Source organism: Paracoccus mangrovi, assembly GCF_042648425.1.
Taxonomy (GTDB): Bacteria; Pseudomonadota; Alphaproteobacteria; order Rhodobacterales; family Rhodobacteraceae; genus Paracoccus; species Paracoccus mangrovi.
On sequence record NZ_JBHRXJ010000013.1, the window covers coordinates 1 to 115343 of the forward strand.

At 66.2% G+C, this 115343-nt stretch carries 101 protein-coding genes and 2 tRNA genes (1 of these 103 running past the window's edge); 48 read left to right on the plus strand and 55 right to left on the minus strand.

What is annotated here, in order from left to right; genetic code table 11:
• Both ACFOMH_RS15555 and ACFOMH_RS15560 read left to right on the plus strand, forming a co-directional pair.
• Positions 1-483, plus strand: a 483-nt coding sequence (locus tag ACFOMH_RS15555) for a hypothetical protein (RefSeq protein ID WP_377745618.1), incomplete at its 5' end; no start/stop codon positions are given.
• Positions 480-890: a PaaI family thioesterase gene (locus tag ACFOMH_RS15560; RefSeq protein WP_377745620.1), complete on the plus strand. Its 411-nt coding sequence runs from the start codon at positions 480-482 to the stop codon at positions 888-890. The genes ACFOMH_RS15555 and ACFOMH_RS15560, both read left to right, overlap by 4 nt.
• A 142-nt stretch (positions 891-1032) precedes the next feature.
• On the opposite strand, the gene ACFOMH_RS15565 is transcribed toward ACFOMH_RS15560, so the two are convergent.
• Positions 1033-1338, minus strand: coding sequence for a chorismate mutase (locus ACFOMH_RS15565; RefSeq protein WP_374425641.1), 306 nt, complete (start codon positions 1336-1338; stop codon positions 1033-1035).
• A 69-nt stretch (positions 1339-1407) separates the two neighbouring features.
• The gene (locus ACFOMH_RS15570; protein WP_377745623.1) at positions 1408-2016 is read right to left on the minus strand and encodes a TetR/AcrR family transcriptional regulator; all 609 of its coding nucleotides are present in this window, start codon (positions 2014-2016) and stop codon (positions 1408-1410) included.
• A 103-nt stretch (positions 2017-2119) separates the two neighbouring features.
• Here ACFOMH_RS15570 and ACFOMH_RS15575 point away from each other — a divergent pair, with 103 nt between their 5' ends.
• Entirely contained in the window at positions 2120-2686 is a 567-nt protein-coding gene (locus ACFOMH_RS15575) for a carboxymuconolactone decarboxylase family protein (RefSeq protein ID WP_374425639.1), read from the plus strand.
• A 101-nt stretch (positions 2687-2787) separates the two neighbouring features.
• Here ACFOMH_RS15575 and ftsH read toward each other — a convergent pair whose 3' ends face one another.
• The 12 genes from ftsH to ACFOMH_RS15635 all read right to left on the minus strand — a co-directional run bounded on the left by ftsH (position 2788) and on the right by ACFOMH_RS15635 (position 14163).
• On the minus strand, positions 2788-4686 hold the full coding sequence (gene ftsH / locus ACFOMH_RS15580) for an ATP-dependent zinc metalloprotease FtsH (RefSeq protein ID WP_377745763.1): 1899 nt from the start codon (positions 4684-4686) through the stop codon (positions 2788-2790).
• 60 nt (positions 4687-4746) lie between these two features.
• Positions 4747-6015, minus strand: coding sequence for a tRNA lysidine(34) synthetase TilS (gene tilS, locus ACFOMH_RS15585; protein WP_377745625.1), 1269 nt, complete (start codon positions 6013-6015; stop codon positions 4747-4749).
• Complete coding sequence (locus ACFOMH_RS15590) at positions 6005-6934, minus strand: tetratricopeptide repeat protein (RefSeq protein WP_377745627.1); 930 nt, start codon at positions 6932-6934, stop codon at positions 6005-6007. Before ACFOMH_RS15590 ends, tilS begins: the two co-directional genes overlap by 11 nt.
• Positions 6934-7449, minus strand: coding sequence for a peptidoglycan-associated lipoprotein Pal (gene pal, locus ACFOMH_RS15595; protein ID WP_374425635.1), 516 nt, complete (start codon positions 7447-7449; stop codon positions 6934-6936). Before pal ends, ACFOMH_RS15590 begins: the two co-directional genes overlap by 1 nt.
• 24 nt (positions 7450-7473) lie before the next feature.
• On the minus strand, positions 7474-8784 hold the full coding sequence (tolB, locus tag ACFOMH_RS15600; protein ID WP_374425691.1) for a Tol-Pal system beta propeller repeat protein TolB: 1311 nt from the start codon (positions 8782-8784) through the stop codon (positions 7474-7476).
• Between the two features lie 83 nt (positions 8785-8867).
• Positions 8868-10397, minus strand: coding sequence for a protein TolA (locus ACFOMH_RS15605; protein WP_377745630.1), 1530 nt, complete (start codon positions 10395-10397; stop codon positions 8868-8870).
• Positions 10398-10400: 3 nt separating this feature from the next.
• Entirely contained in the window at positions 10401-10859 is a 459-nt protein-coding gene (locus ACFOMH_RS15610) for an ExbD/TolR family protein (protein ID WP_374425633.1), read from the minus strand.
• A complete protein-coding gene (gene tolQ, locus ACFOMH_RS15615) occupies positions 10860-11552 on the minus strand; it encodes a protein TolQ (RefSeq protein ID WP_374425632.1) in 693 nt (230 codons plus the stop codon).
• 88 nt (positions 11553-11640) lie between these two features.
• Positions 11641-12057 carry a tol-pal system-associated acyl-CoA thioesterase gene (gene ybgC, locus ACFOMH_RS15620; protein WP_377745632.1) on the minus strand — a complete coding sequence of 139 codons (417 nt, stop codon included), beginning with the start codon at positions 12055-12057 and terminating at the stop codon, positions 11641-11643.
• A gap of 97 nt (positions 12058-12154) precedes the next feature.
• Positions 12155-12745, minus strand: coding sequence for a hypothetical protein (locus ACFOMH_RS15625; RefSeq protein ID WP_377745634.1), 591 nt, complete (start codon positions 12743-12745; stop codon positions 12155-12157).
• Between the two features lie 81 nt (positions 12746-12826).
• Positions 12827-13462, minus strand: a complete 636-nt coding sequence (locus ACFOMH_RS15630; RefSeq protein ID WP_377745636.1) for a 3-oxoacid CoA-transferase subunit B — start codon at positions 13460-13462, stop codon at positions 12827-12829.
• Positions 13459-14163, minus strand: coding sequence for a CoA transferase subunit A (locus tag ACFOMH_RS15635; protein WP_374425628.1), 705 nt, complete (start codon positions 14161-14163; stop codon positions 13459-13461). The genes ACFOMH_RS15630 and ACFOMH_RS15635 overlap by 4 nt, the downstream gene beginning before the upstream one ends.
• A gap of 131 nt (positions 14164-14294) precedes the next feature.
• On the opposite strand from ACFOMH_RS15635, the gene ACFOMH_RS15640 reads away from it, so the two are divergent.
• On the plus strand, positions 14295-14645 hold the full coding sequence (locus tag ACFOMH_RS15640; protein WP_377745638.1) for a DUF488 domain-containing protein: 351 nt from the start codon (positions 14295-14297) through the stop codon (positions 14643-14645).
• A 7-nt stretch (positions 14646-14652) separates the two neighbouring features.
• On the opposite strand, the gene ggt is transcribed toward ACFOMH_RS15640, so the two are convergent.
• The 7 genes from ggt to ACFOMH_RS15675 form a co-directional block, all read right to left on the minus strand.
• Positions 14653-16395: a gamma-glutamyltransferase gene (ggt, locus tag ACFOMH_RS15645; protein WP_377745640.1), complete on the minus strand. Its 1743-nt coding sequence runs from the start codon at positions 16393-16395 to the stop codon at positions 14653-14655.
• A gap of 172 nt (positions 16396-16567) precedes the next feature.
• Entirely contained in the window at positions 16568-19186 is a 2619-nt protein-coding gene (gene topA / locus ACFOMH_RS15650) for a type I DNA topoisomerase (protein WP_377745642.1), read from the minus strand.
• Positions 19187-19311: 125 nt separating this feature from the next.
• Entirely contained in the window at positions 19312-20151 is an 840-nt protein-coding gene (locus tag ACFOMH_RS15655; protein WP_374425624.1) for a ferredoxin--NADP reductase, read from the minus strand.
• 54 nt (positions 20152-20205) lie between these two features.
• Positions 20206-20589, minus strand: coding sequence for a DUF934 domain-containing protein (locus ACFOMH_RS15660; RefSeq protein WP_374425623.1), 384 nt, complete (start codon positions 20587-20589; stop codon positions 20206-20208).
• Positions 20586-21317 carry a phosphoadenylyl-sulfate reductase gene (locus ACFOMH_RS15665; RefSeq protein ID WP_374425622.1) on the minus strand — a complete coding sequence of 244 codons (732 nt, stop codon included), beginning with the start codon at positions 21315-21317 and terminating at the stop codon, positions 20586-20588. The genes ACFOMH_RS15660 and ACFOMH_RS15665 overlap by 4 nt, the downstream gene beginning before the upstream one ends.
• Positions 21310-22965: a nitrite/sulfite reductase gene (locus tag ACFOMH_RS15670; RefSeq protein WP_377745645.1), complete on the minus strand. Its 1656-nt coding sequence runs from the start codon at positions 22963-22965 to the stop codon at positions 21310-21312. Before ACFOMH_RS15670 ends, ACFOMH_RS15665 begins: the two co-directional genes overlap by 8 nt.
• Positions 22958-23287: a DUF2849 domain-containing protein gene (locus tag ACFOMH_RS15675; RefSeq protein WP_374425620.1), complete on the minus strand. Its 330-nt coding sequence runs from the start codon at positions 23285-23287 to the stop codon at positions 22958-22960. The genes ACFOMH_RS15670 and ACFOMH_RS15675 overlap by 8 nt, the downstream gene beginning before the upstream one ends.
• Before the next feature lie 123 nt (positions 23288-23410).
• On the opposite strand from ACFOMH_RS15675, the gene ACFOMH_RS15680 reads away from it, so the two are divergent.
• Entirely contained in the window at positions 23411-23893 is a 483-nt protein-coding gene (locus ACFOMH_RS15680; protein ID WP_374425619.1) for an Lrp/AsnC family transcriptional regulator, read from the plus strand.
• A gap of 61 nt (positions 23894-23954) precedes the next feature.
• On the opposite strand, the gene ACFOMH_RS15685 is transcribed toward ACFOMH_RS15680, so the two are convergent.
• From ACFOMH_RS15685 to ACFOMH_RS15695, 3 genes are read right to left on the minus strand one after another with little or no spacing between them, the layout of a single operon-like run.
• Complete coding sequence (locus ACFOMH_RS15685) at positions 23955-25058, minus strand: pyridoxal phosphate-dependent aminotransferase (protein ID WP_377745765.1); 1104 nt, start codon at positions 25056-25058, stop codon at positions 23955-23957.
• An 18-nt stretch (positions 25059-25076) separates the two neighbouring features.
• Positions 25077-25313 carry an Lrp/AsnC ligand binding domain-containing protein gene (locus tag ACFOMH_RS15690; protein WP_374425618.1) on the minus strand — a complete coding sequence of 79 codons (237 nt, stop codon included), beginning with the start codon at positions 25311-25313 and terminating at the stop codon, positions 25077-25079.
• Between the two features lie 30 nt (positions 25314-25343).
• Positions 25344-26720 (minus strand): MATE family efflux transporter, encoded by a 1377-nt coding sequence (locus ACFOMH_RS15695; RefSeq protein ID WP_377745648.1) that lies wholly within the window; start codon positions 26718-26720, stop codon positions 25344-25346.
• Between the two features lie 231 nt (positions 26721-26951).
• On the opposite strand from ACFOMH_RS15695, the gene ACFOMH_RS15700 reads away from it, so the two are divergent.
• The 3 genes from ACFOMH_RS15700 to truA all read left to right on the plus strand — a co-directional run bounded on the left by ACFOMH_RS15700 (position 26952) and on the right by truA (position 30321).
• A complete protein-coding gene (locus tag ACFOMH_RS15700) occupies positions 26952-28370 on the plus strand; it encodes a cryptochrome/photolyase family protein (RefSeq protein ID WP_377745650.1) in 1419 nt (472 codons plus the stop codon).
• 176 nt (positions 28371-28546) lie between these two features.
• Positions 28547-29539 (plus strand): 5-bromo-4-chloroindolyl phosphate hydrolysis family protein, encoded by a 993-nt coding sequence (locus tag ACFOMH_RS15705; protein ID WP_377745652.1) that lies wholly within the window; start codon positions 28547-28549, stop codon positions 29537-29539.
• Positions 29539-30321: a tRNA pseudouridine(38-40) synthase TruA gene (truA, locus tag ACFOMH_RS15710; RefSeq protein ID WP_377745654.1), complete on the plus strand. Its 783-nt coding sequence runs from the start codon at positions 29539-29541 to the stop codon at positions 30319-30321. The genes ACFOMH_RS15705 and truA overlap by 1 nt, the downstream gene beginning before the upstream one ends.
• 58 nt (positions 30322-30379) lie before the next feature.
• Here the strand turns inward: truA and ACFOMH_RS15715 are convergent, their stop codons facing one another.
• Positions 30380-31081 carry a sugar transferase gene (locus tag ACFOMH_RS15715; protein WP_377745656.1) on the minus strand — a complete coding sequence of 234 codons (702 nt, stop codon included), beginning with the start codon at positions 31079-31081 and terminating at the stop codon, positions 30380-30382.
• Positions 31082-31347: 266 nt separating this feature from the next.
• Here ACFOMH_RS15715 and ACFOMH_RS15720 point away from each other — a divergent pair, with 266 nt between their 5' ends.
• The 11 genes from ACFOMH_RS15720 (at position 31348) to ACFOMH_RS15770 (ending at position 40274) form a co-directional block, all read left to right on the plus strand.
• A complete protein-coding gene (locus ACFOMH_RS15720) occupies positions 31348-31803 on the plus strand; it encodes a universal stress protein (RefSeq protein ID WP_374425612.1) in 456 nt (151 codons plus the stop codon).
• Complete coding sequence (locus tag ACFOMH_RS15725) at positions 31803-32423, plus strand: CPBP family intramembrane glutamic endopeptidase (protein WP_377745659.1); 621 nt, start codon at positions 31803-31805, stop codon at positions 32421-32423. The genes ACFOMH_RS15720 and ACFOMH_RS15725 overlap by 1 nt, the downstream gene beginning before the upstream one ends.
• A 52-nt stretch (positions 32424-32475) precedes the next feature.
• Entirely contained in the window at positions 32476-33030 is a 555-nt protein-coding gene (locus tag ACFOMH_RS15730) for a NifU family protein (RefSeq protein ID WP_374425610.1), read from the plus strand.
• Positions 33023-33640, plus strand: a complete 618-nt coding sequence (gene tsaB / locus ACFOMH_RS15735) for a tRNA (adenosine(37)-N6)-threonylcarbamoyltransferase complex dimerization subunit type 1 TsaB (protein ID WP_377745661.1) — start codon at positions 33023-33025, stop codon at positions 33638-33640. The genes ACFOMH_RS15730 and tsaB overlap by 8 nt, the downstream gene beginning before the upstream one ends.
• The gene (locus tag ACFOMH_RS15740; RefSeq protein WP_374425608.1) at positions 33637-34038 is read left to right on the plus strand and encodes a GNAT family N-acetyltransferase; all 402 of its coding nucleotides are present in this window, start codon (positions 33637-33639) and stop codon (positions 34036-34038) included. The genes tsaB and ACFOMH_RS15740 overlap by 4 nt, the downstream gene beginning before the upstream one ends.
• Before the next feature lie 93 nt (positions 34039-34131).
• Complete coding sequence (locus tag ACFOMH_RS15745) at positions 34132-35118, plus strand: BMP family lipoprotein (protein ID WP_374425607.1); 987 nt, start codon at positions 34132-34134, stop codon at positions 35116-35118.
• Complete coding sequence (locus ACFOMH_RS15750; RefSeq protein WP_377745664.1) at positions 35118-36722, plus strand: ABC transporter ATP-binding protein; 1605 nt, start codon at positions 35118-35120, stop codon at positions 36720-36722. The genes ACFOMH_RS15745 and ACFOMH_RS15750 overlap by 1 nt, the downstream gene beginning before the upstream one ends.
• Before the next feature lie 64 nt (positions 36723-36786).
• The gene (locus ACFOMH_RS15755; RefSeq protein WP_374425605.1) at positions 36787-37884 is read left to right on the plus strand and encodes an ABC transporter permease; all 1098 of its coding nucleotides are present in this window, start codon (positions 36787-36789) and stop codon (positions 37882-37884) included.
• On the plus strand, positions 37884-38522 hold the full coding sequence (locus ACFOMH_RS15760; protein ID WP_377745666.1) for a LysE family translocator: 639 nt from the start codon (positions 37884-37886) through the stop codon (positions 38520-38522). The genes ACFOMH_RS15755 and ACFOMH_RS15760 overlap by 1 nt, the downstream gene beginning before the upstream one ends.
• A complete protein-coding gene (locus tag ACFOMH_RS15765; protein ID WP_377745667.1) occupies positions 38522-39487 on the plus strand; it encodes an ABC transporter permease in 966 nt (321 codons plus the stop codon). Before ACFOMH_RS15760 ends, ACFOMH_RS15765 begins: the two co-directional genes overlap by 1 nt.
• On the plus strand, positions 39471-40274 hold the full coding sequence (locus tag ACFOMH_RS15770) for a purine-nucleoside phosphorylase (RefSeq protein ID WP_377745669.1): 804 nt from the start codon (positions 39471-39473) through the stop codon (positions 40272-40274). Before ACFOMH_RS15765 ends, ACFOMH_RS15770 begins: the two co-directional genes overlap by 17 nt.
• A 9-nt stretch (positions 40275-40283) precedes the next feature.
• Here the strand turns inward: ACFOMH_RS15770 and mnmH are convergent, their stop codons facing one another.
• Together mnmH and ACFOMH_RS15780 are read right to left on the minus strand one after the other, a co-directional pair.
• On the minus strand, positions 40284-41327 hold the full coding sequence (gene mnmH / locus ACFOMH_RS15775; RefSeq protein WP_377745671.1) for a tRNA 2-selenouridine(34) synthase MnmH: 1044 nt from the start codon (positions 41325-41327) through the stop codon (positions 40284-40286).
• The gene (locus ACFOMH_RS15780) at positions 41328-41909 is read right to left on the minus strand and encodes a L,D-transpeptidase (RefSeq protein ID WP_374425600.1); all 582 of its coding nucleotides are present in this window, start codon (positions 41907-41909) and stop codon (positions 41328-41330) included.
• Positions 41910-42162: 253 nt separating this feature from the next.
• On the opposite strand from ACFOMH_RS15780, the gene ACFOMH_RS15785 reads away from it, so the two are divergent.
• Positions 42163-42804 carry an arylesterase gene (locus ACFOMH_RS15785; protein ID WP_377745673.1) on the plus strand — a complete coding sequence of 214 codons (642 nt, stop codon included), beginning with the start codon at positions 42163-42165 and terminating at the stop codon, positions 42802-42804.
• On the opposite strand, the gene ACFOMH_RS15790 is transcribed toward ACFOMH_RS15785, so the two are convergent.
• The 4 genes from ACFOMH_RS15790 to meaB form a co-directional block, all read right to left on the minus strand.
• A complete protein-coding gene (locus ACFOMH_RS15790; protein ID WP_377745675.1) occupies positions 42801-43301 on the minus strand; it encodes a copper chaperone PCu(A)C in 501 nt (166 codons plus the stop codon). The two genes, ACFOMH_RS15785 and ACFOMH_RS15790, sit on opposite strands and share 4 nt — an antisense overlap.
• A 188-nt stretch (positions 43302-43489) precedes the next feature.
• The gene (gene rpmB, locus ACFOMH_RS15795; RefSeq protein ID WP_374425597.1) at positions 43490-43765 is read right to left on the minus strand and encodes a 50S ribosomal protein L28; all 276 of its coding nucleotides are present in this window, start codon (positions 43763-43765) and stop codon (positions 43490-43492) included.
• A gap of 141 nt (positions 43766-43906) precedes the next feature.
• Positions 43907-44515 carry a methylated-DNA--[protein]-cysteine S-methyltransferase gene (locus ACFOMH_RS15800; protein ID WP_377745768.1) on the minus strand — a complete coding sequence of 203 codons (609 nt, stop codon included), beginning with the start codon at positions 44513-44515 and terminating at the stop codon, positions 43907-43909.
• A gap of 6 nt (positions 44516-44521) precedes the next feature.
• Complete coding sequence (gene meaB, locus ACFOMH_RS15805) at positions 44522-45505, minus strand: methylmalonyl Co-A mutase-associated GTPase MeaB (RefSeq protein WP_377745677.1); 984 nt, start codon at positions 45503-45505, stop codon at positions 44522-44524.
• Between the two features lie 150 nt (positions 45506-45655).
• Here meaB and ACFOMH_RS15810 point away from each other — a divergent pair, with 150 nt between their 5' ends.
• The 3 genes from ACFOMH_RS15810 to ACFOMH_RS15820 all read left to right on the plus strand — a co-directional run bounded on the left by ACFOMH_RS15810 (position 45656) and on the right by ACFOMH_RS15820 (position 48288).
• Complete coding sequence (locus tag ACFOMH_RS15810) at positions 45656-46021, plus strand: SoxS protein (protein ID WP_377745679.1); 366 nt, start codon at positions 45656-45658, stop codon at positions 46019-46021.
• Positions 46022-46088: 67 nt separating this feature from the next.
• Entirely contained in the window at positions 46089-47381 is a 1293-nt protein-coding gene (gene serS, locus ACFOMH_RS15815) for a serine--tRNA ligase (RefSeq protein WP_377745681.1), read from the plus strand.
• A 79-nt stretch (positions 47382-47460) separates the two neighbouring features.
• Positions 47461-48288, plus strand: coding sequence for a hypothetical protein (locus tag ACFOMH_RS15820; RefSeq protein WP_377745683.1), 828 nt, complete (start codon positions 47461-47463; stop codon positions 48286-48288).
• A gap of 21 nt (positions 48289-48309) precedes the next feature.
• Here ACFOMH_RS15820 and der read toward each other — a convergent pair whose 3' ends face one another.
• From der to ACFOMH_RS15880, 12 genes are all read right to left on the minus strand, one after another.
• The gene (gene der / locus ACFOMH_RS15825; protein WP_374425591.1) at positions 48310-49785 is read right to left on the minus strand and encodes a ribosome biogenesis GTPase Der; all 1476 of its coding nucleotides are present in this window, start codon (positions 49783-49785) and stop codon (positions 48310-48312) included.
• Entirely contained in the window at positions 49782-51104 is a 1323-nt protein-coding gene (locus ACFOMH_RS15830) for a PQQ-like beta-propeller repeat protein (RefSeq protein ID WP_377745684.1), read from the minus strand. The genes der and ACFOMH_RS15830 overlap by 4 nt, the downstream gene beginning before the upstream one ends.
• Positions 51105-51189: 85 nt before the next feature.
• Entirely contained in the window at positions 51190-51885 is a 696-nt protein-coding gene (locus tag ACFOMH_RS15835; RefSeq protein ID WP_374425589.1) for a tetratricopeptide repeat protein, read from the minus strand.
• 40 nt (positions 51886-51925) lie between these two features.
• Positions 51926-52831: an EamA family transporter RarD gene (gene rarD, locus ACFOMH_RS15840; protein ID WP_374425588.1), complete on the minus strand. Its 906-nt coding sequence runs from the start codon at positions 52829-52831 to the stop codon at positions 51926-51928.
• A gap of 185 nt (positions 52832-53016) precedes the next feature.
• On the minus strand, positions 53017-53616 hold the full coding sequence (locus ACFOMH_RS15845) for a superoxide dismutase (RefSeq protein WP_374425587.1): 600 nt from the start codon (positions 53614-53616) through the stop codon (positions 53017-53019).
• Positions 53617-53731: 115 nt separating this feature from the next.
• Entirely contained in the window at positions 53732-54199 is a 468-nt protein-coding gene (locus ACFOMH_RS15850) for a hypothetical protein (protein WP_377745687.1), read from the minus strand.
• 60 nt (positions 54200-54259) lie between these two features.
• Positions 54260-54778, minus strand: coding sequence for a sarcosine oxidase subunit gamma (locus ACFOMH_RS15855; protein ID WP_374425585.1), 519 nt, complete (start codon positions 54776-54778; stop codon positions 54260-54262).
• Positions 54771-57701, minus strand: coding sequence for a sarcosine oxidase subunit alpha family protein (locus tag ACFOMH_RS15860; protein WP_377745689.1), 2931 nt, complete (start codon positions 57699-57701; stop codon positions 54771-54773). The genes ACFOMH_RS15855 and ACFOMH_RS15860 overlap by 8 nt, the downstream gene beginning before the upstream one ends.
• Positions 57698-58060, minus strand: coding sequence for a sarcosine oxidase subunit delta (locus ACFOMH_RS15865; RefSeq protein ID WP_377745691.1), 363 nt, complete (start codon positions 58058-58060; stop codon positions 57698-57700). The genes ACFOMH_RS15860 and ACFOMH_RS15865 overlap by 4 nt, the downstream gene beginning before the upstream one ends.
• A 3-nt stretch (positions 58061-58063) precedes the next feature.
• Positions 58064-58396 carry a TfoX/Sxy family protein gene (locus tag ACFOMH_RS15870; protein ID WP_377745693.1) on the minus strand — a complete coding sequence of 111 codons (333 nt, stop codon included), beginning with the start codon at positions 58394-58396 and terminating at the stop codon, positions 58064-58066.
• 96 nt (positions 58397-58492) lie between these two features.
• Entirely contained in the window at positions 58493-58747 is a 255-nt protein-coding gene (locus ACFOMH_RS15875; protein ID WP_374425581.1) for a hypothetical protein, read from the minus strand.
• A 169-nt stretch (positions 58748-58916) separates the two neighbouring features.
• The gene (locus ACFOMH_RS15880) at positions 58917-60191 is read right to left on the minus strand and encodes a sarcosine oxidase subunit beta family protein (protein WP_377745695.1); all 1275 of its coding nucleotides are present in this window, start codon (positions 60189-60191) and stop codon (positions 58917-58919) included.
• Between the two features lie 224 nt (positions 60192-60415).
• Between ACFOMH_RS15880 and ccmI the strand changes: the two genes are divergently transcribed.
• A complete protein-coding gene (gene ccmI, locus ACFOMH_RS15885; RefSeq protein ID WP_377745697.1) occupies positions 60416-61648 on the plus strand; it encodes a c-type cytochrome biogenesis protein CcmI in 1233 nt (410 codons plus the stop codon).
• Positions 61645-62112, plus strand: coding sequence for a Holliday junction resolvase RuvX (gene ruvX / locus ACFOMH_RS15890; protein WP_377745698.1), 468 nt, complete (start codon positions 61645-61647; stop codon positions 62110-62112). The genes ccmI and ruvX overlap by 4 nt, the downstream gene beginning before the upstream one ends.
• Before the next feature lie 144 nt (positions 62113-62256).
• Here the strand turns inward: ruvX and ACFOMH_RS15895 are convergent, their stop codons facing one another.
• From ACFOMH_RS15895 to ACFOMH_RS15905, 3 genes are read right to left on the minus strand one after another with little or no spacing between them, the layout of a single operon-like run.
• Positions 62257-62604 carry a hypothetical protein gene (locus ACFOMH_RS15895; RefSeq protein ID WP_374425577.1) on the minus strand — a complete coding sequence of 116 codons (348 nt, stop codon included), beginning with the start codon at positions 62602-62604 and terminating at the stop codon, positions 62257-62259.
• Positions 62601-63515, minus strand: coding sequence for a DnaJ C-terminal domain-containing protein (locus ACFOMH_RS15900; RefSeq protein WP_374425576.1), 915 nt, complete (start codon positions 63513-63515; stop codon positions 62601-62603). The genes ACFOMH_RS15895 and ACFOMH_RS15900 overlap by 4 nt, the downstream gene beginning before the upstream one ends.
• 14 nt (positions 63516-63529) lie before the next feature.
• Positions 63530-64729, minus strand: coding sequence for an ROK family transcriptional regulator (locus ACFOMH_RS15905; protein ID WP_377745701.1), 1200 nt, complete (start codon positions 64727-64729; stop codon positions 63530-63532).
• Between the two features lie 126 nt (positions 64730-64855).
• Here ACFOMH_RS15905 and ACFOMH_RS15910 point away from each other — a divergent pair, with 126 nt between their 5' ends.
• The 4 genes from ACFOMH_RS15910 (at position 64856) to ACFOMH_RS15925 (ending at position 68508) form a co-directional block, all read left to right on the plus strand.
• Positions 64856-65875: a sugar ABC transporter substrate-binding protein gene (locus ACFOMH_RS15910; protein WP_374425574.1), complete on the plus strand. Its 1020-nt coding sequence runs from the start codon at positions 64856-64858 to the stop codon at positions 65873-65875.
• A 134-nt stretch (positions 65876-66009) separates the two neighbouring features.
• Positions 66010-67083, plus strand: a complete 1074-nt coding sequence (locus ACFOMH_RS15915) for an ABC transporter permease (RefSeq protein WP_374425573.1) — start codon at positions 66010-66012, stop codon at positions 67081-67083.
• The gene (locus ACFOMH_RS15920) at positions 67080-67862 is read left to right on the plus strand and encodes an ATP-binding cassette domain-containing protein (RefSeq protein WP_374425572.1); all 783 of its coding nucleotides are present in this window, start codon (positions 67080-67082) and stop codon (positions 67860-67862) included. Before ACFOMH_RS15915 ends, ACFOMH_RS15920 begins: the two co-directional genes overlap by 4 nt.
• A 55-nt stretch (positions 67863-67917) precedes the next feature.
• Positions 67918-68508 (plus strand): nucleoside/nucleotide kinase family protein, encoded by a 591-nt coding sequence (locus tag ACFOMH_RS15925; protein WP_377745703.1) that lies wholly within the window; start codon positions 67918-67920, stop codon positions 68506-68508.
• Here ACFOMH_RS15925 and mog read toward each other — a convergent pair whose 3' ends face one another.
• From mog to ACFOMH_RS15940, 3 genes are all read right to left on the minus strand, one after another.
• Positions 68509-69054 (minus strand): molybdopterin adenylyltransferase, encoded by a 546-nt coding sequence (mog, locus tag ACFOMH_RS15930; protein ID WP_377745705.1) that lies wholly within the window; start codon positions 69052-69054, stop codon positions 68509-68511.
• A 52-nt stretch (positions 69055-69106) separates the two neighbouring features.
• Entirely contained in the window at positions 69107-70216 is a 1110-nt protein-coding gene (locus tag ACFOMH_RS15935) for a polysaccharide pyruvyl transferase family protein (protein ID WP_377745707.1), read from the minus strand.
• 117 nt (positions 70217-70333) lie between these two features.
• On the minus strand, positions 70334-71260 hold the full coding sequence (locus ACFOMH_RS15940; RefSeq protein ID WP_374425568.1) for a LysR family transcriptional regulator: 927 nt from the start codon (positions 71258-71260) through the stop codon (positions 70334-70336).
• A gap of 98 nt (positions 71261-71358) precedes the next feature.
• Here ACFOMH_RS15940 and ACFOMH_RS15945 point away from each other — a divergent pair, with 98 nt between their 5' ends.
• Positions 71359-72132, plus strand: coding sequence for an SDR family oxidoreductase (locus ACFOMH_RS15945; RefSeq protein ID WP_377745708.1), 774 nt, complete (start codon positions 71359-71361; stop codon positions 72130-72132).
• Between the two features lie 40 nt (positions 72133-72172).
• Here the strand turns inward: ACFOMH_RS15945 and ACFOMH_RS15950 are convergent, their stop codons facing one another.
• Entirely contained in the window at positions 72173-73762 is a 1590-nt protein-coding gene (locus ACFOMH_RS15950) for a GMC family oxidoreductase (protein ID WP_374425566.1), read from the minus strand.
• A 115-nt stretch (positions 73763-73877) separates the two neighbouring features.
• On the opposite strand from ACFOMH_RS15950, the gene ACFOMH_RS15955 reads away from it, so the two are divergent.
• The 4 genes from ACFOMH_RS15955 to ACFOMH_RS15970 all read left to right on the plus strand — a co-directional run bounded on the left by ACFOMH_RS15955 (position 73878) and on the right by ACFOMH_RS15970 (position 78055).
• Complete coding sequence (locus ACFOMH_RS15955) at positions 73878-75116, plus strand: TRAP transporter substrate-binding protein (protein ID WP_377745710.1); 1239 nt, start codon at positions 73878-73880, stop codon at positions 75114-75116.
• Between the two features lie 76 nt (positions 75117-75192).
• On the plus strand, positions 75193-75861 hold the full coding sequence (locus ACFOMH_RS15960) for a TRAP transporter small permease (protein WP_377745712.1): 669 nt from the start codon (positions 75193-75195) through the stop codon (positions 75859-75861).
• A gap of 12 nt (positions 75862-75873) precedes the next feature.
• On the plus strand, positions 75874-77232 hold the full coding sequence (locus tag ACFOMH_RS15965; protein WP_374427737.1) for a TRAP transporter large permease: 1359 nt from the start codon (positions 75874-75876) through the stop codon (positions 77230-77232).
• A 40-nt stretch (positions 77233-77272) separates the two neighbouring features.
• Positions 77273-78055, plus strand: a complete 783-nt coding sequence (locus ACFOMH_RS15970) for an IclR family transcriptional regulator (RefSeq protein WP_374427735.1) — start codon at positions 77273-77275, stop codon at positions 78053-78055.
• An 18-nt stretch (positions 78056-78073) separates the two neighbouring features.
• Here ACFOMH_RS15970 and ACFOMH_RS15975 read toward each other — a convergent pair whose 3' ends face one another.
• On the minus strand, positions 78074-78748 hold the full coding sequence (locus ACFOMH_RS15975) for a DUF2270 domain-containing protein (RefSeq protein ID WP_374427733.1): 675 nt from the start codon (positions 78746-78748) through the stop codon (positions 78074-78076).
• 120 nt (positions 78749-78868) lie between these two features.
• Between ACFOMH_RS15975 and ACFOMH_RS15980 the strand changes: the two genes are divergently transcribed.
• The 14 genes from ACFOMH_RS15980 to ACFOMH_RS16045 all read left to right on the plus strand — a co-directional run bounded on the left by ACFOMH_RS15980 (position 78869) and on the right by ACFOMH_RS16045 (position 109202).
• Complete coding sequence (locus ACFOMH_RS15980; protein ID WP_374427731.1) at positions 78869-79468, plus strand: ImuA family protein; 600 nt, start codon at positions 78869-78871, stop codon at positions 79466-79468.
• The gene (locus ACFOMH_RS15985) at positions 79383-80861 is read left to right on the plus strand and encodes a Y-family DNA polymerase (RefSeq protein WP_374427728.1); all 1479 of its coding nucleotides are present in this window, start codon (positions 79383-79385) and stop codon (positions 80859-80861) included. Before ACFOMH_RS15980 ends, ACFOMH_RS15985 begins: the two co-directional genes overlap by 86 nt.
• Positions 80858-84349 (plus strand): error-prone DNA polymerase, encoded by a 3492-nt coding sequence (locus tag ACFOMH_RS15990; protein ID WP_377745714.1) that lies wholly within the window; start codon positions 80858-80860, stop codon positions 84347-84349. The genes ACFOMH_RS15985 and ACFOMH_RS15990 overlap by 4 nt, the downstream gene beginning before the upstream one ends.
• A 156-nt stretch (positions 84350-84505) precedes the next feature.
• The gene (locus ACFOMH_RS15995; protein ID WP_377745716.1) at positions 84506-92332 is read left to right on the plus strand and encodes a SpvB/TcaC N-terminal domain-containing protein; all 7827 of its coding nucleotides are present in this window, start codon (positions 84506-84508) and stop codon (positions 92330-92332) included.
• A 25-nt stretch (positions 92333-92357) separates the two neighbouring features.
• The gene (locus ACFOMH_RS16000) at positions 92358-99587 is read left to right on the plus strand and encodes a neuraminidase-like domain-containing protein (RefSeq protein ID WP_377745719.1); all 7230 of its coding nucleotides are present in this window, start codon (positions 92358-92360) and stop codon (positions 99585-99587) included.
• An 11-nt stretch (positions 99588-99598) separates the two neighbouring features.
• On the plus strand, positions 99599-102925 hold the full coding sequence (locus ACFOMH_RS16005) for a Tc toxin subunit A-related protein (protein WP_377745721.1): 3327 nt from the start codon (positions 99599-99601) through the stop codon (positions 102923-102925).
• Positions 102926-103029: 104 nt separating this feature from the next.
• Positions 103030-103103 (plus strand) — tRNA-Gly (locus ACFOMH_RS16010).
• Positions 103104-103345: 242 nt separating this feature from the next.
• On the plus strand, positions 103346-105439 hold the full coding sequence (locus ACFOMH_RS16015) for a type VI secretion system Vgr family protein (protein ID WP_377745722.1): 2094 nt from the start codon (positions 103346-103348) through the stop codon (positions 105437-105439).
• Positions 105427-106104 carry a hypothetical protein gene (locus ACFOMH_RS16020; RefSeq protein WP_377745723.1) on the plus strand — a complete coding sequence of 226 codons (678 nt, stop codon included), beginning with the start codon at positions 105427-105429 and terminating at the stop codon, positions 106102-106104. The genes ACFOMH_RS16015 and ACFOMH_RS16020 overlap by 13 nt, the downstream gene beginning before the upstream one ends.
• Complete coding sequence (locus ACFOMH_RS16025; RefSeq protein WP_377745725.1) at positions 106101-106952, plus strand: hypothetical protein; 852 nt, start codon at positions 106101-106103, stop codon at positions 106950-106952. The genes ACFOMH_RS16020 and ACFOMH_RS16025 overlap by 4 nt, the downstream gene beginning before the upstream one ends.
• A 77-nt stretch (positions 106953-107029) precedes the next feature.
• Positions 107030-107410, plus strand: coding sequence for a PAAR domain-containing protein (locus tag ACFOMH_RS16030; RefSeq protein WP_377745726.1), 381 nt, complete (start codon positions 107030-107032; stop codon positions 107408-107410).
• 7 nt (positions 107411-107417) lie between these two features.
• Complete coding sequence (locus ACFOMH_RS16035; RefSeq protein ID WP_377745728.1) at positions 107418-108356, plus strand: DUF4123 domain-containing protein; 939 nt, start codon at positions 107418-107420, stop codon at positions 108354-108356.
• Positions 108356-108871 carry a hypothetical protein gene (locus ACFOMH_RS16040; protein ID WP_374426862.1) on the plus strand — a complete coding sequence of 172 codons (516 nt, stop codon included), beginning with the start codon at positions 108356-108358 and terminating at the stop codon, positions 108869-108871. Before ACFOMH_RS16035 ends, ACFOMH_RS16040 begins: the two co-directional genes overlap by 1 nt.
• A 241-nt stretch (positions 108872-109112) precedes the next feature.
• A tRNA-Ser gene (locus ACFOMH_RS16045) sits at positions 109113-109202 on the plus strand.
• Between the two features lie 276 nt (positions 109203-109478).
• Here ACFOMH_RS16045 and ACFOMH_RS16050 read toward each other — a convergent pair.
• The 4 genes in view from ACFOMH_RS16050 to ACFOMH_RS16065 are tightly spaced (at most 31 nt apart) and all read right to left on the minus strand, a layout consistent with a single transcriptional unit that may run on beyond the window.
• Complete coding sequence (locus ACFOMH_RS16050) at positions 109479-110192, minus strand: M48 family metallopeptidase (protein WP_377745729.1); 714 nt, start codon at positions 110190-110192, stop codon at positions 109479-109481.
• Complete coding sequence (locus ACFOMH_RS16055; protein ID WP_377745730.1) at positions 110179-113250, minus strand: type I restriction endonuclease subunit R; 3072 nt, start codon at positions 113248-113250, stop codon at positions 110179-110181. The genes ACFOMH_RS16050 and ACFOMH_RS16055 overlap by 14 nt, the downstream gene beginning before the upstream one ends.
• 31 nt (positions 113251-113281) lie before the next feature.
• Positions 113282-114442: a restriction endonuclease subunit S gene (locus ACFOMH_RS16060; protein ID WP_377745732.1), complete on the minus strand. Its 1161-nt coding sequence runs from the start codon at positions 114440-114442 to the stop codon at positions 113282-113284.
• Positions 114439-115343, minus strand: partial view of a type I restriction-modification system subunit M gene (locus ACFOMH_RS16065; protein WP_377745733.1) — the 3' portion only. The gene runs 1534 nt beyond the window's last position; 905 of the gene's 2439 nt are visible here — the last part of the coding sequence; its start codon lies beyond the right edge, outside the window — the gene reads right to left on this strand; its stop codon occupies positions 114439-114441. Before ACFOMH_RS16065 ends, ACFOMH_RS16060 begins: the two co-directional genes overlap by 4 nt.

The following is a 115343-nucleotide window of genomic DNA, read 5'->3' on the forward strand; positions in this document are numbered from 1 at the left end:
GCAGTTCGTCCAGCAGTTCGTTCGAAATCGTCATCGTCCTTGCTCCTCTCAGGAAGCATGGACCAGATCACCGATACACAGAAGATCGGACACTCTCGTTTCGGCGAAATCAAGCCCAACCTGCCGCAAATCCAGCGCGCCCCCGAATGGATCGCCTGTTCCACAGAACAGGGAACCACAGTCGCCAATACGACGCCCGCGATTGCCGGCAAGGCACGTCCCGACGAAACCCAGCTCGACTGTTTCCTGCGCCAGCCCGAGGCCGCCGCCTATCCGCGCTTTAACCCGCTGATCTATTCCGCCGATACGCTGTTGCCCATCGTCTCGCTGGAAATGCAATCCTACTGGATCCCCGACGACCGCAAGCCCATCGGCAAAACGGCCCGGCTCTATTTGTGGCTGCATATCTTTGCGGGCTGGGGCTTGACCCTTTTGGCCGTCGCCGGCTTCTCTGGTCTGATCAAGACGGACAACACCAAATGACCGACATCCAGACCCGCATCCGCAACAGCTTCGACCGCCAGACCATGATGCGCACCCTCGGCGCCCAGCTTGCACAGATCCAGCCGGGCCAGGTCGTCATCACCGCCCCGATCCTTCCCACATCCTTGCAGCAACAGGGCGCGGGTCATGCCGGTCTGGCCTTCAGCATCGGCGATTCGGCGGCCGGCTATTCCGCGCTCAGCCTAATGCCCGAAGATGTCGAGGTGATGACCGTCGAGATGAAGATCAACCTCATGTCCCCTGCCCTTGGTGATCGCCTGGTCGCCGAAGGCCGCGTGATCCGCCCCGGCCGCCGCATCATGGTCGTTGCCGCCGACGTCTGGACCGAAACCGCCGGCCAGCGCAAGCATGTCGCGATACTGCAAGGCACGATGATACCGGTCTGATCCTTGCCACAGACGCCCCGGGGGCCAGCCCCCGGACCCCCGGGATATTTGAACATGAAAGACAAGGCTGGTCGCCCGCCCCTCTCTTTCATGTCCAAATATCCTGGGGGAGCGCGGAACGCGCGGGGGCAAAGCCCCCCTTTCAACTGCGGTCCGGGCCGGAAAGGATGCGTTCTTCCTGGGCGATGAAATGATCCATCATCACCCGCCAAAGCCGTTCGGCCAGATCGGGATCGAAGCCCTGTTCGCCAGCGATACGGCGGGCATTGGCGGCAACCTCTTCGACCCGCGCATCGATGCGTGCCGGCAATCCTTCGCGCGATTTGATCCGGGCGGCCCGGTCGATCAGTGCGCTGCGTTCGGCCAGCAGCGCGATCAGACGTGCATCCAGCGCGTCGATGCGCGCGCGCAGGGCGGGCATATCGGGGATATCGTCGAAGCGTGCCATGGCGCCATCACATGCACCGCATGATGGGAAAGCGCAAGTGCCGCGCCCCATCCCGCGCAATCTTCGCGGTCAGCTTTGGGCCAGCGCCTCGATATCGCTGGCAAGGCTTTCGGCAAGCCCGGTCATGCGACCTGCGGCGTCGCCCCGCTGTGCATAGGCGCGCAGCCCGAAAATCCCCGCCTGCAACCGGCTGGCCAGATGATCGGGCGCGCGATCCGCGCCAAGCTGACCCGTGTTTTGCGCCGCGCGAAAGGCTGTCGCGAAGCTGGTCTCGATCCGGCGCATCTGGGCCTCGGCGAGTTCGCGCAGATCGGGATCGTCCGGGGTTTCGAGCAGGGTCTTGACCAGCATACAGGCCCGCGACGGGGCCGGCATGCTTGGTTGACGACCCAGGGCGCGGACATGCGCGGCCAACCCTGCCAGCGGCGTTTCCGCGGCGGCCATGGTCTGATGAAACTGTTGCTCGGAACGGTCGGCATAGAGGCGCAGGGTTTCGGCAAAAAGCCCCTCTTTCGAGCCGAAGGCCGCATAGATCGAGCCGGGGCGCATATCCAGCGCCACCTCGAGATCCTTGAGGGAGGTGCCGTGATAGCCCTTGGCCCAGAACAGTTCGAGCGCCTTGTCCAGCACCTTTTCGCGGTCATAGCCGGCCTTGCGCGCCATGGCGGTTCCGATCACCTGTTATTGAATGAACGCTCAATAATCTATCTTGATCCTCCGCCGGAGTAAAGTTACAAACCCGTTATTGAGCAATCACTCAATAATTCTGAAAGGAAATGACATGACCGAATTCACCATCCACACGCTGGAAACCGCACCCGAGCAAAGCCGCCCGCTGCTTGAGGATTCGAAGAAATCGTTCGGCCGCGTGCCGGGCCTGCATGCGGTCATGGCCGAGGCGCCGGCGCTGCTGGATGGCTACAAGCACCTGCACCGCCTGTTCCAGCACGAAACCAGCTTTGACAAGGATGAGCTGACCGTGGTCTGGCAGACGATCAATGTCGAACATGCCTGCCATTACTGCGTGCCCGCCCATACCGGCATCGCCAAGATGATGAAGGTCGACGACGCGATCAGCAACGCATTGCGCGACGAGACCGCGCTGCCTTCGGCCCGGCTTGAGGCGCTGCGCGATTTCACCCTGGCCGTGGTGCGCAAGCGCGGCAATATCTCGGACGCCGATGTCCGCGCCTTCCTGGATGCCGGCTATACCCAGCGCCAGATTCTTGAGGTGGTTCTGGGCGTCGCCCAGAAAGTCATGTCGAACTATACCAACCACCTGGCGCATACCCCGGTGGACGAGCCGATGCGCGCCTTTGCCTGGGAACCCAAGACCCGGAACGCCTGATCCGACGATTGGCACACATGCAATGAAAGAACCCCGGTCCGAAAGGGCCGGGGTTCGTCTTTGATCATTGTCTTACCGGTGCGGCGCGATGGCCCACCAGATCAGGCCGGGGCGCGGTCGCCTTCGCCGGTGGCCGGCTTGACCTCGCCGGTTCTGGGGATCGCGGTGACCGAGGGGATCGAGCTGCCGGGGGTATCGTCATCCTCGCCCAAAGGCTCGCCGCGGATGATCTTGCCGATATCCTCGCCGGTCAGGGTTTCATATTCCAGAAGCCCCTTGGCCAGCCGCTCGAATTCCTCTTCCTTCTCGGTCAGGATGCGATAGGCGTCCTGATAGCCCTGTTCGATCAGGTCATGCACTTCCTGCTCGATCAGTTCCTTGGTCGCCGCCGAGACCGAGAAGCCGCCGGTATTGCCGGAATAGCCCTCATGCGCCTCGGCATAGTCGATATTACCGACCTTGTCGGACATGCCCCAGCGCATCACCATGGCCCGCGCCAGCGCCGAGGCCTGTTGAATATCGCCGGCCGGACCGTTCGACACACCCTCTTCGCCGTATTTGATGATCTCGGCGGCCTTGCCGGCCATGGTCATCGCCAGCTTCTGCTTGGCCTCGTCCTTGTGATAGTTCAGCCGGTCCATTTCCGGCAGGCTGACCACCATGCCAAGCGCACCGCCGCGCGGGATGATCGTCGCCTTATAGACCGGATCGCATTTCGGCAGGCTCAGACCGACGATGGCGTGGCCGGCCTCGTGATAGGCGGTCTTTTCCTTTTGCTCGGGGGTAAGGACCATGCTGCGACGCTCGACGCCCAGCATGACCTTGTCCTTGGCGTTTTCGAAATCTTCCATGGTGACGAAACGGCGGCCGATGCGCGCGGCCATCAGCGCGGCCTCGTTCACCAGGTTCATCAGATCGGCCCCCGAAAAGCCGGGCGTGCCGCGCGCGATGATGCGCAGATCGACATCCGGGCCGACCGGAACCTTGCGCGAATGCACGGCCAGGATTTTCTCGCGCCCCTTGATGTCGGGGTTCGGAACGTGAATCTGGCGATCGAAACGGCCGGGGCGCAAAAGCGCCGGGTCCAGCACGTCCTTGCGGTTGGTGGCGGCGATGATGATGACGCCTTCATTGGCGTCAAAGCCGTCCATTTCCACCAGAAGCTGGTTCAGCGTCTGTTCGCGTTCGTCATTGCCGCCGCCGATGCCGACGCCGCGCGCACGGCCCACCGCGTCGATTTCGTCGATAAAGACGATGCAGGGGGCGCTTTTCTTGGCCTGTTCGAACATGTCGCGCACACGCGACGCGCCGACGCCCACGAACATTTCGACGAAATCCGAACCCGAAATGGTAAAGAAGGGCACGCCCGCCTCGCCCGCGATGGCGCGGGCCAGCAGGGTCTTACCGGTACCGGGCGGGCCGACCAGAAGCGCGCCTTTCGGGATCTTGCCGCCAAGGCGGCTGAATTTCTGCGGATTGCGCAGGAATTCGACGATCTCTTCCAGCTCTTCCTTGGCCTCGTCGATGCCGGCCACGTCGTCAAAGGTCACGCGGCCATGCTTTTCGGTCAGAAGCTTGGCGCGCGATTTGCCAAAGCCCATCGCGCCGCCTTTGCCGCCGCCCTGCATCCGGTTCATGAAGAAGATCCAGACCCCGATCAGCAGGATAAAGGGCAGCCAGACCCCCAACAGGGACATAAAGCCCGATTGCTGCTGGCGTTCGACCTTGACCTCGACCCCGCCGGCGATCAGCCGGTCGGCGATTTCTTCGCCCTGGGGGCGGACGGTGGTGTATTGCTTGCCATCCTTGGCGGTGATGCCGATATTTTCGCCGTCAATGGTGACGGCGGTGACTTCATCCTTTTCCACCCGCTGGATGAAATCGGAATAGCTGATCTGGCGGCTGTTCATCTGGGCCGATCCGTCGCTGAACAGATTGAACAGCGCCAGGATCATCAGAAACAGCACGACCCAGAAAGCGATATTGCGCGCGTTGCCCAAAGGCATCTCCTCCGCGGGTAAAAAGGCTTAGCTCAGAAAATAGGGATTCCGGCGTCAGGTTCAATGCGTATAGAGCATTGCGCCGAAATCGCCCACCCCGCGCAGCGGCGTGGCGCGGATGCCCGCCTGATCGCGGATCAGCGGCGCGGCCACCAGATCGTCGCCCGACCAGATCGCGGGACTGGCCGCCGCCTCGTCCCGGCCCATGCCAGAGGCGCGCCAGTCCAGCCCCGGCAGCGGCGCATATCCCAGCGCGCGCACCTGTTGCCCGGGGCGCAGCCCGACGACGCGCCAGCGCCGGTCCCAGATCGCGCCCCCCTGCGCATCGGGCGACGCGGCGGGGCTGATGGCCGCAGCCCGGGGTTCACGGATCAGGCACAGCGCGCCCTCCCGCACCTGCGCGATAACGCCGTCCAACGTCAGGCGGGCGGATCCGGGTGCGTCGTTTTGCAACGCCTCCAGCAGATGCAGCACCGCCGCGCGCCGGGGCGGATAATCGGCGCCGCTGACAAAGCGCAGCCCTGCGACAAGAAGCCGCCGCCGGATTTCGGTCGGGGCGGCACGGAATGGCGCCAGCGGCAGCGCCAGCGCAGCGTGGCGCGCCTGTGCCCCCTCGGCCACCTGCGCGGCAAAGGCGCAAAGCGCATCCCGCGCCATGGACAGGTTTTCCGCCACCTGCACCAGCTGCGGCAAGGGCAGGTCCAGCGCCGCCAGCGCCTTGCGCGCCCGCACCCGGTCAAAGGCGTCATTGTCATTCGACGGATCATCGGTCCAGCCGATCCCCCGCGCCCGCAGCCAGTCGCGCAGATCGGCGCGCCCCACGCCCAGCATCGGCCGCAACCAGACCATCCCATCGGCCCGCCGCGTCGCGGCCATGCCCGACAACCCGTCGATGCCGGCGCCGCGCCCAAGTCGCATGACAAGGGTTTCGGCCTGATCGTCGCGGGTATGGCCCAGCAGCACCGCCGCAAGCCCGCGCCCGCGCGCCCAATCCGACAACAGCCGCAGCCGGGCAAGCCGCGCATCGGCCATCAGATTGCCGGACGCCCCCTGGTCCCCGCGCTGCCAGAACAGGGTTTCGTGCCCGATGCCAAGCGCCTCCGCCGCCTGCCCGGCCTGACGCGCCTCATCGGCCGAACCGGGGCGCAACCCGTGATCGACGGTCGCGGCCATCAGCCGCCGCCCCCCGGCCCAACCCTGTACAAGATGCATCATGGCAATGGAATCGCCGCCGCCCGACAGCGCGATCCCCAGCGCATCCGCCGAACCGGCCAGCCGGTCCAGCGCCGCGTGAACGGTGGTCTCGACCTTGTCGGGCCTAGCCCTCATCCGCCATATCCGCCGCGGCCTCGGGGTCCAGCGTCTCTGTCCCCGCATCGCCACCGCCCAGAAACGCGGTGCAATCGGCATCGGTCATGCGCTTTTCGGCCTCGGCCATCTGGGGCGAATCGGCAAAGCGGTTGGCGATTTCCTGAAGATAAAAGCAGCCCTCTTGCGGGCCGCCCTTGGCCGACATGGCCCGCGACAGGCCCAAAAGCGCGTCGGGGGCCTGGGGACCGTTCGGGTTGGCGGCGAAACTTTCCAGCCAGGCGATGCCGGCCCCGTCCAGATCCCCCGCCGCATCCAGCGCCTGACCGCGCAGGAACAGCGCCTCGGCGGTCAGTGGGCCACCGGCATGGGTCTGGGCAATGGCCGCGAAGAGCTCCGCAGCACGGCGAAAGTCACCTTGACCGAGCACCTCCCGGGCCCGGTCGAAATCGGCCTTTTCCGCCGCCGTGGCGGCGACCCCGGCCGAAGGGGTCCTGGATTGAAGCGCGCCCTGTTGATCGGACGAAGGCAACGCGCCCGAGCCGCCCTGTTCGCCCAGCGTCGGCGTAGTCAGACTGCCCAGATCGCAGCCCTCTTCCATTTCGCACAGGCGAAACTCGATATCGCCGATGCGGGTGGTGCCGTCGCGAACCACGCGGTCGATCTGGTTTTGCAGCTTTTCGGTCTGGCCGGTCAGCTGCGCCAGCCGCGCCTCCATCGCATTCATGCGGTCTATGGCGCTGTCGCCGCCCGCCGCCGCAAAGCCGGCCGGCCCCGAGGCCACCAGCTGCGCGCGCAGGTTTTGCAGGTCGGTGGACAGCTGGCCCAGCTCGGCCCTGATATCGGCCAGGGTCTGGGCGTCCTGTGCGGCCACCGGCATGGCGGCGCCGAGCGCAAGGCCCGCCGCCAGAACCAGCGCCCTGATGCCCGGCTTTGTCATCAGCTGCCTGCCCCACCGCTGAGCGCGGTCACCGCGCGGCGGTTCTTGGAATAGCATTCCTCATCCGAACAGATCGCCAGCGGGCGTTCCTTGCCATAGCTGACGGTGCGCAACCGGCCCGGCGCCACCCCCTGCGAGATCAGGTATTCCTGAACCGAATTGGCGCGGCGCGCGCCCAGGGCAAGGTTGTATTCGCGCGTGCCCTGTTCGTCGGCATGACCTTCGATCACGGCGGAAAAGCCACGGTTCTGGTTCAGCCAGCCGGCCTGATTGGCCAGCGCCGACCGCGCCTCGGGCGAAAGCGTCGACTGGTCGATGGCAAAGAGCACGGTGTCGCCGACATTGGCCTTGAAATACTCGGCCGTGCCGGGCAGCGCGCTTGCGCCCACGCCACCCGCACCAGCCCCGGCGCCGCCCGCATAGGGGTCCTGCACCTGCATGTCCTTGGCGGGACGGGCACATGCCGCCAGCCCCAGGATGATCCCGATCGCGGCGATTTTAACGATAATCTTCATTCCGGTCCTGTCCCGTTCTTGCACTTAGGGCAGCAGCGGACCCCAATCGGGATCCGAGGCTGCGCCGTTCATCTTGACCGGGCGCATGTTGCGCCCCGTGATATCCACCGAATGCAGGCGCGGTTCGCCATTGCCGCCCGGCGTCACCCGGGTGAAAATCACCACTCGCCCATTGGGGGCCCAGGACGGGCCCTCGTCAAGGAACGATTCCGTCAGAGTTTTCTCTTCGGAACCATCGGTGCGCATGACGCCGATATGGAACTTGCCGCCACCCTGCCGGGTAAATGCGATCATATCGCCGCGCGGCGACCAGACGGGGGTGCCGTAACGCCCCTCGCCAAAGCTGATGCGCTTGGGTTCACCGCCATTGGCGCCCATGATGTAAAGCTGCGGCGTGCCCGAGCGGTCGCTTTCAAAGACGATCTGGCGGCCGTCGGGGCTATAGCTGGGCGAGGTCTCGATCGAGGGCGCATTGGTCAGCGCGCGCTGCGCGCCGGACGCGGCATCCATCTGATAGATGTCGGTATTGCCGCCCTGTTCCAGCGAATAGAGGATCCAGCGGCCATCGGGCGAAAAGCGCGGCGAAAAGCTCATCGAGCCCTGCTGCGCCGGTCCCAGGGCCCGCACGCCCAGCGAATTCATGTCCATCACCATCGCCTGCGGAAAGCCGGTGGCATAGCTGGTGAACAACAGACGCGAGCCGTCCGGCGAAAAGCGCGGCTTCAGAACCAGCGTGGAATCGTCGGTCATCCATTTCACATTGGCGCCGTCGTAATCCATAAGGCCGATGCGCTTGCGGCGCGCGTCCTTGGGACCGCTTTCCTGCACAAAGGCCACACGGCTGTCGAAATAGGGGCCTTCGCCGGTCAGACGCGAATAGACCTGATCGGCGGCCTTGTGCGCGGCGCGGCGCCAGTTGCCGGTGCCGGCGTCGAACTGCATGCCGTCGCCCAGGGGCTGGCCGGCGAAAACGTCGAACAGACGGAACTTGACGATGACCTTTCCGCCCTGAACCCGGACGGCGCCGGTGATCAGCGCCTGGGCGTTGATCGCCTTCCAGTCCTCATAGGACACGGGCGCGTCAAAGCTTTCGGGCCGGGCGATATGGGCGCTGGCGGGAATTTCCCTAAACAGGCCCGTGCCGGTCAGGTCGGCGGCGATCAGGTTCTGAACCTGTGCCAGATATTCACCGGCGCCGCCCTCGTCATGAAAGGCCGCGATGGCAAAGGGCATCGGCTCGATGACCCCATCGGTGATTTCGATCCGCAGGGGGCCGTCCTGCGCCTGAACGGGCGCGGCCAGACCCAGCCCGGCCAGGGCCATAACGGAAGTCAGAAGAAAGTTACGCAACATGAATCGCCCTCGTAAGGTCTTGGTTGCAGGATAGATGTTCACGCGGGGGGTTACCATGGGCAGGACTACTTAACCCGCGCGCCGCCGCTGGCGTTGAAGTCGATGATGACCTCGCTCCAGCGGTTGTACTTTTCCGGCGGCAGCTTGTAGCCACCCTTTTCGCACATCAGGATGGCGCGGCGCGCCGCCTCATAGGCCTGTTTGGCCGCCGCATCCGAGCCGCCGTCATGGCCGATCATGCGCAGCGAGCTTTTCTCGACCGTGCCGTCCCGCGCCATCGAGAAACGCACCGAAACCGTGGTGCGGCTGGCCTCGGTCGACAATGAACCCCGGTTCCAGCACTGTTCGACGGCGACGCGGAAGCCGTCCTTTTCGCCCTGCGACAGGGGCGGGCCATCGGCCGCCGGGCCACCGCCACCGGCGCCGCCGGAACCTTCGCCCTCAAGCGCCTCTTTCAGCGCGGCCTGCTTGGCGGCCTCATTGGCCTTGCGCTCGGCCTCGGCCTGTTCGCGGGCCTTGGCGGCGGCGCGTTCCTCGGCGGCCTTTTTCTCAGCAGCCTTTTTCTCGGCTGCCTTTTTCTCTGCGGCTTTCTTTTCAGCCGCTTTTTTCTCGGCGGCTTCCTTGGCCTCGGCCTCTTCCCGGGCCTTGGCTTCGGCGGCCTTTTTCTCGGCGGCCTTCTTGTCGGCTGCGGCCTTCTCGGCGGCCTTCTTTTCGGCCGCTTTTTCGGCCTTTTCAGCAGCGGCCTTTTCCGCCTCGGCCTCGGCCTCGGCGGTTTCGGCGGCGGCCTGACGGCGGGCGCGGGCGGCGGCTTCCTCGGCCTTGCGGGCGGCTTCGGCATCGGCCTCGCGGCGCGCATTCTCGCGGCGCTCCTCGCGGGCGCGCTCATCGGCGGCGCGGCGGGCGGCCTCTTTCTGGGCTTTTTCGGCGGCGGCCTGTTCCTCGGCGGCTTCGGCCGCCTCGCGCGCAAGGGTGGCCTCGCGCTGGCGCGCGGCCTCGGCGGCCTCACGACGTGCCTGAATGGCAGCGGCAAGGCCTTCGGGGCGGCCACGCGGGCGGGCCGATTCGACCGGCGCCTGGGCCGAGCGTTGCGGGATCGGCGCCGGCGATTGCGACTGTGCGGGGTTGCGCGCCGGATCGGGACGGTCCGCGTCACCGGGCAGCGCCGCGCGATCCGTCGCGGTTTCGGGTTCCGCGGGTTGCGGCGCGGCGGTGGCGACCGCGACAGGCGGGTTGGGATTTTCGAAATCCGACAGGTCCGGGCGCTCTTCCGGCCGGTCCGAGGGACGCACCAGATCGGCGGTCTGGGCCTTGGGGTCGGGCGGGCTGGTGGCTTCGGGCGCGCCGGCGCGGTTCTCGCTTTCGGGAACGCGGGGCTGGGCGGGCGTCGCGGCAGCAGTGTCGCCCACCGGCCCACGACCCGCCGCGGCGCTGGCCAGCGACTGGAATTCCGCCTCGCTCATCGTGGCGACCTCGGCCATGCGCACGGCGTCCAGAGGCTGCGGGCGAAACAGTGCCCCGCCCGCCAGCGCAGCCCCGATCAGCCCGGCATGCGTCACGCCGGAAATCCAGTAGCCAATGCGATCCGCGCGGTCCATGGCCTAACCGTCCGCATCCATGCGCGGGCCGCCCGCCTCGGTGACCAGCACGATATTGTTGAAGCCGGCCGCGTTCAGCGCCCCCATGACTTCCATCACCCGGGCATAGGGGATGGCGCCATCCGCGCGCAGATAGATCTTGTCGCTCTGGCGTTCCTCGGCCACGGCGCGCAGGCGGGTGACCAGCTCATTCTCGGGCACCTCGGTGGTCATCACCAGGATCGGCCCCTCGGGCGTGACCGAAACGCTCAGCGGCTCTTCCGGCTCGGCCGGAACGGCCTGCGCGGCGGTCTTGGGCAGCTCCAGCGGCACCCCCACGGTCAAAAGCGGCGCCGCGACCATGAAGATGATCAGAAGCACCAGCATGACGTCCACAAAGGGCGTGACGTTGATTTCCGCCATCGGCTGGGTGCGCGCCCGCCCCCTGCCCTTGTGGCTGCGTTTGATGACCCCCGCGCCCATTTATTCGTCGTCCAGCTGACGCGACAGGATGGTCGAGAATTCGTCGGCAAAGGCCTCCTGATTGCCGATTAGACGGTCGGAATCGGCGCTGAGCTTGTTGTAAAAGATCACCGCCGGGATCGCGGCCAAAAGCCCCAGCGCGGTCGCGACCAGCGCCTCGGCAATGCCCGGCGCCACCACGGCCAGCGAGGTGTTCTGCGAAATCGCGATTTCCTCGAACGCGGTCTTGATGCCCCAGACGGTGCCGAAAAGCCCGATGAACGGCGCGGTCGACCCCACCGTGGCCAGGAAAGGCAGGCCACGGGTCATGCGGTCGTTTTCGCGGCTGATCGCCACATTCATCGCCCGGTCGATGCGCGCGGTGGCGCCCGCGATCAGATTGCCGTCATCGCGGTGGCTGCGGCGCCATTCGGTCATGCCGGCGGCAAAGATGCGCTCGGACGGGCCCGAGGGATTGTCGCCCATGCGGTCGAACAGATCGTCCAACGGCTGTCCCGACCAGAAGGCGCGGTCGAAACGGTCCGCCTCGCGCCGGGCATTGGCATAGGTGATGAATTTCTGAATGATGATGGCCCAGGCCCAGAACGAGGCCAGGATCAGGATCACCATGACGATCTGCACCGTCAGCGAGGCCCGCGCGAAAAGCGCAAACAGCGAAAAATCGACCGGCTGCCCGGCGGCAAGTTGTTCCATGAAATCGGCCTGTCCTTTGGCGCCGCGTGATGCGCGGCTTTTGCGGCGCAACTAGCAGAACGGCCGGCGGGGACAAACCCCCGTCACGTCAATTCTGCGTCAGTTGCGCGCAAGACGCGCCGCTTTGCAACCGCGCTGCAACATCGGCCGGGATGCGCAGCGGCCGCCCCCCCTCGCCCAGACAGACCACCGTGACCCGCGCCACAAACAGCGCGGCACCCTCGCGCAGGACGCGCTGGTCGATGACGATCCGCGCCGGGGTCTGTGCATGCAGGCTGGACTCGACCACCAGCTGATCGTCGAAACGCGCGGGCGACAGATAGTCCGCCTCGACCCGGCGGACCGCAAAGACCAGCCCCTGCTGCTTCAGAACGCGCTGATCGACGCCCACCTCACGCAGCCATTCGGAACGCCCGCGCTCGATGAATTTCAGATAGTTGGCGTAATAGACGATACCGGCAAGATCGGTATCTTCATAATAAACGCGGACCGGAAAGCTGTGCATGACACCCCAGATACAAGCGTGGCCGGGGGTTTTCCACCCCCGTCGCCTGACGGCGACTCCCCCGGAGGATATTTCGGCATGAAAGAAGTCTGATCGCTCAACGTGACAGCCGCGCGACAAGGCGCAGGGCATAAGAAGGGTCGGTCGCGACATCGGGAAGCGACGGGTCATAGGCGGCGCGGATCAGGGCGGCCAGCCCGGCGCTTGGCGTGACATCGCGGGCGAATGTCAGCGTCGAGCGCACGGCAAGCGTCTCGGCCAGCTGCGCGGGATGCACATCCGCCAGATTGCCGCCCATATTGACAAAACTGATGCAGGCCCGGATCGCACCCCCGGCATCAAAGCGAAACAGCCGATACTGATCCGCCACCCGAGCAGACAGCCGCGCCGGCAGATCCGGTTGACCCGTCAGGCGGTCCAGATCGGGCACCTCTTCCAGCTCGGCCCAGTCGCGGACAAAGAAGGTGATCAGGTTCGCCCCCATATCGGGATCGGTCTCGGCAAGCGGGTGGCCCGCATGCGCATAGACCGCCCGCACGACATCGCGAAAGATCGACAGGCTTTCATCCGCAAGGCCAAACATCACCGGCGCGACCGGCCGGCCCCATCGCGCAAGCAGGAACTTTCCCTCGCGGGTGAAAAGCCCCGCGATCTCGTCCAGATCGAAACCGGCGTCTGTCTCTTTCATGCTGAAATATCCTCGGGGGTGAATTGCGGCGCGAGCCGCAAGAGGGGGCAGAAAGCCCCCTCTGCCCGCCACTGGCGCGCCTCAGCCGATGATCGTGGCTTCGGTCGCCGCGCGCAGATCGGCCTCGCTCACACCATCGGCCAGCTCGACAATCCGCAGCCCGCCCTCGACCACGTCCAGAACGCCAAGGTTGGTGATGATGCGGTCGACCACCGCCTGACCGGTCAGCGGCAGCGTACAGGCGCGCAGCACCTTCGATTCGCCGGCCTTGTTGGTGTGGTCCATCACCACCACCACGCGCTTGACGCCCGCCACAAGATCCATGGCGCCGCCCATGCCCTTGACCAGCTTGCCCGGGATCATCCAGTTCGCCAGATCGCCGTTTTCGGCCACCTCCATCGCGCCCAGGATCGCCATGGCGATCTTGCCGCCGCGGATCATGGCAAAGCTTTCGGCGCTGTCGAAAAAGGCCGTCTGCGGCAGCGCCGTCACCGTCTGCTTGCCGGCATTGATCAGGTCGGGATCCTCTTCGCCCTCATAGGGAAAGGGGCCGATGCCCAGCATGCCGTTTTCCGATTGCAGCGTCACCTCGACCCCTTCGGGGATATAGTTCGCCACCAGCGTCGGGATCCCGATGCCAAGGTTCACATACCAGCCGTCCTGCAATTCCTGCGCGGCGCGGGCGGCCATCTGATTGCGGTCCCAGCCAGCCATCATGCGGTCTCCTTCTTGCGGGTGGTGCGCTGTTCGATGCGCTTTTCATGCTGCCCCTGGATCAGGCGGTGTACATAGATTCCCGGAAGATGGATATTGTCGGGATCCAGCGAGCCGGTGGGCACGATTTCCTCGACCTCGACCACGCAGACACGGCCGCATTTCGCCGCCGGCACGTTGAAGTTGCGCGCGGTCTTGCGGAAAATCACGTTGCCCGAGGGATCGGCCTTCCAGCCCTTGACGATGGACAGATCGGCGACGATCCCGCGTTCCAGGATATAGGTCTCGCCGTCGAAATCGTGATGTTCCTTGCCCTCGGCGATCACCGTGCCGACACCGGTCTTGGTGTAAAAGCCCGGGATCCCGGCACCGCCCGCGCGCATGCGTTCGGCCAGCGTGCCCTGGGGGTTGAACTCAAGCTCAAGCTCGCCCGACAGGTATTGACGCATGAATTCCGCATTCTCACCCACATAGGACGAGATCATTTTCCTGATCTGACGGCTGTCCAACAGCTTGCCCAGACCGAAATGGTCGACCCCGCAATTGTTGCTGGCCACCGTCAAATCCTTCGTTCCGGCCCGCAGGATGCCGTCGATCAGAAGCTCGGGGATCCCGCAAAGACCAAACCCACCGGCGGCGATCAGCATCCCATCCCTGAGGAGCCCGTCAAGCGCGGCATCCGCGCCCGCATAGACCTTCTTCATAAATCCCTCCACTGTTGGACGAGGCTGTTGTGGCCAGTTTCGAAAACCAAGTCAACGCGGGGCAAAACCTGTTAGCGCGACCGGCGCGCCGCGACAGGACACCCCCGCAGCCAGAGGGAAAGGGAAAGCGGATGGCCCGGATTTTCATCAGGCGCGTCTATGACGCACCCGCGCCCGACGAGGGGCAAAGGGTGCTGGTCGACCGGCTTTGGCCGCGCGGGATCAGCCATGAAAGGCTGGGCGAGGACACGCCCTGGCTCAAGGATATCGCGCCCTCGGACGAGTTGCGGCACTGGTTCGACCACGATCCGGCGAAATGGCCCGAGTTTCAGCGCCGCTACGCGGCCGAGCTGGACGCCAATCCCGGACCCGTGGCGGAGCTGCGCACGATGATCGCGCGCGGCCCGGTCACGCTGTTGTTCGCGGCCCATGACGCGCAGCACAACAATGCGGTCGCGCTGCGCGCATATCTCATGCGCTAGCCCAGCCTCAATAGCCCAGCGTCGCCGCATCCGGCCGGCGCGGATCGGATGCGCCGTAAAGCGCGCCGGTCGCCGGATCGCGCATGATCGACTGGGTCGAGCCCATCGCATCCTTCAGCGCGATGCTATGCCCCTTGGCCTGCAAAAGCCGGATGGTATCGAGGCTCAGCCCCTCTTCCACGCGCAGCTCGTCGGGAAGCCATTGGTGATGGACGCGCGGCGCGGTCGAGGCCTCGGCCACATTCATGCCGTGATCGATCATGTTCATCACCACCTGCAAAACGGTGGTGATGATCCGCGCGCCGCCGGGCGATCCGGTGACCAGCCAGACCTTACCGTCTTTCAGCACGATGGTCGGCGTCATCGACGAAAGCGGCCGCTTGCCGGCCTGAATGGCATTGGCATCGCCGCCGATCAGGCCAAAGCCGTTGGGCGTGCCGGGTTTGGCGGAAAAATCGTCCATCTCGTTGTTCATCAACACGCCGGTGCCATCCGCGACCAGCCCCGAGCCATAGTTGAAATTGATCGTATAGGTGTTCGAGACCGCGTTACCGTCCTTGTCCACGACCGAAAAATGCGTGGTCTGATCGGATTCGTAAGGCGCCAGATCGGCCGGCGCGATCTGTGCGGCGGGCCGGGCAAAATCGGCGCTGATCTTGTCGCGCATGTCGGCGGCATATTCCTTGCTGGTCAGGGCGGCCACCGGCACATCGACGAAATCCGGGTCGCCCAGGTATTCCGAACGGTCGGCATAGGCGAGCTTCATCGTCTCGGCCATCAGGTGGATGGTCTCGGCCGAATTCTGGCCCAGCGCGCCGATGGGATAGCCCTCAAGCGCGTTCAGGATCTGAATCAGATGCACACCGCCCGAGGATGGCGGCGGCATCGAGACGATATCATAGCCGCGATAGGTTCCCTTGACCGGCTCGCGTTCCATGACCTTATAGGCGGCCATGTCCTCGGGCGTGATCAGCCCGCCATCGGCCTGCACGGCCTTGGAAATCGCCTCGGCCACCTCGCCCTTGTAAAATCCGTCCGGTCCCTCGGCCGCGATCTTTTTCAGGGTTTTGGCCAGATCGGCCTGAACCAGCGTTTCGCCGGGCTTCCAGACGGTGCCGTCCTCTTTGAAGAAAATCCTGGTGGTGGCGGGGTATTTCGTCAGATACTGGCGCTCGGCCTCGATGCTGTCGGCCAGTTCGGGGGTGACGGTGAACCCCTCTTCGGCCAGCTTGATCGCCGGGGCGATGACATCGGCCCATTCCATGGTGCCGTATTTGTCCAGCGCAAGCTTCATCCCCGCGACCGTACCCGGCACCCCCGATGAGGCGCCGCTGTAAAGCGACTTGTCGCTGTCCGGCTCGCCCGCCTCGTTCAGAAACATGTCCCGCGATGCCCCCGCCGGCGCCATTTCGCGATAGTCGATGGCGTGGGTCTGGCCGGTCTTGGCGTCATGAACCAGCATGAAGCCGCCGCCCCCGATATTGCCCGCGCGCGGCAAGGTCACCGCCAGCGCAAAGGCCACGGCGACGCCCGCATCGACGGCATTGCCCCCTTTGGCCATGATGTCGCGCCCGATCGCCGCGGCCAGATGTTCCTGCGCGGACACCATGCCATTTTGGGCCCAGACCGGGTGAATGCGGTCCAGCGTGTCAAAGATCGCGCCGGTATCGGCCAGCGCCCCCGACACCGCGACCGATGCCCCCGCCAGCCCCAAGAAAAGCGCGCCGAACCGCCCTGATGGAAACGTCATGCAATCCCCCTTTCCAAATCTGCCTGAAAATCACCGGCCAAGGGTAACAGCAGAACGGGCAAGGTCAAACGGCCGCGACACCCGCACCCGGGCATGAAAAAACCGGCGCCAGGGGGCGCCGGTTCATTTCCAATGGTTCATATTCAATGGGTCTGGCCCGATGGCCCCGGGCCTATTCCTCGGCCGGGATATCCGCCGCGGGTTTCTTTGCGGCCGCCTTTTGGGGCGCGGCCTTTTTCGCCGCCGGCTTCTTGGCTGCGGCCTTTTTGGCGGCCGGCTTCTTGGCCGGGGCTTTCTCGGCCTTGGCGGCGGGTTTTTTCGCCGGCTTCTTGCCGCCCTTGCCGGCCTTGGCCGCGATCAGTTCCAGCGCCTTTTCCAGCGTGACGGACCCCGGCTCAAGATCGCGCGGCAGCGTGGCATTGACCTTGGCCCATTTGACATAGGGGCCATAGCGCCCGCTCATCACCTGAATCGGCCCGCCCTCGGGATGTTCGCCCAGCTCGGCCAGGGGCGCTGTGGCGGTGGCACGGCCCCGCGTCGGCTTTGAGGCAAGCACCTCGACCGCGCGGTTCATGCCGATGGTAAAGACCTCGTCCACATCCGGCAGGTTGGCGTATTTCGCCCCATGCTTGACATAGGGGCCATAGCGCCCGATCCCCGCCTCGACCGCCACGCCATCCTCGGGATGCGGCCCGATTTCGCGCGGCAAAGCCAAAAGCGCCAGCGCCCGTTCCAGATCGACCGTGGCCAGATCCCAGCCCTTTGGCACCGAGGCGCGCGGCGGCTTGGGGATGTCGGCCGTGGCCTCGCCGCGCTGGACATAGGGGCCGAAACGGCCATTCTTCAGGCTGATCTGATCGCCATTATCGGTGCCCAGAACGGCATCGCCGACCATCTCGGCATCGGGGCTGCCGATCGGCCGGGTAAAGCGGCATTCGGGATAATTGGTGCAGCCGACAAAGGCCCCGCCCGACCGCGCCGTTTTCAGATGCAGCTTGCCGACATGGCATAGCGGGCATTCGCGCGGATCCGAACCATCGGCGCGCGGCGGATAAAGATGTGGGGCCAGCACCTCGTCGATGGCCTCAAGCACCTCGCTGATGCGCAGCTCGCTGGTGCCTTCCAATGCGGCGGTGAAATCGCGCCAGAAACGGCGCAAGACCTCGCGCCAGGCCATGTCGCCGGCGCTGATATCGTCCAGCTCGCCCTCAAGATGGGCGGTGAAATCATAGCTGACATAGCGCGGGAAATATTTCAGCAGAAAGATGGTGACCAGCCGGCCCTTGTCCTCGGGGATCAGGCGGTTCTGTTCCTTGCGGACATAGTCGCGGTCCTGAATCGTCGTGACGATGCTGGCATAGGTCGAGGGGCGGCCGATGCCCAACTCTTCCATGCGCTTGACCAGCGTCGCCTCGGTATAGCGCGGCGGGGCCTGCGTGAAATGCTGTTCGGGGCTGATCGAACGCTTGGCGGCCCCCTCGCCCTCGACGATCAAGGGCAGGCGGCGGCTATCCTCATCCTCTTCGTCGTCGCGGCCCTGATCGTAAACCTTCAGAAAGCCGTCAAAGAGCATCACCTGCCCATTGGCGCGCAGCCCCACCTGCCCGTCGCCCGAGGCGATATCGACGGTCGTGCGCTCCATGCGCGCCGATTCCATCTGGGACGCGATGGTGCGCTTCCAGATCAGATCGTAAAGCGCGCGCTGATCCTTGTCCGCCACCGGCAGCTTGTCGGGCGACTGCATCATGTCGGTGGGGCGGATGCATTCATGCGCTTCCTGCGCGTTCTTGGCCTTGTTCTTGTACATGCGCGGGCTTTTCGGCAGGTACTCTTCGCCGAACCGCTTCCGGATCGCATCGCGGGCGGCCATCACCGCCTCGGGGGCCATGTCGATGCCGTCGGTCCGCATATAGGTGATATGGCCCGCCTCATAAAGCCGCTGCGCCGCCGACATACAGGCCCGCGCGCCCAGCCCAAGCTTGCGGCTGGCCTCCTGTTGCAGGGTCGAGGTCATGAAGGGCGGCCAGGGATTGCGGCTCGCCGGTTTGGCTGCGACCGCCGCCACCTTCAGATCGCGCGCCGCAATCGCCGACACGGCCAGCATCGCCTCTTTCTCGGTGGCGATGTCGAACCGCTCAAGCTTCTTGCCGCCGAACACGGTCATGGTGGCGTCGAACTCGTCCCCGCGCGGGGTCGCCAGCCGGGCATGGACCGTCCAGTATTCGCGCGCCTTGAAAGCCTCGATCTCCATCTCGCGGTCGACAATGATGCGCAGCGCGACCGACTGCACACGGCCCGCCGACTTGGCGCCCGGCAGCTTCCGCCACAAAACCGGCGACAGGTTGAAGCCGACCAGATAATCCAGCGCGCGCCGGGCAAGATAGGCATCGACCAGCGGCTGGTCGATCTGGCGCGGATTGGCCATGGCCTCGGTCACGGCGGCCTTGGTGATGGCGTTGAAGGTGACGCGGCTCACCGCCGCACCCTTTTTCAGCACCGGCTCCAGCGCCTCTTTCAGATGCCAGGAAATCGCCTCGCCCTCGCGATCGGGGTCGGTGGCCAGAACCAGATTGGGATCGGCCGCCAAAGCATCCCTGATCGCCTTGATATGCTTTTTCGAATCCGCCGCGATTTCCCATTTCATGGCGAAATCATGATCCGGCTCGACGCTGCCATCCTTGGGCGGCAGGTCCCGGACATGCCCAAAGGACGCCAGAACCGTATAATCGTCGCCCAGATATTTGTTGATCGTCTTGGCTTTGGCAGGGGATTCGACGACGACGACAGGCATGAAAATTCCTTCGCATGATTCGGCCCGGGAACATGGGCATCCCTCAGCGGACTGTCAACGGCGCCTTTCTTTCATGCCCAAATATCCCACGGGGGTCCGGGGGTGTGAAACCCCCGGTCTCCGGCTCAGATTCCGTCGCCGACAAAGGCTTTTTCGACCACGAATTCCTTGGGATCGCTGTTGGCGCCCTCATGCAGACCGAACCCTTCCAGCACCGTCTTGACGTCGGTGTTGAATGCCAGACTGCCACAGATCATCGCCCGGTCATTGGCCGCATCCATCGCCGGCAGGCCCAGATCCGCGAACACCTTGCCCGAGGTCAGGTTGTCGGTGATCCGCCCCATGAACGGCCCCTCCTCCCGGGTGGTGGTCGGATAATACAAAAGCCGGTTGGCGAAATCCTCGCCGTAAAGCTCGGACAAAAGCGGGTCGTGCTTCAGATTCTCGACCAGCTCGCGCCCATAGGTCAGCTCTTCGGCGGTGCGGCAGGTATGCATCATCACCACCTGCTCATAGCGCTCATAGGTCTCGGGATCGCGCATCAGCGACGCAAAGGGCGCAATCCCGGTGCCGGTGGCCAGAAACCACATCCGCTTGCCCGGCAAAAGCGCGTCCAGCACCAGCGTGCCCACCGGCTTGGGGCGCAGGATGATCTCATCGCCCGGCTGGATGTTTTGCAGCTTCGAGGTCAGGGGGCCGTCCGGCACCTTGATCGAATAGAATTCCAGCTCCTCGTCCCAGTTGGGCGAGGCGATCGAATAGGCGCGCAGGATCGGCTTGCCGTTCTCGCCGGGCAGGCCGATCATGACGAACTCGCCCGACCGAAAGCGCAGGGATGCCGGCCGCGTCACGCGGAACGAAAACAGCCGGTCGGTCCAGTGCTTGACCGAGGTCACGGTCTGCGCATCGGGAAGGGTCTTGGCGGGTTTTGCAGCAACGTCGGCCACGGAAAGATCCAATGTCATGTCAGGGTCCCGTGTTATCTAATCCAATGAGTTCAGGGGCGAAACCCCCGGGGTTCAGCCCGCGAGGCGCGACCGATGGTCCCAATCCTGCCAGTCGGCGCGATAGAGCCATTGTTCCTGCGGCTGGCGCGCGGCCAGCGCGGCGGAAATGCGCACCTCGTCGAAACCGACGCGGCGGGCCATGGCATATTGATCAGAGATCAGCGCGCCCACGGCCCGCAACCGCCCCTGATAGCCCTTTTCGCGCAAAAGCCGCGCCAGGGTGAATCCCCGGCCATCGGTCATGGCCGGAAACTCGATCGCGATCAGCGCGTGATCCAGATGGGCGTCCAGGCTTGCCGGATCGGTATCCGGGGACAGCACGACCGGACCCGACCCGTCCTGGGCCGCGTCATGGGGGTGAAAGCCGTCATCGCGGACAAGGAAAAATTCGCTCATGCATTCGCTCCTGCGCGGACCATCTTGCCGCCGATGAAATGGATGCCGCATTCGGTCTTTTGGCTGCCGCGCCAGCGGCCGGCACGCGGATCCTCGCCCGGCTTCACCGGCGAGGTGCAGGGCGCGCAACCGATCGAGGCATAGCCCTGGGCGACCAACGGGTGACGGGGCAGGTTGTTTTCGGCCATATAGTCCTGAACGTCCTGCGACCGCCAATGCGCCAGCGGGTTGATCCGCAACCGCGACGGCGGCTCGGCCTCGAAGAACTGCAATTCGGTGCGCTGACCGCCCTGAAACCGTTTGCGGCCCGTGATCCAGGCGTCGAATTGCGACAATTCGCGTTCCAGCGGAATGGTCTTGCGGAAATCGCAGCAGGCATCGGTGTTGAACTGATGCAATGTGCCGTCCGGGTCGTTCAGCGCCACCTCGCGTTCCGTGGCGCGCACGACCCGCACATCGGTCAGCCGCAGCTTTTCCGCAACCTCGGTCTGATAGGCCAGGGTTTCGGGAAACAGCATCTGCGTGTCGATGAACAGAACCGGCGTGCCCGGCGCCACCACCGACACCATATGCAAAAGCACCACCGATTCCGAACCGAATGACGACACCATCGTCACCCGGCCCAGATCGGGATCATTGAGCGCACGGCGCAACACCTCGGTTGCGGCGTGATGCTTGTAGCGGTCGTTCAGCCGCGCCGCGCGGGCATCCAGCGTCTGATCAAGCATTGGCCGGATACAGCGCCGCCTTGAACGGCGTCACCCCCACGCGGCGATAGGTGTCGATGAACCGCTCGTCCGCCGAGGCGCGCTGTTCAAGATAGGTATCGATCACCCGGTCGATGGCCGGAACCACCTCTTCGGCGGGGAAACCCGCGCCGGCGCGCTGGCCGATGGCGGGGATTTCATAGCCGTCGCCGCCCAGCGTGATCTGATAGTTTTCGACGCCCGCGCGATCCAGACCCAGAATGCCGATATGGCCCAGATGGTGGTGACCGCAGGCATTGATGCAGCCGGAAATGCGGATGTTGAACTTGCCGATCTCATCCTCAAGGCCGCGGGCGCGGAAATGCTCTGCGATGTCCTGCGCGATCGGGATCGAGCGGGCGGTCGCCAGCGTGCAGTAATCCATGCCCGGGCAGGCGACGATATCGCTGATCAGCCCGGCATTGGCGGTGGCCAGCCCTGCGGCGCGCAATTCCTGATAAAGCGCGTAGAGGTCGGATTTGTGGACATGCGGCAGCACCACGTTCTGTTCGTGGCTGATGCGCAGGTCGTGATGGCCATAGCGTTCGGCCAGATCGGCCAAAAGCCGCATCTGTTCGGCCGAGGCATCGCCCGGGGTCTGGCCCGGCGCCTTGAAGGTCACGGTGACGCTGGCATAGCCGGGCGCCTTGTGGGCCGCCAGATTGGTGTCGGTCCAGCTGCGGAATGCCGGATTGGCGGCGCGGCTGGCCTCGTAATCGCCCTCGGGGGCGGTACGGAACAGCGGCGCGGCATAGACCTGTTTCAGCTCGGCCAGAAGGGTCTGGTCGACGCCGGTAAAGGCGGCGCGGCGGTTCTGGAACTCGGCCTCGATTTCGTCGCGCATGACGTCGAGGCCGCGTTCGGCCACGGTGATCTTGATGCGGGCCTTGTATTTGTTGTCGCGCCGGCCCGAGAGGTTATAGGCCGAAATGATCGCCTCGACATAAGGCAGCAGGTCGGCCTCGGGCAGGAATTCCCGCACCACCTGCCCCAGAAGCGGCGTGCGGCCCAGCCCGCCGCCGATCCAGACCTGAAAGCCCAGCTCGCCCGCATCGTTGCGGACCAGCCGCAGCCCGATATCATGGGCGGCGACCACGGCGCGGTCGGTCGCACCGGCCGACACCGCGATCTTGAACTTGCGCGGCAGGAACTGGAATTCGGCATGGTCGGTCGACCAGGCGCGCAGCAATTCGGCATAGGGGCGCGGATCCGTCACCTCATCGGCGGCGGCGCCGGCGAAAGCGTCGGTCGTGACGTTGCGGATCGTGTTCCCCGAGGTCTGGATCGCATGCAGGCCGACATCGGCCAGGGCGTCCAGCATATCGGGAATGTCCACGAGCTTGGGCCAGTTGAACTGGATGTTCTGGCGCGTGGTCCAATGGCCGTAACCCTTGTCCCATTTCTCGGCCAAAAGCGCGAGAGTGCGCATCTGGTCGGGGCTGATCGTGCCATAAGGAATGGCCACGCGCAGCATATAGGCGTGCAATTGCAGATAGACGCCATTCATCAGCCGCAGCGGACGGAATTCGTCCTCGGTCAGGCTGCCGTCAAGGCGGCGCTCGACCTGCTGGCGGAACTGGGCCGAACGGTGACGCAGGTATTCGTTATGCTGGGGACGGGCATCAAACATTGCTGGCCTCGAGATCGGCTTGCTTGCCATGGAAATAGTTGGAAGGCCCGCGGCGGCGGAACGCCTCGCGGAAATGCGTGGGCTCGGGGCGGCCATCGTCGCCGCGCTTCGCCTCGGCCAGATAGGGGCCGACGACGATATTGCCCTGTCCGACGGCATCGAGCAGCGCCAGATCGGCAATGGCCTCGTCCTCGAAAAGCTCGGCCTCGCGCGGGTCGGCGGTCCAACCGCCGTCACGCATCCACACGCAATGGCCCATGCGCAGGTCATTTGCGGTAATGACGGCGGGGGTTGCGGGGGACGGGGTGAAGCCTTTGGACATGGCTGTTGCCTTTCGGTTTGCGTCACAGGAATATAGGAAAAAATCCCCCATATTGACGAGTAGCGCGAAAAAATAAGAAACATGTCCCGCAGGAATGCCGGGAATACAGGACAGGATTTCAGAATGAGCGCGGAACGACAAACACCCATCCGGCTGGATGACACGGACAGGAAAATCCTGTCCCTGCTGCAACAGGACGCGACGCTGTCGCTGGACGATATCGCGGCGCAGGTGGGGGCGTCCAAGACCCCGGTCTGGAACCGGATTCGCAAGCTGCGCGAGGCCGGGGTGATTCAGGCCCAGGTGGCGTTGCTGGACCCCGAGGCGCTGGGGCTGGATGCCTGTTTCTTCGTGCTGATCCGCACCAGCGAGCATGACCCCGACTGGGCGCGGCGCTTTCTGGCCGCGGTGCGCGCTCGTCCCGAGGTGCTGGAGGCGCATCGGCTGGCGGGTGACATCGACTATATCCTGAAGGTGCGGGTCAGCAATGCCCGTGCCTATGACCGGTTCTATCAGGCGCTGATTTCCGAGGTGAAGATCCACAACGTCACCGCGCTTTTGTCGATGGAAGAGCTGAAGGCGACGACGATGCTGCCACTGGCGTGACCTTTGCCGGTGGCGCGGGCAGCATGGATATTTGAATGAAGAAGAAAGGGCCGCGCCGCGCCTAAAGGATGGCGCGCAGCGCCGCGGGCAAGGCCCCGGCAAAGGCGTCGAGTTCCTCGGCCGGTCCGCAGGAGACGCGGATGCAGCGATCCATCGGCGCGACGCCCGGCATGCGGGCAAAGATGCCCCGCACCGCCAGCGCATCGAGCAGCGCGCGGGCGAATGCGCCATCGCGGCGGCAGTCGATGGCCACGAAATTCGTGGCCGAGGGCAGCGCGGTCAGGCCGTTTTCATCGGCGATTTCGGCAATGCGGGCGCGGGCGGCGGCGACCTCGGCGCGGATATGGTTCAGCCAGTCCTGATCCTGCAATGCGGCCAGCGCGCCGGCCTGCGCGATGCGGTTGATGCCGAAATGGTTGCGGATGCGGTCAAAGCCCGCGATCAGTTCCGCCGGGCCGATGGCATAGCCGATCCGCGCGCCCGCCATGCCGTAAGCCTTGGAAAATGTGCGGAAACGGATGGCGCGGTCGTCATTGGGATCGATCCGGGGGATGGCGTCATCGGGGGCGAATTCGGCATAAGCCTCATCCAGGACCAGCAGGCCGGGTTCGGGCAGATTGTCCAGCATCGCGCGGATGCGGTGCCCCGGATGCCAGCTTCCCATCGGGTTGTCGGGATTGGCCAGATAGACCAGCCGCGCGCCAACCTCATCGGCGGCGCGGATCAGGGCATCGGGATCCTCGGCATCGTCGCGATAGGGCACCTTGACCAATTGGCCGCCAAAGCCCGCGACGTGATAGTTGAAGGTCGGATAGGCCCCGTCCGAGGTCACCACCCGATCGCCCGGGCTGACGGTCAGACGCACCAGCAGGCCCAGAAGCCCGTCGATCCCCTCGCCCAGCATGATGTTTTCCGGCGCGATGCCATGATGGGTGGCCAGCGCGTGGCGCAGGTCGTGATTGTCGGGATCGCCGTATTTCCACACCCCCGCCGCCGCATCCGCCATCGCCCGGATCGCGCGCGGCGAGGGGCCGAAGCCGTTCTCATTGGCGCCCAGCCGGGCGCGGAACGGCGCCCCGCTGCGGCGTTCCAGCGTTTCGGGGCCGGTAAAGGGCACGGTCGCGGGCAGGCCCGCCGGGATCGGGGCAAAGCGCAGGCGGTTCATCGTCGTCACCGGCAGCGCCTAGAAGGCCCGGAAGGTCATGGTGGTCAGGGTCCGGCTGATGCCCGGAATGTCGAAGAGGTTTTCCGCCAGAAAGCGGCCGACATCCTGATCCTCGGGGATATAGATCTTGGCCATCAGGTCGTAATCGCCCGAGGTCGAGTAAAGTTCGCTGACGATTTCGCGGTCATAGATCGCGTCGGCGACCTCATAGGTTTTGCCGGGGATGCAGCGGAACTGGACGAATACCGGGCGCATGGCGGGCCTCACATGATCTGTTGGGTCAACCTAGACCGCGTGCCCGTCCCGGGTCCAGTCCCCGCGCGCAAGCCCCCGCCAGAAGCGGCGCATCAACAGGATCGCGGCCACCGTCAGCCCGGCGACCAGCCCCAGCCACAGCCCCGCCGGCCCCAGCCCGGCGACAAAGGCCAGGCCATAGGCGATGGGCATGCCGACCAGCCAATAGCTGATCGCGGCGATGATCATCGGCACGCGCGTGTCCTGAACGCCCCGCAACAGGCCAAGCCCGATCACCTGCATCGCATCGGTCAGCTGAAACAGCGCGGCATAGAACATCAGCCCGGTGGCGATGCCGATCAGCACCGGCGTTTCGGGATCGCTGCTGTCCAGATAAAGCCCGACCAGCTGGCGCGGAAAGAGCACAAAGACCGCGACCGCGATCACCGCGATGACAAAGGACACCGCCGTCACCGCGATCGCGCCATCGCGCATCAGCGTGGCGTCGCCCAGACCCTTGGCCTGACCGGCGCGGATGGTGGCGGCGTTCGACATGCCCAGATGCAGCATGAAGGTGATCGACGCCAGTTGCAGCGCGATCCCATGCGCGGCCAGTTCGCGCGTCCCGATCCACCCCATCATCACGTTCGAGCCGACAAACAGCCCGCCCTCGGCCACCATGGTCAGGCCGATGGGCAGGCCAAGCCAGAAGACCGCCCTGAATTCGGCCCAATCGGCGCGCCAGAAGCGCTGGAACAGGTGATATTTGCGCGCCGCAGGCAACCAGCCCGCATAGGCCACCAGCAACACCAGTTGCAGCGCCTGCACCGACACCGAGGCGATGGCCGCCCCCCGCACGCCCAGCTCGGGCGCGCCCAGATTGCCGAAAATCAGCACCCAGTTCAGGAACACGTTCACCGGTAAGCCCGCCAGCGTGATCCACAACACGACCTGCGCGCGTTCCATCGCCGCCAGATAGCTGTTCAGCGTCAGCCCGCAGAGCACCGGCAAAAGACCGAATCCCGCGATGCGCAGATAGTCCTGTGCCAGGGCCGCCACCTCGGGCTTTTGCCCGATGGCAAGCAGGATCGGTTCGGAAAACCACAGCGGCGGCATCGCCAGCAGCGCGAACAGGATGGACAGCCACAGCGCCATCCGGGTCGAACGGCGGACCTCGATCTCGTCGTCGCGGGCGATGGCGGCGGCGATCAGCCCCATCACGCCGATGCCGAAACCCATGCCCAGAAAGAACATGATGTGGAAAAACGAGGTGGCGATAACCAGCGCGGCCAGTTCCTCGACCCCGTACCAGCCGACCATCACCGTATCGGCGACGCCGATGGCCATGCGCGCCAGATGGCTGCCGACAAGCGGCAGGCCAAGCGCCAGCGTGGCGCGCAGATGCGGGGCGTAACGGGCCATGGTCATGGCTCTGCCTTATCCTTGGGCAAGGGCCGGGGCAAGATGGGGCCGGGGCAAGATGGGGCCGGGGCAAGATGGCGGGCCCCCGCTCGGGCGCCGCATGCGGGCCACATGTCCCGGCGCGGCTCGTTTCGGGATGGGCCGTTTCGGGATGCGCGGTTTCGGGACGGCTGGCCGGCGCCGGGGCGAACTGATTTACTGTGCCAAGCCGTGCCTCGCCGCAATGAAAGGATGCCCATGTCCATGCCCACCGCCATCCACTGGCTGACCCGCGATTTCCGGCTGGGCGACAACCCGGCGCTGGCGGCGGCGGCGCGCGGGCCGATGCGGTCGGTGTTTTTCATCGACGCCCAGCTTTTGGCACAGGGCGCGGCCAGCCGGTGGCGGCTGGAACGGGCGCTGCGGGATTTCGACGCCGCGCTACGCCAGCGTGGCGATGCGGGCGTCACCATCCTGCGCGGGGAACCCCATGAGCTGTTGCCCCGTCTGGTCGCCGCGCTTGGCGCGGCCGAGGTGCATCAAAGCGACTGGCCCTGTCCGGCCATGCGCGCAAGCCAGCAGCGCGTCGACCAAGCGCTGCGGGCGCAGGGCGCGCAGCTGGTCCTGCATCCGGGGCATCTTTTGATCCATCCGCGCCTGTTGCGGACCAAGGGCGGCGGCGCCTATCGCGTCTTTACCCCCTTTGCCCGCGCCCTGCGCGGCATTGGCGCCGACCGGCCCGGCGCGGGCGCGCCGCCGCGCATCCCGACCGCCCCCGGCGCGGGCTGGCCGCAATCCGTGGCGCTGGACGGGCTTGATCTTGCGCCCGACCTGCATGGCGGCCGGGCGGTGCTCGACGCCCATGCCCTGCCCGCCGGCGAGGCGGCGGCACTGGCGCGGCTGGACGATTTCCTTGATCGCGCATCCGAATACGAGGCGCGCCGCGACCGCCCCGACATCGACGCGACATCCGGCCTGTCCGAGGCGCTGGCCCTGGGCGAGATCAGCCCGCGCAGCGTCTGGGCCATCGCCGAGGCCCGCCGCCGCGACAATCCCGCCGCCGCCGATGGCATCGCCAAGTTCATGTCGGAACTGTGCTGGCGCGAATTCGCATGGCATCTGTTGATCGAGTTTCCGCAGATGGCCGAACGCGCGTGGCGGCCGGAATGGGCGGAATTTCCGTGGCGCGGCGACAATGCCGATTTTGATCGCTGGCGACAGGCCCGGACCGGCATCGCGCTGGTCGATGCGGGGCTGCGCGAAATGCGGGTGACGGGGCGGATGCACAACCGGGTGCGGATGGTGGTGGCCAGCTGGCTGACCAAGCATCTGCTGACCGACTGGCGGCTGGGGCTGGCGCATTTTCAGGACAGCCTGAGCGATTGGGACCCGGCGGCCAATGCGATGAACTGGCAATGGGTGGCGGGATGCGGGCCGGATGCGGCGCCGTTCTTCCGCATCTTCAACCCCGAGCGGCAGGCCGAGCGCTTTGATCCCCGGGGCGATTATCGCCGCGCCTGGCTGGGGCCGGGGGCGGCCGGCGCCCTGGCCTATGACGCGACGTTACCCCCGGACTGGCGGGGCAAGGGGCGCCCGCCCGCCGATGAGGGCACGGCCGCCATCGCCGCCGGACGCCAGCGCGCGCTTGATGCCCATGCAGGCTTTCGCGACGCTTAGGTTTTCGGCGCGCACCCTTTCTTTGCCGGGCCTTGCGCCCTATATCCAAGGCCGACCGTCCGAAAGGAAGCCAAAGGAACACCATGTCCCAACGTGCGACGCGCAGATTGTCCTTTTTCCTGCTGATGGGGCTGACGCTTTACGCCTCATTCCTGGGCGCGGGCTGAGGCCGGGCCATGGCCAAGCGTTACGGCGGACGCCACTCGCCCCAGCCCCGGCTTGACGGCACGGATCCGCGCCCGCCCGCGCGCCCGCGCCCCGGCGAGGCGCGCCACCCGCTGGAATCGCGCACCCGCTGGGTCACGATCATGGCGGTGCCGTTCCTGATCAGCGCCTTCTGGCAGGATCCGGCCGGGCTGGCCACGCATCTGATCGCCTTTGGCGCCATCGCATCGGGCATGTGGATGACCCGCGAGGGGTTGCAGGCCGAGGCCGCCTATGACGCCCGCCGCATCGCCCGCCGCCCGGCAATCCCGCGCAAACTGTTCGGCGGCATCCTGACCGGGCTGGGCCTTGCCATCGGCGCCTATGTTCCGGGGGCCGAGATCGGCGCCGGCATCATCGGTGTCGCGGGCGCGCTGCTGCACTGGCTGTCCTTCGGCCCCGATCCCATGCGCGACAAGGGCATGGAGGGCGTAGATACGTTCCAGCAGGATCGCGCCCAACGCATCGTCGCCGAGGGCGAGGCGCATCTCAAGGCCATGCAGGACGCCATCCTGCGCACCGGCGACCGCCGGCTCGAGGCCCATGTCGCCATGTTCGCCGCCACCGCGCGCGAGCTTTTCACCCGCGTCGAGGAAGATCCCGACGACATCCCCGCGGCCCGCCGCTATCTGGGCATCTATCTGCAAGGGGCGCGCGACGCGACGGTGAAATTCGCCGATCTCTATGCCCAGACCCAGGACCCCCGCGCGCGCGAAGATTACGAAAACCTGCTGCGCGATCTGGAAACCGAATTCGCCGCCCGCACCCGCAAGCTGATCGAGGGCGGGCGCACCGATCTGGATATCGAGATCGGCGTCCTGCGCGAGCGGCTTGCCCGCGAAGGCGTGCGCCCCGCCGCCCCCGCACAGACAGCCGCCCGGAACGCCGACCCCGCCGAGCTTGAGCGTGCGATGACGCTGGACGACCTGCTGATCCCGCGCGAAGGCGAAAAGCAGCGCCGCTGATGCCCCGCTTTGCCCTGTTGATCGAATATGACGGTACGCCCTTTGCCGGCTGGCAGGCACAGGCCGATCAGCCCAGCGTGCAGGGCGCCATCGAGGCCGCGCTGGCCCGGCTGGATCCCGGCTTTGCGGCGGGCGCGCGTATCGCCGCCGCCGGGCGCACCGATGCGGGCGTCCATGCCACCGGACAGGTCGCCCATGCCGATCTGACCCGCGACTGGGACCCCTTTCGCCTGTCCGAGGCGCTGAACTGGCATCTGAAGCCCGCCCCGGTGGCGATTCTGCGCGCGGCGCGGGTGGATGACGATTTCCACGCCCGGTTCTCGGCGCTGGAACGGCGCTATCTGTTCCGGCTGATCGCGCGGCGGGCGCCCGTCACCCATGATCGCGGCCGGGTCTGGCAGGTGCTCAACCCGCTGGATCTGGATGCGCTGCGCGCGGGCGCGGCGCATCTGATCGGGCGGCACGATTTCACCACCTTTCGATCGACCATGTGCCAATCGGCCAGCCCGATAAAGACCCTGGACGAGATCTCGATCACCGGACACGACATCCCCGAGGGCCGCGAATACCGCTTTTGCCTGCGGGCGCGGTCGTTCCTGCACAATCAGGTGCGCTCGATTGTCGGCACGCTGGAACGGGTGGGTGCCGGCGCTTGGCCGCCGGAACGGGTGGCAGAGGCGCTTGCGGCCCGTGACCGCGCGGCCTGTGGGCCGGTCTGTCCGCCGCAGGGGCTGTATCTGACCGGCGTGGGCTATCCCCGCGATCCCTTCGCGCAGCCGTGACGCGAACGGACAGACCGGCTTTTCAGGGATTGCAGAAAACGCGAAACGTGCCGCGGCCTTATTCGGCGGGCACGTTGATACGGCGCTGTTCGTCGCGGATGCTCATCGGGTGTTGCGGGCTGGGCATGCGGCGGCGGCCGCGCCCCTGCCAGTTCGGGATCACCACGGTCATCACCGTATGCCAGATGATCCAAAGATCGACACGCAGGCTGCGCCGGCGCTGATAGATCAGGTCGAGCCGCAGCTTGGTCGGCAGGCAGCGGCGGTAATAGGCTTCTTCGGTCGCCTGCGCGGTCTTGCAGCGCGCCATGATCCGGTCCTCATGCGCGTGATAGATCATCGTCGCAAGGCCGGTCACGCCGGGCCGATTTTTCAGCACCTGCGCGTAAAGCATAGGAAAGCGTTCGACATATTCGCGCAACGGCGGGCGCGGGCCGACAAAGCTCATGTCGCCGCGCAGGATGTTGAACAGCTGCGGCAGCTCGTCGATGCGGGTGCGGCGCAGGAAACGCCCGACGCGGGTGATGCGCCAATGCTTGTGCGCACCGGTGGCGCCGGAATCCCCCTCTTCGCGCAGCATGGTGCGGAATTTCAGCAGGCTGAACTGTTCGCCCGGCGCCCGCATGCGCGGCGCGACATAGAAAAGCGGCCGCCCCTGCGTGACCAACAGGATGATGGCGACCACCGCCATGACAACCGAAAGGGGAATCAGCAATGCCAATGCGAACAGAATGTCGAACGCGCGCTTGCCGATGGTCATTCCAACCCGGCGCACCGGGGTTTCCCCCGCAATCCACGCAACGCTCTGTGCCCTAAGCGACGCAAGTTCGCGGCGATCGGTACGATCCCAATCGTGGTGAATTGTCACAATTCTCCGTCCCGCGCTGATGCTATTTGGTTCAACTCTGCTGCCCTAACATAGGGCCGATAAAATGAAAACAAGTTCAAGCCCAATTCTGAGCAAGGCTTGCGCAACCGTGTCCTTTCGGCCAGTCTTTGCCCAACAACGCCTCTGGTATAAGCGAAATGCGGAAATTTCTGGTCGTTCTGGATGACTCGCGCGAATGCCTGAACGCCATTCGCTATGCGGCCCTGCGCGCCGCCAAGACGAATGGCGGGGTGCAGGTGCTGGCCGTGATCCCGGCCAGCTCGATCCAGCACGGGCTGGGCGTCGCCGATGTCATGCGCGCCGAGGCCTATGAGCGGATCGAGGCCCATTTCGAGGTTTTCGCCAAATGGATGCGCGACCGCCCCGGCGTCGAGCCGGAACTGGTCGTGCGCGAGGGCGAGCCGGGGACCGAGCTTCTGGCCCAGATCCATGCCGATCCCGAAATCGGCGTGGTGGTGCTTGCGGCCTCGGTCGACAATGCCGGGCCCGGGCCGCTGGTCACGCGCCTGATGCGGGAAATGGCGACGCTGCCCTGTCCCATCACCATCGTGCCCGGCGATATTTCGCGCGAGCGGCTTGAGCAGATCACCTGATGGACCGGCGGCTGGCCGGGGCCGCGCTGATCGCGACGCCGCTGCTGGCGCTGATCTTTCGGGGGCTGGGGGTGTCGGGGCTGCGACCGCTGACCGCCTGTCTTGTGGCGCTTGCGATCTATTGGGGGCTGCTTGTGCTGGCGCTGCGGTTCAGCGGGGGCTGGTCGCTCAGGCCGCGCTGGCCCGGCCGGGCGGTGGGTCTGGTGCTGGTTTCATGCGTCACCGGCATGGCGGCGGTCGGGGCCGGCGCGCTGGCCGGGCTTTCGGCGCATGTGCTGGCGGTGGTGGTGCTGGCCGGGCTGATCAACGGCCATCTGGAAGAGGCATTCTGGCGCGGCGCGCTGGTCCCGCATCTTGGCCCTGATCCTGCGGCCGGCGACGCCCTGCGGGCGGTTCCGGCGGTGCTGCTCTTCGGGCTGTGGCATTTCGCCCCGGCCGCCGCGCCGCTGACCCTGCCCGGCGGGGCCGTGGCGATGGTTCTGTGCGCGACGGCGCTGGGGGCGATCCTCATGGCGGCGCGGCTTTTCAGCGGGACGGCAGGCGCGGGGGCGATTGCGCATGCGCTGATCAACATCTTTGCCTTTGCGATGCTGGCAAGCACCAATGCCGAGGCCGTTTAACTTGACTCGCACCCCCCGCAATCCCCATATCCACCCGCAAAGGAGCCGCAAAATGTTCATCCAGACCGAGACCACCCCGAACCCCGCCACGCTGAAGTTCCTGCCCGGTCAGGCCGTGCTGGCCAGCGGCACCGCAGATTTCCCCGCCCCCGAGGCCGCAAGCGCAAGCCCGCTTGCCCGGCGTATCTTTGCCGTGCCGGGCGTCACCGGGGTGTTCCTGGGGTCGGATTTCGTCACCGTGACCAAATCGGATGACGCCGTCTGGGACCATCTGAAACCCTCGGTCCTGGGCGCGATCATGGAGCATTTCCAGTCCGGCGCCCCGGCGGTCGAAGGCGCCTCGACCGGCGGCCATAACGATCAGGACGGCCCCGACGCGGAAATCGTCAACCAGATCAAGGAATTGCTGGATACCCGCGTGCGTCCCGCCGTGGCCCAGGATGGCGGCGACATCACCTTTCACGGCTTTGACCGGGGTGTGGTCTATCTGCATATGCAGGGCGCCTGCGCCGGCTGCCCCTCATCCACGCTGACCCTGAAAATGGGGATCGAGAACCTTTTGCGCCACTATATCCCCGAAGTGACCGAGGTCCGGCCCGTTGCCTGACGCCCTTTCGCTTGGCTTCGACACATCGGCCGCGCATTGCGCGGCCGCTTTGGTCATGGGCGACCGCCTGCTCGTCCAACGGCATGAGGACATGGCCCGAGGTCAGGCCGAGCGGCTGATGCCGCTGCTTGCGGAGGTTCTGGCCGAGGCCGGGATCGGCTGGCGCGATCTGGCGGTGATCGGCTGCGGCACGGGGCCGGGGAATTTCACCGGCATCCGCATTTCGGTCGCCGCCGCGCGCGGGCTGGCCCTGTCATTGGGCATTCCCGCCGTGGGGATCAGCGTGACCGAGGCCATGGCCTGCGGATTGCCGCGCCCCTGCCGGGTGATGCTGGCCGCGCGGCCGGCGGGCGTCATCTGGCAGGATTTCGGCACCGGCACCGAGAACACCGCCGGGAACGCCCCCGACAGCCGGCCCCGGCAGGACTTGCCCGAGGCCCTGCCCCTCGGGCCCGCACCCGCCGCGCCGATGATGCCGCTGGCCGAGGGGGTCGCGCGGATCGCACTTGCGCGCCGCGCCCTGCCCGGCCTGCCGCGCCCGGCGCCGATCTATCTGCGCCCGGCCGATGCCGCCCCGGCCCGCGACCGTGGCCCGGTGATGCTGCCATGACGCCCGGCGAGCTGGCGGCGCTGCATGCGCGCTGTTTTCCGGCCCATCCCCGGCCCTGGTCGGCGCCCGAATTCGCCGGGCTCTTGTCCAACCCGCTGAATTTCCTGTTGCTGCGGCCGCAGGCATTCCTTTTGGGCCGCAGCGTCGCGGATGAGGCAGAGCTGCTGACCCTGGCTGTTGCGCCCGAATCACGCCGCAAGGGTATCGCCTTGGCATTGCTGGGGGATTTCGCAGAGGCCGCCCGACAGCGCGGCGCGGCCGAGGCGTTTCTCGAAGTGGCCTCGGACAATGCGCCGGCCATCGCGCTTTATGCCTGCGACGGCTGGTCCGAACGGGGTGTCCGGCGCGGCTATTATGCCCCCGGGATCGACGCGCTGATCTTGCGTCGGGCGCTATAGTCCCGCAACAAGCCTGTTGACGGTGTCCGGCCCTTGCGCCCTAATCCCTGCACCCTGGGCTGAATCGCCCCTGCTATAATTCGAGGTTTCGACATGTCTCTGATGAAATCCCTGCTGACCGGCGCCTGCCTGACCATGCTGCCCTTGACGGCGCTGGCCGATCCGGCGCTGATCTTCGATCTCGGCGGCAAGTTCGACAAATCCTTCAACGAGGCCGCCTATGTCGGCGCCGAGCGCTGGAAGGCCGAAACCGGCGGCACCTACAAAGAGCTGGAAATGCAGTCCGAGGCCCAGCGCGAACAGGCGCTGCGCCGGCTGGCCGAAACCGGCGCCAACCCCATCGTGATGACCGGCTTTGCCTTTGGCGAGGTGCTGGGCAAGATCGCGCCCGACTATCCCGACACCAAATTCGTCATCATCGACATGGTCGTGGAACAGCCCAATGTGCAATCCGTGGTCTTTGCCGAACCCGAAGGGTCGTATCTGGCGGGCGTGATGGCGGCCAAGGCTTCGAAATCGGGAACGGTCAGCTTTGTCGGCGGCATGGATGTGCCGCTTATCCACAAGTTCGAATGCGGTTATGTGCAGGGGGTCAAGGCCACCAATCCCGACGCCAAGGTGCTGATCAACTATACCGGCACGACGCCCACGGCTTGGAACGACCCCGTGAAGGGCGGCGAGCTGGTCAAGGCCCAGATCTCGCAGGGGTCGGACGTGGTCTATGCGGCGGCCGGCGGCACCGGCATCGGCGTGTTGCAGGCGGCGGCGGATGCGAACATCCTGTCCATCGGCGTCGACAGCAACCAGAACCACCTGCATCCGGGCAAGGTGCTGACCTCGATGGTCAAGGGCGTGGACAATTCCGTCTATGACGCCTTCAAGGCGGGCGCGGATGTCGCGCCGGGCATCAAGGTGATGGACCTGGCCTCGGGCGGGGTTTCGGTCGCCATGGACGACAATAATAAGCCCCTTGTGACCCCCGACATGCAGGCCGCCGTGGATGCCGCCACCAAGGGCATCATCGACGGCACGATCAAGGTGCATGACTATATGACCGACAATACCTGCCCGGTGCAGTAATGACCGCAGGCCCCGGCGCAGAAAACGCAACCCCCGCAATCGAATTGCGGGGGATTTCCAAGGCATTCGGACCGGTTCAGGCCAATAAGGGAATCAACCTTTCGGTGCCGCGCGGCACCATTCACGGCATCATCGGCGAAAACGGCGCCGGCAAGTCGACGCTGATGTCGATCCTTTACGGCTTTTACCGCCCCGATTCCGGCGAGATCCTGATCGGTGGCAAGCCGATCGCCATCACCGACAGCCAGACCGCGATCCGCGCCGGCATCGGCATGGTGTTTCAGCATTTCAAGCTGGTGCAGAATTTCACCGTGCTGGAAAACATCATCCTTGGCGCCGAGGAAGGGCCGATGCTCAAGACCTCGCTGGGGCGGGCGCGGGCCGAGCTGAAGCGGCTGGCCGATGAATATGAATTGCAGGTCGATCCCGACGCGCCGATCGAGGAATTGTCGGTCGGCCATCAGCAGCGGGTCGAGATCCTCAAGGCGCTGTATCGGCGCGCCGATATCCTGATTCTGGATGAGCCGACGGGCGTTCTGACCCCGGCCGAGGCCGATCACCTGTTCCGCATCCTGCGCGGGCTGCGGGATGAGGGGAAAACCATCATCCTGATCACCCACAAGCTGCGCGAGATCATGGAGATCACCGACAATGTCAGCGTGATGCGGCGCGGCGAGATGGTGACCTCGGTCAAAACCGCCGAGACAAACCCCGCCCAGCTGGCCGAGCTGATGGTCGGGCGCAAGGTGCTTTTGCGCGTGGACAAGGCGCCGGCACAGCCCGGGGCACCGGTGCTTGAGGTGCGCGGCCTGCGCATGGTCGATGCCGATGGCGTCGAGCGGCTGCGCGGCATCGATCTGGACATCCGCGCCGGCGAAATCGTCGGCATCGCGGGCGTCGCCGGCAATGGCCAGACGCAGCTTCTGGAAATTCTGGGCGGCTTTCCGGAGGCCGGCGCGAAACTGTCGGGCGAGGTGCGGCTCAAGGGCGAGGTGCTGGCGCTGAAGGGGTCGGACGCGCGGGCACGGCGCCGTGCCGGCATCGGCCATGTCCCCGAGGACCGGCAGGTCGAGGGGCTGATCATGGATTTCACCGCCTGGGAAAACGCGGCCTTCGGCTATCACGACGCGCCCGAGTTTCAGAACGGACCGCTGATGGACAATGCCGCGATCCGCGCCGATGCGGTGGGCAAGATCGAGCGTTTCGACGTGCGGCCCCCGAACCCGGATCTGGCGGCCAAGAATTTTTCCGGCGGCAATCAGCAAAAGATCGTCGTGGCCCGCGAGGTCGAACGCAATCCCGACCTGCTTTTGATCGGCCAGCCGACGCGCGGCGTCGATATCGGCGCGATCGAGTTCATCCACAAGCGCATCGTCGAATTGCGCGATGCCGGGCGGGCGGTGCTGTTGGTTTCGGTCGAGCTGGATGAGATCATGGCGTTGTCGGACCGGATCGCGGTGATGTTTGACGGCCGCATCATGGGTGAGCGGCTGCCGGATCAGGCCACGGCCACGGATCTGGGTTGCCTGATGGCCGGGGTCGAGCCCGATGGCGATGCCGCGGCCGCCATGCAGGCCCATGACCGGACCGGGGCGGCAAGATGATCTGCCCGGTGCCTCCGGCGGGGATATTTATCCATGAAAGACTGGCCCGCTTAGGGGAGGAATGATGGACAAGATGCCAAGATGGGCGGATGTGATCCTGACGCCTCTGATTTCACTTTTTCTGGCTTTTGCCATTTCGGCGCTGGTCATTCTGGCCATCGGGGAAAGCCCGGTCGAAGCCTTGAAGATCATGGTCGAGGGCGCGCTGGGGTCCAGCTATGGCTGGGGCTATACGCTGTATTACACCACGAATTTCGTCTTTACCGGGCTGGCCGTGATGGTCGCCTATCACGCCGGGCTGTTCAATATCGGTGGTGAGGGGCAGGCCATGCTGGGCGGGCTGGGGGTCGCGCTGGTGCTTTTGGCGGTGCCATGGCCGCATTGGTCGCTGGCGTTGATCGGGGCGATGGCGGCGGCGGCGCTTTTCGGCGCGCTTTGGGCGCTGATCCCGGCCTGGCTTCAGGCCCGGCGCGGCAGCCATATCGTCATCACCACGATCATGTTCAACTTTATCGCCGCGGGGCTGTTGAACTATATGCTGGTCTATGTCCTGCGCCCGCAGGGCAGCGGCGATCCGGCCTCGGCCAGTTTTCCGCCGGCCACGCATCTGCCCAAGCTTTACGACATGGCGCTGGCCATGGGGTTCGAATGGGGCAAGAACACGCCCGCCAATATCAGCCTGTTCATCGCCATCGCCGCCTGTGTGCTGATCTGGTTGCTGATCTGGCGCACGCGGCTGGGCTATGAGATCCGCGCCTTTGGCAAATCCGAGCCGGCGGCGCTTTATGCCGGGATTTCGCCGGTGCGCATCACCGTTCTCGCCATGCTGATTTCCGGCGCGCTGGCCGGTCTGATGGCGATCAACAATGTCATGGGCGAGGCCGAGCGGCTGGTGCTGAACGCCGCCGAAGGCGCGGGCTTTATCGGCATTGCCGTGGCCTTGATGGGGCGCAACCATCCCTTTGGGATCTTTCTGGCCGCGCTTTTGTTCGGGTTTCTCTATCAGGGCGGGCTGGAGCTGGCGCTTTGGGCCAATATCCCGCGCGAGCTGATCGTGGTCATTCAGGCGCTGGTCATTCTGTTCACCGGGGCCCTGGACAATATGGTGCGGATGCCGCTGGAACGGTTGTTCCTGTCGATCCGCCGGAAACGAGGCGCGTGATGGACTGGCTGATGCCCTATCTGCCGGCCTTTGTCGCCGCCTATTCGATCCAGATCGTGGGGGTCATGTCGCCCGGCCCCGCGGTCGCCCTGTTGCTGGGGATCGGTGCCGAACAGGGACGTCCCGCCGCGCTTACGGCTGCTTTCGGGATCGCAGTCGGGGCGGGAATGCTGGCGCTCGCGACGGCGATGGGTCTTGGCCTGCTGGTCCAGCAGGTCGCATGGGCCGGGACCCTGCTGCGCTATCTGGGCGCGGCCTATCTGGCATGGCTGGCGTGGAAATCCTGCAAGAAGGCGCTGGCCCCGCCGCAGGTGCGCGTGACCGGGATAGAGCAGCGCCAGCCGCTGGCCCGGCTGTTTCTGATCGGGCTGGGCTTGCAGCTGACCAATCTCAAGGCGCTGGTGTTCTGGATGGCCGCCGTCAGCGCCGGTCCGGCGCAGGGCGCGCCGCTGGCGGTTCTGTTGGTCTTTGCGCTTGGCGGCATGCTGTTGTCGCTGGCCGGTCACGGCTTTTACGCCGTCATCCTGTCCAGCCGCCCGGTCCGCCACGCCTATAACCGCGCCCGCCGCTGGATCGAGGGGGCATTGGGTATCTTTCTGGGCGCGATGGCTTTGCGCATGGCTACGGAGCATCGCTGATGGATTTCTCGACGATCATCGCCATTCTCGACAGCGCGCTGCGGCTGATGACGCCCTTGCTGCTGGCCTGTCTTGCGGGGCTTTATTCCGAACGCGCGGGCGTTTTCGACATCGGGCTTGAGGGCAAGATGCTGATGGCGGCCTTTACCTCGGCCTCGGTCGCCTATGTGACGGGCAATGTCTGGCTGGGCTTGCTGGCCGGGATCGCGGGATCGCTGATGCTGTCGCTGATCCACGGGCTGGCCTCGATCACGTTTCGGGGCAACCAGCTGATTTCCGGGGTGGCGATCAACTTTCTGGCCGCCGGGCTGACCGTGCTTTTGGGCCAGAAGATCTTTGGGCTGAGCGGACGCACCCCCTCGCTTGAAGGGGGGGCGCGGTTCAACGCCATCACCCTGCCGTTTGCCGACAGCCTGCGCGATGTGCCGGTGATCGGGCCGATCTATTCGGAACTGATCTCGGGGCACACGATTCTGGTTTATGTCGCGGTTCTTTGCGTTCCCCTGACATGGTGGGTGCTTTACCGCACGCGCTTTGGCCTGCGGCTGCGGGCGGTGGGGGAAAACCCGGCCTCGGTCGATACCGCCGGGGTGTCGGTGACCCGCATGCGCTATGCGGCGGTGGCGATCTGTGGCGTTTTATGCGGCATTGCCGGGGCCTATCTCGCGACCGGGATTTCGGCGGGTTTCGTCAAGGACATGACCGCCGGGCGCGGCTATATCGCGCTGGCGGCGCTGATATTCGCTAAGTGGCGGCCGTGGCCGGCGCTGTTCGCGACCCTCCTGTTCGGGCTGATGGAGGCGGTGAGCAACCGCTTTCCAAATCTTGATCTGGGCTTTGTCACCGTGCCCTCGATGTTCATGAACGCCCTGCCCTATATCCTGACCGTCATCATTCTGGCCGGCTTTGTCGGCCGCGCCATCCCGCCGCGCGCGGGCGGAGAACCCTATGTCAAAGAGCGCTGATCTTGTCCGCCTGATCCAGGACCGCGCGGGGGCCGAGGCCCCCGAATACGGGATGATCCTGGGATCGGGGCTGGGCCATATCGCGGCCACGGTCGAGGGCGTCGCGATCCCCTATTCGGACCTTCCCGGTTTTCCCCATGCCGGGGTTTCGGGGCATGTGCCGCAACTGGTCATCGGCCAGCTTGAGGGGCGGCGCGTCGCCGTGTTCGGGGGCCGCGCGCATTACTATGAATCGGGCAAGGCGGATGTGATGCGTCTGCCGCTTGAGGTGCTGGCCGGGCTGGGGGCGGAAAAGCTGATCCTGACCAATGCCGCAGGCTCCGTGCGCGAGACGATGCCGCCCGGATCGCTGATGATGCTTTCGGATCACATCAACCTGTCGGGTGCGAACCCGTTGATCGGCGAGGCGACCGATGCCCGGTTCCAGCCGATGACCGACGCCCATGACGCCGGGCTGCGCGCGGCCCTGTCCCGCGCCGCGCAGGCCGAGGGGGTCGATCTGCCCGAGGGGGTCTATTGCTGGTTTTCCGGTCCCAGCTTTGAGACCCCCGCCGAAATTCGCATGACCCGGATCATCGGCGGCGATGCCGTCGGCATGTCCACGGTCCCCGAGATCATTCTGGGCCGGTTTCTTGGCCTGCGTTGCGCGGCGATTTCGGTCATCACCAATATGGGCGCCGGCATGTCCGACGAGGCGCTGAGCCATGAGCATACCAAGGCCATGGCGCCGCTTGGCGCGGCCAAGCTGGAAAAAGTGCTGCGGCGGTTTCTGCGCGACGGGCGCTAAAGCCCGGGCCTAAAGCCTGGCCAGCGCGGCCTCGACCTTGCCGGCGGCAGCCTCAAGGTCGCGCAGATCGTCCAGAGCGACCACCGGACCGCGCCCGTCATCATAGCGGGCCCGGTGCTTTTCATAGCGCGGATCATAGTGATCGCGCATCAGCGCCGCCGACAGGCCGGTCCAGTCGCCGGCATGGCAAAGCCCCATCCAGTCCGCGATCCGCTCTGCCGGATGCAGGGGGCGCAGGCTCTGGATGATGGCCGCCACCCGGTCGGGATCGGCGGCGGCATCGGCATAGGCGCGGGCGGTATAGGCGGCGCGCGCCGCAAGCGGGACCGCCAGATGCAGGCGCGGCGCGGCGATGATCGCCGCCCAGATGCCGCGCGGCAGGTTGATCTGGCCGATGCGCGAACTTTCGGCCTCGATCAACAGGGGGCGGCTGGGGTCGATCCCCTCAAGCGCCATGGCCAGCCGGCTTTCGAACAGCTTTTGCGACGGCTGGCCGCCGGGCATGGCGCCGAACAGGCTGCCGCGATGATGGGCCAGACCTTCAAGGTCGATGACCTGATGGCCACGCGCGGCGAGACGGTGCAGGATCTCGGTCTTGGCGCTGCCGGTATTGCCGTCCAGCACGATGACCGGGGCCGTGACCGGGGCCGCGACGCGCGCCACGACCAGCGCCCGCCACGCCTTGTAGCCGCCCTCGATCCGGCCGACGCGCCAGCCGATCTGGGCCAGGATGGTGGCGAATGCGCCCGAACGCTGTCCGCCCCGCCAGCAATAGACAAGGGGCCGCCAGCCGCCGCCAAAACCGGCCAGCGGTCCGGCGATATGGCGCGCGGCATTGGCGGCAACCATGGCGCCACCCAGCTTGCGGGCGTCAAAGGGGGAAACCTGTTTGTAGATGGTGCCGACCTGTGCGCGTTCCGCATCCGACAGGACCGGCAGGTTGATCGCACCCGGAAGGTGATCTTCCGCGAATTCCGAAGGCGCGCGGACATCGATCACGGTGTCGAACCCGGCAAGCACCGGATCCGACAAGGATATCAGACGGATATCCAATCAGTAGACGTAGACGGGGGTGCCGACCGGGATCTGTTCGTAAAGATCCATCACCGCCTCGTTGCGCATGCGCAGGCAACCGTTCGAGACCGCGCGCCCGATCGAGCCCGGCTCGGTCGTGCCATGGATGCGGATCGCGGTGTCATTGCCCTTGGCATCGTAAAGATAGAGCGCCCGCGCACCCAGAGGGTTGGTCGGGCCGCCCGGCATGCCATCGGCCCATTTGCCGTATTGGGCGGGCTTGCGCTTGATCATCGCGGGCGTGGGGGTCCAGCTGGGCCATTCGGTCTTGCGCCCGACGGTGGCGCGGCCTTTCCAGACCAGCTCGTCCTTGCCCACGGCGACGCCGTAACGGATCGCCCGGCCCGGGGCCACGACGTGATAAAGGAAGAAATCCTTCGAAACCACGACGATGCTGCCCACCTCGAAATCGGGGCGAATGGCGACTTCGGTCGGGGCATAGGGGTCGCGGCGGGCCTCGGCCTTCGCGGCAGGCTTGGGCGCCGGTTGCGCCTGCGCCATCACCAGGGTCGGCGCGGCCACCAGCGGCAGTGCGGCCATCAGCATCTGTCTGCGGTTCATCTTTGCGTCCTGAATCCTTGCAATCCTTGTTCAATCGCCTAGCCGCTTGGCGCGGCGGGATCAACTCAAAGCGCCGTGACGGGCCGCTTTGGGACGCAGGCGTGTCCCCGGGGGCACCCCCTTACCGGCCTTTGCGGCGGGGATCATGACGGGACTATCATGTGACAATGCCGCCGATATCCGGCAAATATCGCCCCATGCGCCGCATCACGATGCGGCACCGATTCCGCCGTTATCAGACAAGATGCACCAGATGATGCTGAAAGCCCCCGCCCTCTTTGCCCTGTTGCTGGCCGCGACGCCGGTTGCCGCAGAACCCCTGCGCATCCTCGCCTTTGGCGACAGCCTGACCGAGGGCTACGGCCTCTTGCCCAAGGACGGGCTGGTGCCGCAATTGCAGAACTGGCTGACCGCCCGCGGCCATGACGTGGTCGTGCTCAATGGCGGGCTTTCGGGGGACACGACGGCGGGGGGACGGGTGCGCATCGGCTATTCGGTTGCGCGCCACAAGCCCGATGCCGTCATCGTCGAGCTGGGCGGGAACGACCTGTTGCTGGGCTTTACGCCCCGGTCGGTCGAAAACAATCTGGATTCGATCCTGGATCAGGCCGGAAAGGGCGAAAAGCCCCTGTTGCTGGTCGGCATCGCCTCGCCCGAGCTGAGCGCGGATCAGCAACGCGCCTGGGCCGAGATATGGCCGCGCGTGGCGGCGCGCCACGATGCGCTGTTGATGCCGAACCTGTATCAGCCGCTGTTCGACCTGCCCGGCGACGGCTATCTGGCCATGCTGCAAGAGGACCGGCTGCATGCCTCGGCGGCGGGGGTGCATCTGATCGTCGAAAGCCTTGGCCCCAAGGTCGAAGAGCTGATCGCCCGGGCCGAGGTTCCGCGCTAGGGCTGGGTTTGCGGCGACATGGTCCCATGTCCGGTATGCCCGGCATGGCCGTCATGGCCGGACATGCCGCCCGTCGCGCCGGGTTTGCGGGCATTGTCGACCGGAAGCGGCACCGAAAGCAGGCCGCAATCGCCCAGATCCAGCATCAGCAACAGATCCCGACCATCCGCCAGCGGCTCGTGCAGTCCCATCAGCATGACATGATCGCCGCCACGCGCCAGAACATGGCTTTGCCCCGGCGCAATGGTGATCGGATCTGCCTTGACCATGCGCATCATGCCGTTTTCCTCGCGGCTGGTGTGCAGCTCGGCGCGCGCGGCGGCGTCGGTGCTGACGCCCGACAGGGTGCAGGCGGTATCGCCGGTGTTCCGGATCGTCATGAAGGCCGCGCCGGATTTCGGATTGGCCGCACGGACATAGCCATCGGTGACCCGAATTTCGGCCTGTGCGGCAAAGGGCAGCAGACAGGCCATCAGGATGAGAAACGGCGATTTCATGGGACCCTCGTGGTCGATGCTGGCCGGGACAGGCTAATCCAGCGCCGCCGCCACCGCAGCCCCCGATCGTCCGGCATGCGCGTCACATTCGCGACATGCGCAAACGCAAAAGCCCCGCCATCCCGGCGGGGCGATCTGCATCCATCCAGCGGGCCTCGAATCGACTGGCCCAGCTGGTGGAAAGCGAATCAGGCTTTCGACAGCTCGCGCTTGATTTTCAGCGCACGGTCCGACAGCTCGACATCCTTGGCTTTGGCCAGGAAGGCGTCCAGACCACCGCGATGGTCGACCGAGCGCAGCGCCGCAGCCGAAATGCGCAGCTGGTAGGTGCGGCCCAGTTTCTCCGAGATCAGCGAGACTTCGTTCAGGTTCGGCAGAAAACGGCGACGGGTCTTGTTGTTGGCGTGAGAGACGTTGTTGCCGCTCATCGGGCCTTTGCCGGTCAGTTCGCAAACGCGCGACATGATCTTGTTCCTTCGATTCGATCCAGCGGGCCGGGCCCGCAATATGAAAGGGCGCCGCGTGGCAGCGCCCGGAAATCCGTTTGCGCGGGAATAAGGCCCGTCCACGGGAACGTCAAGCCTTTTCGGGCCGGGCGGGCATGGCTAGGGCGCGCTTTGCCCGGCCGGGGCGCCGAAATGCGCGTCTTCGTGGTCCAGAAGCGCCCTTTTGCGCCACAAACCACCCCCATAACCGGTCAGCGCACCATCCGCACCCAGAATCCGGTGACAGGGAATCACCACCGCGATGGGATTGGCGCCATTGGCCCGCGCCACCGCCCGAACCGCCGAGGGCCGGCCGATTCTCTGCGCCAATTCGCCATAGCTGAGGCGCAGGCCCGCCGGCACGCGCACAAGCTCGGCCCAGACCTTTTGCTGAAACCCCGTGCCCAGGGGCGCCAGCGGCAGATCAAATTCCGCGCGGGTGCCGGCGAAATAGGCGGCAAGCCCGGCCTCGGTCCGGTCGGTCAGCGCGGTGCGGCCGATCCCGATGCGCCCCCGCATCGCGCGCGACAGGCGGCGCATTTCCGTCGCCAGCACCTTGCGTTCGACAAATTCCAGCAGATGCAGCCGGTCCTCGCCGGTGACGCAGATCATTTCGCCCAGCGGGGTGTCGAACCACGCGGCCAGCAGCCGGGGCGCGCCGTCCGGGGCTTGTGGCGCATGACCCAGAAGCTCTTGCAGGCGCAGATGGGGATCGGGGGCGGCGGGCATCACGGCCTAGCGGGGTGGCGGTTCGGACCCGGCCCCAAGCCAGTCCAGCATTCGGGCCGCCGCCGCGGCCGGATCCTCATCGCCGCGCGCCACCGAATCGCCGGTCTCGCGCAGGCGGGCGCGCATTTCGGGCTGGTCGAGCCGGGCCAGAAGGCCGGCGCGCAGCTCGGCCAGGAACCATTGCCGGGCCTGTTCGGCGCGGCGGGCGCGGAAGTGCCCCTGTGCCTGGCGCCAGTCGTTCAGATGCACCATGTCGTCCCAGGCCGTGTCCAGCCCCTGAACCGCGATGGCCGAAACCGGCAGCGCCTTGGGAAAGCCCGGCGGGTCCTGCGGGCGGCGCCGCAACAGCCGCAGCGCGCCCGCGTAATCGGCCACGGTGCGCATGGCGGTGTCGCGCAGATCGCCATCGGCCTTGTTGATCAGGATCAGGTCGGCGATTTCCATGATGCCGCGCTTGACCCCCTGCAATTCGTCGCCGCCGGCCGGCGCCAGCAGCAGCACGAAAAGGTCGGTCATGTCGGCGACCAGGGTTTCGGACTGGCCCACGCCCACGGTTTCGACCAGCACCACATCAAAACCCGCCGCCTCGCACAGGCGGATGGTTTCACGGGTGCGGCGGGCGACGCCGCCCAGTTCCGCCCGCGACGGCGAGGGGCGGATGAAGGCCAGGGGATCGCGGGCCAGCATTTCCATCCGGGTCTTGTCGCCCAGAATCGAGCCCCCCGACCGGGCCGAGCTGGGATCGACCGCCAGCACCGCGACCTTGAGCCCGCGCCCGGTCAGCATCTTGCCGAAGGCCTCGATGAAGGTGGATTTGCCGACGCCCGGCGTCCCGGACAGGCCGATGCGCAGCGCCTCGCGCCGGGGCAGCGCCGCAAGCAGCGCCGTGCCCTGGGCGCGGTGATCGGGGCGGGTGCTTTCGATCAGCGTGATCGCGCGGGAGAGCGCGCGGCGATTGCCGGCGGTCAGCGCCTGGGTCAGATCGTCCATGCGGGCCCTCTGTGGCAATGCGGTCAGCGGGGGCCGACTGCCCCCGCACCCCCGTGGATATTTGGACATGAAAGATATGTAAACGCCGGACGGTTGTGGCGAATGGGCGCGGTGTTTACCTTTGGGCCGGAACAGTTTCGGGGATGCGACATGTGGACGAGACGCGGGCTGATGGCCGGGGGGGCCTTGCTGATGGCGCGGCCGCTTTGGGCGGCGCCGGGGCTGCGGCTGATGATGGTGCGTCGCAAGGGCTGTGTCTATTGCGCGGCCTGGGATCGCGAGATCGGGCCGGTTTACGCCCGTCACCCCTCGGGGCGCATGGCGCCGGTATTCATGGTCGATGTCGAAGGCCCCTATCCCGACGGGCTGGCGCTGGACCGGCGGCCATGGCTGTCGCCGAGCTTTATCCTGTTGCGCGGGGGCACCGAGGTGGCGCGTTTCGAGGGCTATCCGGGCAAGGATCGTTTCTTTGACGTTCTGGACGCGATGCTGGATGAGGCGCGCGCCCTGGGTTGACGGGGTTTCGCGCGGCAAAGGCTTGGGTTATCTGGGGCGCGTAACCTTTTTCAGGAACGGGTCAGCCATGCACGACATCCGCGCCATTCGCGAAAACCCCGCCGCTTTCGATGCCGGTCTTGCGCTTCGCAATCTGCCGCCGGTTTCGGGTGAAATCCTGTCGCTGGATGGGCAACGCCGTGCCGCCATCATGCAGGCCGAATCCGATCAGGCCGAGCAAAACAAGGCCAGCAAGGAAGCCGGCGCCGCCAAGGCGCGTGGCGACAATGCCGAATTCGAGCGCCTGCGCGAGTTTGTTGCGCAGCGAAAGCAATCCGTTGCCGATCTGACCCGGCAGGCGGCAGAGCTGGACGGCAAGCTGCGCGAGCTGCTTTTGGGCATCCCGAACCTGCCGCTGGAGAGCGTGCCGCCCGGCAAGGATGAAAGCGACAATGTCGAGATCCGCCGCTGGGGCAATCCGCGCAAATTCGATTTCACCGCCCGCGAGCATTTCGAGATCGAGGGCGTCCGCCCCGGCATGGATTTCGAGACCGCATCCAAGCTGTCGGGGGCGCGTTTCGTCGTGCTTAAGGGGGGCGTGGCCCGCATCCAGCGCGCGCTGGCGCAATTCATGCTGGACCTGCATATCGCCGAGCATGGGCTCGAGGAAACCTGGACGCCGGTTCTGGTTCTGTCCGAGATGATGGAGGGGACCGGCCAGCTGCCGAAATTCGGCGAAGACAGCTATCAGACCCGCGAAGGCTGGTGGCTGATCCCGACATCCGAGGTGACGCTGACCAATACGGTCAATGGCGACATCGTCGAACACGCCACCCTGCCCCGCCGCATGGTCGCCCATAGCCAATGCTTCCGGTCCGAGGCCGGCAGCGCCGGGCGTGATACCGCCGGCATGCTGCGCCAGCATCAGTTCGAGAAGGTCGAGATGGTCTCGATCACCGATGCCGCGACCGGGGTCGACGAACATGCCCGCATGACCCGCTGTGCCGAGGCGGTGCTCGAGCGGCTGGGCCTGCCTTACCGCACCATCGTGTTGTGCGGCGGCGATATGGGGTTCGGCGCCCGCATCACCCATGACCTTGAGGTCTGGCTGCCCGGTCAGGGCAAGTATCGCGAGATTTCCAGCGTCAGCTATTGCGGCGATTTTCAGGCCCGGCGGATGAATGCGCGTTATCGCCCCGGCGATGGCGGCAAGCCGGAATTCGTCCACAGCCTGAACGGTTCGGGGCTTGCGGTGGGGCGCACGCTGATCGCAGTTCTGGAAAACGGCCAGCAGGTCGACGGTTCCGTCACCCTGCCCGAGGCGCTGCACCCCTATCTGGGCGGCAAGACCCGGCTGGGCGCGGACGGGAAACTGGTCTGAGGCGGGCCAGCCGGGGATAATCCCCGCGCACCCATGCGAAATCAGGAAACCCGGCCCTCATGGCCGGCGTTCCCTGCTTATGTCACGGTTCTGGGCGATATGTCTGGCCTTTGCCACGCTGGCCTTTGTCGCCAGCTCGGCGATCTTTGCGCTGCAACCGACGGGCAGCGGCGGGGCGGCGGTCGCGGATTTCGACGACGCGCTTGGCCTGTTGTCCCTGCCGCCGCATTTCCCACCGGACGCCATGCAGATCAGCCTGTCCGAGATGTTCCTGCGCCCGCGGGATGCGGGGATGGCGGGGTTTCTGGTCATGACCTGGGTCGCGCTGGTCTATATCGCCTTGCGGCATCTGGCCCGGCTTTGGCGGACGGCCCCGCGCGCCACGAATATCGAGACGGGCACGGGCGCGTTCCCCCCGATGCCGCGCCGTGATGGCGCGCATGCGACGGAACTGTCGCTGATCCTTGGGCTGATGCTGGGGGCGATCTGGCCATGGCTGGGCACGGCGCATCCGGCGATCGCCTTTCTGCTGTCGCTGGCGATGCTGGTCTGTTTTCTGGGCGCGGCCTTTCAGGGGCGCGACCGCCCGCGCGGCGAGGCCAGCTCGACATTGGGCTTTGTCACGGGCTGGGCGCTGCTGGCCTGTCTGTCGCTCTTTGCCGCGACGATAGAGCGCCTGGCATCGGTGCCACAGACCGCCGCCGCCGTGCTAGTCGTGCTGATCGCCGCGCTGGTGGCGATTGGCCTGCAATTGCGGCTGGGCCGGCGCATCGGTCTTAGCCTTGCGGTGCTTTGGGGGCTGATCGGCATCGCCGCCGGCACGGTCACGCAGGATGTTGCGGTCGCGACGGCGGCGGTTCTGGGCATTGCGATCATCGCGGTCGGGCTTGTGCGGGCCACGACCTGAGCATCGGGAAAAGCCCGGGCCTCAGGCGCCCTTGGGCTTTTGCCGGTTCTTGTGCTTGCTGAGCGCGCCCGACTGATTGATCTTGTCGGCCTTGTGCCGATAGGGGTTCTTGGTCCCCTGATCGCGGAAAGTCAGCCGGATCGGCGTGCCGGGCATGTCGAAATCGACCCTGAGCCCGTTCACGAGATAGCGCGCATAGCTGTCGGGCAGCTTGTCGGTATGGGTCGCCATGACCACGAAAGCCGGCGGCCGGGTCTTCACCTGGGTCATATAGCGCAGCCGGATGCGGCGACCGCCGGGCGCGGGTGGCGGATGCGCCTCGGTCATCACCGAAAGCCATTGGTTCAGCCGCGCGGTCGGCACCCGGCGGTTCCAGACCTCATGCGCTTTCAGGATGGCGTTGTGCAGCCGGTCCAGCCCCTTGCCCGTCCGGGCCGAAACGGTGACCAGGGGCGCGCCCTTCAGCTGCGGCAGCAGGCGCTCGAACGATTCGCGCAGCTCTTTCAGCTTTTCGGGCTTGTCCTCTTCGAGGTCCCATTTGTTCGCGGCGACGACCACGGCGCGGCCCTCGGTCTCGGCGAAATCGGCGATGCGCAGGTCCTGCTGTTCAAAGGGCACGCCCACATCCAGAAGCACCACCACCACCTCGGCGAAACGCACGGCGCGCAGCCCGTCCGCGACCGACAGCTTTTCGACCTTATCCGTCACCCGCGCCTTTTTGCGCATGCCGGCGGTGTCGAAAATGCGCACCGGGGTGCCCATGAAATCGGTGGCGACGCTGATCGAATCGCGGGTGATGCCGGCCTCGGGTCCGGTCAAAAGCCGGTCCTCGCCCAGGATCTTGTTGATCAGGGTCGACTTGCCGGCATTCGGGCGGCCGATGACGGCGATCTGCAAGGGTTTTTCGGCACTGGGGCGCCAGCTTTCCTCGTCCTCGTCATCTTCGCCATCCTCGACGGCGACATCGGTTTCGGGGGCCTGCTGGACATTCGCGGCCTCGAATTCCTCGGCCAGAGGCAACAGGGCGCGATAAAGATCGTCCATGCCCTCGCCATGCTCGGCCGAGATGCGCAGCGGCTCGCCAAGACCCAGCGCATAGGCCTCGAGCGCGCCGGTCTCGCCGGCGCGGCCCTCGGCCTTGTTGGCGGCAAGGATGACGTGGCGCGCGCGCTTGCGCAGGATATCGGCAAAATATTCGTCCGCCGCCGTCACGCCCACGCGGGCGTCGATGACGAAAAGACAGACATCCGCCTCGTCGACCGCGCGTTCGGTCAGGCGACGCATCCGGCCTTGCAGGCTGTCGTCGTCGGCCATTTCCAGACCGGCGCTGTCCACGACGATAAAGCGCAGATCGCCCAGCCGCCCCTGCCCCTCGCGCAGGTCGCGGGTGACGCCGGGCTGATCGTCGACCAGCGCCAGCCGCTTGCCGACAAGGCGGTTGAACAGGGTGGACTTGCCGACATTCGGCCGTCCGACAATGGCAAGGGTAAAGCTCATCTGAAGGCGATCAACTGGCCGTCATGGCTGACGACGTAAAGGGTCTGGCCGGCCACGGCCGGGGCGGCAGCCGCGCCGCCGGGGATTTCGGCGGTGCCGATCAGCGCCCCCGAGGCCGGATCGAAGACCCGCAGATAACCATCGGACGACGCGACATAAAGCTTGCCCCCCGCAAGAACCGGCCCGTAATGGTTCCAGACCTTGCTTTGCTTGCGCACCACCTGCTTGGTGAAATAGGGCAGCTTCTGCGCCCAGACGCGGGCGCCGTTGCTGGCGTCCAGCCGGACCAGCTGGGCCTGATCATTGACCATGAAAACCGAATTGCCGGCGACCAGCACCGGGCTGGATGCGCCGTCGCGGGCGGACCATTTCTGCGCGCCGGTGGCCAGATCGAAGGCCGCGGTGCGGCCCGAACTGGTGCCGGCATAAACGGTATCGCCGACGATGACCGGATCGCCGGTCACGTCGCGAAACAGCGCGATGGCGCGCCCGACACGCGACCCGGCCACATCGGCCGACCAGATCTGTGCGCCGGTCTCGCGCTCGACCCCGAGCAGCTGGCCCGAGCTATAGGGAAAGACCACCGTATTCCCCGAAACCGCCGGCGCGGCGACGCCCATGACCCCGGCCAGACCTTCGGTCCCGAAAGCGCGCCACAGCACCTTGCCGTCATTGGCGCGCACCGCCCAGGCGGTCGAATCGCGCCCGATCACATAGACCACGCCATTGGCCACGGTCGGCGCGCCGCCGATCGCGGCCTCGACCCGCTGCCGCCATGCGATGCCGCCGGTGCGCGCGTCCAGCGCCACCAGCTCGCCATAGCCAGTGGTGGCGAAAACGCGGTTATCCTCGAATGCCAGGCCCCCGCCCGAGGCGCTGGCGCCGGTTTCCGTCGCAGGCCGCAGATCCACGCTCCAGACCCGGCCGCCGCCGGTGGTGGTGCCGGTGACGGTGGCGCCGCTGTCCATGGCGAACACCATCCCCGCCGCCACGATGGGATCGGCGGTGATGCGGTGACGCCGGTCCGAGGCCGCGCCGATATTCGCGGCAAAGACCCGCGAGGTGCCGGCGCCAATGGCCATATTGCCCGAGACATGCGCCGCGCTTCCCGCGCGCTGCGGCCAATCGGCATTGCCGCGCACCCCCGGCAGGCTGAGCGCGGCGGTGGTGGGCGCGGCCGCGCCCTCGATTGCCGGACCATCGGGCGACAGCACCGCGCGCGCATCCAGCCGCTCGCCCTCAAGCACGACCTCGCGCTGCTGACAGGCCATCAGGGCGGTCAGGCCGGCCATGGCGGCGATCAGGGACAACCTCGTCATCGCAACTTTCTCCATCTGTGCGCGGCTTTCTCCAACAATGCGCGGCGGGGCCGGCGGATCAGTTCACCGGCGGGGCCGGTATGGATTAGTTTACCGGCGGGGCCGGCATGGATTGCGGGCCGGGGCCCTGGTTCGGCTCGGCCTCGGCGCCAAGCGTGATCATCATCTCGGAAAGGCGCCGGCGCAAGGGTTCGGAAAGCCCGTCCTTTTGCTGGATCTGGCCGATCAGGGTGATCGCGTCCTCATTGCGGCCGGCACCGATCAGCGCCACCGCCTTTTGTTCCAGCGCCAGCAATTCATAAGGTGCGCCGGGCTTGGACAGCGCCGACAGGATCTGATCGCGTTCGGCCGCATCCATCGCGGGGCCGGCGACCATCACCGCCTTTAGCATGGCCAGATCATGCAGCACCGGGTCATCCGTCACGCCCGCCGCCGCGGCCTTGAGCCGTTCGGCGGCCTGCTGGGTCTGGCCGGCATCGGCCTCGGCCCCGGCGGCCAGCATTTCGGAAAGCGCCTTGCGGCCGGCATTATCCATCGAATCGACAGCCCCCAGCGCGGCAACGGGATCGCCGTCCTTTTGCGCGGCCAGAACCGCGTCGCCCCAGTTCTGCGCCTGTTGCTGGGCGCGGCTCTTGCTGTATTCGGTCCAGACCGTGCCGCCGACAAGGCCCAGCACCAAAAGGATCGCGATCCAGCCATAGCGGCGGAAAAGGGTGAACAGCCTGTCGCGGCGCAGATCCTCGGTGACCTCGTCGATAAAGCTGTCGTTCTGATTGGCCATGTCGCCCCCGGATGTCTTTCGCGCTGTTCTATACGGGGTTTTACCCGTTTGCCAATGGCGCGCCGCGCCGGGCCTGCCGGATGCTGGCCGCCGTATAGATCGCGATGGCCGCCCAGATCATCGCAAAGGCGATCATGTGCCAGCGCGTCACCGGCTCGCCGAAGACGACCACGGCACAGAGAAATTGCAGCGTCGGGTTCAGATAGAACATCAGCCCCATCGTGGTCATTTCGACCCGCCGCGCCGCATAGCTGAACAGAACCAGCGGGATCGCCGTGATCACCCCCGAAAAGACCAAAAGAAAGGTGATCCCCGCATTGCTGCCGAAGGCCAGCGGCGGGGCATCGGGCAGGATCCCCGCGCCTTGCAGGAGCAGCCAGATCAGCGCCAGCGGCGCCAGCAGCGCCACCTCGGCCGCGACCGAGAGCGTCGGACCCAGCGGCAGCGATTTCTTGATGACGCCGTAAAGCCCCATGGTGGTGGCCAGCGACAGGCTGATCCAGGGGGCGACCCCCAGCCCCCAGGTCAGGGTCACGACCGCCGTCAGCGCCATCAGCACCGCCAGCGCCTGCACGCCGCCAAGCCTTTCGCGAAAGATCACCACGCCCAGCAGCACCGCGATCAGCGGATAGATGTAATAGCCCAGCGAGCTTTGCACGACATGGCCGGCCTGCACCGCCCAGATGAACACCCCCCAATTGGCCGAGATCATCAATGCCGCCAGCGCGATCCGTCCCGCCCAGGGGCCAGTGATCGCCCGCCACAATTCGCCGAGGCGGCGTTGAAAGCCAAGGATGACGAGAAACAGCACCAGCGACCAGAGCGTGCGATGCGCCAGCACCTCAAGCACCGGGACGCCGCCAAGCGCATGATAGAAGATCGGCGACAATCCCCAGGTCGTACAGACCGCGATCATCGCCCAGAAGCCCTTGGTCCATTCGCTCATGCCGCGTCCCCTTTGTCTGGCAAGGGATGGGGCGGATCGGGGCGAAGGGCAAGAGGGGGCGCTGCCCCCGCCGCGCGAAAGCGCGGCTCCCCCGGGATATTTGGGCATGAAAGAGAGGGGCCGGAACGGGCAAGGGCCCGCGCGGTGGCGGGCCCTTGCGTTATAGAGTTCGGCGCGTCGCCGGGTCAGAGGCGCGAGGCCACGTTGTCCCAGTTCACCAGCTTGTCGAGGAAGTTGGTCAGATAGGCCGGACGTTTGTTGCGGAAGTCGATGTAATAGCTGTGTTCCCACACGTCGCAGCCCAGAAGCGCGGTCTGGCCATAGCAGAGCGGGTTCACGCCGTTTTCCGTCTTGGTGATTTTCAGGCTGCCGTCCTTGTCCTTGACGAGCCAGGCCCAGCCCGAACCGAACTGACCGGCGCCGGCGGCGGCGAATTCTTCCTTGAACTTGTCGACCGAGCCGAAGGCGGCGGTCAGCGCGCTTTCCAGCGCGGCGGGGATGGCGCCGGGATTGGGGCCCATCATTTCCCAGAACTGGCTGTGGTTCCAGTGCTGGCTGGCATTGTTGAAGATGCCGTTCTGGGCGACCGCGCCATCCTTGAAGGTGCCGGTCACGATATCCTCGAGCGATTTGCCTTCCCATTCGGTGCCGGCGATCAGCTTGTTGAGGTTGTCGACATAGGCCTTGTGGTGGATGTCGTGATGGTATTCCAGCGTCTCTTTCGACATGCCGCCGGCAGCCAGCGCGTCATGCGCATAGGGGAGGTCGGGAAGCGTGAAGGCCATTTTCGATTTCCTTTCCATGAATTTCGGATTGTGTTCTGGCATGGAACCCGCGCGGGGGAAAGCCCTTGTCGGCGGCTCAACGCAGGCCGGCGGACGGGGGTTCCGGGATGCGGGACTATTGCCCGGGCGAGCCGCAGATGCCGGTGCCGGTCATGGTGTTGTCATACCCTTGGGCGGTGGCGGTGATCCGGGCGCGGCCATCGGATTTTTGCACGGTCAGGCGATACTCGAGCCGCGCGGTGCGTTGGCCGGCCGCGTTGCGTACCCCCGCCAAAGCCCAGCCATAGCTGCGGCTGTTGCGGTCATCGGCCACGATCTGGGCCTGAATCGGGCGGCCGACGAGGTTTTGCAGCACGGCGTCAAAGACCTCGATCCGGCCGGTGCGGGGGCCGGCGACCTGACGCGTGAACATCAGGAAATCGGGCACCCAGCCGGTGCCGGATTCGTCGATCATCTGGCACATCATCACCACCGGGCGCTCGCCCGCCGGGCGCGGCCGGGTCTGTGCATCCGCAGGCAAGGCCGCGCCCAGGGCAAGCGGCGTCAAGGCAAGGATCAGGGCAAGGATCGGGCTTGGGCGCATGGCATCTTTCGCTGGCTCATGCCCCTCACATAACCCGGGCGGGCGCCAAGGCAAGACCCGCTAGCGCGGATCGAGCTGTGAGCCGGGCACCGCCGCCCCTTCGAGCAGGCCGCGCAGGTAATCCCCGACCGAGCGAAAGCCGATCAGCACATAGCCGCCCGGTTCGCGCCAGATGCCGCAGGCGGCCTGCGCGGCGCGGGTGCGGCGCAGCCCGTCCTCGGGCATGCCGGCCAGATCGGTGGGACAAAGCTTCATCAGGACCTGCACCGCCCGCGCGCCCTGAATGCGGAACACGGCGCGCATATCGCTTACGTCCAGGACCAGCGCATGTTCGGTCGACAGCGCGTCGGTCAGCGCGGCCAGCGCATCGGCAAGCTCGGCGCGCGGCAGCACCAGCAACAGCTCGTCGGGCGACATCCAGCCAAGCCGGCGGGTGCCGTCCGAGGTCACCCGCCCCTCGTCGGGGATCGCCAGCCCGGCGGCGCCCGCGATGGCGTCGCCCGCGCGGGCCAGATCGGCGCGGATCTGGATCATGCCCAGATCGTCCACCTGTGTAATCCTTGCCAGCGCCTCAGCCATTCGCCCGGCTCCCTTCCTTGTCGTAAAAGACCGGATCGACGATCCGCGCCTTATAGCTTTCCTGACCCTCGACGGGGAATTCCAGCACCTCGCCCATGCGGTCGGGGCCGTGTTTCACCAGGCCCATGGCGATGGGCCGGCCCAGCGTCGGCGAGATATAGGTCGAGGTCACGCGCCCCTGCACATTGCGTTGGCGATTGCCGTTGACGCCATCGGCCACCGCATAGACGCCATCGGGCAGCATGCGGCCATCGATGCTTTCCAGCCCGACCAGTTTCCAGCGGTCGGGATCGGTCATGTGGCTGCGTTCCTGGGCGCGCTTGCCGATATAGTCGGGCTTTTTCTTGGAAATCGCCCAGCCCATGCCCAGATCCTGCGGGATCACCGTGCCATCGGTTTCGTCGCCGATCATGATGAAGCCCTTTTCGGCGCGCATGATATGCATGGCCTCGGTGCCATAGGGGGTGATGTTCAGGTCCGCGCCGACCTCATGCAGCTTTTCCCAAAGCTCCAGCCCGCGGCCCGCCGGGACCGCCACCTCGAACGACAATTCGCCCGAAAAGCTGATGCGATAGACGCGGGCCGGGATGCCGGCGATTTCGCCCTCGGCCCAGCCCATGAAGGGCAGCGCCTCGGGGGAAAGATCCATTCCGCCCAGCCGTTCCAGCACCTCGCGGGCCTTGGGGCCGACCACGGCGATCTGTGCCCATTCTTCGGTCACATTGGCGGTATAGACCTTCCAGTCCCACCATTCGCATTGCAGCCAGTCCTCGAAATGGCCGTGCATGCGGTCGGCGCCGCCGGTGGTGGTGTGCACCAGCCAGGTGTCGTCCGACAGGCGCGCGGCCACGCCATCGTCGATCAGAAAGCCGTTTTCGTTGCAGATCAGCCCGTAACGGCATTTGCCGACCGGCAGCGTCGACATCATGCCGGTATAGATCATGTCGAGGAATTTCCCCGCATCCGGCCCCTTGACGATGATCTTGCCCAGCGTCGAGGCGTCAAGCGTGCCGACCGAGGCCCGCACCGCAAGGATTTCGCGCGCCACCGCATCGGCATGGCTTTCGCCCGCGCCGGGATAGCAATAGGCGCGGCGCCAGTGGCCGACCGGTTCCCAATAGGCGCCGCGCGCCTGATGCCAGGCATGGATCGGCGTCTTGCGCAGCGGCTGGAACAGATCGCCGCGCGCCTCGGCGGCGATGGTGCCGAGGGTCAGCGGCGTATAGGGCGGGCGGAAGGTGGTCGTGCCGGTCGCCGGAATCGGCTGGTTCAACGCCCCCGAGAGCACCGCCAGACCGTTGATATTGCTGACCTTGCCCTGATCGGTTGCCATGCCAAGCGTGGTATAGCGCTTGGTATGTTCGACGCTTTGATACCCCTCTTGCGCGGCAAGCTCGACATCCGAGACCTTCACGTCGTTCTGAAAGTCCAGAAACATCTTGAACTTCATCTTGCGGGTGGCATGGGCCGGCATGACCCAGACCGGCATGATCGCCGATTCCGCCGCAGCCCCCGTCGCATCTGCCAAAAGCAGATCGCCCGCGGCCGCGCCGACACAGGACGCCATCGCCCGGCCATCAGCGCCGGTCGGCGGCCGGTTCGGGTCGGGGGCGAACATGGTCTGGGCATCGTTCCAGTTCAGCTTGCCGCCGCAATGGCTCCACAGATGCACGACCGGGGACCAGCCGCCGGACATGGCGACGCAATCGGCGGCGATTTCCTCGGTCACCACGCCGGAACCGGAATGGGCGCAAAGCTTGACGCCCTCGACCGCCTGCCCGCCCTTGACGCCGGCGATGGCGGCATCGGTCAGCACGCGGATGCCGCGCGCGCGCGCCGCCTGTGGCAGCGCGCCATCGGCGACGGCGCGGGCATCGACGATCACCGGCACCGCAAGCCCGGCATCCAGCGCCGCCAGCGCCGTGCGATAGGCATCGTCATTATTCGCCACCACCACGATGCGGCGGCCCGGCGCCACCCCGTAATCGCCGATATAGTCGCGCACGGCGGAGGCCAGCATCACCCCCGGCACGTCATTGCCGGCAAAACTCAACGGCCGTTCCAGCGCGCCCGAAGCCACCACCACATGCCCCGCCCGGATCCGCCACAGACGCTGACGCGGAATGCCGGCATTGGGGTCGTGATCGGCCAGCGCCTCGCGCGCCAGCAGATAGCCATGGTCGTAAAGCCCGGTCGCCATGGTGTTGCGGCGCAGGTTCACATTGGGCAGCGCCCGCAACTGCGCGACCAGCGCATCGACGCGGGCCTGTCCATCAGCGTGATCGGTGGGGGTGCGGCCGCCGAAATGCGGGCTTTGTTCCAGCACCCAGACGGATTTCCCGCTCTGCGCCGCATCGAGCGCGGCCGTCAGCCCGGCGATGCCGCCGCCCGCCACGACCAGATCGACATGGGCATAGGCCTGTTCATAGCGGTCCGGGTCGGCCTCGGTCGGGGCCTTGCCCAGCCCGGCCGAGCGGCGGATCACCGGCTCGAACACATGTTTCCAGAAGCCGCGCGGGTACATGAAGGTCTTGTAATAGAACCCCGCCGGAAAGAAGCGGTAAAGCCAGCTGTTCACCGCGCCCACATCCGCCGTCAGGCTGGGCCAGCAATTCTGGCTGCCCGCGACCATGCCGCCGATCAGGGGCGTGGTGGTGGCGCGCTGGTTCGGCTCGAACCGGCCGCCCTGACCAAGACCCAGCAGGGCGTTCGGTTCCTCGGCGCCGCTGGCGATGGGGCCGCGCGGGCGGTGATATTTGAAGCTGCGCCCCATCAGCATCTGGCCATTGGCCAGAAGCGCCGAGGCCAGCGTATCCCCCGTCACGCCGCGCAGCTGGCGGCCGTCAAAGCGGAACGGCAGCTGATAGGCGCGGTCGATCAGGCGGCCGCCCGAGGGCAGGCGGAAAGGTCCGGTCTGGGTCATGCTTTCGGGCTTTCGTCGGGGGTGGCGGTCGTGTCGGTCCAGTCGGGGCGCCAATCGGGACGCGCGGCCCGGATGGCGGCGACGACCTCGGCGGGGGGGTGGGGGTTCTGCGCGCGATAGGTGGCGAAAACCTGCAAGGTCGCGGTGTCACGCGCGGCCAGAAACCACTTGCCGCAGCCATAGGCATGGCGCCAGCGTTCGAAATGCACGCCCTTGGGGTTCTTGCGCGCAAAAAGATAGGCCTCGAATTCGGCATCCGTCGAGCCGGGGCCATAGCGTTTCAGATGCGCCTCGCCGCCCGGGGCCAGTTCGGTTTCCTCGGCGGCGATGCCGCAATAGGGACAGGTCAGGGTCAGCATCTCTTACTCCTTCGGCGGCAGGTCGGCCACGCAGTCAAGCGCCCGGCCGGTCAGGCGGGCGCGCGTGGCATCATCGAAAAGCTGGGGGTCGTGCAACCAGACATAGCCGGGCATGGCGCGCCCGCCATGAATCATGGGGGTGGTGCCGGACATGGCCAGCGCATCGTCATTGCGGGATTTGCCCACCCGATACATGCCGCGCCCCTGACGGGCGGCGCAGATCATGTTGCCATGGGCAAGAAAGCACAGGCCGCCGAACATCGGCATTTCCGACAGGCCGGGCAGATCGCCCAGATCGTCGCGCATCGCCTGTTCCTGACCGGGATCGCGCGTCATCGCGCCCACCCCGCCAGACATACAGGAACCGAGGGACAGAACGTCCCCCAGCCCTCTGTAGAGAAGAAACCGGCAGATGCCGGAAAGGCTTGCGCCTTAGTTGGCCGGCGCGGCGGGTTCGGCCGGAGCAGGCTCGGCAGGGGCCGCAGGCTCGACGCTGACCGCGCCAGCGGTCGGATCGGCGGCCGGCTCAGCGGCAGGTGCGGTTGCGGGCGCGGTTGCAGCCGGCGGCTCGACCGGGGCAGCCTGATCCGGCGCAGTCCCCGAGGACATGAACCAGTAGACGACGGCAAGCACGACGACGACAGCGCCGATGATGAGCCAGAGATTGCTCTTGTTCTGTTCGGCCATGAAGAAAACTCCTTGGTCATGGTGACATGCCCCCACAATGCGCAGGAGGCGAAAGAGTTTCCCAGCGGTTGCACGAATGTTTTCGCCACCATCGCGATATGGGCGAATTCCGGCCCAGAATGGCCGGCATCAGGCAAGTTCCTGCCCGGCCTGTGCGCCGCTGCGCGCATCAATGCGCCACCCCCGCGGCGACGCTTTCGTCGATGAAACGCCCCTCGGCAAAGCGGTTCAGGCCGAATTCTGCGGCCAAAGGCCCCGGCTGGCCGCGCGCGATCAGATCGGCCATCGCCCAGCCCGAACCGGGAATGGCCTTGAACCCGCCCGTGCCCCAGCCGCAGTTCACGAAAATGTTTCCGACCGGGGTCGTCGACAGGATGGGCGAGCGGTCGCCGGTCATGTCGACGATCCCCCCCCATTGCCGCAGCATCTTGAGCCGCGAGAGCATCGGGAATGTCTCGATCAGGGCGCGGACGGTTTCCTCGACATGGTGCCAGCTGCCGCGCTGGGTATAGTTGTTGAAGCCGTCGGTGCCGCCGCCGATCACCATCTCGCCCTTGTCGGATTGCGACAGATAGCCGTGGACGGTGTTGGCCATGATGACCAGATCGCAGCAGGGCTTGATCGGCTCGCTGACCAGCGCCTGAAGCGCCAGCGATTCGATGGGAAGCCGGAACCCCGCCATTTCCGCCAGAACCGAGCTGTGGCCCGCAACCACCAGCGCCAGCTTGTCGCATTCGATCCGGCCCTTGCCGGTATTGACCGCGACGACCTGGCCATTCGCGGTCTCGATGCCGTTCACCTCGCAGTTCTGGATGATGTCCATGCCCATGGCGCTGCACGCCCGCGCATAGCCCCATGCCACGGCGTCATGGCGCGCGGTGCCGCCGCGTTCCTGATAAAGCCCGCCCAGAACGGGATAGCGCGGCCCCTCGATATTGATGATGGGCAGAATGTCCTTGATGCGCTTGGGGCTGATCCATTCGGTCGCCACGCCCTGCAACTGGTTGGCATAGACGGTCCGCTTGTAGCCGCGCACCTCATGTTCGGTCTGCGCCAGCATCAACAGGCCGCGCGGGCTGAACATCACGTTATAGTTCAGATCCTGCGACAGGTTTTCGTAAAGTTTCAGCGCCTTGTCATAGATCGCGGCCGAAGGATCCTGCAAATAGTTGCTGCGGATGATGGTGGTGTTGCGGCCGGTATTGCCGCCGCCCAGCCAGCCCTTTTCGATCACCGCGACATCGGTGATGCCAAAGTTCCGGCCAAGGTAATAGGCCGTCGCCAGGCCGTGCCCGCCGGCGCCCACGATGATCACCTGATACTTCTTCTTAGGCGTGGGGCTGGTCCATGCGCGTTTCCAGCCGGTATGCAGGCGCATCGCCTCGCGCGCGATGGCAAAGACGGAATAACGGCCGGTGCTGGCGCTGGGTTTGGGGGCGGACATGGCGGAACCTCTTGCGACTCGTCGCGACCAGAGTGGGGCCAGCGCGGGCCGCGGGCAAGCCGGCTTGCGACGGCGCGATTGTCGAATCGCGACAGGGTCGGGCGCATATCTCCCGCGTGCCTCGCGCGCGCAGGCGCGGCATGGCCGCGCATTTGTCGCAGTGCTTTGGCTTTTTCTGCGGCGCCAAACCCGCTATCTAGCGGCGGAAGCAATTGGGGAATGCGATGTTCTGGATCATCTGTGCCGCATTGGTGGCTGTCGTCGCCATTGCCATCGTGGCACCGCTCATGCGGGCGCGCGGCCTTGCGGCCGAACCCGCCGCCGCCTTCGATCTGCGCATCTATCGCGACCAGCTGCGCGAGGTCGAGCGCGATCTGGAACGCGGTGTGATCGAGCCGGCCGACGCCGAACGGCTGCGCATCGAAATCGGCCGCAAGGTGCTGAATGCCGACCGCGCGCTGGAACGCGAAACGGCGGCCCGGCGCGCGCCGCGCGCCGTGGTCGCGGTCGGTGTGCTTCTGGTCCTGCTGGCGGGCAGCATCGCGCTTTACCTGCAACTGGGCGCCCCCGAACGCCCCGATGAACCCATTGCCCGCCGCATCGCCGAGGCGCGCGCGATCTATGACAAGCGCCCCAGTCAGGCCGAGGCCGAGGCCAGCGCCCCCAAAAGACAGCCCGCCGAACCCGATGCCGAATATGCCGCCCTGATCGAGCGCCTGCGCGAGGCCGTCAAGGCCAATCCCGAAGATCCGCGCGGGCTTGAGCTTCTGGCCGAACACGAATCCCGTCTGGGCAATACCGTCGCCGCCAAGGACGCGCAGGCGCGGCTGGTCGCCCTGCGCGGGGATGCGGCCAGCGCCACGGACTGGTCACGCCTTGCCGCGCTGACGGTCGAGGCCGCAGGCGGTCTGATCACCTCGGATGCGGAAACCGCCATCACCCGCACGCTGGAACGCGATCCGCACAATCCCCAGGCCCGCTTCATGACCGGACTGCTGGACATCCAGAGCGGCCGGCCCGATCTGGCCTTCCCGATCTGGGCACAGCTTCTGGCCGAAGGGCCGGCGGATGCCCCCTGGATGATGCCGATCCGCGCCTCGATCGGGGATCTGGCATGGTTCGCGGGCCGCCCCGATTATACCCCACCCGAAACAGGCGGAGGCGGCGACGCAACGGCCATGCGCGGCCCCGACGCCGGTGCCATGGCCGCCGCCGAAAACATGACGCCCGAGGAACGCCAGCAGATGATCCAGGGCATGGTGAAAGGGCTCGAAGATCGCCTGTCCAGCCAGGGCGGGACGCCACAGGAATGGGCGCGGCTGATCGGCGCGCTGCCCGTCATCGGCCAGGCAGATCACGCACAGGACATCCTGACCGAGGCGCGCGCCCGCTTCAGCAGCGACGCCGAGGCCCTGAAAGTGATCGAGACGGCCGCAGAGCAGGCGGGCCTGAAATGATCTGCGCCACCATCGAGGAATTTTCCGCCGCCCTGCCCCGCGCCGGCGCGATCGCCGGTCTTGATCTCGGCACCAAGACGCTGGGCGTCGCGGTCAGCGACGGGTTGCGCGGCGTGGCCTCGCCGCTGACCACGATCCGGCGCAGCAAATTCACAGCCGATGCGCAGGCCCTGCTCAAGATCGCCGAAGACCGGGCGCTGGTCGGGCTGATCCTGGGCCTGCCCCGCAATATGGACGGAAGCGAAGGCCCGCGCGCCCAGTCCACGCGCGCATTCGCCCGCAATCTGGAACGGCTGACGCCGCTGCCGATCAGCTTCTGGGACGAACGCCTGTCCACGGTCGCGGCCGAACGCGCGCTCCTGGAAGGCGACACTTCGCGCAAACGCCGCGCCGAGGTCATCGATCAGGTGGCGGCGGGCTATATCCTGCAAGGCGCGCTGGACCGGCTGCGCCATATCGGCTGAGTGGCGCATCCGTCCCGGGGCTCTGCCCCGGACCCCGGGATATTTGGACATGAAAGAGGGGAACGACCGCCCCCCTCTTTCATGCCTAAATATCCTGGGGGAGCGCGGAACGCGCGGGGGCAAAGCCCCCATCGGGATCGGCCATCAGCGCACGATCACGCGCACCTCGCGGATGGCCGCCTTGAGACGCATGCGCGTTTCGGTCGGTTCGCGGGCGACGGCATCCAGCATGGCGCGCATGTCACCGCGCAGCCCGTGCAGCTGATCGACCAGCGACATCACCAGGCCCAGCGCCTCTTCGTCGAGGTGGTAGCCTTCGGTCAGATCGACGACCAGATGCAGCCGCGCAAGATCCAGTTCGCGAAACAGCGGGCCGGTCTCGGATTGCACCGGCACCACGACGCCGGCCCGGATATAGCGGTCCAGCTGAGCACGATCGAGGTCCTCGATAACCGAAAGGGTTTCGGTCAGGGTATAATGCCGCTGTGTCATTTGCCCCTCCTTGGATCATAGGCGTGAGTCTGGCGCCATTGTTCCATAAAATTTGACAGATCATCATCGATTTTCGGCGGCATGACGATTTTCAGAACGACATGCTGATCGCCGCGCACACCCGCCGCGCCCTTGATGCCACGGCCTTTCAGGCGCAGCTTCTGACCCGAGCTGGCGCCTTTCGGAATGGTCAGCATGACCGGGCCGTCGATGGTCGGGGTTTCGACCTTGCCGCCCAGCACGGCGGTGTCGATGGTGATGGGCAGGCTGATTTCCAGATCGTCGCCATCACGGCGCCATTCGGGATCCTCGGCTACGATCAGGGTCAGCAGCGCATCCCCCGCCTCGCCATCGCCATAGCCCGCACCGCCCTTGCCGCGCAGCCGGATGACCTGACCGTCATGCGCGCCTTCGGGGATCTTGACGCTGAGTTCGCCGCCATCGGGCATGGTGATCCGGGTCGAGCCACCGCGCGCCGCGGTCATGAAGTCGATTTCCAGCGTGAAGCGTTGGTCCGGGCCGCGCATGTCAAAGCTGCGCGCCCCCCCGCGCCGCCCGCCGCCTGCGCCCGCGCGCTGGCCGAACAGATCCGAGAACACGCCCGACAGATCGTCGAAGCCCTGTTCCTGACGATAGGGGTTGTCGCCCGCCTCGGCATATTCGCGATAATAGTGGCGCTGGGGCCGTTCCTGACCCTGGGCGTCGATTTCGCCGCGATCAAAGCGGGCGCGCTGATCGGGATCCTTGAGCAGGTCATAGGCCGATGAGGCGGCCTTGAACCGTTCATGGGCCGCCGGATCGGGATTCAGATCCGGGTGATCGGTCTTGGCGATCTTGCGATAGGCTTTCTTGATATCGTCCTGGCTGGCCGTCTTGGCCACCCCCAACGCTTTGTACGGGTCATCGGCCATCGCCGGTCTTCCTTTCAGTTCACGCCGCGCGACAATACGGGCGTTTCGCGGGCTTCCTGCCCGCCCCTGTTCACGCGGGGGACCGATATGGCCGCGCCGGGCAGGAACCCCTCGCCCAGCGGCAGCGCGGCGGCACCCAGCACGCGGGCCTGACGGCCCAGCGTCCCGGCGCGCAATTCGGGCAGGGTCAGCCCGTGATGGCGCAGCCCGGCCAGGCGATCCGCGGTCACCGCGACCAATGCGTCGCGCAGGTCCTGCGGCATCGCGCCGTCGATCACCACCAACGGCAAGTCCAGAGCCGCAACCGCCCCCAAGGCCGCATGGGACAATACGGCGGCGGATTTGTCCAGCCATTCCCATTGCACCGCCGGCGGCAGATCCCAGGCCCGATCCTGCAAGGGCAGCACCTGTCCCAGCATCGTCTCAAGCACCGAAACCGAGGCCACATCCAGCACCTGCCGCCCGCCCGGCACCGGGTACGATCCCATCGCCCCCGCGTTGCGCGACGGCCCCAGACGCAGACGCCCGTCCAGCACCACCCCACCGCCGGCGAAATGCGCGATATAGAAATACAGGAAATCGCCGGGCAGCTCGGCCGTGCCGAACATCATCTCGGCGCCACAGGCGCAGGTGGCGTCGTTTTCCAGCCAGACCGGAATATCCAGCGCCTCGGCCAGTTCCAGCCGCAGGTCGCGGCCCCGCCAGAGCGCCATTTCGCGACCCCAGTCCCAAAGATAAAAGGGCATCGCAATGCCCATGCCGGACAGGCGCGCGCGCAGGGCCGGGGTCAATTCCGCCAGCATCCCGGCAATCGCATCGCGGGCGAAATCGCGAATCTCATCGGGGGCCGGAAAGGCATAGGTCTGGCTGCGAAACTGGCGAATCTGGCCAAGAAAATCGACCAGCACCAGTTCGACCAGCCGCCGCCCCACCTTCAGTCCCAGAAACAGCGCCCCGTCCGGCGCCAGCGCCAGCGGCCTGAGCGGCTGGCCGACCTTGCCGCGCTTGCGGGCGCCGCCCGCATCCAGAAGCCCCTCGGCGATCAGGTCGCGGGTGATATTGCTGATCGCCTGCGCCGAGAGGCCCGTGGCCTGTGCAAGCGCGGCGCGCGGCATCGGCCCCTGGCGGCGAATCAGCCAAAGGATCAGCCGCTCGTTCTGGCTGCGCCCGCCCTGGGGCGTCCATGCCGAAGATGATGAGATGATGCCGGTCATGATGCTTTATGCCTTTTGTGCCCTTCCGATAATAAATCAACTAAATTGATTTATTGACAAGCCCCCTTTCGTTGTGCAGCCTTTTGGAACGGGACGACGGCGAACGCCGCCCTTGAGGAGGAAACCATGACCAAGTTCACTTTGCTGCGCACGGCACTGGCAGGGACCGCCCTGACCCTGGTTGCCGGCATGGCCCAGGCCGACAGCGCCTGCCTGATCACCAAGACCGACACCAACCCGTTCTTCGTCAAGATGAAGGAGGGCGCCGAGGCCAAGGCCAAGGAACTGGGGGTCGAGCTGAAAGCCTATGCCGGCCGGATCGACGGCGACCATGAAGGCCAGGTCGCGGCGGTCGAATCCTGCATCGCCGATGGCGCCAAGGGTATCCTGATCACCGCATCCGACACCAAGGCCATCGTCGATTCGCTGGCCGCCGCGCGCGAGGCCGGGCTGCTGGTCATCGCGCTGGACACGCCGCTGGATCCGATCGATGCGGCCGATGCCACCTTTGCCACAGACAATTTCAAGGCCGGCGAGCTGATCGGCCAATGGGCCAAGGCAACGATGGGCGAAGGCGCCGCCTCAGCCAAGATCGCGATGCTGGATCTGGGCATTTCGCAGCCCTCGGTCGATGTGCTGCGCGATCAGGGCTTCCTGCAAGGATTTGGCATCGATCTGGGCGATCCGGCGAAATGGGGCGACGAGACCGATCCGCGCATCATCGGCCACGAGGTCACCTCGGGCAATGAAGAGGGCGGGCTGAAGGCAATGGAAACCCTGCTGGCCAAGGATCCCGACATCAACATGGTCTATACGATCAACGAACCCTCGGCCGCCGGCGCCTATGAGGCGCTCAAGGCGGTGGGCCGCGAAAAGGACGTGCTGATCGTGTCGGTCGATGGCGGCTGCCCGGGCGTCGCCAATGTCAAGGACGGCGTGATCGGCGCCACCTCGCAGCAATATCCGCTGGACATGGCGTCGCGGGGCATCGAGGCCATTGCGGCCTTTGCCAAGGATGGCACCAAGCCCGTGCCGACCGAGGGCAAGGATTTCGTCGATACCGGTGTGGCGCTTGTCACCGACAAGCCGGTCGAGGGCGTTCAGTCGATCGATTCGGCCAAGGGCGCCGAACTCTGCTGGGGTTAATCCCCGGCCAGCCCGCGCGGGGCGTCTGATCCCGCGCGCCACCGGGGGCGGCCGGCCCGCCCCCGTCCCGTCCCCGTAAAGACACCGGCGCCGGCAGACGCGCCCGCGCGCCACAAACGAGGAGGAACCCCCGGATGTCATCCGATAGCAAGGCGGCCACCAGCTATGAGGAGGGCCTGACCGGCGCCTCGGAAAAGGTGGCCGAATTTCAGGAAAAGAAGACCGCGCTTGGCCGGCTGCAGCATTGGCTGCATGTCACGCCCTCGGCGGTGCCGATGATCGTGCTGGTCGCGGCGATCATCATCTTTGGCTGGGCATCGCCGAATTTCTTCAAGGCGGTGACGCTTTCGACCATCCTGCAACAGATCGCCATCGTCGGCATTCTGGGCTGTGCGCAGTCGCTGGTGGTGCTGACGGCGGGGATCGACCTGTCGGTCGGGGCCATCGCGGTGTTTTCTTCGGTGCTGATGGGACAGATCACCTTTCGATACGGGGTGCCGGCGCCGATCTCGATCCTGCTGGGATTGGGGCTGGGGACGCTGATGGGGCTGCTGAACGGGGTGCTGGTCGCCTATGTCAAGCTGCCGCCCTTTATCGTCACGCTGGGCACATGGCAGATCATCCTGTCGGCGAACTATATCTTTTCCGCCAATGAAACCATCCGCTCGTCCGAGATTTCCGAGGTCGCGCCGGCGCTGCAATTCTGGGGCCACGCGATTCAGCCGGGCGGGGTCAAGGTGCTTTACGCGGTGTTCTTGTTGATCGCGCTGGTGGCGATCCTGGCCTATGTGCTGCGCCATACCGCCTGGGGACGGCATGTCTATGCGGTGGGCGACGACCCGGATGCGGCCGAACTTTCGGGCGTGCAGACCAAGCGCCTGCTGACCCAGGTCTATGCGCTGGCCGGCCTGCTTTGTGCCATCGCCGGCTGGGTGATGATCGGGCGCTTCGGCTCGGTCTCGCCCTCGGCCTCGACGGGACAGCTGGGCAATATCCAGTCGATCACCGCCGTGGTGATCGGGGGGATCTCGCTCTTTGGCGGGCGCGGCAGCATCGTCGGCATGTTCTTTGGGGCGCTGATTGTCGGCGTCTTTGAAATGGGGCTGAAAATGGTCGGCACCGACCCGCAATGGACCTTTTTCCTGATCGGCGTGCTGATCATCCTTGCCGTGGCGGTGGACCAATGGATCAGAAAGGCATCGGCATGAGCCAGGAACCTCTTTTGAAGGCGCGCGGCCTCTACAAGCGCTATGGCAAGGTGACCGCGCTGAACAATTGCGATTTCGACCTTATGCCGGGCGAGATCCTTGCGGTGATCGGCGACAATGGCGCCGGCAAGTCCAGCCTGATCAAGGCGCTGTCGGGCGCGGTTCAGCCCGATGAGGGCGAGATCACGCTGGAGGGGCGCCGGGTGCAGTTTTCCAGCCCGCTGGAGGCGCGCGGCGAGGGCATCGAATGCGTCTATCAGACGCTGGCCATGTCGCCGGCGCTGTCGATTGCCGACAATATGTTCATGGGCCGCGAGCTGCGCAAACCCGGCATCATGGGCAAGTGGTTCCGCCAGCTGGACCGCCCGGCGATGGAGAAGTTCGCCCGTGAAAAGCTGTCCGAGCTGGGGTTGATGACGATCCAGAACATCAACCAGGCGGTCGAGACCCTGTCGGGCGGGCAGCGTCAGGGGGTCGCGGTGGCGCGGGCCGCGGCCTTCGGATCCAAAGTGGTGATCCTGGACGAGCCGACGGCGGCGCTGGGGGTCAAGGAAAGCCGCCGCGTGCTGGAACTGATCCGCGATGTGCGGGCACGGGGGATCCCGATCATCCTGATCAGCCACAACATGCCGCATGTCTTTGAAGTGGCCGACCGCATCCACATCCACCGTCTGGGCAGCCGGCTTTGCGTGATCCGGCCGCAGGATTATTCCATGTCCGATGCCGTCGCCTTCATGACCGGGGCCAAGGTGCCCGAAGCGGCCGAGGTCGCCGCCTGAGGATCGGGATGGGGGCTCTGCCCCCGTCCTTCGGACTCCCCCGGGATATTTGGACATGAAAGAGATAAGGGATCGGATTGCGGCATTGGGGCCGGGGCGGCGTGTGATCGCGGTGGCGGGTGCGCCGGATTCGGGCAAGTCGACGCTGGCGGCGCGGCTGGTGGAGGCGTTGGAAAATGCCGCATTGGTGCCGATGGACGGTTTTCATCTGGACGACCGCCTGCTGGAAGAGGACGGGCTTTTGTCGCGGAAAGGGGCGCCCGAGACCTTTGACGCGGCGGGTTGCGTCGCATTGGTCGCGAGGTTGCGGGCCGGGGGCGAGGTGATCCATCCGGTCTTTGACCGCAGTCGCGAATTGGCCATAGCCGGGGCCGGAAGGGTTCCGGCCGGGACCCGGCTGGTGGTGGTCGAGGGCAATTACCTGTTGCTTAATCGCGCGCCCTGGCGGGATCTGGCCGGGTTATGGGATCTGTCGGTCATGTTGGAGGTGCCGATGGGTGAGTTGCGTCGGCGGCTGACCGCGCGCTGGCAGGCGCTTGGCAAGAATCCGGCGCGCATCGAGGCGCATCTGCACAACGATCTGGCCAATGCCGAAACCGTCCTGCGCCAGTCGCTTCCGACCGATCTGGTGGTGCGGAATCTCTGATCAGGTTTTGGGGCGGAAGGCCCGAATGCGGGCGGGGTCGGTTTCGATCCGCGCCGCCCCGATCAGGTCGAGGCAATAGGGCACCGCCGCGAAGACCGCATCAAGGCAGGTCGCGATCGCCGAGGGTTTGCCCGGAATGGTGATCATCAGCGTCTTGCCCCGGATACCGGCGCTTTGGCGCGACAGGATCGCGGTCGGCACTTCGCGCAGGCTGGCGCGGCGCATTTCCTCGCCAAAGCCGGGCAGTTCCTTTTCCATCACATCGGCCATCGCCTCGGGGGTCTGGTCGCGGGGCGCGGGGCCGGTGCCGCCGGTGATCAGGATCAGGTCGCAGCCCTCGTCGCAGAGCCCGCGCAGGGTCGTGGCGACGCTGTCGCGGCCATCGGGGATGATCCTGCGAGTGATTTCCATCGGCGAGGTGATGGTGGCGCGCAGCCAGTCCTCGGCCCCCGGCCCGCCCTTGTCCTGATATTCGCCGCGGCTGGCGCGGTCCGAGACGGTGACGATGGCGATCCGGGCGGGGGTAATCCGGGCGGGGGCGGTCATGGGCGGGCCTTTCGATGATCCGGCACCGCCCCGATGGCCGCGCCGCGTGGTGCTAGAGCATGTTTTCTTCGCGGCAATCCAGCCCGCAATCGCGCAGGAACTGGCGATAGATCAGGCCATTGCGGCTGCGCGTGTCGAGAAAGCGCCCGATATCGGCGCCGTGCAGCACGGCGTGCAGATCCGCCCGGGTATAGCTTGCGATGCCTTCGGGGTGGATGGTGGGGATGGCGGCGAAATCGACCAGTTCGCCGGTGCGCGAATCGTGCGGGATCAGGATCGCCGGCACCCCCGAATTCAGCGCCAGGATCGAGCCGTGCAGCCGCGTGCCGATCACGCCTGCCGTCCCTTGCAAAAAGCCCGACCATTCGTCCAGATCGCAAAAGACATGCCCGCGCCGGGCCAGATAGGCGTGGTAATCCGCATCCGTTTCCAGCCCGTAAAGCGCAGGCATCAGAGCCTCGCCCGGGGTGCCCTCGGTGACCCTGCCAAAGACCATGCGCTCAATCTCGTTGAACTCGGACTGATAGATCATGTGGGTGTCGTATTTGCCCGCCAGCCCGAAGACATCGCGATTGGTGCCGGGATGGTTCAGAAAGGCCTGGGTCATGTAATAGCGCGTCGATTGCAGCACCAGCTCGCCCTCGTTCCGGGCCAGCGCGGGATCGTTCAGCCGCATGTAAAGCGACGGACAGCCCGTGGTCACCACGTTCCGCACGCCGATCGACAGCAGCCAGTCACGGGTGAAATCGCCCCGCACCGAGATATGGGGCGATTTCGACGACAGCACGCGCGCCAGGCGGATGGCGCTGTCGCTGACCTTGACCTCTGCCAGATCCTGGGACGAGGCCTGAAGCCCGAGGCCGATCACCGTGACCGGCACCGGCGCGGCCTCGATCCAGTCGGCCATGGCGGTCCAATCCGACTTTTCATTCATCCAGTTCGCGGCGGGAATGACCAGATGGTCGAATTCCTCACCGATCCGGCTGACATCGAAATCAAAGCTGAGATGGTGCAGCTCGCCGGTCAGCTGGCGGAACATGGCCTGGGTGAACATGTAGTTGCCGGTATTGCGCCCGAACCGGGTCATGTACCAGTCAAAGCTCATGCCCGAGGGATCCGGGGCGCCGGGTGCGATCGAAACAATGCCGATGCGCTTGGTCATGCTCACTGCCTCGCCAGTTTCCTGTTTCCGAGCGTGGTACTTACAGGTTTTGGCGCAGCTTGACACCCGCAAATTGGCGCCGGGCAAAACCGCGCCCCGCCATTTCCCGTCGCGCCATCAGGCCGGGTCAGGCGGCCCGGCATCGGGGGGAATCGCCTGTCGCAGCACCGTTTCGATCCAGTCGGCAAAGGCGGTCAGCCGGCGCATATGCCGCGAGGGGCCGGGAAACAACAGATGCATCGGCATCGCATCCGGGCGGTGGTCGGGCATGACCTCGACCAGCGCGCCACGGGCCAGATGATCGGCCACGTCATAGGCCGGGATCTGGATCAGCCCCAGCCCGGCCAGCGCACAGGCGATATAGCCCTCGGCGCTGTTGGCAGAGACGCGCCATGGCACCGGGCGGGTGCGGATGCGCGTACCGTCGCGCCATTCCCAATCCGCGATCCTGCCGGTCGAGGGCTGGGCATAGGCCACCTGCCAGTGCCGGTCCAGATCGGCGGGCTGCATCGGCGTGCCGTGCCGCGCCAGATAGGCGGGGCTGGCCACGTTGATCTGGGCGATCCGGCCGATGCGGCGCGCGCGCAGGCCGGAATCGGCCAAGGGTCCGACCCGCAAGGCCAGATCGACCCCCTCACCCAACAGATCTACGGCGCGGTCGGTCATGCCCAGCTCGACCCGGATGCCGGGCCAGGCCGCCAGAAAGCCGGGCAGCGCCGGCGCGACCAGCATGCGCCCGATGCGGCCCGGCATGTCGACACGGATCCGCCCCTCGACCTGTGCGGGCGCGGTGCGGAACATGGTCTCGATATCCTCGCATTCGGTCAGAAAGCCCAGACAGCGTTCATGCAGTTCGGCCCCCTCATCGGTGGGGACAACCCGGCGCGTGGTGCGATGCAACAGCCGCGTGCCCAGCCGCGCCTCGAGATCGGCCACCGCCGTCGAAACGCTGGACCGCGGCATGCCCAGCGTATCCGCCGCCTTGGTAAAGCTGCGCGTCTCGATCACGCGGGTAAAGATGCGCAGCTGGTCGATGCGGTCCATTGTTCGCCATTTCCGACAAGTGAAATCAGAATGCCCGGGTTTGTCCCAAATCAGGAAATCATAAATTGGCACCCGACACAAACGAACCGGAGACAGCCATGTCGGCGCGCACCATCAAGGACAAAACCGTAATCATCGCCGGCGGGGCGAAAAATCTGGGCGGCCTGCTGGCGCGGGATTTCGCGAATGCCGGGGCCAGGGCCATCGTCATCCACTATAACAGCGCCGCCAGCGCAGCCGACGCCGAGGCGACCGTCGCCGCCGTCAAGGCCGCCGGCAGCCAGGCCATCGCCATTCAGGCCGATCTGACCACGGCGGCGGCGGTGGAAAAGCTGTTTGCCGATGCGACCGCCGCCTTTGGCCGCCCCGATATCGCCATCAACACCGTGGGCAAGGTGCTGAAAAAGCCGATGTCCGAGGTCACCGAGGCCGAATACGACGAAATGAGCGACGTCAACGCCAAGGCCGCCTTCTTCTTTCTGAAAGAGGCCGGGCGCGCGCTGAACGACAATGGCGCGATCTGCACGCTGGTGACCTCGCTTCTGGGGGCCTATACGCCGTTCTATTCGACCTATGCCGGCAGCAAGGCGCCGGTCGAACATTTCACCCGCGCGGCATCGAAAGAGTTCGGCGAACGCGGCATCTCGGTCACGGCGATCGGGCCGGGGCCGATGGACACCGCCTTTTTCTATGGCCAGGAATCGCCCGAGGCACAGGCCTATCACAAATCGGCCGCCGCCCTGTCGCCGTTCTCAAAGACCGGCCTGACCGATATCGAGGATATCGCGCCCTGGATCCGGTTCCTGGTGACCGAAGGCTGGTGGATGACCGGCCAGACCGTTCTGGTCAATGGCGGCTATACCACCAAGTAAGCCACCTGCCCCAGAATCCTGCCCCAGAATCCGGCGCTGCTCAGGCGCCGCGCCGCCGATCCTCGCGCAGAAGATCGGCGGCCTTTTCGCCGATCATGATCGCGGGCGCGTTGGTATTTCCCGAAACGATCTCGGGCATGATCGAGCAATCGGCCACGCGCAGGCCGCGGATGCCCCGCACGCGCAGGCGTTCGTCCAGCACCGGCCCCATCGCGGCGGTGCCGGTCGGGTGATAGATCGTCGTGGCCGAGTTGCGCGCCCAATCCAGCAATTCGGCATCGCTCTGGACATCCGGGCCGGGCCGCATCTCGGCGGTGATCTTGCCGGCCAGCGGGCGTTCGGTGGCGATGCGGCGGGCGATGCGGATGCCGGCGACAACGGTTTCGCAATCCGTGGGCGTGGCCAGATAGTTCGGCTGGATCGCCGGATAGGCGGCGGGATCCGAGGATTTCAGCCGCACCGTGCCCCGGCTTTCGGGCCGCAGCTGACAGACGGACATGGTAAAGGCGGAAAACGGATGCACGCCCTCGCCGGGGCTGTCGGCGGACCATGGCTGGACGTGGAATTGAATGTCGGGGGTGGCCACGCGGTCATTCGTGCGCAGGAAGCCGGTGGCAAGGCTGGCCGCCATGCTCATCGGGCCGGCGCGGAACAGCGCGTATTTCAACGCGATCCGCGCCTGTTGCCAGAGCTTGCGCACCTCGTCGTTCAGCGTCGGCTCGTTGCAGGTGAAAACCAGCCGCGCCTGCAAGTGATCCTGAAGCCCGCGCCCGACGCCGGGCAGATCGGCCGCGACCCCGATGCCGTGGCTGGCCAGATGCGCGGCCTCGCCGATCCCCGACAGCATCAGGATCTGCGGGCTGCCGATGGCGCCGGCCGAAAGGATCACCTCGCCGCGCACGTCGATGCGCCGGGTCTGGCCGTCGCGGCCGGCATATTCCACCGCCACCGCGCGGCCGTCGCGGATCACCACGCGGCGGGTCGCGGCATGGGTGATGATGCGCAGGTTCGGCCGCTTGCGCACCGGATGGATATAGGCCACCGCCGCCGAACAGCGCCGGCCCTTGCGGGTGGTCAGCTGGAAATAGCCGACGCCTTCCTGCGTGGCGCCGTTATAGTCGGGATTGAACGGATAGCCCGCCGCCTGCGCCGCCGCGACCCAGGCGTCGCAGATCGGCCGCGAAAGCCGCATGTCGGATACGTTCAGCGGCCCGCCCGCACCGTGGAAATCATCGGCGCCGCGTTCCTGATTCTCGGCCCGCTTGAACAGCGGCAGCACATCCTGCCAACTCCAGCCGGCAAAGCCCATCTGCGCCCAGCGGTCATAATCCTGGGGCTGGCCACGCACATAAAGCAACCCGTTCAGCGACGATGACCCCCCCATCACCTTGCCGCGCGGCCAGTCCAGCCTGCGCCCGTTCAGCCCCGGATCGGGTTCGGTCCGATAACACCAGTCGACGCTGGGGTTATGCATGGTCTTGAAATAGCCGACGGGGATGTGGATCCACGGGTTCCAGTCCCAGCCGCCGGCCTCAAGCAGGGTCACGGTCACATCGGGATCGGCCGACAGCCGGTTGGCCAGCGCGCAGCCGGCAGACCCTGCGCCGACCACAAGATAATCGGTTTCCACTACGCCGCCCCTCCCCCGGAAGTGTTGGAAAATTTCACTTGCAATGAAAACGTAACAAAGCAAAAATGATACCACAAGTCTCAAAAATCACATCAATCAGGGAGGAGGACGTGTGATGACCGAGAGAGAGGAACGGATCCGAGGGGTCTCGCGCCGGGATATCCTGCGCGTGGCCGGGCGTTTTGGCATGACCTCGACGGCGATGGCGCTGGCGGGGGCGACGGGGTTGATGACGACGGCAAACCTCGCCCAGGCGGCCGAAACGACCTATGAGAAACGCTTTGGCAAGGAACCGAAATACAGGTTCAAGATGGGCGCATCGGGTTTCAACGCCCGCAACCTGCTGATCGAACGGGCGGGGTTTCTGGAATTCGCCCGCGACCTCGAGGAACGCACCGACGGCGAAATCCGCATCGAGTTCATCGGCGACAACCAGATCTGCGGCCAGCTCGACTGTGCCGAAAAGACCCAGCTGGGCATCGTCGAATTCTTTGCCGCCTCGACCCAGAATTCGGCGGGTGTCGCGCCCTATTATAACGTGCTGGACTTCGCCTATATGTTCCCCAGCCGGGCGGCGCAGTATCATTTCCTATACAGCCCCGAAAGCCAGCGCATCCTGCGCGATCCGCTGGAAAAGCGGCACGGGCTGAAATTCCTGTTCTCGCATTGCGAATTGCGCGGCATCCAGCTTGGCCTGAAATGGAAAGACAAGCCGCTGGTCACCAGCATCGACGATCTGGCCGGCACCAAGAACCGCGTCACCGGCACCCAGCTGGGCCGCATCGCCATGCAGCTGATGAACCTCAACCCCGTCCCCGTCGCGTGGGAGGAAACCATCGACGGGCTGAAACAGGGGCTGATCGACGGGGCCGAAACCTGGGCCTCGGCGGTGGCTTACGCCAATATGACGCCGGTGGTCAGCCAGTCGGTCGATCTGCGCTTTTTCTGCGGGACCGAACATTGCGGCATGTCCTCCAAGGTCTTTGACGGGCTTGAGCCGCATCTTCAGGACGCGATCATGGAATCGGCCTATCTGGCCCAGGTTCAGGCCCAGGCCGCCAACGAGGCCGCGCTGATCAAGACCGTGGGTTTCTCGGACCCGCAAATGCCCGGCACGCTTTTCGCCGAACATGGCGTGCGCTGCGCCTTCCTGTCGGACGAGGAACGCCGCAAGGCCGAGGAAATGTGCTCGCCCGAGTTCAACCCCGACCCCTGGAGCCAGTGGCGCGAACGGCTGATGCAATGGTCCGGCGGCATCGACACCTATGCCGAAATCTATCGCATCGCGCGCGAGATCCCGGCCGACATGAAGCCCGAAAACGTCGAACCGCGCCGCTGGTGGCGCTCGGCCTGAGGCCGGCAGGACAGAGGGCGTTCCGGCCCGACCATACCGGCCGGGACGCCGCGACCGCATTGGGGGAAACGGAATCATGGAAAGCCATATCGCCGGGATCGGCGGAATACTGGCGGCGCTGATCTCGCGCGACAGCTGGGAAATCAGCAATGCGCTTGGTCAGCCGGGGGCCTGGAGCTTTGGGCTGATCCTGATGGCGGTGGGGGCGGCGCTGATCCTGGCGCTGTTCCGGGTGGTGCCGCTTCTGGACCGGCATCTGGAACGCACGCTGATGGTCGTGGCCTATCTGGCCATCGCCGCCATCATCTTTGTCGAGGTGATCCGCCGCTTTACCCTGAACCTTCAGGAACCCTGGTCGACGACGCTGCCGCCCTATCTGTTCCTGCTGCTGACATGGTTCGGCTGCGCCTATAACGTGCGCACCCGCACACATCTGAGCTTTGGCGAATTCCGCAGCCGGATGTCACGGGGGTTGCAGCTGATCTGTCTGTGGCTGGACGGCGCGCTCTGGCTGGGCATGGCGTGGATCGTGATCGTGACGACGCTGCGGGTGACGGCCAATTCGGCCTCGAATTTCCAGATCCTGCTGGGCACCGATCATGTGATGATCTGGTGGTTCACCATTCTGGTGCCGCTGTCCTTCATCATCCTGGCCGCCCGCGCGGTCGAGAACATGGCCGAGGATCTGCGCCGCTTCCGCAAGGGCGAGCCGCTGGTCGAAATGGCCGCCCTTGGCGATAGCTGAAAGGCAGATGAGATGATCGATTCCACCTGGATCACCCTGATTTCGCTGGGCGTGACCGTGCTGTTCATGCTGGGCGTGCCGGTCTTTCTTGTCATCGCCTATTGGGTCATCGGCTGTTCGCTGGTCCTTGGCATGACCTTCGACAATATCGGCGCGGCGCTGACCTATGCGTTCTCGAACGGGTTCGCGCTGCTGGCGATGCCGCTCTTTATCCTGACCGGGGATCTGATCAACAAGGCCGGGATCGCCCGGCGGCTGTCGGATTTCGCCTATGCGGTGCTGGGCTGGCTGCGCGGCGGGCTGGCGATGGCGGCGCTGGGGGCCTGTGGGCTTTTCGCCGCGATCTCGGGCTCGAACTCGGCCACGACGGCGACCATCGGCTCGATGATGCATCCCGAAATGGTCAAGGGCGGCTATGACACCCGTTTCGCCGCCGCGACCGCCGCCGCAGGGGGCACGGTGGGGATCATCATCCCGCCCTCGATCATCTTCATCGTCTATGGCTTTCTGATGAACCTGCCGATTTCGGACCTGTTCGTCGCCGGCATCGTGCCGGGCGTGCTGATGGTTCTGGGGATGCAGTTCGTCTGCTGGCTGGTGGCGCGGGCCAATAACTGGGGCCATATCACGCCGCTGAACCTGAACCGCATCCTGCGCACGGCCTTTGGCGCCTGGCTGGGCTTTTTCGCCATCGGGCTGGTTTTGTGGGGCATCTATACGGGCAAATTCTCACCGACCGAGGCGGCGGCGGTGACCGTCGGCTTTTGCGTGATCGTGGGCGTGCTCAGCCGCTGGCTTTACCCGCTGGTGGCGCGCGGCATGGATGCCGAAGGCCGCCCGCGCACCTATGCCGCCAGCCTGCTGGTCGAGGGGTTCCGCATCCGCGACCTGCCAGAAATCACCATGCGCTCGGCCCAGATCACCGGTATTCTCGCGCCGCTGATCGGGATTTCGGTGGTGATGCAACAGATCCTGTCGCTTTTGGGCGCGCAGGCGGCGATCGGGGAATGGGTCGCGGGGCTGGGCGGGTACTGGGTCATCCTGGCGGCGTCGATGGCGATCATCTTTGTCGCCGGGATGGTGCTGGAAAGCCTGCCGGTGACGATCATCCTTGCCCCGATTCTGGCGCCGCTCGCGGTGCAGAACGGCATGGATCCGATCCATTTCGCGGTGATCTTTCTGGTCGGGGCCTCGATCGGTTTCGTGACGCCGCCCTATGGGCTGAACCTCTATGTCGCCTCCAGCGTCACGGGGGTTCCCTACATGCGGTTGCTGCGCTATGCGCTTTACTATCTGGGCGCGCTGCTGGCGGTCTGGCTGCTGGTCGCGGTCACGCCGGTGCTGACGACGATGCTGTTGCCGGCGCGCTAGGATGGGTGAGGTGAAGAGTGCAGCGAGGCTGAGGCGGGGCATGACGGCCGATGACGACAGCGGCGACGGCGCCGAACGGAACCTGCAAACCAATCTGCGTCCGCTTTACATCCTCAGAACCATCGCCGAGGCCGCAAGCCCGCTTTCCGCCGCCGAGATCGGCGAAATGCTGGACCTGCCAAAGCCCACCACCCACCGCCTGTTGCAAACGCTCGAGGAAGACGGCTGGCTGATGCGCGATCTGGGCGGGCGCGGCTTTGTCGCCGGGCGACAGCTGCGCCGGATCGCGGCCAACACCTTTAGCGGGCCGGGCCTGCGGCGCGAACGGATGGCGATCCTGCAACGTCTGGCCGGCGAGATCGGCGAGACCTGCAATATCGCCATGCCCGAAGGCGATGCGATGGTCTATGTCGACCGGGTCGAAACCCATTGGCCACTGCGCATCCGCCTGCCCATCGGGACACAGGTGCCGCTGCATTGCACCGCCGCCGGCAAGACCTATCTGTCGACCCTGCCCCAGCCGCAATTCGCCCGGCTGCTGCGGCGTCTGCCGCTGACGGCGCAGACCTCGCGCTCGATCACCTCGGCCGAGGGGCTGGCCGAGGAAATCGCCTTGGTGCGCGACCGCGGTTATGCCGAGGATGACGAGGAAATGATCGAGGGCATGATCGCGCTGGCGGTGCCGATCCGCGACGATCAGGGCCGATTTTTCGGCACGGTGTCGTTTCACGCCCCCAAGCTGCGGCTGGATCTGGAACAGGCGATGCGGTTTCTGCCCGGCATGATCCGCGCCGCCGCCGATCTGACCGAAACCGTCCGCTAGCGCCGCGCGGGCACCGGCCTAGCCCATGCCCAGCGGGTCGCGGCGCTTGCGGGCGCGGGCGGTGTCGGCGCGCCCGCTCCAGACCGAGATCAGGCCCCAGCTCAGACAGTAAACCCCGCCAAGGCCCAGAACGGCCCAGCCCGGAATCGGCCCGATGGCCGCCCGGCCGACCAGCTCGCCAAAAGAGGTGACCGGCACGGGATGGACCATCAGCTTGCCGAGATAGGCAAAGCTCTGGATCAGCAGGATCCAGAAATAATTGCGCCGGATGCGGCGCCCGACCGCCGTCCACATGCTGACGTGATAGCGCGGGTGCAGATAGTCGTCGGCCAGCCGGTCCTGCCAGTGATCGTCCAGATGCAGATCCCCATCCTTCAGGATCGGGGCGATGAAATGCAGCTCGATCCAGCGACAGCGCGCGCGCCAGACATTGAAATAGCGATAGCGCCGCGCTTCGAGCATCAGGAAAAAGATGATCAGAATGCCCACCAGCACCAGGGGCAAGGGCGATGCCTGCGGCGAGGAATAGGTGATCGACAGCGCCACCCCCAGCGTGACCACCGACCAGTTCGTGGTCGTGTCCAGCCGCGTACGCCAGATGGTCGAGCGATAGACCTCGCCCCGGTAGAGATGCGCGATCACCCCCATCTCGGCGGAATCGAGCGGCTTGCGCTCTGTCGCCGGTGCGTCCATCGGGTTTCCCTCCTGCCCCTGACGCGATGGTGGCATGGCGGGCCGGCCCCGCGCAAGCATCGTGAAAAGGCGCGGTCGGGATGGGCTTGCGCGCCGCGTCTTTGCGATTAATTCAATACCATGCCCGCAGAATATCCCTTTCCCTTTCCCCTGCGCCCGCGCCGCGTCCACGAGGCCGGCGGCCCGCTTGCCGCGTCGCTGGCGGCGGCCTCTGCCGCGCGGGCCGGGGATAGCTTGTGGGTGCGCCCGCATTGGCTGTCCGAGATGCCCAATCCCGCGGGGCTAAGCGCCTGGCTGGATCCGTCGCGGCTGTTGCTGGCGCAGGCCCGCGATCAGACCGAGGTGCTGGCCGTGGCCGAGGACGCCCTGCGCGATGGCGCAGCCCCGCTGGTGGTGATCACGCTGACCGAATCCCTGTCGCTGACCGCCGGGCGGCGGCTGCAACTGGCGGCCGAGGCGGGCGGCGCCACCGGGCTGTGCCTGATCCCCGAGGGCATGGGCAGTCCGGCGGCTGAGACGCGCTGGCATTGCGCGCCGGTTTTCGACGCCCGGACCGATGCGCAGGCAAGGCCGGACTCGACTCTGCAATGCTGGCGGCTTATCAAGAACAAAGAGGGAACATTAGGGGCGTGGCATGTTCGATGGGACGCGACGGCGCGTCGTCTCGTTGTGGTGTCCCCGGTTGGCCAGCGACCGGGCTCTGCGGGCGCGCCCGACTGAGGGGCCCTTTGCGCTGACCCTGCGCGAAAAGAATGCCGACCGCATCCATTGCCTGAACGCCGCGGCCGAGGCGCAGGGGCTGCATATCGGCATGGGCCTGTCGGATGCGCGGGCCTTTTGCCCCGATCTGACCACGCGCCCGGCCGATCCGGCGGGCGACCGGCAGCTTTTGCTGATATTGCGGCGATGGGCGACGCGCTTTTGCCCCTGGACGGCCTGTGACGGGGCTGACGGCTTGCTTTTGGACATCACCGGCTCGGCGCATCTGTTCGGCGGCGAGGCGGCGCTTTTGACCCGGATGCGCCAGCGGCTGATCCGGGCCGGGTTTTCGGCCCGGATCGGGCTGGGCGATACCCGGGGCGCCGCCTGGGCGCTTGCGCGGTTCGGCGAGGGCGTGGCCGCGCCGGGGGACGCGCTGGCCGCGCTTGCGCCCTTGCCGGTCGCGGCGCTGCGGCTGGATGCCGAGACGGTGACCGGATTGCAGCGTCTGGGGCTTGGCCGCATCGGGCAGTTGGCGGGCGCGCCCCGGGCGCCGCTGGCCCGCCGTTTCGGACCCGGCCTGCTGATGCGGCTGGATCAGGCGCTGGGGGATCAGCCCGAAGATATCTCGCCCCAGGCCGATCCGCCCCATTACGGCGTGCGGATGAACCTGCCCGAACCGATCGGGCTGGAATCCGATGTGATGGCGGGGGCCGGGCGGCTTCTGGATCGGCTTTGCGACAAGCTGGCCCGGCACGAGGCGGCGGCGCGCATGTTCCGCCTGAGCCTGCGCCGCGTCGATCACGATACCCGCCATGTCGAGCTGCGGCTGGCGCGCCCGATGCGCGACCCGGCCCGGATTCTGCCGCTTTTCGCCCGTGGCGTGGCCGGCGTCGATGCCGGTTTCGGCATCGATCAGCTGCGGCTTGAGGCCATCGACACCGAACCCCTTGCCCCCCGACAGATCAGCCCGGACGGTGCCCCGCGACAGGACCGGCTGGACGACCTGATCACCCGGATCGGCACCCGGATCGGCATCGAAAACGTCCTGCGTTTCCTGCCCGCCGACAGCCATATCCCCGAACGCGGCCATATCATCGCCCCCGCGGCCTTTTCCCGGCCCGAAGGCATATGGCACACCCCCCGCCCGCGCCCGCTGATCATGTTCCCGCCCGAGGCGATCGGCGGCACGGGCACGACCCCGCCGGTACGGTTCCGGTGGCGGCGGATGGGGCTGACCACCGCGCGCAGCACCGGCCCCGAACGCATCGCCCCGGAATGGTGGCTGGACGACCCCGCCTGGCGCACGGGCCTGCGCGATTACTGGCGCGTCGAAACCCGCGAGGGGCGGCGACTGTGGCTGTTTCACACCCCCCAGAATCCGGGCTGGTTCGTGCATGGGGAATTCGCATGATCGAAATTGTTCGCGACGACCGCCGGATCGATCCGCACCGCCCCCTGCCCACCGGGCCAGGATCGGGGCCAGGATCGGGGCCGGGCGGCTATGCCGAATTGGCCGTGACCACGAATTTCACCTTTCTGACCGGCGCCTCGCATCCCGAGGAACTGGTGACCCGCGCCGCCGAACTGGGCCTTGCCGCCATCGCCATCACCGACCGCAATTCGCTGGCCGGGGTGGTGCGGGCATGGACGGCCCTGCGCGAATTGCGCCGCGAGGCCGAAGCCCGGGCAAAAGCCCCGCCGGAAAACCGGACCGGGACCGAGGCCGAAATCCCGGCGGAAACCCGGCCCCCAACCCAGACCGCGACCCAAACCGAGGCCGCAATCCATATCCGTTCGCAACAGCGGATGGACCCTTCCTCGCGCCAGCGGATCGGCCAGCCCGCCCCCCTGCCCCCGCCACAGATGCCGCATCTGCCGAAACTGATTGCCGGCTGCCGGCTGGTTTTGCGCGACAGCACGGTCGAATGGCTGGCGCTGCCGACCGATCTTGCCGCCTATCAGCGGCTCAGCCGCCTGTTGACCCGGGGCAAGATGCGGTCGGACAAGGGGGAATGCCGCCTCGATCTGGCCGATCTGCTGGAATGCGGCGCGGGCCTGATCCTGATCGCGCTGCCACAGGGCTGCCCGGATCAGGCGGCCCCCGATATCCAGCGCCTGCGCCAGCGCTATCCGGGTTCCGTCTTTACCGGCGCCGCGCCCCGCTATGACGGGCTGGATCAGGCGCGTTTCGACGCCTGCGCCCGGCTGGCCTTGCGCGTGGCCGCGCCCATGGTGGCGGTGGGCGATGTGCTGATGCACCGCGCCGCGCGCCGCCAGCTGGCCGATGTGCTGACCTGTATGCGGATCGGCTGTACCATCGACAATATCGGCACGCGCGCGCTTTTGAATGCCGAGCGGCGGATCAAATCCCCCGCGGATATGCGCCGGCTTTTCGCCAACCATCCCGCCGCCCTGCGCCGCACGCTGGACATCGCCGCGCGCTGCGCCTTTGATCTGGGCGAATTGCGCTATCAATATCCCGATGAGATCTCTGAGGCCGGCGAGACGCCGCTGGCGCGGCTGACCCGGCTGGCCCAGGAAGGGCTGGTCCGACGCTATCCATCGGGGGCGCCCGAAAGGGCCAGAGGCCTGATGGAAAAGGAATTGCGGGTGGTGGCCGAACTGGATTACCCGGCCTATTTCCTGACCGTCCACGACATCGTCCAATTCGCCCGCAGCAAGGGCATCCTGTGTCAGGGGCGCGGTTCGGCGGCGAATTCGATCCTGTGCTATCTTCTGGGGATCACCGATGTCGACCCGGACATGATCGGCATGGTCTTTGAACGCTTCGTCTCGCGCCACCGGGGCGAGCCGCCCGATATCGATGTCGATTTCGAACATGAGCGCCGCGAAGAGGTGATCCAGTGGATCTATGCCAAATACGGCCGCCACCGCGCCGGCCTTTGCGCGACGGTGATCCATTTCCGCACCCGCGCCGCCATCCGCGAGGTGGGCAAGGTCATGGGTCTTTCCCAGGATGTGACCGCCGGGCTTTCGGGCCAGATCTGGGGTTACAGCGGCGAGGATCCCGATCTGGACCGGGTGCGCGAGCTGGGCCTTGACCCGACCGAACCGCGGCTGGCCCGGACCCTGCATCTGATCGGCCAGATCATCGGCTTTCCCCGCCATCTCAGCCAGCATGTCGGCGGTTTCGTCATCACCAAGGGCCGGCTGGACGAGCTGTGCCCGATCGAGAATGCCGCGATGGAGGATCGCACCGTCATCGAATGGGACAAGGACGATATCGACGCGCTTGGCATTCTGAAAGTCGACGTGCTGGGGCTGGGCATGCTGACCTGTTTGCGCAAGGCCTTTGACCTGCTGAAGGCCCATCGCGGCCAGTCGCTGACCCTGGCCAGCGTCCCGCCCGAGGATGTGGCGACCTATGAGATGCTGCAAGTCGCCGATGCGGTGGGCGTGTTTCAGGTCGAAAGCCGGGCCCAGATGAATTTCCTGCCCCGCATGAAGCCGCGCGAATTCTATGATCTGGTGATCGAGGTCGCCATCGTCCGCCCCGGCCCGATTCAGGGCGGCATGGTCCAGCCCTATCTGCGCCGCCGTCAGGGGCTTGAGGCGCCCGAACCCTTTGGCGCCGAGCTGGAACAGGTCACGCGCCGCACCCTTGGCGTGCCGCTGTTTCAGGAACAGGCCCTTCAGATCGCGGTCGTCGGCGCCGGCTATAGCGCCGAAGAGGCCGACCACCTGCGCCGGGCGCTGGCCTCGTTCCGGCGCATGGGCACCATCGGCGCGCATAAGGACAAATTCATCAATGGCATGCTGGCGCGCGGCTATTCGCAGGATATCGCCGAGCGCTGTTTTTCCCAGATCGAGGGCTTTGCTGATTACGGCTTTCCCGAAAGCCATGCGGCGGCTTTCGCGCTGCTGGTCTATGTCTCGGCCTGGCTGAAATGCCACCATCCGGCGGTCTTTGGCTGCGCGCTGTTGAATTCCCAGCCGATGGGGTTTTACGCCCCGGCCCAGATCGTGCGCGATGCCCGCGAACATGGGGTCGAGGTCCGCCCGGTCTGTGTCAATGCCAGTCTTTGGGACAATACGCTGGAACATCGCGCCGACGGGGCGCTGGCCCTGCGGCTGGGGTTCCGCCAGATCAAGGGTTTGCGGCAAGAGGACGCGGATTGGATCGCCGCCGCGCGCGGCAATGGCTATCCCGATCCCCAGGCGGTCTGGCTGCGGGCCGGGGTCGCGCCCGGCACGCTGGAACGGCTGGCCGAGGCGGATGCCTTTGCCGGCATGGGGTTGACCCGGCGCGATGCGCTGTGGCAGGTCCGCGCCATTCGCGGCACCGCACCGCTGCCGCTGTTTGACGATCCCATCGACGGCGAGGGCATCCGCGAACCCGCCATGCCCCTGCCGCAGATGCATCTGGGCGAAGAGGTGGTCGAGGATTACGTCGCCACCCGCCTGACGCTGCGCGCCCATCCGATGGAGCTGTTGCGCCCCATGATGCCGGGGCTGGCGCGTCATGCCGATCTGGTCGAGATGCCTTTGGGGCGGGTCACCGTCTGCGGTCTGGTCATCACCCGCCAGCGGCCGGGCACCGCCTCGGGGGTGGTCTTTCTGACGCTTGAGGATGAAACCGGGGTTAGCAATATCGTCGTCTGGCGCAAGGTTTTCGAACACTATCGCCGCAGCGTGATGGGCGGGCGGCTGCTGCGCATCACCGGCACCCTGCAACGCGAGGGCATCGTCACCCATCTGATCGCCCGACATATCGAGGATGTCTCGTCCCGGCTGGGCGATCTGGGCCACCCGCTGGACAGCGCCATCGGCCTGACCAGCGCCAAGACCGACAGCGCGCCGCGCAGCCTGCCCACGCCGCGCGCCATGCATCCCCGCGATCAGGCCAAGAAGCTGTTTCCCAGCCGGGACTTCCACTAGCGCGCGCGACCGGAACCGCGCGCCGCGCGATGCCGTTTCCGGCGCCATTTTCATTGACTGTATCCGCCATTGGCGCATAATCGCCGATAGCTGACATCAGCACCGATTCCATAAGAATTCTGTTGAATTTCACTCGATTGCGGTAAGCGATGGAGCATGATCGTGTCTGCCGATGCGTCTCATTCCATGCCGGGCGGCGAAGCGCCCACCCCACCGCAGAACAGCACATCGTCACAGCCCACGGCGCCCAGCCTGTCGCTGCCCAAGGGCGGCGGCGCGATCCGCGGCATCGGCGAAACCTTTACCGTCGCCGGCGCCACCGGGACCGGGCGGCTGGAATTGCCGCTGCCCCTGACCACGGGACGGGGCGGGCTGTTTTCGGGACTGGGGCTTGGCTATGACAGCGGCGCGGGCAACGGCCCCTTTGGTCTGGGCTGGAGCCTGTCCCAGGCCACGATCACCCGGCGCACCGATGCCGGCCTGCCCCGTTATCTGGACGATGCGGAAAGCGACGATTTCCTGTTATCGGGGGCCGAAACGCTGGTGCCGCGTCTGGATGGCGCGGGCCAACCCCTGCGCCGCGCGGCCCGCCTGCATGGCCACGATTACCGCATCGCCACCTATCTGCCCCGCACCGAGGCCGGCTTTGCCCGGATCGAATTCTGGCGCGGGGCGGATGACAGCTTCTGGCGGGTGATCGACGGACAGAACGTCACCGCGATCTATGGCGCCGATGCCGCGTCCCGCATTGCCGATCCGGCGGCGCCGGGGCGGGTTTATTCATGGCTGTTGTCGCGGGCCCATGACGACAAGGGCAATCTGGTCCTTTACGATTATCTGGCCGAAAACGATGCCGGCATCGACATCGACGCCCCCCATGAATGCAATCGCGACCGCGCCGGCATCGCGGCGCAGCGATATCTGAAACGCATCCGCTATTGCGCCGTCACGCCCTGGTTCGCCGATTACGGCGGCGACGGCCCCGCCCCCGCCATCCCCGACCGCTGGCGCCATCAGGTCGTGTTCGATTACGGCGATCACGACCCCGACACGCCCGGCCCCGACCCCGACCGTCCCTGGGCGGCGCGGCCCGATCCGTTCTCGACCTGCCGGGCGGGGTTCGAGCTGCGCAGCTATCGCCGCTGTCAGCGGGTGCTGATGTTTCACGACTTTCCCGAGGATCCGGGTTGCGGGGCGGATTGCCTCGTGCGTTCGGTCGATCTTGTCTATGCCCCGGCCGAGGCGGATACGGCCACGCCCAGCCTGCTCGTTTCGGTTGCCCAGACCGGCTGGCGGCGGCGCGCGGGGGGCTATCTGCGCCGCAGCCTGCCGCCCGTAACCTTTGATTATGCCCGGCCCGCCATTGCCCCCGGCCCGCAGGCCGTCGCCGAGCTGACGGGCGGGCGGCTGTACGACGTGCTGGACGGGCGCGAGGTGCAGCTGGTCGATCTGCATGGCGACGGCAGTCCCGGCATCCTGGAACGCCGCCCCGACGGCTGGACCTATCGCGAGAATTTCAGCCCCGCCAACAGCCCCGCCAACACCCCCCCGGCGGCCCGGTTCGGTCCGGCCCGGGCGGTGCATCCGCTGCCGGTGACGGCCGCCGCATCCACCGCCCAGATCCTTGACGTGGCCGGGAACGGCCGTCCCGATCTGGTCCTGTGGCAAGGGCCGCTGCCCGGGCTATTTGAACGCGACGCCCAGGGGGGCTGGACGCCCTTTGTCCCCTTCGAGACCCTGCCGCGTATCGATTTCGACGATCCCGACCTGCGTTTCGTCGATCTGACCGGGGACGGGCGCGCCGATCTTTTGATCACCTCGGATGCGGGGCTGTTCATCCACCCGTCGCGCGGGGGGGCGGGCTTTGACGCGGTCCGGCGCCTGCCGCTCGCGCCCGATGACCGCGCCGGGCCGCGCCTTTTGTTTTCGTCCCCCGCCGAGGGCGAGGCGATCCTGCTGGCCGACATGACCGGCGACGGGCTCAGCGATATCGTGCGCCTGCGCCATGCCGAGGTGTGCTATTGGCCCAATCTCGGCCATGGCCGCTTTGGGCGGCGGGTGACCATGTCCGATGCGCCGCGCTTTGGCGCCCGCGACCGCTTTGATCCGCGCCGCCTGCGGCTGGCCGATATCGACGGAACCGGCACCGCCGATCTGGTCTGGATCGGCCCGGACGGGGTCTGGACCGCCGCCAACCGCTTTGGCAACGGCTTTGCCCCCGCGCACCGTGTCGCGCGCCTGCCCGATACCGCGCCCGACACGCATATCGAGGTGCTGGATCTGCTGGGACGCGGCACGGCGGCGCTGGTCTGGTCCTCGGCGCGGGGCGACGGTCGGGGCGGGCGGCTGTGCCATATCGACCTGATGCCCGGCACCAAACCCTGGCTGCTGGTCGCGATGCAGAACAATCTGGGGGCGGAAACCCGCATCGACTATGCCCCCTCGACCCGCTACGCGGCCGAGGATGCGCTGGCCGGCCACCCTTGGGCGACGCGGCTGCCCTTTCCGGTCCATGTCGTGGCCCGGGTCGAAACGATCGACCATATCGGCCGCATCGCCACCTCGGCCCGCTATGCCTATCACGATGGCTGTTTCGACGGCGAGGAACGCGAATTCGCGGGCTTTGGGCGCGTCGATCAATGGGATAGCGACACACCGGTCGCGGGGGCCGACAATTGGGACGCCGCCCTGTGGTCGCCGCCGGTGCTGACGCGCAGCTGGTATCACACCGGCACGCCCGGATCGGCCGACCGCGTCGACGCCGGGGCCTGGGCCGAGCCGGCCCTGCGCGGCCCGGACCACGCCGCGGATCGCGCGCGCCAGCGCCTTTCGGCGCCCGTCCTGCCCACGGATCTCGACGCCGCCGAACTACGCGAGGCCAACCGCCCCCTGCGCGGCACCCTGTTGCGCAGCGAGGTCTTCGCCCAGGACGATACCCCGCGCGCCGGCCTGCCCTATAGCGTCACCGAAACCTGCCCCGAGGTGATCCGCCTGCAACCGCGTGGCCCGAACCGCCATGCCGTCTTTACCCTGCGCCCGCGCGAAAGCCTGACCACGCATTACGAACGCGATCCCGGCGATCCGCGCATCAGCCATGAGCTGGTGCTGGAAACCAACCGCTGGAACCAGCCGTTGCGCAGCCTGCGCATCGCCTATCCGCGCCGCGTCCCGGCGACCGTCGCGGGATTGCCGCCGGCCTTTGCCACGGCGCTGACGCAGGATCAGTCGCGGCTGGCGATCCTTGCCTCGGAAAGCCGCTGGACCAATGCGCTGGACGACCCCGCCGAAACGCCGCATGACCACCGCCTGCCGCTATCGGCCGAAAGCCTGAGCTATCAGATCCTTGGCGCGGCGGTCCCCGGCACCGCCCCCGCGCGGCTAAGCTTTGCGGATGCCGGCGCGCTGTGGCAACAGCTGTGGCAGGGGGCGCGCGACCTGCCGCCGGGCGAGCATGTCCCGGCCGAGATCGCCGCCGCCCCCCTGCCCGCCGGGCCGTGGCGGCGGCTTTTGACACAAAGCCGCACGCAATACCGGCGCGACGACATGAACGGCCTTTTGCCACCGGGACAGGTGCAGGCGCTGGCGCTGACCGGGGAAAGCTGGGCGCTGGCCTTTACGCCCGAAATGCTGGATCAGCTTTTGGGCGCGCGCGTCGATGCCACGCTTTTGCGCGAAACCGGCCATGTCCAGATCGCCGGGCATCCGGGCTGGTGGCGGCCCTCGGGGCGGGTGCATCTGTCGCCCGGCGACGGCGATGCTCCCGCCGCCGAGGCATTGGCCGCGCGGGCACATTTCTACATGGCGCGGCGCTTTGCCGACCCCTTTGGCGCGGTGACCCGCATCGCCTATCAGTTCGACCTGATGCCGGTCGAAAGCCGCGATGCGCTGGACAACATCACCCGCGCGGATATCGACTGGCGGGTGATGCAGCCCTTTCGCGTCACCGATGCGAATGGCAACCGCACCGAGGTTGTCTATGACGCGCTGGCCCGGGTCGCGGCCCATGCCACGCGCGGCCCCGAAGGCACCGCCCTGGGCGGCGATCTGGCCGGGCTTGACCCCGATCCCGACGATGCCGCGCTGGCCGGTTTCGCGGCCGATCCCATGGCGGGCGCCGCCGCGATGGTGGGGACGGCCTCGGCGCGGGTGGTTTACGACGCCTTTGCCTTTCTGCGCGATGCCCGGCCGCCATGGTCGGCCCGGATCGCGCGCGAACGCCACGCCTTGGGCGGGGATGGCGGGGTGCCCGACCGGGTGGCGGTGTCGTTCAGCCATTCGGACGGGTTCGGGCGCGAAATTCAGGTCAGAACCCTGGCCGAGCCGGGGCCGGTGGTCGCGGGCGGCCCCGATATCGACCCGCGCTGGATCTGTTCGGGCTGGACGATCCATGACAACAAGGCCCGCCCCGTCCGCCGCTATGAGCCGTTCTTTTCCGCCAGCCCCGACTTTGCCCCGGATCAGATCGTGGGGGTTTCGGCCACCACGCTTTACGATCCGGTCGGCCGCGCCATCGCCGCCCTGCATCCCGATGGCAGCTGGACCAAGACGCTGATTTCCCCGTGGCATCAGGCCGTCTGGGACGGCAGCGACACCACCGCCATTCCCGATCCCCGCAACGATCCCGATATCGGCACGGCCTTTCGCCAGCTTCTGGGCACGGCGCCGTTTCTGTCATGGCGCGCCCGCCGCGAGGCGGGTTTGATCGGCGCCACCCCCGAGGCCCGCGCCGCCGAGACCGACGCCCTTACCAAGACGCTGGCCCATGCCGGAACCCCCGATGTGACGCATTTCGACAGCGAGGGCCGGCCCTGCCTGAGCCTTGTCGATATCGGTGGCCGCCAGATTGCGTCACGCACCGTCATGGATGCGGGCGGCGCGGTGCTGGCGGTCGTGGACGGGCTGGGGCGACGGGTGGTGGAACACGGCCTCATGGGGGCGGCGGGGCGTTTCATCGCCGGGCGCGACCTGCTGGGCCGGTCGCTTTACCGGCGCGGCATGGATGACGGCGAACGCCGCGCCCTGCCCGATATTCGCGGCAATTCGGCCTATGCCTGGGATGCGCTGGGGCACCGGGTCCGGTTGCGGCTGGATCCGCTGGGGCGGATCACCCACCGCTATCTGGCCCGGAACGGGACCGAGACGCTGCGCGCCCGCTCGGTCTATGGCGAAACCGCGCCGCCGGGCGGGAACCTGCGCGGGCGGCTGTGGCGCAGCTATGACGGCGCCGGGCTCAGCGAAAGCCTGGGCTTCGATTTCGCCGGCAACCTGATCGCGGCGGCGCGCCATCTTGTGGCGGATGACCGCACCGCGCCCGACTGGGCGGCGCTGGACGGGCTGATGACCGGGGCCGCGCTGGACGCTGCCGCCGCGCCCCTGCTGGCCCCCGGCGAACGCTATCTGTCGCGGACCGCCTATGACGCGCTTGGCCGTCCGGTCCAGGCGGTGATGCCGCATCGCGCCGATATGCGCCCCTCGGTCGTGCAGCTGGGCTATGCGCCGGGCGGCCTGCCGCAGACGCTGGACCTGTGGCTGCGCCGCGACCGCGCGCCCGCCGCGCTGTTGGCGCCCGCCACCGCCACCCGCCGCATCGTGCGGGGCAGCCGCCATGACGCCAAGGGCCAGCGGCTGTTGCTGTCCTTGGGCAATGATGTCGAAATCCGCCACGCATACGACCCCGAGACCTTTCACCCGCGCCGGATCACCGCCGACCGGGGCGCGGGCTGGCCCGACGCCGCGCGCAATGTGCAGGATCTAGGCTATGCCTATGACGCGGTGGGGAATTTCACCCGGATCATCGACGATTCCGATCTGCAAGGCGCGGTGTTTTTCCGCAACCGCCGGGTCGAGCCGGGCATGGATTTCACCTATGACGCGGCCTATCGGCTGACACTTGCGCGCGGGCGCGAGCATCTGGGACAGGCCGGCGGCGCGCTTTTGCCGCCCGCGCCGGGCGCCGATGGCGACGGGGGACGCGAAAGGCTGGCCCATCCCGGCGACGGGTTGGCCATGGGGATCTATCAGGAACGCTATGCCCATGACGATGCCGGCAACCTGCGGCGCGTCAGCCATGGCGCGGATTCCGGCAGCTGGCAGCGCGAGATGTTTTATGAAAGCGCCTCGCTGATCGAGCCGGGCGCGACCGGCAACCGGCTTGACCGCATGACCGCATCCGGTCAGCCCGATGCCGCATTCGCCCATGACGCACAGGGCCGCATGACCGCAATGCCGCATCTGTCGCGCATGGTCTGGGACGAAGAGGACCGGCTGATCGCCACGGCCCGGCAGGCGGTGAATGCGGGCCTGCCGGAAACCACCTATCTGGGCTATGGCGGCGATGGCGCAAGGCTGCGCAAGGCCACCTATCGCGCCGCCGCCAGCGCCGCCCAAGCGCGGCGGCGGGCCGAGGTGATCACCCTTGGCCCGGTCGATATCCGCCGCGAATACGGCCCCGATGGCCGCGCGCTGACGCTGGAACGGGAAATTCTGCATCTGGATTTCGGCGGCGAATGCGTCGCCATCGTCGAAACCCGCACCCAGGGCCAGGATCCCGGCCCCGCGCAGATGTGGCGGTATCAGCTGCACAATCATCAGGGATCGGCCACGCTGGAACTGGATCAAAGCGGGGCCGTCATCTCATACGAGGAATATTACCCCTTTGGCGGCACCGCCTATCAGGCCGTGCGATCCACGCTTGAGGTCGCGAAACGCCAGCGTTTCCTTGGCCGTGAAAGGGATGAGGAAAGCGGACTCTATCATTTCGGGGCGCGCTATTACGCGGCCTGGCTGGGACGCTGGACCTCGGCGGACCCGGCGGGGCTGACGGATGGAAGCAACCTCTATGCCTATGCGGGCAACGATCCGGTCGGGCTGGTCGATCCGGGGGGGCATGCGGGCACAAATAGCATCGATGATCTGTTCGTATACATCCGCAATCAGGCAGGGTTCCAACAGGGCGCACTGACACCGCCAAGCTTTGATTCCAAGGACGCGTCCAGATTCGGCACCTGGGCGCATCAGCAGGCAACCGGGGTCGTGGATGACTTGAAAGCCATGAACTTCGAAGGCGCCGACCGGATATATTCCGAAGTGGCGGTGAACAAAACCACCGGTGTGGTCACCCAGATCGGCGGCAGTCCGATCCGTGGACACCAGAATATCGACCTTGTCGCCATGCCAAAGGGGCAATCGCTTGCCCCCGGCAGCACACTTTCCCCCGGTCAGGCAGAGGTCGTCGGCGACATCAAGTTCGGAGGGGGCGACATCAAGCCCGCACATACTGCATTCGGGCAGCGCGGGGTGACAGTGAACAGCGAATTCAACTCCGCCGCGTCCGTGCCCGATGCGCCCGATACCGGCTCGGCTTCGATTCAGCTTTCCCCCAAGGATGCCGATATCGACCCAAAGACAGGCCGCGTCGTCGAAGGGCCGAACACCACCGCCGCGCGGGAAAGTGCGGCCAAGTTGAAGGGTACCGCGACCGAGGCCAAGGCTCTTACCACCGAGGCCAAGGCCCTGAGCGCCGCCGCCGAAGGCGCCGAGGTCGCGGCCAAGACCACCGCCAAGACAGCCGCGAAAACCGCCGCCAAGACAGCCGCCAAGACCGCGCTGAAAAAGCTGGGCACCAAGGCGCTTAAGGTGATCCCGTTCATCGGTATGGGCGCGGGTCTTACCTCGGCCACCGCCGAGGCCGCCCAGGGCAATACCGGCGCGGCGGCGCTGGATGCGGTGGGGCTGGTTCCGTTGGTGGGCGATGTCGTCGATGCGGGGCGACTGGGCGTTGCCGTGGGCGAAACCGCCGATCAGCTGCTGGGCATCAGCGATGTGGCCGCCGAATACGGCAGCACCGCCGAGGGTCTGGCCAAAAGCGCGGGTCTGTCGACCGACAATGCCCGTCTGGTCGGCGCCACCACCGCCGCGGTCAGTGCCATCACCGTGGCCCCGGCCGAAGCCCTGTCCCGCACCATCGTCGGATGGTTCAACTGACCGCCTGCATCTGGGGAGAAACCTCATGAACCGCGTCATCCACCCCCTGAAACCCGGCAGCGACGGCGCCGGCATCGCCGATCTTCAGGCCGCGCTGGCGGCATTGCTGGCGCGGGGCGCGATCCTGCCCGATGCGCCCGACGACAGCCGCGCCCTGCGCGAGGCCATCGCGCACGAGGCGGGCCGCTATGGCGACGCCACCGCGAAAGCGGTGAGCATTGCCCAGCACGAAGCGGGGCTCAGGGCCACGGGCGCGGTCGATGCCGAAACGGCGGCGCGGCTGAACGCGCTGCTAGAACAGTTCGGGCTTGCCGATCCGGGACCGGCCGCGTCGCAGCGCGTGATCGCGGGACAGGTTCTGGGCGATCCGCGCCCGCGCGGCCTGACCGTGCTGGCATTTCTGGAAACGGCTGCGGGCCCCCTGCGGCTGGGCACGGATCAGGTGGACGCGACCGGCGCCTATGCGATCACCTATATGCCGCCGCCCGCGACCGGCAAAACGCTGCTGCTGGTTCTGGCCACCGCGACCGGTGAGCGGCTTTCCGAGCTGCGCCACCCCGCGCGCGGCGAGGGGGTGCAGCGGATCGACCTTGCCCTGCCGGCCATATCGGGGCGGGGTGTGGTCACGGGGCGGCTGGGCAATCCGGGCCGCCCGACCGCCGAGGGCATCGCGCTGCGGCTTTTCGACGTCAATCCCGGCGATGATCTGGTCGAGCTGGCCCGGGCCGGAACCGGGACCGAAGGGCGCTACAGGATCGACTATGCGCTGGCGCCGCTGGCCCAGCGTGGCAAGGCGCTGCCCGATCTGTTGCTCTGCGCCTATGACGGCGAACGCAGGATCGCGGAAAGCCCGATCCTGTTCGATGCGGGCGACGCGGTGGTGATCGACCTGTTACTGCCGGGCACCGGCGCGACGGGAAGCGAGACAGGGACCGAGGCGGGGACGGCCGAATTTGCATTGCTGGTGGCGGCCCTGAAACGCCAGCGGGTCGGACAGCTGCGCGACATGGGCGCCCGGGACCCCGCGCGCGAGCTGGCCTATCTGGCTGGCAAGACCGGCTGGGACGCGCGGGCGGTCGCGCTCGCGGCGCTGGCGGATCGCTTTTCGGGCGACCAGGGCGAAAACGGTCAAGGGCTGTCGCCGGATCTTTATTACGCGCTGTTTCGCGCCGGACTGCCGGCCGATCCCGCGGCACTTTACGCCACCGCGCCCGCGACCATCGATGCCGCCTGGCGCGCCGCCGAGGCGGCCGGCGTCATCGCCCCCCAGGACGCGGCGGCGCGCAAGCGCAACCTTGCCGCGTTTCGCGACATCGCCGCGCCGCGCGCGCTGGACCTGCGGGCCGCCGAGGGGGTCGCGAGCCTGCGCGAGGTGATCGCCCGCACCCTGACCACCCCCGAGGAACAGCAAAGTTTTGCCCGGCTGCGCGAAGGTCATCGCAACGACAGCGCCGGCCTCTGGGCGGCCGCCGAGGCGGAATTCGGACCCGAGCGCGCGGCGGCGCTGCGGCTGGATGGCCAGCTGACGGGGTTCACGCTGCGCGATGCCGGGCTGATCGCGCTGCTGCATGAGACGGCGGCGATTTCGGATCCCTCGGATCTGGCGCGGCTGGGATATTTCGCGCCCAAGGCCTGGCACAAGCTGTTGAAGACGGTGCCCGCCGGGATCGACGGCGCGACCCTGGCCGAGCGCCGCGAGAACGCGGCCCAGCTGCTGGCGGCGCAGGTGCGGCTGGCCTATCCGACGCTGTCGCTGGCCCGACAGGTCGAAACCGGCGCGATCGGGGTCGACACCGCCCCCGCCGTCGGCGCGTTCCTGTCCCGACATCACGCGGAGTTCGTGCTGGGCAGCCAGCCGGTGGCGCAATTCGCCCAGCGCGCGGGGATCGCACTGGACCCCGAAACCGGCGCCCAGATCGAGCGCATCCAGCGCGTCCACCAGATCACCCGCGACGATGCCGCCATGGGCCGGATGCTGGCGCGCGGCTTTGATTCCGCCGCCAGCGTGGCGCGCCTGACGCCGGCGCAATTCGTCACCGAAATGGCCGCCGAACTGGGCGGCGACGCGGCGGCCCTTGCCACCCATGCCAAGGCCAGCCAGATCCACGCCACGGTTCTTTCGCTGGCCACCGCATGGATCGGCGCGGCGCAGGCGCCGGTGATCGGCGGGACGCGGACATTCCTGTCGGCGGGTCTTTCGGGGATGGGGGCGGCGGCGGGACCGGCCGGCGATGTGGTCGCCATGCCCGTGCTTGAGGGGCTTTTGGGTGCGATGGATTATTGCGGCTGCGACCATTGCCGCTCGGTCCTGGGGCCGGCCGCCTATCTGGTCGATCTGCTGGATTTTCTGGACAGTCCGGCCCCGGCGGACGGGCCGAACCCGCTGGCGGTGCTGCTGGAACGGCGGCCCGATCTGGCCGAGATCGGGCTGACCTGTGAAAACACCAACACCGTCCTGCCGCATATCGATCTGGTGAACGAAATCCTTGGGCATTTCGTGGCCCACAATCTGTCCATGGCGGGGTTCGCCGGCCATGACGTCCAACCCGACGACCGGTCCGAGGACCTTTTGGCCGCGCCGCGCCATGTCGATGCGGCCGCGCGGGCGCGTCTGGCCGAGGCCGTCTATCCGCCCCCCCTGCCATGGTCGGCCCCGCTTGAGGCGCTGCGCGCGCATTTCCGCGCCTTCGACACCGAGTTGTGGCGGCTGATCGAGGCGCTGCGGCCGGACGACACGCCGGCAAGCTGGCGCGCGGTCCTGCATGAGCGCGCGGGCTTTTCGCCGGCCGAGATCGGGCTGTTGACCGATGGCGCGATCCCGCTCGCCGATCTGGCGGGACTGGACGGCGCGACCGAGGACGCGGCGCGCGAGCAGCTTTCCGGGGCCAAGGCCTTTGCCCGCCGCGCCGGCATCAGCTATGAACAGCTGGCCGAATTGCTGACCACGCGCTTTGTCAATCCCGAAGCCGGGCTGATGGCGCGGCTGTCGCGGCTCTGCCTGCCCTTTGCCACGCTCAGGGCGGTCAAGGCCGGGACCGTCACCGCCGCAGAGCTGCGCGACCTGTTGCCGGCCGGGCTGGATCCGGCGGCCTATGGCGGCGATATCCACGCCTGGATCAGCGATGACGCGATACAGGCGCGGATCATGTCGTTGATCGTACTGGCCGACGAAGGCGACGGTCAGGATCCTTGCAGCTTTGACGATGTGCATCTGCGCCGGGCCGATCCCGATCCGCAACAGAACCGGCTCAGGGCGCTGGATTACCGGCGCATGCTGCATTTTCTGCGCCTGTGGCGGCGGCTGGGCTGGGACATGGCGCGGCTTGATGCGGCGATCGCCGCGCTGATGCCGGCGGTCGCGCGCAACGATGCCGATCCCGCCGCCGAGGCGGCGGCGCTGGATGCGGCGATGGCGGTGCTGCTGGAGCGGCTGGGGGTGGTGCTGTTGGTCATGGACCGGCTGAACATCCGCCCGGGTCACGATCTGGACATGCTGCTTGGCTGTTGGGCCGATCTGGGCACCGCGGGGGCGGATGCGCCCTATGCGCGGCTGTTTCTGAACCCGGCCGTGCTGGCCCTGACGCCGGCATTCGCCGATGACGGCTTTGGCGCGCTGCCCGGTCAGCCGGCGACGCCGCTTCTGGACGCGGCCGAGGCACTGCGCGCCGCCTTCGGCCTGAGCGGGGACGAATTCGCCCTGCTCGCCGGGCATCTGGGTTACGGTGCGACCACGCCGCTGACCCTGGGCAATATCAGCCGGCTTGCCCGCCATATCTGGCTGTCGCGACAGCTCAGGATCAGCCTGCGCGAGTTTCTGGAACTGATGGCGATGACCGGGATCGATCCCTTTGCGCCGCCCGACCCCGGGGCCATGGCGCCGCCCGCCTGCCTGCGGTTCATCGATCTGATCGCGCGGGCCCGCGCGGCGGGGATCAAGCCCGCCGATCTGTTGCGGATCTTCGCCGGGCTGGACCTGTCGGGCCGGGCCGATCCATCCGAGGACGGGTTGACCACGCTGGCCCATGACCTGCGCGCGGCGATGGCGGCGGGGGACGCCGCCCTGCCCGCCGCCGCGCTGCCTGACGCCGCCGAACCCGGCCCCGAGACGCTGCGCGCGGGGATGGCGCTGGCTTATGGCGCGGATGCGGCCGAGCCGTTCCTTGGCCTTTTGCAGGGCACGCTTCTGGCCACGGTCAGCTATGACCATGACAGCCCCGAACTGGCCCCGGCGATTGTCGCGGCGGGGGGCGGCCGGCTGGTCTATGACGATCTGGAAAAGACGCTCGGCTATGGCGGGCTGATGTCGCAGGCCCGCGCCGATCAGCTGAAGGCGCTGGCCGGCGCACCCGCCGCCTTTGGCCCCGCCATCGACGCCTTGCGCGCGCGGGGGATCGCCATGGCCGCGCCGCTTTTCGCGGCCTATCCGGAACTCGCGGCGCTGCATGACGGCTTTATCGCATCGACCGCCCCGGATGCAGAACGCTATCGCGCGCTGATCGACGCCATGCTGGCATCGCTGATCGCCCGACAGCGGGCGCGGCTGGCGGTGCAGACCGCGGCGGCGGCGCTGTCGCTGCCGGCCGATCTGGCCGCGACCCTGTTGCAGGCGGCCGATGTGCTGCATGCCGAGGGCGTCCCCGATGCCGCCGCCGTGGCCGATCTGACCGGCATCGCGGCGGGGGGGCTGCGCCTGGCGCTGCATGCCGGCGGCGATCCGGGCGCCGCCCCCGATCTGATCGAGGCGCGGAGCGGCATGGGGGGCGGCGACCTGCCGCTGCCGGGCACGGGCATGGCGGCCATCTGGTCGGGCTGGATCGACGCCCCGGCAAGCGGGACCTATGCGCTTTCGGTGCAGGCCGGGGCGGGCGGCACGGTCACGCTGGTGATCGACGGCGCCGATATCCCCATGACCCCCGAGGCGGGCGGGCGTTTCGTCAATGCCGTGCCAGTGACGCTTTCATCCGCGCGGCCGGTGCCGATCACCCTGACGGTGACGGGGCTGGCGCGGCGCGCGGTGCTGCGCTGGTCGGCGCAGGGCATGGGCTGGCAGGTGGTGCCGGACCGGCATCTTTATCCGGCGGACGCGATGGCCGCATTGGCCGCCACCGCCCGGCGGGTGACGGTGCTGGGCGCGCTGGCCGCGATGCTGAAGCTGGGGGCCGGCGAAATGGCGTGGCTTGCCCGCCTGCCCGAGTTGCGGATCGCGGGCGCGGGCTGGTTCAACGCCCTGCCCGGTGCGGCGCGCGCCCATGCCGCGCCGTCGCCGGATCTGGCCGCCTGTCTTGACACGGTGGCGGGCTATGTCCTGTTGCGCCGGGCCATCGCGGCCGATGATGCGGGGCTGTGCCGGGTGCTGATGGCGCCCATGGCCACGCTGCCCGATGGCCAGCCCGCGCTTGAGACGCTGACCGGCTGGTCGGCGGCCTCGGTCGACGCGGCGCTTGGCCGGCTTGGGCTGGGCCGCGCCGATCTGGCGCGTCCGCGCGATTTCGCGCGGCTGGCGCGGGTCATGGCGCCGGTCACCGATCTGCGGATTCCGGCGCAGGCCCTGTTTGCCGCCGCCACCACCAGCCCCGGCCCGGCCGAGGTCGCCGCCCTGCAATCGGCGCTGCGCGCCCGGCATTCGGCGGCGGAATGGCGCGAGCTGTTGAAACCCGTCAACGACGGGCTGCGCCGTCAGGAACGCGACGCGCTGGTCGCCCATATCCTGCACCGCTTTCAGGCCAGCCCCGCCACCCGCCATATCGACACCCCGAACCGGCTGTTCGAGTTCTTTCTGATCGACGTGGCCATGCAGCCCTGTTTCGAGACCTCGCGCATAAGGGCGGCGCTGTCGTCGGTGCAGCTGTTCGTGGACCGGGCGCTGATGAACCTTGAACCGCGCGTGCCGCCGCCGATGATCCGCCCCGAGCGGTGGGAATGGATGCGCCGCTATCGCGTCTGGGAAGCCAATCGCAAGGTCTTTCTGTGGCCCGAAAACTGGCTTGAACCCGAGCTGCGCGACGATCAGTCCCCCGCCTTCCGCGAGGTGATGGGCAGCCTTTTGCAAAGCGACATCACCGAGGACGCCGCCGCGCAGGCGCTTGGCACCTATCTGATGCAGCTTGACGAGGTGGCCAAGCTGGAACCCTGTGGCATGTTCGTTGCCGAAGGCCAGCCCGGCCTTGCCGATGACGTCGTGCATGTGGTGGCGCGCAGCCCCGGCGCGGGGCGGCGCTATTTCCACCGCAGCCGCCAGGGCGGAACCTGGGCGCCCTGGTATCCGGTCAAGCTGGATATTCAGGACGGCCCCGTGATCCCCTGTGTCTGGCGGGACCGGCTGTTCCTGTTCTGGCTGACCATCCGCATCGACCCGCTGATCGACCCGGCGGCGATGGATGCGGGTTCGACCATGACCAGCAAGATCGGCGAAACCGACATGGGCAACCTGCGCGGCGACATGAAGGCATTCGCCGGCAAGGCCACCCAGGTCCGGGTCAGCGCCATCCTGAACTGGGCCGAAAAGCGGGGCGACGACTGGTTGCCGCCCCGGACCTCGGACCCGGAACGGCCGACGGTTCTGGGCACGTTCGCGGCCTCGGGGGCATCGGCCTTTGACCGGGCCAGCCTGCGGCTGCGCCCCTATCTCGCGAGCGACCATCTCAACATCAACATCTTTGGCGCCGGGGCGGGCGGGTTCACGCTATACACCACCCACGGCGCGCCGCTGCGGCGCGAGGACATGCAGTTCGCCGAGGCGATGGAGACATATCTGATCCTCACGACGCGCAGCCTGACCACCACCGCCGACACGCTGAGCGCGACCTATTCCAGCACGCTCACCAGCAACACCGAAACCCGCCGCATCATCGCCCTTGCGCCGCGCACGCGCCTGTTCGAGGCGGTGAACCATGTCAGCGAACGCTGGCGTGCCCCCTTCATCATCGAAGACAGCCGCCACGTCTTTTATGTCCGCAGCGAGGCGCGTCCGGTGACCATGTCCGAAACCGTCTGGGTCGAGGCGCCGCCCGACAAGCTGGTCGTCATTGCCCACGATTTCGGGATCATCCACCAATATCACGAGATGCCGGAAACCGTGCCGCCCGACCCGATCGGCCCCATCGCCACCCCCGGCGCGGGCGCTTCGCGTTATGAGATCGGGCGTTTCGTCACCACCGGCGCCCGCATCCGAACCGCGCTGAGCGATGACCGCATTCTGAACTTTGACGGGGTCGAGATCGGGCTGGAAGGCCCGGTTTCGATCCGCCAACGCTGAAAGGACATGTCATGCCCGCCTATCTGCACAATTCCTTTCACGATCAGAATTTCAGCCACACCTTCGGCGGCCATTTCCAGACCGTGAACCGGCCCGATACCGAATTCAGCTACAGCTTCGACGCCTTTTTCCACCCGCTGGTGCATCGGCTGGTCGAAGAGCTGAACCGCCGCTCGCTCAGGGGGCTTCTGGATCCCGATTTCCACGCCGGGCTGGCGCAGGATTTCTTTGCCGCCGCCTATGCCCCGCAACCCGAGGACAAGCAGGTGGCCTATGGCCCCTATCCGCGCAAGGAAATCGATCTTTCGGCCGCCGGCCCCTATGCGATCTATAACTGGGAATTGCTGTTCCACCTGCCGGTGACGATCGCCGTCCACCTAAGCAAGAACCAGCGCTTTGCCGAGGCCGCGCGCTGGTTTCATTACGTCTTTGACCCGACCTCGACCGATACCAGCCACCCGGCGCCGCAACGCTATTGGCGGTTCTTGCGCTTTCGCGAGGCGGACGAGGCGCTTCAGGTCGACGACCTGCTGCGCCTGCTAAGCAAGCCCGATGCCGAATGCAGCCAGACCGAGCGCGAGGAAAAACAGCGCGTTCTGGCCGGGTATGAGGCGATCCGCGACCACCCTTTCGAGCCCCATCGCATCGCGCGCACCCGGCTGATCGCCTATCAATATTCGGTGGTGATGCGCTATCTGGACAACCTGATCGCCTGGGGGGACCATCTGTTTTCGCAAGACACGATGGAAACCGTGAACGAGGCCGCCCAGCGTTATGTGCTGGCGGCCAATCTTTTGGGGCCGCGTCCCGAACGGCTGCCTGCGCGCGGCCAGACCCGCCCGCGCAATTATCGCGAGCTGAAGGCGGCGGGGCTCGACGCCTTCGGCAATGCGCTGGTCGCGCTCGAGGGCAAGTTTCCCTTTGACCTCGGGTTGCCGGGATCGCTGCCCGGGACGGATGAGGCGCCCCAGGCGGGGCCGCTTTTCGGCATCGGGCGCACGCTTTATTTCTGTATCCCCCGCAACGAAAAGCTGCTCGGCTATTGGGACACGGTCGATGACCGGCTGACCAAGATCCGCAATTGCATGAACATTCAGGGCGTGGTGCGCAGCCTTGCGTTGTTCGATCCGCCGCTGGATCCGGGGATGATGGTGCGCGCCGCCGCCGCGGGGCTTGATCTGGGGGCGCTGGCGGCTGGGCTGAACCAGCCCATAGGCCCGGTCCGCGCACAGGCGATGATCCAGCGCGCGCTGGACCTGACCGGCGAGGTCCGCGCCCTTGGCACCGCGCTTCTGGGCGCCATCGAAAAGCAAGAGGGCGAAACGCTGGGCCTGTTGCGCCAGAAACAGGAAATCCGCGTGCAGGAAATGACCCGCGAGGTGCGTTATCTGCAATGGAAACAAACCGAAGAGGCGTCCGAGGGGCTGTTGCGCAGCCGGGCCTCGGGGCTGGAACGCTATGACTTCGCCCTGCGTCAGCTGGGCCAGCGGCGCGACAGCAAGGCGCAGCCCGACACGCTGTCGCTATCGGGTCGCCGGCCGCTGTCCGAGGCCAATTTCGACGAGGCCTTGCAGGCGCTGGTGACCGATTACGACCGCCCGGTGACCGCGCTGCCCTATCCGGCGCTGCAACTTGCCGGGACCGGGGCGCCCGCCGCCACGGCCGGGGCCGAGGGCATGGGCAAGCTCTATCTCAATCTGGGCGAGGATGCGGAAATCAACATTCACGGCCCCGCTGCCGATGTGCTGCGCAAGGCGGTCATGACCGCCGATCTGATCACCGCCGTGCTGTCGGTGATCCCCGATATGGGGATTGATCTGCATTTCTGGGGCATGGGCGGGCATGCCAATATCTTTGGCGGATCGACGCTGGCGACGATGGGGCGGTTCTATTCGGGGGTCAAATCGATGGACGCCGCCGGCCATGACAACCAGGGCGGCCGCAAGACGCGCATCGCGGGCTATGAACGCCGGGCCGATGACTGGTTGCAACAGGCCAATCTGGCCGGGCGCGAACTGGCCCAGATCGGGCGTCAGATCGTCGGCGCGCTCATCGCCGAACAGGCGGCGCAGCGCGAATACGAAACCACCGTGCAACAGATCGAACAGTCGCGCGAAACCGACAGTTTTCTGCGCGACAAGTTCACCAATGAGGCGCTTTACGGCTGGATGCAGGGCGAGCTGTCAAAGCTTTACGGCAATTACTATCGCTTTGCGCTGGACACCGCCCGCCGCGCCGAACGCACCGTCAAGCACGAGCTGATGCGCCCCGAGGTGGATGCCGTCACCTATATCCGCCCCGATTACTGGAACGCGGGGCGGCGCGGGCTGCTTGCCGGCGAGGGGCTGCATCTGGACCTCAAGCGGCTTGAGACGGCCTTCGCCGAGAACAATCGCCGCGAGCTTGAGCTGACGCGCCAGATCTCGCTGCGGCAGCTGGATCCGGTGGCGCTGATGACGCTGCGGGCGACGGGGCGGTGCCGTTTTTCGCTGCCCGAGGCGCTGTTCGACATCGAGGCCGTGCATACCCATCGCCGGCTGCGTTCGGTGGCGGTGTCGCTGCCGGCGATGGTCGGGCCGAACGCGCCGCTGCACGCGACGCTGACCCTGCTGCGCAGTTCGGTCCGGGTGTCGTCGAAGCTGCGCGGCGGCGCCTATCTGCGCGCCGAAGAGGACGAGCGTTTCATCGACTATCAGGGCGGATCGGAACAGATCGTCACCAGCACCGGCCTGAACGATGCGGGCCTGTTCGAGGCAGGGGGGCGCGACGACCGGCCCCAGCCCTTTGAAGGCGCCGGGGCGATTTCGGGCTGGCAGCTTGAGCTGCCCGGCCCGCTTTCATCGTTCGACCGCACCAGCCTGTCGGATGTCGTGCTGCATCTGCGCTATACCGCGCGGCCGGGCGGCGACATCCTGACCGCGCAGGCGGGTGCCGAAATCGCCGCCGCGCTAAGCGATGCAAGTGCGGCGGGCCTGTCGCAATTGCTGATGATCGGGCAGGATTTTCCCATGGAATGGGCGGCTTTTGCCGGCGGCACGGGCGATCTGGCGCTGGTGCTGCGGCGCGGGGATTTTCCCTATTTCATCCGCAACCGGGGGATCGTGCTGGACGATATCACGCTGTTTGCCAGCGGTGCGGACCGGCTTTTGCGGCGCGATCTGCTGTCGCGGGGCAAAGCCGCCGATGCCCCCCGGCTTGACGCGCTGTCGGATGCGCTGTCCGACATGACGGGGGGCGCGGCGGGTGGGGCGGTGCTCAACATCGACGCCGATCTGGCGGTTCTGCGTCGCGCGCCGGATCATCAGACGGGGCTGCTACTGCGCTATCATCTTGCCTGAGGGGGCGGCCGATCCGGTGCGGCATGGCGGCCCCGATTCGCCCCGGATCTGCCCCGGATCCGCCTTGCGCTTTGCCGGGTCTGCCGCTATGAGCAAAAGCCGGTGCGGGTGTAGCTCAATGGTAGAGCAGAAGCCTTCCAAGCTTATGACGAGGGTTCGATTCCCTTCACCCGCTCCAGACACTCCATCGATCCGAACCCCCATTCGCCCCGGCAGGTCCGGCCCCGCGACCGTCGGGCCGTGAGGGCGCAATATCGGCGCTTTCCGGGTCCGAAATCCGCCATACCCCGCTGAATTCGGCGCAAATTTCGCCTCTGAGGCGAAATATCCCGCATGGCATCGCTTCTGTTCATTCCGCGGTTAAGCCGTTATACCCGCGAGCGATTATAGTTTTGCGATTATCATGCGGAGGCCCGTGATTTGAACGCCCCCTTCAGCCAGGCTGAGCGTCTGGGCCGTCTGACCACCGCTCTTGGCCGCGACGCGCTGGCACTGTTGCGCTTTGATGGTACGGATCACCTGAACGACCTGTTCGAATACCGGGTCGAGGCGCTGGCGATCCGCGACGATCTGGATTTCGACGCGCTTGTCGGCACCCATGCCACCGTCGAGATTGAGGCCCATGACGAGATGCGGCCCTTTGACGGCATCGTCACATCCGCCCGCTGGGCCGGGGTGGGCGAGAACGGGCACCGCTATGACCTGACCCTGCGGCCGTGGTTCTGGCTTGCGGGGCGGCGGCGGAACCAACGGATTTTCCATAATAAAACCGTTGTTCAGATTATCCGGGAACTGCTTTCGGATTACGCCCAGCTTGGCGATCCGGCATTGGAAATCCGCCTGTCAAAGGATTATCCGCCCCTGGAATATACGGTGCAATACCGCGAATCCGATCTGGATTTCGCCCGCCGCCAGATGGAGCGCGCCGGCATCAGCTTTCACTTTCGCCACGCCGTGGGCGGCCATACCCTGGTGCTGACCGACGATGTGCTGGCCCATGAGACGGTCGGCGCGCGGCCCTATAAATCCTATGACGGCCATCACCAGTATGAACAGGAACATTTCTGGGACTGGACGCCCGAACGCAACATCACCACCGGCGCCGTGCGGCTGACCGATTACAACTTCAAGAAGCCGGTACAGGCAATGGAGGTCGACCGGCTGGGCGATGCCCGCCACCCCATGGGCCAGATCGAAAGCTTTGATTACCCGGGCGATTATCCGGCACAGGATGTGGGCCGGCTGGTGGCCGGGCTGCGGACCGAACAGGAACGCGGCGCGGATCGCCGCAACCGGGCGGTGGGCGATTGCGCCAGCCTTGGCTCGGGGATGCGGATGACGCTTTCGGGCGACAGGGTGCCGGGCACGGGCGAAACCTATCTGTGCCTTTCCGCCAGCCATCATTTCGTCAGCGAGGCTTATGGTTCCGGCGGCCGGGGCAGCGACGGCTATGCCTTTACCGGCAGCTATGTGTTCATGCCCGACACCGCCCCCATGGCCCCGCCGCGCCGCACGCCGGTCGCCGTGGTCCAGGGTCCGCAGACCGCCGAGGTGGTCGGCGACGGCGAAATCGATTGCGACGAATATGGCCGCATCCTTGTCCGGTTCCACTGGGATCTGGCGGGGGCGTTCTCGATGCGCTGCCGGGTCAGCCAGAACTGGGCCGGAGGCGGCTGGGGCGGCATGGTCATCCCCCGGATCGGCATGGAGGTGCTGGTCGAGTTCCTCGAAGGCGACCCCGACAAGCCCGTGGTCGTCGGCAACGTCTTCAACGGCAAAAACGACGTGCCCTATGAATTGCCCAAGCACAAGACGCGCAGCACCTTCCGAACCAACAGCCATGACGGAAACAGGACCGGCCGGGGCTTCAACGAGCTCAGATTCGAGGATCAGGTCGGGGGCGAGGAAATCTATGTCCACGCCCAGAAGGACATGAATATCGGCGTCCGCAACAACCGTGCCGAACATGTCGGCGGCAATGACCATCGTCAGGTCATTAGAAACGCCACCGAGCTTGTGATGGGGATGCGGGCGGAATATTCGGTTCTTGGCAAGATCATGTCATCGGGCGGCACGCTGTCCATTTCGACCGGCGTTTCCAGCCATATCGCGGCGCTGCGCCCCGGATTTTTCGAAACCGGCGGAACCATCGCGCGGGATTTTTCCAGCCTTCTGGTCGATGCACAGGATGTGCGCTCATACGATCCCGGCTCGATCGTCATGAGCAGCGGCGCGGATATGGCGTTGCGCACGAATGGCGAGCTGTTCGTCGGCGCACAGGAAAGCGTCTCGATATCGGCGACGGAAAGCATCACCGCCGCCAGTGCCGAAAGCATCAGGATGTCGGCCGGCGGCGACATGATTTCCAACAGCGGCGGCAACATGATCATGGCCTCGGACGGGGCGATGATCCTGCGCTGCGGCGAGGCGGAAATCCTGCTCAGGCCGAATGGCGACATCACCATCAAGGGCAATATCCTGACCATGGAAGGCAAGCGCATATGCCTAAACTGATCGCGTGGCCGGTCATGTTGCTGCCGGCCCTGCTGCCGGCTGGCGCGGCCGCCTTTTCGGGCTGGAACAGCAAGAGTTCCGATCTGGATATCGGGGAATATTTCTGCACCACCAATCAGCCCGCGCTGACGACGGTCGCGCAAGCCCGGGAATGGTTCGACTATCTGGCATCCGGGCGCGCCGCAGAGATGATCGCATCGGGCAGGAACGGCGAGGCCTGTACCGGCACGATGCAACGCCAGATCCGGGACGGGATCTGGAATGCCGAGGGTCCGGCCGCGCTGTCGCAGATCATCGCGCTTGCGGGCTTTCTGGAATCCCCCCCGGCCGAGCCCGAACAAAGGCTGGCGCGCGAAACCGAGATGCTGGGCTGGCTTGCGCTGGCCTGCACGACCTTTTCCGGCGAGGAACGGGCCTGCATCGCGCGGGCGACGCGCGATCTTTCCGCCAAGGCCATATCCGAAAGCCCGGTATTCTGCGATGCCGCCCCCCGTCCCCCTGCGGACGCGGTCAGGCACAGCTATGAACCCTATTTCAAAGACGCATCCTTCGCGATCTGCGGCGCCCTTGTCGGTGAGCCGCGCGATCCCGCGGGCGACGGCTGGTGGTCGCGGGTCTCGACCGCGCTGTCGCCGATGCTTTCCAGCAAAAAGGCGGCAGAATGAAGATCACGGACAAGCTTGACTATGCCCATCAGCCGGAAATCGCGCTGCCGCTGGATCTTGGCGACGGGCCTTTCCTTTCTGCCCCCGCAAGCGGCGATGCCGCAAGCGCGCGCATGGCCGAGGTCGATTCGGTCTTTCGCCGGGACAAGCCGTTCCGCGAAACCATGATGACGGATATGCCGATCCTCGGAAAATCCGACATGATCTCGATCGGGTATTTCCGCGTCAGCGACAAGGTCGGCCCGAATTCGTTTCGCCGCGTTTTCCAGAGTTTCCGCAATGAACAATCGGCCACGCTCAGCGGGCCGGTCGTCATCGTGTTCCGGGGCGGCGGCACGGCCATCATCGAAGAGGGGCTGAGCGCCGTCGCCCCGACCCCGCAAAAGATAGAAGTGCCCAAGCCCGCCTACCCCACGCGCCGCAATGCACGCGGCAAATCGAGCGCCTCGCCCGGCCATGGCAAAAGCCTTGAGGATGCGATGGGAACGCTGGAACAGCTCCAGGCATGGGCAACCCCGACCCTGCCGGCGCAAAGCTCGTTCTTTTATGTCAATTTCCGCTTTCCCGCCTATGAACCCGCGGCCTCGGGTGCGGCGCTGACGCCGGGCGATGTGATGTGTTTCAACCCGCTGAGCGGTGGGCAAGGCTCCATAATGGACGCCAATCAATCCGACGAATTCGATATGGGCAACAGCGCCCGCGACGCCCAGGCCTATCGGTTCACCTATCCGCTTGGGCGTTCGGTGCCGGTGATTTTCGACATCATCAACCGAAACCCCACCCATTCCGTTGTCGTTGACATGAATGTTTCCGTGCTCATCGACCGGCGTGAGACAAAGCGCGACTGACACCCCGGCGGGACCCGGCGCCATCCGGGTCCGGTTGGGGATCGGGGCCAGCAGGGCACGGAAAGGAAACAGGGCGAATGCCGAAAGCGACGCGAAAGACCGATCTCGATACCGGCCACGGATCAAGGCCGCCCACCGCCGCCATCGAGGGCAGCGAGGACGTTCTGGTGAACGGTCTCAACGCCCTGCGACGCGGCGATGCGCTTGCCTCGCATGGCTGCAATGTCCCGGCCAGACGGGTCAGCGAGGGATCGCCCAGCGTCTTTTTCAACGGCCGCCCCGCCGCCCGGATCGGCGACAGCATCAATTGCGGCGGCACGCTTGCGACCGCATCCGATAACGTGTTCGTTGATGAAAACGAAGGGCGGACCGGCGCCGTTTTCGCGGCCGCGCCCTGTATCAGAGAGTGCATGCAAAGCGCCAGACGACGGAGCCAGGCATTTGTCGGAAAAAGCTGAACCAGCCGTGATCGAGAGATGGCGGGACGCCGCGCCCGGACGGGGTGCGGGCGGCCGCTTTCTGCTTGTCGATGCATCCGCCGGCCCCGAAATCCTGGCCACGCTCAGCGCGCAGCCCTTTGCCTATGCGTCGCTGTTTCACATGGCGGATCTGACGGTGTTGGCGGATGAGGCGCCCTATATCGTGGACCTTGGGCCGGATGGCGCCGGGGATGAAGCCGCCGACGCGCTAAGACAGTCGCTGATGCGCCAGAATGCGGCGATCGGGATGTCGGGCGATGGGGATCTGACCCTGATGCGGCGGCATTTTCGCAAATGGCTGACGGTAAGATTGCCGGAAAATCGGGAAAAGGTCATGTTCCGCTTTTGTGATGCACATATCCTGGCCGCCTTTCTCATGCTGTTGCCGGCGGCGGATGCAAAGGCGTTCTTTGGCCCCGTCCGCAGCTTTCATCTGCCGACGGCACAGGGCGAAAGGGTGTTCGAGCTGGGATCGCGGGCCGATGCCACCGAACCCACGCGCCTTGGGCCGGGTGAATATTACCAGATCACGCCCGTGCAGATGCAGCGCTTCGAAGAGGTCACGGGCGCGCGCTTCAAGGACGATCTCTTCCGCTTTTTCCGCGCCACCTTTCCCGACGAGCTTCGCCATCTCGACGACGCGGCCCTGCGCCGGCAGATCGATCTTGGGATCGCGGATGCGGACCGAATGGGCGACCTGCGCCCCGGCAGCGTTCTGACGGTCGAGGCGGTGCGCCTGTTGCGCCCCGATATCATCGACGACCCGCATGTCTGGAAAGAGGTGATGGAAAAGAATGCGCTGTCCGGGGATCCGTTGATGCGTGCCGCCATCCTTGAGGCCTATCTGACCAGCGACTTCCGCTCGCTGCAAGAACGCGAGGCTTATAACGCCGCCATCGACCGTTTCTGGCAGGGGGATTTCTGATGGCCGATGGCTATAACTGTCCGACCGGAAAATGCGGCAAGGACACGGATCCCCCCTGCCGGTCGGTCAAACGCGGCGATACTGTCGCCCCGAACTCGCGCGCGCATCTGGAACGCAATGCCTGCAACCGATGCCCGAAAAAGCCGCCGACACCGGTCTATATCACCAAACAGAACATCCGCACCGGCGTGGAGTTCAAGGTGCTCGACCGCTGGGTCGATCACGAAGGCAATACCTGGGAACCGGACAATGCCGTCACCGCATGGTGGTATCATGACGATCCGATCCCGGGGTTTCGGGATAATGGCAATATGACATTCCGCGTCGCCCGCGTGGCGGCGGGGGGCGCGCGCGGCTGGCAATGCCGTTACAAGAACGGGGCGCTGGACGACACATCGAAATATATGGGCACATATGATTATGCGCCCGCCGGGACCGCGGATCACGTCTCGATGGACGTGTCGCCGCATGGCAAGAATTCGAATTACGTGGGCGGCCTGACCCAGAAATACTAGCGCGGGGGGCGGTGCCCGGCAGATCAAGGCTTTGGCGGCGGGGCGATGGGGCACCCGTGCATTCCGCCGCGCAGCACCCGCGCCATTCACCCGACGCCCCCCTGCCCCCGCATGACCGCACATCGCGTTGACAAGCCAATCGCACCCAAGGCACCGCCCCCTGCGACGCTTGCGCAGCACCTGCCCATGGATGCGAAAAAGTCCCTTGTTTCCCCGCCTCGCGATCCATATACGGGGCGGCGGAGACGTGGCCGAGTGGTCGAAGGCACACCCCTGCTAAGGGTGCAGACGGGAAACCGTCTCGAGGGTTCGAATCCCTTCGTCTCCGCCACTTCCCTTCAAGGAATCGTTCTCCCGATCCCGCCGCGGCCGGATTTTCCCGTTGCTTTCGAGGGTTATGCGCGGTTGACTTTGCACTGGCGTCCTCGCTGCAGCAGCCGGAATGGTTCTCTAAAGCCCGATATTCTCCGGACCTCTCGACTACTAGCATCCGGTGTAGAGCCCGTAACCGATTGAAAATATGGGGGCAGATCCTCGCGCCACCTGAACACTTCGACGCCGGTGGCGTTCGTGAGATGGAACAGAAATCGAACTCCTGCAGCGAGCTTCAATCCGACAGGGGAAGCGCGTTGAGGTCTGACCGGATTTGTCGCCACCCCGGCATGTTTCGATCGAGGGTGTTCAAGAAGAGCTCGTCGTGTCGCGGTGATACGAAATGGGCCATTTCATGCAGGATGACGTAGTCGAGGGCGGCCAGAGGCTTCTTCGCCAGGTCGAGGTTCAGCCACACCAGCCCCTTTTCGGGATTGCAGCTGCCCCACTTCGTCTTCATCAACCGGATGCCCCAGCGCGGTATCGGTACGCCGAGCCGATCCGACCACTTGGCGATGCGGGGAGCGGCCTTTTCCCGCAGCTGTGATCGGTACCACGTCGCCATCCTGCGTGCATTCTGATCGGGCGTTGAGCCTGCTGGCACCAACATCGTCAGGCGATCCGAAGCGTCTGGCCGAATCGCACAGCGGTTCTTGTCGTTTGGCTGGACCATAAGCCGAAGCGGTTTGCCGAATACAAAATGGGTCTCGCCGGAGACGTACCGGCGTTCGGGTTGTCTCGCCTGACCTTCGAACTCGCGCTGCTTCTTCTTGATCCAGCCCAGCCGGGTCACAACCGCGACCCGGACGGCGTCTTCGCTGATGGCCGGAGGGGCAGCGACCCGCACGCGACCGGCCGGAGGATAGACCCCGATATGCAGGTTCTTGATCGGTTTGCGGACCAGTTCTACCGAAAGCCCGGCGATCTCAATCACTTCAGTATTCATCATGCGACCGAATGATCTCGATGATGCTGTCCACGGCGTCCTCCGCATCGAGTATCTCCAGCAGTTTTCGCCGCAGCATCCGCTCCTTCATCTTGTTGCCGCGCCATCCCGTCTGGGCGGTGCTTCGGATTGCCTCATCAACCGCCATGGTCGCGGCTTCATCCTGAGCGAGATTGTCGTAGAGCGCCTTGCGCCCTGGCGTGGTCATGGTCGGCGGGTATTCGCTGCCGTGCCCGGCCTTTACCGCCCTGACCAGTTCCGCGATCTTTTCCAGGTATTCCGCGTAGGCGATGGCGTCGTCCTTACGTTTCTTGACTAGGTCGGTCAGCAGCTCGGACATTCGTTCGTAGAACTTCGGGTTCACCGGCGTTTCATCGATGATCAGCCTGCGCACGTTGTTCTCGATGGCTTCGGCCACGTTCTCGCGCTTCTTTTTCAGGGAACTTGACAGCTCGTCATCGACGGCCGCCCCCTTGCTGACCACCAGGTCAATCAGGCTGATATCGTCCAGGTGCGAGATCACCTCGGACTCGTCGGCCTTGATGTAGGTGTCGATCAGGTGCCGCATCGCGGGCTCGAACTGCTTCATGTCCACAGCATCGCCGCTGTGCAGGCGCACCGCATCGCGCAGCGAAATCGCCCGTTCAACCTCGTTGCGGTACTGCCCCAGCTGCAAGTCGTTCACGCCCGAGGCTGCGGGATCATCGGCCACCGATGCGAACGCCCGGGCATAGGCCCCTGCCAGTTTGTAAAGCGCCTGACGCCGCCGGGCCTTTTCATCGGCCTGCGGATCGACCTCCCATCCGCCCGGGCTGGAGAAATAGGCAAGCATCTGGTCGTCGCCTTTTGGCTGCTCAACTGGATCAAGCAGCCCGAACCAGGCGTCGCGCGCGGTCATCAGATCCTCGCCCGCCTTTTCGGCCCGAGAAGAAATCAGCCCCTCGACATCGGCAGCATCGAAGGCGTCGAAGGCGCCCGAAGTGTAGTCCTCGACGGCCGTTTCGATGTTCTTGAACAGGTCCTTGTAATCGACGACATAGCCGTAATCCTTGTCGTCACCGTCCAGGCGGTTCACCCGGCAGATCGCCTGGAACAGCCCGTGGTCGCGCATCTGCTTGTCGATGTAGATGTAGGTCGCGGTTGGCGCGTCGAAGCCGGTCAGCAGGCGGCTGACGACGATCAGCAGCTTCATCTGTGCCGGTTCCTTGCGGAATTTCCGCAGGGCCTCGGCTTCATAGGCCTCTTCATCCGTGCCCAGATCGGTCATCAGCCGGTCATAGACGCGATAGACGTACTGCTTTTCCGTCTCGCCCATCCCGGCCTCTTCGCCGGTCAGTTCCGAGGCGTTGCGGGTGTAGGACGTGACGATGGCGCATTTCCCGGCGAGGTCCGAGCCGGAATTGCGGAAGATCTCGAACAGCCTGCACGCCTCGGGGATCGACCCCGCCACCAGCATGGCGTTGCCGCGGCCAGCCTTCAGGCGCGGCTTCAGCTCCATGTCCATGATGATGTCGTTGGCGATCTGTTCCAGGCGATCCTTCGAGGACAGCACGCGCTGCAACGTGCCCCATCGCTGTTTCAGGGTCGCCTTGGCCACCGGGGTCAGGCCCTTCGTTTTGGCCTCGAACCATTCATCGATCTTCTTGGGCGAAGCCACGCGCTGGTCGATGTCGCGCGCCTCATACCGCAGGTCCAGCACGACGCCATCCTCGACCGCCTCGTTGAAGCGATAGGGCGTGCCGATGTAGGGCCCGAACACCTCGAGCGATGTCTGCTTGTCCGACCGCAGAAGCGGCGTGCCGGTGAAGCCGAAGAACACCGCGCCAGGCAGGATAGTTCGCATGGCGCGCGCGAGCTTGCCCGATTGGGTCCGGTGCGCCTCGTCGATGAAGACGAAGAACTCGCCAACCGGCGCGCCGATCTGGCCGCACTGGATGTCGGCAATCATGGCGCCCAACTCGTCCTCTTCCCGCCGCCCGAACTTGTGAACGAGCGAGGACACCACCCGATCCTTTGGGTCGGCCAGCGCAGCCAGCAGGTCGGCGCCGGACTTCGCGCGTCGCACATTGTCGCCGGTGTTGCCAAAGACCGCCTCGATTTGGTCGTCCAGTTCCTTGCGGTCTGTCACCACCAGGATGCGCGCATCGGGGCGGGCCTCGCGGATCCAGCGGGCCAGCATAACCATGATCAGGCTTTTCCCCGAGCCTTGGGTCTGCCAGATGATCCCGCCCTTCTTCGCTGCCACAGCCTCTTGCGCGGCCTTCACGGCGAAATACTGGTTGGGGCGGGTGACCTTCTTGATGCCTGCGTCGAACAGAATGAAATCGTTGATCAGCTCCAGGAACCGCGCGGGGGCCAGCATCTGCGCCACATCGCGGTCGAGCGGGTTGGTGATCGTGCTCTCCTCCTTCCAGGCCAGCCAATAGGGCTGCGGGGTCTGGATCGCGGCATAGCGCAGGCCCTGCATGTCGTTGCCTGCGAATGTGATCTGCACCGTGGTGAAGAAGTGCCGGATGAACTCGGGGCGCTGGTTGTCCAGCGTCTGGCGGATGCCTTCGCCCAGATCGACGGTGGATTTCTTCAGCTCCACCACGCCCAGCGCGATGCCGTTCACATAGATCACCAGATCGGGGCGCTTGTTATAGGCCTTGGGGTTCTTGGCGGTGACGGCCACCTCTTCGGCGACGCCCAGATCATTTGCAGCGGGGTTGTCCCAATCGACAAAGCGCACGGTGACCGGGGCCTCGCCCGGGCCGGGGGTGACCTGCACGCCATAGCGCAGCATGTCATAGGTGGCGCGGTTCGCTTCATAAAGCTTCAGCCCATCCATCCGGGCGGCGCGTTGCAGTTCTGCAATGGCCTTGGTCGCCACCTCGGGGTCATGGCCGCGGGCCAGCAGCCAGGGGCGCAACAGGGAGGGTTCGATATTGGCATTGCCCTCTCGCTTTTGCCAATCACCAAGGTAGAGCCAGCCGAGGCCGCCGGAGCGCCCGGAGGTATCGCCGCACATCTGCGCGATCATGCGGTTCTGTGTGGCGCGTTCCGGATCGCCGATGGCCATGGAGATACCCCCTGAAATACTGTTACCCGAGTCAGACGAGCCTGACCCGCCCTGTCAAAAGATTCTGCATCATCCCCTCCTTCACCGCCTGCGCCTTGACGAGGCGGGACTCGAGGGTCTGGATTTCGGCATCCATGTCGGAGAGGACGTTGGTAATGGCTCGCCGCTCCGTTTCGTCCTTTGGCAAAGGAATTTCGATCCCCTTCATCGTCTTGTTTGTAATCTGGTTGATGGTCGCGCCCAAGTTCTCGGCGATCTGGTTTTGCACAACGGACGACTGGAAACACCAAAGCAGATAGTCGTTAATCTCTGACCTGAATGCGCTCATGAAAGCACCGAACGCCATTCCATCGGCTCGGCTGTCAATCATGGCCGTCTTGCCAATCAACTGGCGGCTACCGTTCCGAACGCAAATCAGAAGGTCCCCTGCTTTGACCGTCGCTTCATCCGAGACGGCAACATCAACGAAGACATTATTGTCGAACGCGAGGCGGTCGTTCTGGATGTTCGAGGACCTCAGGACCAAGGTTCCGAAGGGCTTCACATTTTCGGGCTTGTAGGTCAGGCCGGTCTTGACGTCGCCAACTTGCGCAAGCTTTTTCACCTCCCACTTTCCCGAGAACCCCGGGAGGCGGCGGCGGGCGGTGAGGAGGTCTTGCATCGCGCCCTGTTTGATAAGGCGCTTCTTGGCGATCACCCGCTCCAACCCCGCCACCACCCCATCCGCATCCGACAACGCGGCGGCGATGGCCTGTTGTTCATCGGGCGATGTTGGACAAAGGATTTCGATGCTCCGCAGCTTTTCAACCGACAACCCAGGCTGGGCTGACGCCTCAGAGACCTCATTGAGATTGAGGGCATCGAGAACGTAGGTCAGAAAGCGCTGGTCATTCTTTCCAAGTGCCTTCGCCACGATTGCGTGTTCGGAAGCATAGAATTGGCCGTCTGCGAAGTGCACAGCGCCGCACAACGCACCTTGGCGCCCGATCAACGAGTGGCCGCCCTCACGGTTAAAGCAGTCGGTAAAACCACGAAGGCCGTTACCGCCGTAAACGGGATACGCCTCGACCTCGAAAATCCTCTTGGCGGTGATCATGTCGCCGCTTTTCATGTGCAGGCATTCTGACAGTTTCGGCTTTGTCCATCCCGTTGGCGGGCTGTCTGTCCTAACTACGGTCTGACGATACTTCATGCCTCCACCCCCATCGCGGCCAGATGCCCGGCCACCCGCGCCTCCAGCCCGGCCAGATCCTGCATGATCTGCGGCAGGGTCTGGCCATAGCGTTCGGTCAGCACCCGCACGCGGGCGGTGAGGGTTTCCGTCCGCGCCTCGACCTCGGCCCCGATGGCGGCAGTGATGTCGGCCAGCCACTTGTCTTGCACCACAAGGGTCTGGATCTCGCCCATGGTCAGGGCGGGGTATTTCTTCAGCACCGCCTCGGTCAGCCGCGCCTCGGCCTCTTTCGCCGCGCGTTTCGCCTCGGTCTCGGCCTCGAACAGCGCGGCCGCCTGTTTCAGCAGGGCCTTTTCGTCTGGCTCCAGGCCCCTGTCCTTCAGGCGCGCCTTCACCCCGCCCGCCGTCAGCTTGGCCCCATCGGCCATCAGTTCCTCTAACAGCCCACCCTCGGCCCCGTGTTCCTCGGCCATTTCCTCGATCTCGCGCCCCAGCTCCTCGGCCCGGGCCGTGGCCTGATCCAGTTCGGCCTTCAGGTCCGCGAAGAAGCGCGCCGTGATCAGGGCGGGCGGGATCACGTCGGCCACAAGGCGGATCTTGTTCACCGTCAGGTCGCCCTCTTCCAGCCACTTCACCTTGCCGTCGTCGTTGGTCTCTTTCCGCGCCTCGCGCAATTCGCGCGCCGCCAGCCAGCCGCCGCCCGCGATGATGAACACGTCGTCCTGCATGGTGGCGGCCCAATAGGACATAAGCCGCTGATAGGCCTCATACTTGTCGACGAGGGGGGCTGCTTCGAACCGGGTCAGCATGTCCTCGGCAATGGTGTGGATCAGATCGCGCGGGTGGTCGCCCTGTTTGATGCCCATCAGGAGGGGGGTGTTGGCGGTGATCCAGCCGTCCAGGATGGCGGTGACCTGCG

Coding starts and splice junctions, on each gene's coding strand:
- ACFOMH_RS15560 (WP_377745620.1), top strand. CDS start 480: ATGACCGACATCCAGACCCGCATCCGCAACAGCTTCGACCGCCAGACC.
- ACFOMH_RS15565 (WP_374425641.1), bottom strand. CDS start 1,338: ATGGCACGCTTCGACGATATCCCCGATATGCCCGCCCTGCGCGCGCGC.
- ACFOMH_RS15575 (WP_374425639.1), top strand. CDS start 2,120: ATGACCGAATTCACCATCCACACGCTGGAAACCGCACCCGAGCAAAGC.
- tilS (WP_377745625.1), bottom strand. CDS start 6,015: ATGAGGGCTAGGCCCGACAAGGTCGAGACCACCGTTCACGCGGCGCTG.
- ACFOMH_RS15590 (WP_377745627.1), bottom strand. CDS start 6,934: ATGACAAAGCCGGGCATCAGGGCGCTGGTTCTGGCGGCGGGCCTTGCG.
- pal (WP_374425635.1), bottom strand. CDS start 7,449: ATGAAGATTATCGTTAAAATCGCCGCGATCGGGATCATCCTGGGGCTG.
- ACFOMH_RS15605 (WP_377745630.1), bottom strand. CDS start 10,397: ATGGACCGCGCGGATCGCATTGGCTACTGGATTTCCGGCGTGACGCAT.
- ACFOMH_RS15610 (WP_374425633.1), bottom strand. CDS start 10,859: ATGGGCGCGGGGGTCATCAAACGCAGCCACAAGGGCAGGGGGCGGGCG.
- tolQ (WP_374425632.1), bottom strand. CDS start 11,552: ATGGAACAACTTGCCGCCGGGCAGCCGGTCGATTTTTCGCTGTTTGCG.
- ybgC (WP_377745632.1), bottom strand. CDS start 12,057: ATGCACAGCTTTCCGGTCCGCGTTTATTATGAAGATACCGATCTTGCC.
- ACFOMH_RS15625 (WP_377745634.1), bottom strand. CDS start 12,745: ATGAAAGAGACAGACGCCGGTTTCGATCTGGACGAGATCGCGGGGCTT.
- ACFOMH_RS15630 (WP_377745636.1), bottom strand. CDS start 13,462: ATGATGGCTGGCTGGGACCGCAATCAGATGGCCGCCCGCGCCGCGCAG.
- ACFOMH_RS15635 (WP_374425628.1), bottom strand. CDS start 14,163: ATGAAGAAGGTCTATGCGGGCGCGGATGCCGCGCTTGACGGGCTCCTC.
- ACFOMH_RS15640 (WP_377745638.1), top strand. CDS start 14,295: ATGGCCCGGATTTTCATCAGGCGCGTCTATGACGCACCCGCGCCCGAC.
- ggt (WP_377745640.1), bottom strand. CDS start 16,395: ATGACGTTTCCATCAGGGCGGTTCGGCGCGCTTTTCTTGGGGCTGGCG.
- topA (WP_377745642.1), bottom strand. CDS start 19,186: ATGCCTGTCGTCGTCGTCGAATCCCCTGCCAAAGCCAAGACGATCAAC.
- ACFOMH_RS15655 (WP_374425624.1), bottom strand. CDS start 20,151: ATGACATTGGATCTTTCCGTGGCCGACGTTGCTGCAAAACCCGCCAAG.
- ACFOMH_RS15660 (WP_374425623.1), bottom strand. CDS start 20,589: ATGAGCGAATTTTTCCTTGTCCGCGATGACGGCTTTCACCCCCATGAC.
- ACFOMH_RS15665 (WP_374425622.1), bottom strand. CDS start 21,317: ATGCTTGATCAGACGCTGGATGCCCGCGCGGCGCGGCTGAACGACCGC.
- ACFOMH_RS15670 (WP_377745645.1), bottom strand. CDS start 22,965: ATGTTTGATGCCCGTCCCCAGCATAACGAATACCTGCGTCACCGTTCG.
- ACFOMH_RS15675 (WP_374425620.1), bottom strand. CDS start 23,287: ATGTCCAAAGGCTTCACCCCGTCCCCCGCAACCCCCGCCGTCATTACC.
- ACFOMH_RS15680 (WP_374425619.1), top strand. CDS start 23,411: ATGAGCGCGGAACGACAAACACCCATCCGGCTGGATGACACGGACAGG.
- ACFOMH_RS15685 (WP_377745765.1), bottom strand. CDS start 25,058: ATGAACCGCCTGCGCTTTGCCCCGATCCCGGCGGGCCTGCCCGCGACC.
- ACFOMH_RS15690 (WP_374425618.1), bottom strand. CDS start 25,313: ATGCGCCCGGTATTCGTCCAGTTCCGCTGCATCCCCGGCAAAACCTAT.
- ACFOMH_RS15695 (WP_377745648.1), bottom strand. CDS start 26,720: ATGACCATGGCCCGTTACGCCCCGCATCTGCGCGCCACGCTGGCGCTT.
- ACFOMH_RS15700 (WP_377745650.1), top strand. CDS start 26,952: ATGTCCATGCCCACCGCCATCCACTGGCTGACCCGCGATTTCCGGCTG.
- ACFOMH_RS15705 (WP_377745652.1), top strand. CDS start 28,547: ATGGCCAAGCGTTACGGCGGACGCCACTCGCCCCAGCCCCGGCTTGAC.
- truA (WP_377745654.1), top strand. CDS start 29,539: ATGCCCCGCTTTGCCCTGTTGATCGAATATGACGGTACGCCCTTTGCC.
- ACFOMH_RS15715 (WP_377745656.1), bottom strand. CDS start 31,081: ATGACCATCGGCAAGCGCGCGTTCGACATTCTGTTCGCATTGGCATTG.
- ACFOMH_RS15720 (WP_374425612.1), top strand. CDS start 31,348: ATGCGGAAATTTCTGGTCGTTCTGGATGACTCGCGCGAATGCCTGAAC.
- ACFOMH_RS15725 (WP_377745659.1), top strand. CDS start 31,803: ATGGACCGGCGGCTGGCCGGGGCCGCGCTGATCGCGACGCCGCTGCTG.
- ACFOMH_RS15730 (WP_374425610.1), top strand. CDS start 32,476: ATGTTCATCCAGACCGAGACCACCCCGAACCCCGCCACGCTGAAGTTC.
- ACFOMH_RS15740 (WP_374425608.1), top strand. CDS start 33,637: ATGACGCCCGGCGAGCTGGCGGCGCTGCATGCGCGCTGTTTTCCGGCC.
- ACFOMH_RS15745 (WP_374425607.1), top strand. CDS start 34,132: ATGTCTCTGATGAAATCCCTGCTGACCGGCGCCTGCCTGACCATGCTG.
- ACFOMH_RS15750 (WP_377745664.1), top strand. CDS start 35,118: ATGACCGCAGGCCCCGGCGCAGAAAACGCAACCCCCGCAATCGAATTG.
- ACFOMH_RS15755 (WP_374425605.1), top strand. CDS start 36,787: ATGGACAAGATGCCAAGATGGGCGGATGTGATCCTGACGCCTCTGATT.
- ACFOMH_RS15760 (WP_377745666.1), top strand. CDS start 37,884: ATGGACTGGCTGATGCCCTATCTGCCGGCCTTTGTCGCCGCCTATTCG.
- ACFOMH_RS15765 (WP_377745667.1), top strand. CDS start 38,522: ATGGATTTCTCGACGATCATCGCCATTCTCGACAGCGCGCTGCGGCTG.
- ACFOMH_RS15770 (WP_377745669.1), top strand. CDS start 39,471: ATGTCAAAGAGCGCTGATCTTGTCCGCCTGATCCAGGACCGCGCGGGG.
- ACFOMH_RS15780 (WP_374425600.1), bottom strand. CDS start 41,909: ATGAACCGCAGACAGATGCTGATGGCCGCACTGCCGCTGGTGGCCGCG.
- ACFOMH_RS15785 (WP_377745673.1), top strand. CDS start 42,163: ATGATGCTGAAAGCCCCCGCCCTCTTTGCCCTGTTGCTGGCCGCGACG.
- ACFOMH_RS15790 (WP_377745675.1), bottom strand. CDS start 43,301: ATGAAATCGCCGTTTCTCATCCTGATGGCCTGTCTGCTGCCCTTTGCC.
- rpmB (WP_374425597.1), bottom strand. CDS start 43,765: ATGTCGCGCGTTTGCGAACTGACCGGCAAAGGCCCGATGAGCGGCAAC.
- ACFOMH_RS15800 (WP_377745768.1), bottom strand. CDS start 44,515: ATGCCCGCCGCCCCCGATCCCCATCTGCGCCTGCAAGAGCTTCTGGGT.
- meaB (WP_377745677.1), bottom strand. CDS start 45,505: ATGGACGATCTGACCCAGGCGCTGACCGCCGGCAATCGCCGCGCGCTC.
- ACFOMH_RS15810 (WP_377745679.1), top strand. CDS start 45,656: ATGTGGACGAGACGCGGGCTGATGGCCGGGGGGGCCTTGCTGATGGCG.
- serS (WP_377745681.1), top strand. CDS start 46,089: ATGCACGACATCCGCGCCATTCGCGAAAACCCCGCCGCTTTCGATGCC.
- ACFOMH_RS15820 (WP_377745683.1), top strand. CDS start 47,461: ATGTCACGGTTCTGGGCGATATGTCTGGCCTTTGCCACGCTGGCCTTT.
- der (WP_374425591.1), bottom strand. CDS start 49,785: ATGAGCTTTACCCTTGCCATTGTCGGACGGCCGAATGTCGGCAAGTCC.
- ACFOMH_RS15830 (WP_377745684.1), bottom strand. CDS start 51,104: ATGACGAGGTTGTCCCTGATCGCCGCCATGGCCGGCCTGACCGCCCTG.
- ACFOMH_RS15835 (WP_374425589.1), bottom strand. CDS start 51,885: ATGGCCAATCAGAACGACAGCTTTATCGACGAGGTCACCGAGGATCTG.
- rarD (WP_374425588.1), bottom strand. CDS start 52,831: ATGAGCGAATGGACCAAGGGCTTCTGGGCGATGATCGCGGTCTGTACG.
- ACFOMH_RS15845 (WP_374425587.1), bottom strand. CDS start 53,616: ATGGCCTTCACGCTTCCCGACCTCCCCTATGCGCATGACGCGCTGGCT.
- ACFOMH_RS15850 (WP_377745687.1), bottom strand. CDS start 54,199: ATGCGCCCAAGCCCGATCCTTGCCCTGATCCTTGCCTTGACGCCGCTT.
- ACFOMH_RS15855 (WP_374425585.1), bottom strand. CDS start 54,778: ATGGCTGAGGCGCTGGCAAGGATTACACAGGTGGACGATCTGGGCATG.
- ACFOMH_RS15860 (WP_377745689.1), bottom strand. CDS start 57,701: ATGACCCAGACCGGACCTTTCCGCCTGCCCTCGGGCGGCCGCCTGATC.
- ACFOMH_RS15865 (WP_377745691.1), bottom strand. CDS start 58,060: ATGCTGACCCTGACCTGTCCCTATTGCGGCATCGCCGCCGAGGAAACC.
- ACFOMH_RS15870 (WP_377745693.1), bottom strand. CDS start 58,396: ATGACGCGCGATCCCGGTCAGGAACAGGCGATGCGCGACGATCTGGGC.
- ACFOMH_RS15875 (WP_374425581.1), bottom strand. CDS start 58,747: ATGGCCGAACAGAACAAGAGCAATCTCTGGCTCATCATCGGCGCTGTC.
- ACFOMH_RS15880 (WP_377745695.1), bottom strand. CDS start 60,191: ATGTCCGCCCCCAAACCCAGCGCCAGCACCGGCCGTTATTCCGTCTTT.
- ccmI (WP_377745697.1), top strand. CDS start 60,416: ATGTTCTGGATCATCTGTGCCGCATTGGTGGCTGTCGTCGCCATTGCC.
- ruvX (WP_377745698.1), top strand. CDS start 61,645: ATGATCTGCGCCACCATCGAGGAATTTTCCGCCGCCCTGCCCCGCGCC.
- ACFOMH_RS15895 (WP_374425577.1), bottom strand. CDS start 62,604: ATGACACAGCGGCATTATACCCTGACCGAAACCCTTTCGGTTATCGAG.
- ACFOMH_RS15900 (WP_374425576.1), bottom strand. CDS start 63,515: ATGGCCGATGACCCGTACAAAGCGTTGGGGGTGGCCAAGACGGCCAGC.
- ACFOMH_RS15905 (WP_377745701.1), bottom strand. CDS start 64,729: ATGACCGGCATCATCTCATCATCTTCGGCATGGACGCCCCAGGGCGGG.
- ACFOMH_RS15910 (WP_374425574.1), top strand. CDS start 64,856: ATGACCAAGTTCACTTTGCTGCGCACGGCACTGGCAGGGACCGCCCTG.
- ACFOMH_RS15915 (WP_374425573.1), top strand. CDS start 66,010: ATGTCATCCGATAGCAAGGCGGCCACCAGCTATGAGGAGGGCCTGACC.
- ACFOMH_RS15920 (WP_374425572.1), top strand. CDS start 67,080: ATGAGCCAGGAACCTCTTTTGAAGGCGCGCGGCCTCTACAAGCGCTAT.
- ACFOMH_RS15925 (WP_377745703.1), top strand. CDS start 67,918: ATGAAAGAGATAAGGGATCGGATTGCGGCATTGGGGCCGGGGCGGCGT.
- mog (WP_377745705.1), bottom strand. CDS start 69,054: ATGACCGCCCCCGCCCGGATTACCCCCGCCCGGATCGCCATCGTCACC.
- ACFOMH_RS15935 (WP_377745707.1), bottom strand. CDS start 70,216: ATGACCAAGCGCATCGGCATTGTTTCGATCGCACCCGGCGCCCCGGAT.
- ACFOMH_RS15940 (WP_374425568.1), bottom strand. CDS start 71,260: ATGGACCGCATCGACCAGCTGCGCATCTTTACCCGCGTGATCGAGACG.
- ACFOMH_RS15945 (WP_377745708.1), top strand. CDS start 71,359: ATGTCGGCGCGCACCATCAAGGACAAAACCGTAATCATCGCCGGCGGG.
- ACFOMH_RS15955 (WP_377745710.1), top strand. CDS start 73,878: ATGACCGAGAGAGAGGAACGGATCCGAGGGGTCTCGCGCCGGGATATC.
- ACFOMH_RS15960 (WP_377745712.1), top strand. CDS start 75,193: ATGGAAAGCCATATCGCCGGGATCGGCGGAATACTGGCGGCGCTGATC.
- ACFOMH_RS15965 (WP_374427737.1), top strand. CDS start 75,874: ATGATCGATTCCACCTGGATCACCCTGATTTCGCTGGGCGTGACCGTG.
- ACFOMH_RS15970 (WP_374427735.1), top strand. CDS start 77,273: ATGACGGCCGATGACGACAGCGGCGACGGCGCCGAACGGAACCTGCAA.
- ACFOMH_RS15975 (WP_374427733.1), bottom strand. CDS start 78,748: ATGGACGCACCGGCGACAGAGCGCAAGCCGCTCGATTCCGCCGAGATG.
- ACFOMH_RS15980 (WP_374427731.1), top strand. CDS start 78,869: ATGCCCGCAGAATATCCCTTTCCCTTTCCCCTGCGCCCGCGCCGCGTC.
- ACFOMH_RS15985 (WP_374427728.1), top strand. CDS start 79,383: ATGTTCGATGGGACGCGACGGCGCGTCGTCTCGTTGTGGTGTCCCCGG.
- ACFOMH_RS15990 (WP_377745714.1), top strand. CDS start 80,858: ATGATCGAAATTGTTCGCGACGACCGCCGGATCGATCCGCACCGCCCC.
- ACFOMH_RS15995 (WP_377745716.1), top strand. CDS start 84,506: ATGATCGTGTCTGCCGATGCGTCTCATTCCATGCCGGGCGGCGAAGCG.
- ACFOMH_RS16000 (WP_377745719.1), top strand. CDS start 92,358: ATGAACCGCGTCATCCACCCCCTGAAACCCGGCAGCGACGGCGCCGGC.
- ACFOMH_RS16005 (WP_377745721.1), top strand. CDS start 99,599: ATGCCCGCCTATCTGCACAATTCCTTTCACGATCAGAATTTCAGCCAC.
- ACFOMH_RS16020 (WP_377745723.1), top strand. CDS start 105,427: ATGCCTAAACTGATCGCGTGGCCGGTCATGTTGCTGCCGGCCCTGCTG.
- ACFOMH_RS16025 (WP_377745725.1), top strand. CDS start 106,101: ATGAAGATCACGGACAAGCTTGACTATGCCCATCAGCCGGAAATCGCG.
- ACFOMH_RS16030 (WP_377745726.1), top strand. CDS start 107,030: ATGCCGAAAGCGACGCGAAAGACCGATCTCGATACCGGCCACGGATCA.
- ACFOMH_RS16040 (WP_374426862.1), top strand. CDS start 108,356: ATGGCCGATGGCTATAACTGTCCGACCGGAAAATGCGGCAAGGACACG.
- ACFOMH_RS16050 (WP_377745729.1), bottom strand. CDS start 110,192: ATGATGAATACTGAAGTGATTGAGATCGCCGGGCTTTCGGTAGAACTG.
- ACFOMH_RS16055 (WP_377745730.1), bottom strand. CDS start 113,250: ATGGCCATCGGCGATCCGGAACGCGCCACACAGAACCGCATGATCGCG.
- ACFOMH_RS16060 (WP_377745732.1), bottom strand. CDS start 114,442: ATGAAGTATCGTCAGACCGTAGTTAGGACAGACAGCCCGCCAACGGGA.